This window comes from Psychrobacter immobilis (genome assembly GCF_904846185.1).
Taxonomy (GTDB): Bacteria; Pseudomonadota; Gammaproteobacteria; order Pseudomonadales; family Moraxellaceae; genus Psychrobacter; species Psychrobacter immobilis_B.
Genome location: NZ_CAJGZQ010000005.1, coordinates 57,672 through 173,014, shown reverse-complemented (window position 1 = coordinate 173,014; position 115,343 = coordinate 57,672). Strand labels below are relative to the sequence as shown.

The window sequence follows — 115,343 nt, the reverse complement described above, 5'->3', positions numbered from 1 at the left end:
GTGCAGGCCCTTGCTCATCAATAGAGGATTGCAAGCTAAACGTATTGCCCATTGAGCCTTGCAAAACATTCTGTGCACGGTTACGAGTATCTGTATCAGCGAAATGTAATACCACACTTCGATCTTCGGTCTTAATGCCTTTGATCGCAACTCGCTCAGCACGTAGCTCGCGACGCATGTCACGACTGGCACTGGTCAAACGCTGTTCAAGCGCCTTGTCCATATCGACTTCTAGTACAAAACGCACACCACCACGTAAATCAAGGCCAAGCTTCATCGGTTTTGCACCGATATCACGTAGCCACTGCGGCGTCGTTTGCGCCAAGTTAAGCGCGACGACATAGTCTTCGCCCAAGTTTTGACGCAGTACTTCCTGAGCTTTGAGCTGATCGACTGGATTGTCAAGACGTACCAGAGCACTGTTGCCCTCAAACGTTCCATCGTGGTTATTGATGCCAGCCTCTTCAAGCAAGCTTTGAGACTCAGTCAAGATACCTTCAGACAGCTGTGTACCTGCAGCGGCGCTTGTAATCTGCACGGCAGGTTCATCAGGATAGAGGTTAGGAGCAGCATATAGACCGGCAATGATTAGCACGACGGCAATAAGTAAGTATTTCCAAGCGGGATATTGCATAATCACTTCTTTAGGTTGATAAACGACTGGCGACGTAGGCCACAAGTTAGCAGATGGGAAGTTAGCGATAGCAATGGTTGAGTGCTGTATCTAGCAGTCGTCATCATGCACCATTGCGATCATCCGCGATGATAGTAAAACAGTAGAGCAAATAATACAGACGTATCTTTATATAGTCAGCAAAAATATATAGTCAGCAAAATATCACTGATAAAATCAATAAAGACAGCATGGTCAAAAGCATAAACATAAATTGTCTATACTCTATGAGACTGTTTTTACATCATTGCTCTATAGCGAAAAATGACCGTAAATAAGGTACGGTCATTCTTAGGCACTGTATTAATCACTATATTTATTAATGACAGATGAGGGCGTGTCCTCAATTAAATCGATTATCCTCTAAATGGGCTAAAAATGGCTAAATTTTGCCAAACATCGTCAAATAGCTTATTAATATCTCGATATTATTTACGCTACTTTCCTTGTTTAACAGCAATTTATTTCATTTTTACCACCATTTTTAAAATGAGGACATGCCCTAGTAATCATCAATAAAACGCGACTAATATTTCAATCAATCATTAAACGCTTTCGATTGTGCCAGCAGGTAACACTGAAATAACAGAAGCACGTTGTACTTTGACATCAGTATTATTGTTTAGGCTGACCACAGCATAGTCACCTTCAATGGCTTTGATGCGACCCATCAAACCACCAGCAAAAATGATTTCGCTACCGACAGTCAATGCATTGACCATGGCACGATGTTCTTTGGTGCGCTTAGACTGTGGACGAATCACTAAGAAGTAAAAAATCGCAAAAAAGGCAACAGGCAATAGTATTTGACTAAATAGTGACATCGCACCAGCAGCTTCTGGTGCAGCATGGGCAGCTTGAATAAATAACAACATAATTTCTCTCAGTAAGTCATAGATAATAATAAAATTAAACGCATAGTAACAAAAAATCCCAGACTTGGTAACTGTTAATCATAGGCTGAGTATTTTTTTCTTAAGGTAATGGCATGCTAGCGGTCATTACTTTTTGCGGCGATATTTTTGCCACCTCATATAAGTGACGCCAAAGCGCTGAGAGTATAACAAAATTCAAGCAGCGAATGGATGCTAGGTAGTAGTAGCGTAGCAAAAGGTATGGTCAAGGATACCAAAAAACAAAGACTTAACAATAGCGTCTTATTGTGAAATGGCATCATCAATGCTACTATCAAATGGCAATAATTCCCTGCATTTAGCACACGGTTTATTAGTATATAATAGATCCTATTATCTGCTGCTAAATCAGTTTTGAGCAGCGAGTTACCATCGTTTTAGCAGATAACTAATAGCTAATTAATCATGTTTGTCTTGTTGTTTGCCTTTAATAGCTTAGTATCGTTTACTCATTATATTATTATCCCTTTTACTTTTTTTCTGTTTAGGTTACCTAACTTGTTTACCACTTTTATGTTTGTACCTCGTTTATGTCGTCCGCGCGCTTGTAAAGAAGCGTCTGCTAAACCTCCTCCGACATCACGCTATTCAAAGCGTCTTCGTCGTACCAATTCAATTGCTGGGTTATCAGCGCTGACGGCGATGCTGCTATTGCCATATCCAGCTTTTGCTGCTGAAGCGTTAGCAGAGCCAACTGCGATCAGTGTGTTATTACTCATACTTTTTGTGGTTGTCGCCATCGGTATCTCGTTTGTCTGTTCATTGGCTGAGTCTGCATTACTGAGCATGACGCCGTCTTATATCGCTGATGTTCAAGAAAGCAATCCGAAAAAAGCAAATATGCTAAGACGCTTGAAGGTTGATAACATCGATCAGTCATTAGCAGCTATTTTGACTTTGAATACAGTGGCTCATACATTAGGTTCTATCGGTGCTGGTGCCCAAGCTACGATTGTGTTTGGTAGTGCTTGGTTTGGACTGTTTTCTGCCATTATGACCTTGGCGATTTTATTTTTATCTGAAATTATTCCAAAAACGTTGGGCACGGTATATTGGCGTCAGTTAAGTGGCATGGTCGCGTATTTTGTGCGGGGTATTATTTTACTACTATACCCATTAATCTGGATATCAGAAAAACTGACCAAATTATTGGTACGAGGCAAAGAGCCTGTAGCCTTTAGTCGCAGAGAGTTTGCGGCACTTGCCAGCATCGGTGAAGAGTCAGGACAGATCGACCCACTAGAGTCGCGTATCATTCGTAACTTATTGGCATTTGGTGCGATTAAAGTCGAAGATATCATGACCCCGCGTTCGGTGATGCTGGCGTTTGAAGAAAACAAAACAGTCGCTGAATTGTTGGTTGATCGCCCAAAATTGACGTTTTCACGACTGCCAATTTATGATGGTGACTTAGATAACATCACAGGTTTTGTATTAAAAACAGACATGCTATTAGCTAAAGTAAACCATGCGATGCACAAGCCATTGACTCAGTTCAAACGTGACATTACTTTTGTTTTTTCAAAAATGAAACTGTTTGATTTGTTAGAGCTGATGCTAAAAAACCGTATTCATATTGCGATTACAGTCGGTGAGTATGGTGAGGTCAAAGGTTTGGTTACTTTAGAAGATGTGTTTGAGACGCTATTGGGACTTGAGATTGTGGATGAAATAGACCGCGTCGAAGACATGCAAGCACTGGCTCGACAAATGATGGACAGACGAGTAGAGCGATTGGGCATGAAGCTTAGTGATGATGAACAACAATACGAAGATAATAGTACGGACGCTAAGTAAGCTTCCGTTTGGCTTATTAAATTGAGATTGGATTGACAGAAAGCGAATCAAAACTGGAGCAAAAACTGAGCTGTGTACTGCGTAAGCGGCTCAGTTAGTATATTTTGTATTTATGATAACGATGGGCAGTGACTCATATTTTTAGAAATAATTTTGCCATATGGTTGGTATTTTAGTATTCGCAATAATTACACAGGGTGTCACATAGCTGTGAGAATTGAATGATAGTCTCACTCTATGGTAAAAGTACGCTGTCATCATTAATAAGTAGATGATGATCAAACAGATATTTTTCACAAGTAAAATGAAGAGGCACACCTAGCTAGTGCTTGCTTCATTTATCATGATGTTAATGAGTAATAAACGACTACTATATTTAATCAATAAAAAACGTTAGTCATCAAAAGATGGCAACAACGATAACAGCATTGCTAAGGATTATGATGAAACGATTATGGGGAAAAGGGCTTTTGGCATTATTGCTAAAAAGTGCCAGCGTGGCGGCGGTAGTGACCGTTGTAAGTACTGTAAGTATCAGTGCACAAGCGGCAGCCATGACCGAAGCTTTGGTACAGAACTATATAGCAGCAATGAAGTCATCAGCGAATAGCCAAAATGTCAATCAGGTCGCGCGTCTTGTCTCTGACGATGCACTGATTTCATTATCTAGAAAAGGTAAGTCTACCAGTTTAGATAAAGATGCTTATTTGAAGTTGTTGCAAAATAGTTGGAATAATACCTCTAATTATCGTTATGATATTTCTGTGGATAACATTGTTATTACGGGCGATCAGGCCAAAGCCAATGTGACGACCAATGAGAGTTGGGTAAAAGATGGTAAAAATGTTTCATTTGTCACTACATCAAGAGTGACGCTGACGTTATCGACTGGTAATGCGGTGCTGCTACGTGCCGTATCACAAGTAACGATTAATTAATCGTTACTCGACTAACAACTCAGTACTGGCTAGTCAGCAATTAGGCATTATCAACAATTAGGTATTAATGGATAAGCATTGATTAAGAAACGTCTTGATCAGTGGATAATCAAAGAAAATAGTGCATTAATCAGGCTCTTCGAAAGCTAAGCATTCCATCATAAATAACCATACAGATTCACAATGTTGAATAATTAAATGATTGATTGCATTTCGTGAGAGGTCTGAAAATTGACCCAACTTATGATGATTATCTTTTTATATTAGACTGGTCTTTGCTTCACATTGCATACTATACTAGCAAGCAACTTTATCTTATCACTTTCTGTCGTTAGGAAACTTCCAATATCATGTCTACTGTGCTATCAAAATCTCGCTCATTTATTGCGTTGCCATTGACGCTTGCGGTATCAACTCTACTTATCAGTGCTTGTAGCAATACGTCAGCGGTAAAAAAGGGTGCGACCAATAGCTCATCTGTTATTACTAAACGCCCAGCTACTAAAGCGCCTGCAGCAAGTAGCAGTACGGACTATTCAACGGCATATTTAGATGCAGATAGTTTAGATGAGTTAGCCGATTTACTCGAAGCCACTGACATGACTATGGTGGAAGGCAACAAACTTGCTATTCAGCAATATGGTGATTTATGGAGTCGCTTACGTGCTGGCTATCGTATGAATGGCGGTCAGCCGACTTATAATCAGCGTATCGAAGGGCAAAAAAGCTGGTTTACCAGTCGACAAGACTATTTAAACCGTTTGACTGCACGTGCCAGTCGCTATATCTATCACACCGTACGAGAAGCTGAGCGTCGTAATATCCCGACAGAGCTGGCTTTGTTACCTGTCATTGAGAGCTCTTACGATCCAAGCGGTACCAGTAGTGCGGCAGCAGCAGGCTTATGGCAGTTCATTCCAAGTACGGGTCGTATTTATGGTTTGAATCAAAGCAGTACTTATGATGGTCGCCGTGATGTCATCGAATCAACTCGCGCCGCTTATGACTTCTTGACCGCACTACATAACCAGTTTGGCAGTTGGGAGTTAGCATTGGCCGCTTATAATGCCGGTCCTGGTCGCGTGCAAAAGGCCATTGATGCTAATAGAGCTCAGGGTTTACCGACAGATTATTGGTCTCTGAGATTGCCTACTGAAACGATGAACTACGTGCCTCGTTTCTTGGCGGTAGCGGAAATTGTTGCTAAGCCTGAGCAATATGGTGTCTACTTGCCTGCTATTGCCAACCGTCAGCATTTCCGTAGTGTGCCAGTGAACTATGGTGTTAGCTTGGCTGAAGTTGCGCAAATGACAGGCGTGAGCTACGACGAATTAGAAAGGTTAAATACGGCCTTAACGTCAGGACGTGTTGATTCTTCTGGTCCCCAGCGTATTATTATTCCTAATGATGTGAGTCTTAATACCGATGTTAAATTGAGCTCATTGAGAGGCAATGGTACGGGCAATATACTGGCATCGAGTAATACAAGCACACCAAGTAGCACGACCACGACGCCAAGCTATAATAACAAACCCTATACTGGCTCTTCATTACCATCGACAGGTAGCGCCTTGGCTGACTATGCTGCAAGCGCTAGTGTGCCGCAGCAAACGACCAGTTATATATCACCGTCAGCCATACCTACTAGCAGCTCTGTCTACAGTAATAATGCCTCGGTGCGTACTGAGCCACCATTGAGCACGGCAGAAACCAACAAGATCAATGCTGAGCTAAAAAGCAGCAATAGTCTGCCGACCACCTCTGCTCAGATTACACAGAATAATACGATTGTCCAAGAACCACCACTGAGCAAAGAAGAGCGTGATTTTATTGCCAATCAAATTCGTAGTAACACGCCTGAAACCAATGTGATCAATGCTGATGGTAATATTAATTTATCCGCCGTACAGACGCAGCAGTCTATTCTAGAAGCCAGTGGCGAAGAGAAAAAGCTTAGCTTTGCAAAAACATCAGTAAGCAAGCCAAAACCCCAAGGTGCACGTACCACTTATACCGTCAAGCGTGGTGATACCTTGTCTAATATTGCCAGCCGTGCGGGTGTCAGTTGGCGCGATATCGCTGAATGGAATCAAATAGATGCCAGCTCTAAGCTGCTATCAGGCAGTACCTTATACTTATATAATGCAAAAACCATCGAACCGTTGAGCACAGCTAACAATGCCGCGGCAAGCCAACCAGAGAGCTATGTAGTACAAAGCGGCGATACGCTGATTGGTACTGCTAACCGCTTTGGTCTATCGGTGACTCAGTTGGCAACCTACAATAATTTGAGTAGTAGAGCGGATTTACTACGCGGTCAAAAGCTATGGCTGATACCAGGTAAGGTGACTGCGCCAGTGACTACACCTGCCGCTCCCTCGACCAAGCCAAGTAAATCAAGCACCGCTACTAAGAACTATAAGGTAAAAGCGGGCGATGGCTTGATTGCTCTCGCACGTCAGTTCAATGTTTCAACTGATACACTTGCCAGCCTCAATAATATGAGCACTACAAGCTCACTATATGTTGGTCAAACGCTAAAAGTACCTGCAAGTGTTGATTTCGATGCAGCAAACACCTCAAGCTCTAGTAGCCGTAACAGTAGCTCAAGTTCGGTGGCAACCACCAATTACAAAGTAAAATCTGGCGATACTTTGATCGGCATTGCCAATAGCGTAGGTATCAGTCCAGCTGAGCTTGCGGCGGTGAATAGCAACTTTGATGCAAAAGCACGCTTACAACGTGGTCAAACCATCAAAGTACCCGTGTCTAAAGGATTAGTTGATCGTCAGCTAAATGATAAAACTGTCAGTTATAAAGTAAAATCAGGCGATACGTTAACAGGCGTGGCTCAACGTTATAATATCGGTCTTAGTGACTTGGCAACAGCGAACAACCTGAAAACCAACTCTAATTTGATACTCGGTCGTACGATTACGATTCCTGCCAGTGGCAGCGTTGTAGCGACCTCTAGTAGCAGTAATCAAAGCAGTAGTTCGGCTAGTAGCACTGCCGCGACTAGCACAGCGAGCAGTGGCAAAAAATTGGGCAACACCGAGAGCTATAAAGTTAAATCTGGTGATGGTTTGATTGCTTTGGCACGTCAATTTGGTGTTTCGATAGACGACTTGGCTGCGACCAACGATCTCGCGACCAATGCCCAATTACAGCGTGGGCAAACGCTTAAAGTACCAAAGCTCACAGTGAGCTACACCGTTGGGTCAGGAGACAGTTTGATTGGCTTAGCACGTAAATATGGCGTCTCTACGCAAGAGTTGGCTGAGATGAATAATATCGCGGCGGATACGATGCTACAGCGCGGTCAGCGCCTGACCGTACCTAATCGTTAAGAGTAAGTTGCTTAGTAGAATAATAGCTAAGTAAATACGATTAAGACAGATCATTCTGCATAAAAAAGCTGCTCTTTATAAGAGCAGCTTTTTTATCTATAAAATTCAATTCTCAAAATATTTATCAACTAGACAGTTTGAGTTTTGATAGTTTCAAGATAACTTCTAATATTGCTAACATAATGCATCGCTTGACCATAACGACTATTGGCAGCTTTATTGTCAGCTAAGTACGCATAAACGTTCGCCCAGCTTTTATCATCAATACCCTGATCTCGCAGTTTACGCTGAATACTCTTTACTGCATTTGGTCCCATGTTGTAGCCGGCCAGCGCAAACCAAATACGATCTGTCTTTGGCACATCAGCAAAGTCATCTTTCATTTGCTCTAAATAACGCGCGCCGCCGCCGATACTTTGGTAGGGATCGACGCGATCTGAGACCCCCATTGCTTTGGCTGTATTATTGGTCAACATCATAAGCCCACGCACGCCCGTTGGCGATACGGCATTGGCATCAAGGTGTGATTCTTGATAACCCATGGCCACCAATAATTCCCAATCATGATTATAATTGCGTGCTTGCTCTTCAAAAGACGATTGATAATCAGGCAGCTTTTCGGTCAACGTTTTTTGGAAATGATCTTGGCTATAGGCGTCTTTTAGCAAGTTTTGATTGTAAAAGGCAGCAAGTTTTTGTGTGTTTTTCAGCTTAATGCTGTCACACAAAAAGTAACTGGCTTTTTGTGATAATGGGTCATTGGATGAATTGAACGTCCAGCTGACTTTTGGATGTAAACCATTCTTTGTTAAGCTGGCGTCATAGCCGCAACTGATGTTGATAGACGATAAGTTAAACTTGCTCTTTAACTGCGTACTGGCCGTTGTTAATGCCATGTCTACCTCGCCCGATCTCAGCGCCTTTAGGGCAGTTTCTTCATTGGCATACGCTTTTAGTTCGATATCAACGCCAAGCTCGTCAGCATAAGTACGCACCAAATCAAAACCAAAGCCATGTTGAAAACCGTCAGTCGCAAAATAAGTGCTGTCACCGGGGACGGCAGCGATGGTTAACGTGCTTTCTAGCATGACGTTATCATAGGCTGGCACTGGCGCACGCATCGTCGTCAGACTCTCAGCAGGTAAAGAGAGAAGGGCAATACTAGAAACTTGCGCCAGCTTTTTGGTTCTAGAAAAACGACTCGATGTCGTCGGGGTAACGGATGAAACGATGTTACTTTTAGTGTTCGGTAGGCGTTTAGATGGACGCAGTAAATAAGAAATACGGCGTCTAGCCCCTTGCGCAGATACTTTCACACGATAAGTAATACGCTGCATGGATGTCTCCTGATTTTAGCCATCCTGCTTACCGTAAAACGCTTGTGAATGTATGCTTATAAAGTAGTCATACATCGATGTCGCATTTTAGACAACCATGCACTTCTCAATAGGATAAGTGCGTCGTCATCTTGTTTAATAATAGTGCCGCTAATGAATTTTTATCAGATGTAGCGGTGCAGTTTTTAATTAGCTGGTTATCTACTGGCGTATTCGGTGTATCACATAAGAGGGCTAAAAAATCTCTCAAAATATCAATATAAAACATCGATATAAAGTATCAATACAAAATAATGAACGCACAACACCGCGAAGGATATAAATCGGATGATTCCTTCATCGATGCATAGATGGGGCTAAGAATAAAACAACTATATATTAAACATAGGTAAGGTCATGAACTAAGCTATTGAGACAAAATATAAAATGAGCGTGGTGCTTATACACTCAGCTTTTCTATACTGATATTAATGACCATAGCCTCTTTAAATCATTTGTAATAGAGTCAACAGTGATTAATTTTTTGTCCAGCAATAAGGGTAAGCAAGTCGCTATTTTCATTACTAATAAAAAAATGATAGAAAATTTACTAAAATATTCTCTCAATCAGCGGTTGCTAACCCAGTATCGCGACACTTAAATCAAGATAGACCATGCTGCTGAAAATATATCACGCACAGTGTATCTATTAGTAAACCGTCCAAAACCTCGCTATCTATATGACCTCAATAGCTATACAACATAGTGAGATTTTAGGCGGTTATACTCATTTAAGTACCATAACCGGAAGCTGTAATAAATGGGAAGCCTCATGACAAGACATTCTTTCTTCGGATATTAATATGCGGATATTCCTTGGATTATTCAAGTGTGGTTAAGAAATTAGCGATAAAACTTAACAATTGGGCTATAGACGGTTAAAAATGCCCTTGTTATTGGTACACCATTGAAAATTGAAGCCGCAAAAATTATGCATATTGGGCAACCATACTGATTGTTATTAGCCTTGTTTTTCGAAAATTATTCTAAATTTAGATAGCTATTAGATAGCTATGAGTAGAGTTGAGGACACAGCTTAAGCAGGGTTATCAATATCTACAAAGGTCACGGGTATGCCAAATGCTTGAGAAACTATGTGACCGAGTGCTTGAATACCACCGCGTTCTGTCGCGTGATGTCCACAAGCGAAATAATCAATGCCCAGCTCACGGGCAATATGGGTGGTACGTTCTGATATTTCGCCAGAGATAAAGGCGTCACAGCCCATCAATGCAGCTTGTTCGATCATATCTTGTGCGCCGCCCGTACAAATGCCCACGTGTTCGATAATTCTGTTATTATCGATATGAGCGCTTGTACTATTCGGTGCGCTATAATTGGCAGAGATATGCAATGGCAATCGTCCTAGCGTCTGAGTAATGTGAGCAATGAGGCTTTGGGCATTCTGCGGGGTACAAGTGGCGATATTACCCACTGGATGCGACTCACTGGGGTATAAAGCGCCGATCACGGTCATGTTTAATGCGTCAGCCAGCTTGGCATTATTACCAATGACGGGATGGGCATCGAGCGGCAGATGATAACCAATCAAAGAGATACCATGCTGCATAAGTTTACGGATACGCTGACCTTTCATACCAGTGATGGGGGCAGGTTCGCCTTTCCAAAAATAACCATGATGCACCATAATGGCGTCTGCATTGTCAGCAATCGCCGCATCAATCAACGCCTCACAAGCCGTTACACCAGTGACGATGCGCTTGATAGGTCGACCCCCATCTACTTGTAAACCATTAGGGGCATAATCTTTAAAAGCATCTGCTGATAAATAGTCATCACAGAATGTGGTCAGTGCTTGAACGGTAATGGCGGTATTTGAGGGCTCGGTTGAGATATTGTGTGTGGTCATGGTATTCCCTTATAATTGATTCAGTGGGGCAAGCATTTATAGCTAAGATGTGGCTTTTGATAATGAGTATTTTAACATGTGGCTACAGTAGGATAGACAATCCTACTCACTGAAATGGTACACGATACGTTACAACTGGGTAGTATTGGCGGTTATAATTTATACATGTAAGCGTGCCGTATAGATAGTGCAAAAAACAACCATCTAATGGACTGTAAACGTTTGATAAATGCTGCTCAATGCGTCCTAATATACACCATGCTTCTCACCTTATTCATCTTCGTCTGTTTGTATCAAATTTATAGAGGTTTTATATGTCGTCATCTCGGAACACCAGCAGCAAGGCGTCTGTATTAAAATGGTTACCTTGGGTTTTATTGCTAGTCGTGATTGCCGCATTTATTTGGTTGTTTGCGAGTATGAAGACGGCATCAGAGCAGGCATGGGAGCCGCCCAGAACCACGCCTGCTGAGCAGCAAGCGTCAGCACCTGTTTCTGATACACCCGCAGCGATTTCTTCTTATCATAATGCGGTTGCTCGCGCCTCACGATCAGTCGTGAATATCTACACCACGCAGACTATGGCAGAGCATCCTTATATGAATGATCCTGTGTTGCGTCGCTTTTTTGAGTTCCATGGTGCACCGTCAGAAGAGCAGGGCAATACCAATTTAGGCTCTGGGGTGATTGTCTCAGAAGATGGCTATATCGTGACCAATGCCCATGTGATTGAAAAAGCCGATGAAATTACGGTCGCCTTTAATGATGGTCGTAAGAGCCGCGCTAGAATCGTTGGTACAGATCCAGACAGTGATTTGGCAGTGATTAAAGTAGATATGACCGGTTTGGCACCACTTGGTTTCCGTAAAGAACCTATCCGAGTTGGCGATGTCGCATTAGCGATTGGTAATCCGTTCGGTGTCGGTCAAACGGTAACGCAAGGGATTATCTCAGCGACAGGACGTACTGGGCTTGGGGTCAACAAGTTTGAAGACTTTATCCAGACCGATGCAGCTATCAATCCAGGTAATTCGGGCGGCGCACTCGTTGATGCTTTTGGTGAATTGATTGGTATTAATACGGCCATTTACTCACGCTCTGGCGGCTCTATGGGTATCGGTTTTGCTATTCCTACCGCCATCGTTGAGCAAGTGATGAATGCCATTATCAAAGATGGTAAGGTGAGCCGTGGTTGGTTGGGGATTGAGATACAGTCACAGTTACGTGACCCAACGCAGCTTGAAACCTCGACTGGGGTAGAAGTGCTTAATGTCGTTCCTAAGAGTCCTGCTGCTAAGAGTGGTCTGCGTATCGGCGATATTATTTTGACGATTGACGGCGTCGAGATGACGGATGCCAATACCTTGATTCAGTATGTCGCTCGTAAAGCACCGAATACCACGCTGAATGCGCAAATACTACGCCGTGGCAAAAATGCCCAAGTCAAAATACTGTTAGAAGAGCGTCCAGCACAAGAGCCGATGGAACGTCCGGTCGTGATTCTTGATGAAAATGTTGGTGGTATAGAAAATCCAAATCTACAAGGTGAGGGACAAGACGTGCCGATGATGTCAGAAGCCGAGCGTGACCGTATGCGTGAAGAGCTGTTGCAGTTATTTGAAAGAGATGGTGCGCCCTTATAATGCCATTTTTCATCACATAAAGCTTAAGAAAAATAAGCTTAATCAAAATGGCTTGGACGGTTTATAGACAGTAAAAAAGCGCGTTATCTTGAAGATAACGCGCTTTTTGTTTCGAATTTTTTAGAATTATCTTTGTTAATATTACTCTATAGTAGGCTCGTGATTGATATAAATCACACCCTGCACACGACAACAGCACGGCAGGATCTCGTCTTCATCAATCATAGCAAGGGGCGCAAACGGATAGTCAATGACGTGTGAGCTGGCGATACGCTTGATGCGGCAGCTGCCACAATAGCCTTCCTTACATTGATAATTGATATCATGTCCGGTGCGTAGTAATCCATCAAGCAAGCTTTCGTCATCATGCAAGTAAAATTGCTTTTTACTCGTCATTACCCAAGTCATAGTCTTATCCTGTTCGTTTCCCTATCATTCTGTATTTTCTAAACTACAGTCAATCCTATATAAATCAGATACGGTGTCAGGCTCGCTTAGTCTACTATTTGTAGTACTTTCGCTTGCCTTCCTTGTATCCAAATTATATTGAAACGACTATATAATCTTTCAAAAACTATTTTTTAAATGAACACATAAGCTCTAAAGTTCAAAATCATCAAAATCACTGTCTGATAAATCTGAATCAATTTGACCAACCAAGTATGAGCTGATTTCCGTCTCTTGCGGGGCAACTTGCACGTTGTCAGATGACAACCACGTATTAATCCACGGGATTGGGTTTGATTTAGAATTCGGGAATGCGACTGGCAAGCCAACCGCTTCCATACGTAAGTTGGTGATATATTCGATGTATTGGCAAAGAATGTCTTTATTGAGACCAATCATTGAGCCGTCTTTAAATAGATAACCTGCCCATTCTTTTTCTTGCTCAGCCGCTTTACGGAATATTTCGATGCTTTCTTCGTAGCATTCTTTGGCAATGTCGACCATCTCAGGATCATCACGACCGATGCGCATGAGGTTAAGAATATGCTGCGTGCCCGTTAAATGTAGCGCCTCATCACGAGCAATCAATTTAATAATCTTGGCATTACCTTCCATCAGCTTACGCTCAGCAAAGGCAAACGAGCAAGCGAATGACACATAAAAGCGAATGGCTTCTAAGACGTTGACTGCCATCAAGCATAAGTAAAGCTGCTTTTTCAGCGATTTCAAATCGACGGTAATTTGCTTGCCATTGATCGTGTGCGTGCCTGCACCGTATAGGTTGTATAGCGATGAGTTGTAATACAAGTCATCGTAGTACTTGGCGATGTCTGCGGCGCGCTCTAGAATATGATCGTTTTGCATGATGTCATCAAAGACGATAGCAGGATCATTGATAATATTACGAATGATATGGGTATAGCTGCGCGAGTGAATGGTCTCAGAAAACGTCCACGTCTCAATCCATGTCTCAAGTTCAGGAATCGAAACCAATGGCAGTAGCACGACGTTTGGGCTACGACCTTGGATAGAGTCGAGTAGCGTTTGATACTTTAGGTTACTGATAAAGATATGCTGTTCGTGTGAGGACAAATTGCCATAATCCATACGATCACGTGATACATCAACTTCTTCTGGACGCCAAAAGAAAGACAACTGCTTTTCAATCAATTGCTCAAAGATAGGGTGCTTTTGTTGGTCGTAACGCGCCACGTTGACCGGATTACCAAAAAACATCGGCTCTGTTAGCGCATTGTTTGGCGTTTGGGAAAAAATCGAATAAGTCATGAGACTGCCTTTATCATTGATATGGTTATTAAGTTATAGGGTTTTGACTAGATTTGGTTTGACTGAATTATATTACAAGTTCTCTAAAGATATCTGTTCTGGCGTCTGTCCATCATTCATATACGCTTTAAATATCTCACTTAGCTCACTATCGTCCAAACCTTCCAATTCATCGATCGCACTCTTACGCAGCGCACTCAAGCCATCATCATCTGATAGTTGCTGCATTTCTTTCTGTGCGTCTTTTTTAGTCGTTCTCTTTACTGGTTTTTTCAATACTTTTGTGGCGACTTTCTTTAATGATTCTGGTTTTGCTGCTGTACCTTCGTTTAATTGCTCACGGACGTCTGCGATGTCGACTTCCACTTGTACGATATGCGAGCCACCATCGTTTAGGTCTGAAAATACGTTTGGGATAAACAAACCACCGTCTTTGATGATTGCGGTATAGTGCACATGACCTCCATCATTTTAGTTCTGTCTAGGTTTTGATTATATCGGTAAAACCAAAGTGTTCTCATTATATAAATTTAAAAGATAGAGTTCATGAGAGGTACTCTAAAATTACTGTTCAATATGAAGAGCTTGATGAAACATTTTATGAACTTTTATCCATTTGGACTGACTACATTCAAAGTTGGATTTATGAGAAGAATGGCGAAAAGACCAATCAAAACTGTCAGGCAGATTATCTGAAATACCAATTATACCTGTTCGATAAAAACAACTTAAAACTTCAAATGTGACATCATCTTTGTGACATATATTTTCATCTATAAAGTTATAAATAATAGATGTTACCTCATCATTAATTTCATTCTTTTTGAATACTTGATAAAGATTTAGAATTACATCTTCTGATAAAGCTTGGTGTAAATCTTCTATAGATACTATTTCTTTAGTGCTTGATAATATATATGTCATATACTGTAATGATGGATAAATGTCATACCATTCCTCGTATAGTCCCTTCAATCTATCTTTAGAATACTCCTTCTCGGCTCGATAAATAGCACTCCATTCGACTAAGTTTTTTTCGACTGACTGGCTTAAACAGTAGTTCACGAAATGTAGTATATCTCTTGGTCGCCAAAAAGTCCTTTGAAGTAAATATTGCCACGCATCACCGTTTCTACTATTAGTAGAAGGGAATAAATCTTCAAAACTGATATTTACATTTGTATATTGATGCTTAAATAGAAAAGAAATTCGTTTATCAACTATTTCTTTTAGTAATTTATCTGTCCATTTTAAGTTATATATTATTGATAAAAGTTTATCTTCCTGAAAACCACTAGACCGAGTTTTTTTCCAATGTTAATTGATATAGGTCGACCCTAAGTGATACTAGTATTTTCACATTACTTATCTTTCTAAAATGCTTTATCTCTTCAATCAAGCCTTTGATTAAGCTATACTTTACTTCTATTGAAACCCAGTTTTCGTCAAGCTTATCTATTAACAAATAATATGGTTTTTTAGTGTCATTAAAAACATGTTTGTCCATTAGCTCAATAACTTTAGAGAGCTGAGATATTTGCAAGTTGTTGACTACTCTCTGAGCTCTATGTTTGACTTGAATTTTTTGCTCTTCGGATAAATTTTGAGCAGCGCCCAAAGATAACTTATTATCAAAAAATCCAGCTTCAAATTCTCCACTTATATCTTTAGAAAAACTTTTTACTATTTCTTCGATGTTTTCTACAGTCTCCACCCAGTATTTATCAGACCAAGTTTCTAGATAGTTCAAGGCAATTTTTTCTTCGGGTCGGCGTATTAAGTCTTTTAGATCATTTATAAATTGAAAGAATTTATTTTTATCTTCTAAATGTGGGTATTTTAGTTTCAGGAATTCAACAGTTAGAATGTGACGCCAAAGATACTTATAAAATAGGTCTAGGTTGACATCATTATCTGTCAAAAACTTTATGATGTTTGAGTTATCAATATATCTCAAAAATACATTTTCTAGATCCAATAGTTTCGAATACTCTTTGTCTATTGAGTTGTGTACGGTTATCAAGGATGCTGTTTTACCAGCTCCAGTTCTTCCTAAAATAATTGCCTCACTAGAATCAGTGTCGACTAAAATTTCAATAATACCGTTATCAACATAGCATTCTGCTAAGAATTTGATGTCACTTTCGGCATCTAACTGACCTACTTTCATATTAGGTCTTATTTTTATGTTTTCCATAACATTTATTTCCAATGATAGGTGACAGTGGCGTAAATGTCGCTATTGACATCCACGCCATTCACATATTGAAAGCAGATTAAATCTTACATGCACCGCCAGCACAATCATCTTCCATATCCGCTTGGGCATCGTTCGCACCATCACGGGTGTTGTGATAATATAACGTCTTCACGCCAAGCTTATACGCGTTTAGTAAATCCTTAAGCAATATCTTCATCGGTACACGACCACCTTCATAACGAACAGGATCGTAGTTGGTATTGGCAGAGATGCTTTGATCGACGAATTTCTGCATGACAGCGACCAGCCGTAGGTAACCGTCATTGTTTGGCATTTGCCATAGTAGCTCATACTGATTTTTTAGCTTATCAATCTCAGGCACGACTTGCTTTAAGATGCCATCTTTTGACGCTTTGATAGAGACCAGACCACGTGGTGGCTCGATACCGTTGGTCGCGTTGGCGATCTGACTAGAGGTCTCAGACGGCATCAAGGCAGTGAGGGTAGAGTTGCGCAGTCCGTGCTCGGTGATCTCGCCACGTAGCGTTTCCCAATCGAGATGTAGCGGCTCTTGGCAGATTTTATCCAAATCTTTCTTATAGGTATCAATCGGCAAGATACCTTGCGAGTACGTGGTCTCATTGAACGCAGGGCAAGCGCCTTGCTCTTTTGCCAACTTGTTTGACGCTTTCAAGAGATAGAATTGCAAGGCTTCAAACGTTTGATGCGTCAGACCTAATGCTGAGTCATCTGAATAGCGCACGCCATTTTTCGCAAGGTAATAAGCGTAGTTAATCACGCCCACACCGAGCGTACGGCGACGCATGCTGCCATTTTGAGCCGCTTTGACTGGATAGTCTTGATAGTCGAGCAGGGCATCAAGCGCACGGACGATGAGCTCGGCTGGCTCTTCGATATCGCTGACGTTGTCGACTTTACCCAAGTTGACCGCTGATAGCGTACAAAGGGCGATTTCGCCTTCTTCGTCATTGATGTTATCGAGTGGCTTGGTCGGTAGGGCGATTTCCATACATAGATTTGACTGACGAATCGGCGCAACGCTCGCGTCAAATGGGCTATGCGTGTTGCAATGATCGACGTTTTGGATATAGATACGACCCGTACTCGCACGCTCTTGCATCATCAAGCTGAACAAATCGGCTGCTGGGATTTGACGGCTACGAATGCTTGGGTCATTTTCGTACTTGGTGTATAGCTCTTCGAATTTGTCCTGATCTTCAAAGAACGCATCATACAAGCCAGGGGTGTCACCTGGTGAAAATAGCGAGATGTCTTGACCTTTGATCAGGCGAGTGTACATCGTTTTATTTAACTGTACGCCGTAGTCCATATGACGGACACGGTTGTCTTCCACGCCGCGGTTGTTTTTAAGTACCAATAATGACTCAACTTCTAAATGCCATAATGGGTAAAATAACGTCGCTGCACCGCCACGGACGCCGCCTTGCGAGCAGCATTTAACAGCTGTCTGAAACAATTTATAGAATGGGATACAACCAGTATGCTGTGCTTCACCGCCACGAATAGGGCTACCAAGAGCGCGGATGCGACCCGCGTTGATGCCGATACCAGCGCGTTGTGACACATAGCGTACAATGGCGCTGGTGGTCGCGTTGATCGAGTCTAGGCTATCACCGCATTCAATCAATACGCATGAGCTAAACTGACGTGATGGGGTACGCACGCCTGCCATGATAGGTGTTGGTAGTGAGATTTTGAATTGCGAGGTCGCATCGTAAAAACGCTTTACGTAGTCCAAACGATCTGACTTGTCATAACGACTAAACAAACACATACCAACCAGCATGTATAAGAACTGCGGGCTTTCAAAGACGGTCTTATTGACACGGTCTTGGACGAGGTATTTACCTGCCATTTGCTCAACAGCGGCATAAGCAAGGTTCATATCGCGCCAGTGATCAAGATATGCTTCTAATTCATCAAACTCGGCACGGCTGTAGTCAGCTAGGATATGCTGATCATATTTACCAGAATCGGTCAGTTTTTTGACATGATCATAAAGGTGCGGCGGGGTGAATTTATTGTAAGCAATTTTACGCAGATGGAAAATCGCCAAACGCGCAGCCAAATACTGATAATCAGGCGTATCTTCAGAGATAAGATCTGCTGCTGACTTGATGATGGTTTCATGAATATCGCGAGTCTTGATACCTTCATAAAACTGAATGTGCGACTTTAGCTCAACTTGCGACACAGACACATTATCCAAATTGTGCGCTGCCCACTCGATTACCTTATGAATTTTATCCAAATCAATAAGCTCTAATCGTCCGTCACGTTTGGTCACTTTGATTTTGTCGATGTGTGTCATGTTGCCCTCTTAAGTTGATAACTTGGTAATTATTTATAATGTTGCTTATAGTGATGCTGCACAGTCAGTAAACGGCAGGCATTCTTTATAATGCTACGATGCTTGCGCCGCGATAGGTGTTTTTTTAGGCAAAAATCTACCGCTACTCATAGTGACAATTAAATTCACTGAGTACTACATATAGCGTGTTTGTTAGTAGGTAGGCACAATATAGCGGGAAAATTTTGAAAATACTATATTGATTTTAGCATCAAACTATGTTGCTGTGAGGTTGTGCTGTGTCCGAATTTTAGCAAAGGACGATGGGGTAAGGGTTAGACGCGATTGACTCAAATAATAAGTTTTTTGTAAAAACGGGCTGACAGTTTGCTTTTTATTCGCGAGTAAATGACCCACCAATAAGGGGACATAGAACAATAATAATGAGGGCGCAGATTGTACAGCAAACCACAAAAAATCGCCACCCGTATGAGTGACGATTTCGACGGAAAAGCGGCTGGCTTTTTTTAAACGACAATTATCTGCTTATACGACCAAACGAACTGTTTTGGCAGCGTCGAGTGAGGCATACAGCACATTGACCTGATCGGCTGCTGTAAGATATAGATTAACCCGTGCTGAATGGAAGCGACCGGTTTTAGACGGCTTCACTTCTATTGAGGCCAAATCAAAATCAGGGAACTGACTGCCCAAGATAAGCTTCACTTCGTTGAGTAAGTTCTCACGCTCGCCTTCATGACCAATGATGCTAAGTGGATAGTTCATTGGAAAGTCCCAGAGCTCAGGATTTTGAATATCCGTCCTTTTGCCTGTGATCACACCTTGATTGGGCGTTAGGTTGGTCATTTTTACTGATTTTTCATTTGTTGGTGCTTGGTTGTTGTTTTGATTGGTGCTGTCTTTTGGATCGTCAGTCATGATGTGGGCCTCGCTTTATTAAATGTTAGCTATTAGCATAAGAGCTTTATTTACCATTTATAGTGTCACTAAACTTATAATTCAAGTGCTAAAATGGCAATGACAGTATGCTATGGATCACTGTGATCTGTCATAAATTTTGCTCAGTCATCCATGCTAATCACACGCAAATACACCTATCAGCTCATTTTTTATAAGCACAAACAGCGACGTAATCCCCACGGTCATAGCCTTCGATGACTTCTTGCACCTTGTCATTGGCATACATAGGATGGGTCAGTAAGGTTTGTGCATACTCAAAATCGACAAAACCATTGGCTTGCATCAGCGCGATTTTTTCATCAGAGGTGCGCCAATTGGCTGATTTAACCAGCTCAATAGGATAGGGATCAGCAGGAGAGATATGAGCAAGCAGCGGATGCTCCCAAGTATTTAATGAGCTAGCCAAATTATATAAGCTCGCAAAACCGCTTTCTTTTGGCACATCGATAACAATCAATTTGCCGCCCGTTTTTAAAGCATCAAATGCTTTTTTAATACAGATATCCAAATCGCTAATATAACTGACACTGCCGTTAAACATGATGATATCAAACTTATTTGGCTCAATATCGCAAGTCTCGGCAGGACTAATATCCACTTGTAAGCCGCGCTTTTTAGCGATTTCAGCCATGCCTTTAGAAGGCTCAATGCCGTGCCTGATATGGATATCATAATCCTGCGCCAATAGTGACTCAAACAGTCCACTACCGCAGCCGATAGACAATATCTCACTGTCCTTATCTAAAAAATGAGCGACCAGTTTTAGCTCACTGGTCAGTAAGTTTTGGTTGTCAAAAAACCAGCTGTCATACGCGCTTGCGTGTTCATCGAATGCTGCCATGATGTTTCTCCTTGAGTATTTTTTGTTGTATCGTTAATCCACTATAAAAGAGTGACAGCGTTAACCTCGCTTAAAGTATTACTCATACATCTGCACTTGGTTGCCTTGTCACTGTTTTAAATTGAATCAACTATATTGAATAGTACGTGACGTTAAATTTGCCATAAAGCTAGCACCTTGCATAGGGGCTAGGACAGATCAAGCGCTTGTTGCCAAAAATTCACTTCCATACGTGAAGCAGTATTAAATAACTGTTGGAACTTGTTTGCCTGAGCAGGATTAGCCTGTGCTAGTAGCGTATTAATCTGCGCTTCATTCTGTGCGGTAATCGCTTGAAATTCGTCACTGGCAAAGACATCAATCCATGGCTGGTACGGATTGTCCGCGACAAAACCTTGTTCTTTAATGCGTTTGCCAATTTCGCCATAACCCATCAAACAAGGAGCAATCGCCGCATAAAGCTCAGCCAATGAGCCTGACATTGCAGCGTCCAATAGGTAGCGGCTATAGGCGATAGTCACGGCAGATTCAGGGGCGCTTTCTACTTCTTTAAGTGGGATGTCCCACTCATGACATAAATCGAGATACATGCCAATTTCCATATCGAGCATGGCATTGATGCCTGCTTGACCGACACGCATTTGTGCCAGCGTATCACTCTTATACACGCTCAACGCCATCACACGGGTATAGTGAATAAGATATAAATAGTCTTGTACAAGGTAGTGACGAAAGCTGTCAGCGGCGAGCGTACCTGCCGTTAGCTGTTTGACAAAATCATGCTGAATATAGCCATCCCAAGTTGGGCAATTGTGGCGTAACGTTTGGTAGTTCATAGTGTTCACTTACTGTTATAAAATGCGAGTAAGCAAAGAGTAGGGGGTGAGCAGTGAGCAGGCACAAAAAAACCTTACCAGATTATGTGAATAAACTGGCAAGGCTTGCTTAGCAATAGATGCTTAAGAGGTGTGCTATAAAATGTCACGCTTGTTTCCTACGTCAGTGCTAACTGCATCAGGTTCGCGGGTAACTCTCAGCCATGATTTTGGATTGTAGTTAAAGCATCAAAGTCAAAGCACCCCGACAAGGTTTATTTTTCAGAAATAGATATAAAGTTTACATAAGTTTAAACTGCTCGTACTTAAGCAATCGGCTCTATGGTAGACGAATTCAGTTATCATTAGCAAGTGATGCGCAAAAAACCATGAATAAAGGTTGTCTTGCAAGCGTAAATAGGCAAGATTTTACTTTTTATTAAGCTGGTCAAGTAACACGAGAATGGCGAGAGAAATCACTATTTTCAAATGTATTTTTTATTTATAAAGGCTCTACTATTGCCTATAGTATTTAGCTGCTTGAAGTTAGGATATATAAAAAATATCTCATAAATTAAGGCAATACGTTTATGGGATATTATCTCATTTCGTATTGATTACTTTATACTTTATAGGCGTTCAGCTAAGAGGCTATGGTAAATAGCCATTGATAGGAGTGATGTCAGGCGGAATATCTGCCTCTTCTAGTGCTTCTCGCAGATTGATCTCGATAGTACGCGATAATGCAGTCAGGGGTAGTTTGTTGGCGGCTAAGCCGAAAGGCTCTTCTAGCTCTTCACTGAGGGCATCCAAACCAAAAAAGGTATAAGCGATCACGGCACAAATCAGCGGGGTCACCCAACCGAGCGAGGCCACCAAGCCAAAAGGCAACATGATGCAATACAGATAGGTCGTGCGATGGACCAGCAGCATATAAGCAAACGGCAGCGGTGTATTATGAATGCGCTCGCAGGCTGCCAATACAATGGTCATAGACGTCAGGCGCTCGTCCATGTTCTGTATGACTTGCTCTGATACCAGTCCTTGACGCCGAATGTCGCCGAGCTGCTTACCCATGAGGCGCATGATGTAATCAGGTAGATTGCGCGCTTGGCGCATACTATCATGGTGTTTTGATGCGACAAAAGGCTCGACATCATGCCAAGGTGACGATCCGCGCAGGCGATGGCGCACAGCATGCGCAAAAGCAATGGTCAGGTAAACCATCGTTCGCCCAGTCTCGCGCCCATTTTCGGTATCAGCATCTATAAAAGAAAGTACTTGACGGGTTAAGCTACGCGCATCATATACCAGCTGACCCCAAAGCCCTCGAGCTTCCCACCAGCGTTGATAACTGGCATTGTTGCGAAATCCAAGAAATAGCGACAACGCGATTCCTAGCAAGGTAAAAGGAGCCATACCATAATAAGGAAAAGAGTCAGGAAGCCAGTGCTGAATAATTGTTATAAGTGTGCTGAGAAGCGCGATCAGCAAAATTTGCGGATAAATTTTTGGAATGACAGAGCCGTGCAGGGTAAAAAGTATCTTGAGAGCGTTTGGGGTTTGCCGGACAATCATGTCAGTTTCCTATCGATGGCATATATAAAAAAGCGATGGCAGAGGTATCACTCAGCGTATACTCAAATCATCGCGACCTATGATATCAGTAGTTACCAATATGGCAATAATAAGATGACACTTAAATACTTAAATACTTGAATCACTCTTGTATTACGCAGCAGCAAGGGAAACTGTAAGCACGCTTTAAAGGGTTTCTTCTTCACGCAGCGTCAGCACTTCATAACCATCGGCAGTCACCGCGATGGTATGCTCCCATTGGGCAGAAAGCTTTTTGTCTGCAGTCACCACTGTCCAGCCGTCTTTTTTAATTTTTACTTTGGCTTTGCCTTGATTAATCATTGGCTCAATAGTAAAGGTCATGCCTTGTTCTAAGACCAAGCCTGCACCTGCGCGACCATAATGTAAAACTTCAGGCTGTTCGTGCATTTCGCGACCGATACCATGCCCGCAGTATTCTCTAACGACAGAGTAACCGTGCTGTTCAGCATGGCTTTGAATGGCATGCCCGACATCACCGAGCGTTGCGCCCGGTTTGACCACACGGATACCTGCCCACATGGCCTCATAAGTGTCATCGACGAGGCGTTTTGTTAAGGGCATCACATCGCCAATCATATACATTTTGCTAGAGTCGGCAATAAAGCCGCCTTTTTCTAAAGTAATGTCCACATTGATGATGTCGCCTGATTTTAGGTCTTGATTGCTTGAGGGTACACCATGACAAACCACTTGATTGACAGAAGTATTGAGAACGTATTGGTAGCCGTATTGACCTTTGCTGGCAGGTCGTGACTGCAAAACATCCACAATATAGCGCTCGACTAAATCATTGACAGTCATTGTGGAGATGCCAGCGACCATGTGCGTATCTAGGTAAGCAAAAACCGATGCCAATAAGCGTCCAGACTCACGCATGATTGCCAATTCTTCAGGTGTTTTTAGCGCGATTTTAGCCATCGATAAGATTTCCTATATTAACATCTGCTCGTTTTAACTGCTCGCTGATGATATTGGTATAAGATGCGTGAGGATTGGCCTCGGCCAACATACCTATCTTTATCCAATACTCTGCCTGCGCGTTAATCGAACGTACCATTACCGCACTGGCTTTACGAAGCTCTTCGTGTAGTGTGTCATCAATTTTAACAATACCCATTGTTTTACCTAGTATATGAAATATATACGAATCATATATATTGTATAGTGCCATTGCAAGCTCGTTCTTGTATTCCTTGATGAAAACATGTAGTTATAGCATTCGAGCCATCAAATCGATGACCCAAAAAAGCCGAGATAAACTCGGCTTTTTTATTGGTGCTTAGTTTGCTTTATTATTAATCATTCTCTAAGAACGAACGCAGATGCTCAGAGCGTGACGGATGACGCAATTTACGCAGTGCTTTTGCCTCAATCTGGCGAATACGTTCACGTGTTACGTCAAACTGCTTACCCACTTCTTCCAAGGTATGGTCGGTTGGCATGTCGATACCAAAGCGCATTTTTAGCACGCGTGCTTCACGCTCAGTCAGATTGCCCAATACATCACGAGTCGCTTCACGCAGACCAGCTGCGGTCGCATCATCAACAGGGCTTGAGATCGTACCATCTTCGATGAAATCACCTAGATGCGAGTCTTCGTCATCACCGATTGGTGTCTCCATAGAGATAGGCTCTTTGGCGATTTTCAGTACTTTACGGACTTTAACTTCGTCCATCTCTAAGCGTTCACCTAACTCCTCAGGTGTTGGCTCGCGTCCCATTTCTTGTAGCAACTGACGAGAAACACGGTTTATTTTGTTAATGGTCTCGATCATATGTACAGGAATACGAATGGTACGCGCTTGGTCAGCGATAGAGCGGGTAATCGCCTGACGAATCCACCATGTGGCATAGGTCGAGAACTTATAACCACGGCGGTATTCAAATTTATCGACGGCTTTCATCAGACCGATGTTACCTTCTTGGATTAGATCCAAGAACTGTAGACCACGGTTGGTATATTTCTTCGCGATAGAAATAACCAGACGCAGGTTAGCTTCGACCATTTCTTTTTTGGCGCGGCGAGCTTTTGCTTCACCGACTGCCATACGGCGCGCCACGTCTTTCATATCGTGAATTTTCATGTCGAGCTGTTGCTCGTAGTCACGAATGCGACGTTGCAATAAAATAACATCATCAGTGACTTTTTCTAGCGTACCAGCAAACGCAGGCTTACCTTTAATACGTTCAATCAACCAATCAACATTGGTCTCGTTGCTAGGGAAAGTCTTACGGAATTCTTCGCGCGGCATACGACCACGGCGAATGACCAAACGCATGATTTGACGTTCTTGCTTACGCACATCATCATAGACATCATGCATGATAGCCATGACTTGATCTGACAAGCGATTGTTCAACTTTAGCATCATAAAGCGTTCGGCAAGTAGGGCATAAGCAGTATCTGCTTCTGTGCTACCACGGCCATAATCTAGCAAGGCTTGCTTGGCTTTAATAAATAAGTGTTCGATTTCTTCTAGACGCAGACGTACTTCTTCAGGATCGATACCGCTGGTTTCTTCTTCAGCTTCCTCTTCAACGTCGTCTTCATCCTCGTCCTCATCATCAAGCGCTGCTGCTTTGGCTTTTGCTTTGATCACAGGTGGATTTTCTTTTTCTTCTTTTATGCGTTCACGTTCTTCTTTTGCTGCCTCTTTTGCTTCTTGGGCAGCGATTTTGTCTGCTTCGGTTTCAGGATCTAAAAAGCCAGTAATGACGTCAGAAAGCTTTTTTTCGCCATCTTGTACTTTTTGATACTCATCAAGGACGAACTGTACGGTGCCCGGCCAGTAAGACATCGCATGCTGTACGTCACGAATACCTTCTTCGATACGCTTGGCAATGGCGATCTCACCTTCACGGGTCAATAGATCAACCGTACCCATTTCACGCATATACATACGCACAGGGTCAGTGGTGCGACCCGGCTCAGTCTCAACAGAGGCCAATACCGCCGCTGCCTCATCCGCTGCCATGTCATCATCGCTTGAATCGTCGTTCATCAAGATGTCATCGGCATCAGGCGCAGATTCAAAGATTTTGATACCAACGTCGGTCAGCATTTGCACAATATCTTCGATCTGATCGCTTTCGGTAATAGAGTCGGGCAGTTGGTCATTCACCTCAGCATAGGTGAGATAGCCTTGCTCTTTACCCATTTGGATTAAGGTGGCCAGTTGAGATGTGGACTTAGAAACTGACTTATCGTTCATAAATACTCGCTTACTTGCATCGGACATTTTTATATTGTGACGCGCTATCGCTCGCTCAGTGCGTTGATATAATCAATCGATTCATCAAAATATGGCGTAGAGGTTGTCAATAATATCAAAAATGAGTTGATATGAATAAAGGCTCAAAATATTACAATTACAATGCTAAAAAACTGCTAGAAATTAGTAACGCTAAAAAGTCTTCAAGATAACATTATCTAAAAAATAATATATAAAAATAACGGTACCTAAAAATGGATACTTCAAAATAATATCTAAAATTTGTGCTTAATGAGGCGGATTTATCGCCATCTATTAAATCGGGCTATAAATAGTTAGCGACACAGTTTAACACACACCAGCGTAATCAAGCACGAGGTAGTGATATCTACCGACCGTTTTTTACTGATTATTTGCTATCAGTTGAATGATTAAATGGCAATACATGCTATTGGGCATAATCATTAGTAGTGGGGGCAGCCGCTATACTTTTAAAGGGTTGGAGATTTTTTAGCAAAAATAATGGCAAACGTTAAGATTTGACGGTAACCATCTGCGCTGACTGCTCAGCTTGCTGCGCGCGTAGCCAATCATTTAATAATTGCGACTGCTTACGGACAATCGCCAGCTTGATATGATCAGGATTTTTGATGAGCTCTTGCATCTTTTTTTGCAGATGTAACTTGAGCAACTGCATCACCAAGTTTTCGATCAACTCATCCAAGCTCAAAATATTTCTGCCAATTAATGTCTTATAAAATCCGCCCCAGCTACGGCTAAGTGTCTCTTGGGTGATTGGCTTGACATTAGACAATATAAAGTGTGCGGCGGCGTTGGCATCTTTGGGTAAATGATTCAGGCAGCGTTTGATGGTGCTAACGATATCCAGCAAGGCGATATCTTGCAAATCTTCCCAAGCCAGCGGACGCAAGATGTCAGGCGCGGCTTTTTGCTTGATGTGTGCTGGCAGCTGTAAATCATTAATACCTGCCTGCTGCCAAATGGCTTCGATAGGGTCTTCAATTAAGGCGCGTGGCTGAAACAAAAAACAAAGTTGCAATTGCTGACTGATGGTCATGTCACCATCAAAATCTAACAGCGCATCTTTGGCTTCGATATTTTGGCTACGTTTACCACCCAGCTTCTGATAGACGTCATTGTTCAGCAAATAGCGAAAGCTACTACCTTTAGGTAATGCAGTGGTCAAGGCACGTACTTGTGACATGAGCTTGGCTTTGCCTTCTGCCAAGGTTAAATCGTAACGCTCGCTTAAATAGGCAAAAATATACTGTGACAATGGCATGGCATTCGCGATTTGCTCACGCATGGCATCGCCGCCCTGACTCTTAATAAATGTATCAGGATCATGATTATTTGGTAGGGTTAAAAACCGCAACTCTTTGTCATCGGCCAGTACGGGTAGGGCAACTTCAAGGGTACGCCAAGCTGCTTTTTGTCCCGCGCTATCACCATCAAAGCTCAAGGTTAGGGTTGGGTTCAGCGTCAGTAATCGTGATATTTGACTCTCATTAATCGCCGTACCCATAGAAGCAATAGCGCCATAAATACCCGCTTGGTAAAGGGCGATCACATCCATATAGCCTTCGACCACCAGCCAGCTGTCGGCACGTTGTTGGCGTGATTCGTAATAGCCATACAGCACATGCTGTTTATGAAAAACGGGTGAGTCAGAGGAGTTGATATATTTAGGTTTTACTTCATCATCGAGCGCGCGACCACCAAAACCAATGGTGCGTCCTTGATTGTCTCGAATCGGGAAAATGACCCGATCACGGAGTAGATCATAATCGCGTCCTGACTCTGATTGGCGCACCAAGCCAAGCGCCTTCAGCCCTTCAATATCTTGTGGAAACTGATGCTCAAGATGCTGCCAACCAAAGGGCGCATAGCCTAAACCAAAGGTTTCAAAGATGTCTTCTGTGATACCACGCGATAAAAAGTAATGCTTGGCATGCGGATGAAGGGTGAGATTGTATTGATAAAACTGCTGGATTTGCTCTAACAGCTCATACAAGTTACCGTCTTTGTCGGAAACGCTATGATCATCGTACAATGCCGCAGCGTCAGTATCGCCACCTGTTAACCATGCTGGCGGATAGCTATTATCATCTTGGTAGTCTGTGCCATAAGAACCTTCTGGATAAGATGCTGAGTCGTAAGCATCTAGCGGTGGATACTCATCGTAGCCGTTGCTACTATCGTGATAAACGGGTTGATCGGTATCGCCGTACTGGTTTTGTTGCTGAATAGCCGAAGTAGCGTTAATAGAAGGTACATTAATTGCTTGAGCAGGACTTTTAGCGTCGATAGTCGGACTAGGTATTGACGGTGGTGCAATCGGTTTTGGTGCACGGCGCTGATAGCTGACGTTTTGTTGCTCTTCTTTTGGGACTTCGATACCCGTCTGTTTTGATAGCTCATTAACCGCTTCAATAAAAGTTAAGTTTTCATAATCGCGTAAAAAACTGATGGCATTACCGCCGACGCTACAGCCAAAGCAGTGATAGATGTTTTTTTGTGGATTGACATAAAAAGAGGGCGACTTTTCACCATGAAATGGACAGCAGCCTTTAAACTCACTACCAGCACGTTTAAGCGTCGTATGACGCCCAATGATACTGATTAAGTCAGCTTGGCTATTTAATTGGTCGAGAATGTGATTTGGAATACTCATGCAAAAAACAGTTTACCATAGGTGTATTATCTTAAGCATAGGCAATATCGGGCGCAAACAATATTGGGCATAGATATTGGGCATAGATAATGAAACAGAAACAGAAAAAATAAGGCCAACTCTGTCGTTGACCTTATTTTTTTCATGATGTGCGTTGATGTACTAAAAAGAAGAGACGTTCTCTTAATTAAAGAAGAGACGTTGCCTCAAATCTAGCGCATTTATTCATCATTCATATCGACATCTGCTGGCAGAATATCAATCCCTTGAACAGGCAATGTCGTACGGCGTACAGGATTGGTGTTTTGTGGATCGACATTGGCTTCTCTTGCCGTAGAGCCAGTGCTCGATTGGCTAGTAATACGCTCAGCGGATTCTTCAGGCAGACCCAAGCCGACATTGATGCCAGTATTGGCGCGCACAGGTGAAGTACCTTGCGCTGCACTGGCTGCTGCTGCATTATCGCTTGGCAGTCTCAATTGACTGGCGTTACGAATAACCTGAGTTTTGGTCGCGCCTTTATAGTCGCCTGTCGCAACTGATGAAGTATCTTTGTTAAAACGACTTAACTGTCCAAAAGTCAATTTGTTGATGAAAGAACGCTCACGTTTGGTGTCGAGTTTAACGCGTCCATCAGCACTTAACATGTTGGGATAATTAATCTGCAATAGAGTTTTGTATTCTGCTGCCAAATCAGACATACCCAATTTGTCATAGCTATAAGCTAAGACTGCGATTGCGTCTGGGATGGATTCACTAAGTGGATAGTATTGAAACACCCATTTGGCACGGTTAACAGCAGCGACATAAGCTTCGCGCTCGATATACCAGTTGGCTGCACTCATCTCACTTTCAGCAAACTGATTGTAAATGAAAGTCATGCGCTGAGCGGCATCTGGCGCGTAAGGGCTGTTAGGGTACTTATTAATAAGCTCTTGAAAGTTAGCGAAGGCAATACGTAAATAGGCGGTATCACGCTCAGCTTGATTGAGCTTAAACAGTTTTAGACCTTCTGATGAGCCTTGCATATTGGCCACGCCGCGCACATAGTAAGCGTAGCTGACTTGAGGATTAGAAGGATATAGGTTAATAAATTGCTCAGCGCTGGCGGCTGCCATTTCATACTTACCACTGGCATATTGTGCGTACATCATGTCGAGTAATGCTTGCTCAGCGTACTGTCCAGTAGGATAAAAAGTGCGCAGATTGGTCAAATCTTCGATGGCTTGTGTATAGCGGCCTTTATCAATCTGGGTAATGGCATCGTTATAATAGTTCTGCTCTGATTTTTCGGCAGTTTCTACTGCATCGACGTCTTTACCGCCAGTCAGGTTTTTGAAAGTCTGACAGCCCACTAAGTTTACGCTTAGCGCAAGTAGGGTTATTGAGGACAGTTTGATAAACGTATTGCCAACAGCTTGCATACTTCTTCTCCGACACAAGACGTATAATAGCAGCGACGCTATCATACTAGATATTAGGTTAATGATAAAAAACGATGCGTAGGCATCAATAGTGGTCTGTCATCTACTATGTCAATCATCGGACATACCAGTTATCGTTATTAAAAAACGCTTGATGGCATAGGGTTTATATCAAACCAAATGCTTTTAATAAAAAATTCGATAAGCATACAGTGGCATAGCATACAGCAAAATATGGCTATACTTTATAGAATAACGCTTGCTTCGTCTATTTTTTCGCCATCTATATTATACTTAATCCAATCGTGCTCATCGAATTTGAGTCAGTATCGTACAGTTATTAGTCTACTGCAACACAGGTGCGATATGCTGCTGCTCGCAATGAGCTGTACACCAGCGCATGTCAGTTTGGCATTTTAACATGAGCTGCTGTCACGAGCGATATCGAATGTCGCTGACACTGACAAATATACAGTAAATTACAGCAATGTCATATTTTAGAGAGTTAAGTACGACGATGAGGCTCGCTGCGGTATAATCAAAAAATGACAGATAACACACAGCTTCTATAGGGCTTAGGCGCTTGGCGTGATACACTAGCACGGTATTGCCTCCGCTTTTTTCGACGACGATCGCTTTTATGATAAGCGATTGATAGCGAATGGCCTTTTGTTTTTTATAGCGTTACGCTTAACACTTTATTAGAAATTTTCTCAAAAGCTACCTTTCAAAACTATGTCAGGCGCTTTGCCATATATAAATCTGCTATGAATAATAATGCTATGACTACCCATTTACCACCGAATCAATCACGACAGACTGATTCATCAGCACAAGAGTCACCGATGCCAAATGACGTTTTAAATAATAGTGAATTACCTGACGATAATCAGTCGATGCTTGATGAGCAAAGCCATGGCGATCATGTTTTAGAAGACGCTGTGTCAGAAGAAGCTATTTTAAAAGATAGTGATGTGCTTGACGACGATATGATAGATAGCAGCGATGAAGATGTTGACGACATTGATGATAGCGACGATGATGAAGCGTCAGCCGCCGGTCAAGTGGTGCCAGTAATTATTAATATGACGCATACGGTTATAGAAGACGAAGCTGGTTTACGTATTGATAAATTGGCTTCAAAAATATTTACCGATTTTTCACGTGTTCAATTACAAGGTTGGATCAGTGATGGCAGCCTGCTGTATAACGGTGGCGTGCAAAAACCGAAAATTCGTGTCAGAGCGGGTGATGTGCTGCAGTTAACCACCACATTAGAGCAGCATAGTGAAGATCAACCAGAAAATATAGACATCGATGTGGTCTATGAAGATGATGACGTATTGGTCATCAATAAACCTGTTGGCATGGTAGTGCATCCTGGCGCAGGCAATCAAACCGGCACCTTGGTCAATGCACTGCTGTATCATTATCCGCAGCAGCACCATCTGCCGCGTGCAGGTCTGGTGCACCGTATCGATAAAGATACCTCAGGGCTATTGTTGATTGGTAAAACCAAGCCAGCACAGCTTGCGCTGATGGAGCAATTAAAGGACAAGTCGGTCTATCGTCACTATCAATGTGTGGTAGCAGGGGATGCAGCGAGTTTATCGCGCCATCGCCGTATTGACGCGCCAATCGGTCGTCACCGCAACCAGCGTACTAAAATGACGGTAATGACGGCAGGACGCGAAGCTGTGACTCATTTACTGAATGTGACCGCGCTTAATGGCAATTATTGCCTGTTGGATGTAGGTCTTGAAACGGGACGCACTCACCAAATTCGTGTGCATTTAAGTCATGTGACTTATCCGATAGTGGGTGATCGTGTCTATGGTGGTCGTCGTCAACTGCGGGCAGGACTGACAGAAGCCCAGCGTCAAGCGATTAATAATTTTCCACGTCAAGCCTTGCATGCTTATACACTGGGTTTCGTACATCCAACGACAGGTGAAGATATTGAAGTCACCACACCACTGCCTGAAGATATGCAGCAGTTAATGGCTGTGCTAAGTGATGGCTATGATGACGAGTAGACCGCTCCTTGTAGGCGAGAGCGTAAAGTCGCTTGTAAAAAACAGAGCCTAGTAGTAAATAGCGATCCGTGACATAAAAATGACTCATTAAGACGGTAAATCAGCCATGACTCATCAGTTTCCTATGACATTGCTTGCACAGATTGATGATGTGGCTGTTTTTCAAACGGCTGCCTTTTCAAGCGATGATGTTGACTCACAAGACCAGCCCATAGAACAGCTAGTACGACAGCAACGTCAAGCGAATTACGGTGAGCTAAATTTAGGTTTGCATGTCAATGACGATGCTGCAAAAGTACTGAGCAATCGCATGCGTTTATTATCTGCCATCAATGAGCAGCTTGCACCCTTATCGTCGACAGCCTGCCAACAGGTACCCATCAAACGCTTACACTGGGTTAACCAAGTTCACGGTAAGCAAATTCATGATATTGATGGCACAGCGCTAAGTATGGCGCCAATGTCTGCTGACGCGATGGTCAGTCGGCAACAAGGGCTTGGGCTTGCGATAATGACGGCTGACTGCGTGCCGATAGTTTTATATCAGCCAGCTAGTGGTCAAATAGCAGCGATTCACGCGGGTTGGCAAGGTCTGGCTTGCGGGGTTATTCAAGCGACTGTGCAATGCTTTACGCAATCGGGACAAATCAAAGCTTGGATTGGTGTTTGTATCAGCCAAGACAGTTATGAAGTTGGCGCTCAAGTTCGCAATCAATTATTGAAAGGTTGCACAGAAAATAAGTTATTGAACACAGCCAGTATTGAGCATTTTGATTCGTTATATGTCATAGATTCTGTGGCTACTATTAAAGGCGATAGCAATACTCAACATGTACAGGATACGGTTGATAAGCTGTCAAGCTGTCAAGCTGTGACACAGTTGACGCGAGAAAAATCAGGCTAAACTTACCAAAGTTGGCAGCGGATCAGCTTAGTGCGGCGGGCGTTATAGTAGATGACACCTTATCTAGCAGCTGTAGTTATACTGATGACCACTATTATTCTTATCGGCGTCAAACGCATTTGCAGCAGCCTGCTACAGGTCGAATGGCGCTGGTCATTGTACGTGGCGCTGCGTAGGATTACGCTATTTGCTGTTGCGCGCAATTAACTGTTGAACTTATATTGTTTTTATTTAACCATTTATAGCCATTATTAGAGTTTGTATGAATACACCTGCCAAATCGTCCACTACTGATAACATACCGACTGTATCTATTGCTGTTATTTATCATAGCAACTACGGTCATACCAAGCGCGTCGCTGAAGCGATCGTTAAAGGGGCGCATCAGCAATTGCCAGCAGCACAGGCCAAAGCCGTTGATGTCCACAAGGTTGACTGGGATTATTTGGATCAGGCGGATTTGCTGGTTTTCGGTAGTGCCGTATATATGGGTAGTGTCACTGCTGAATTTAAGACTTTTATGGATGAAACCTCAAAGCGCTGGTATCATCGTAAATGGGAAGGCAAGTGGGCAGCCGCTTTTGCCAACTCTGGTGGGCTGAGCGGTGATAAGCTGGCGGTATTGCAGCAGATTTCTTTGTATGCGATGCAGCATGGCATGAACTGGATTGGATTACCGCTGATGCCGACAGGTCATGAGGCTCATGATTTAAACCGTTTATCTAGCTTTTTGGGCTTGATGACCCAGTCGCTTGATGGTCCCCCTGAGGAAACGCCAGGACGGGGAGATATTGATACGGCTATTTGGTTTGGCGATCATTTGGCTAAGACAATTATCAAGCATCAGCCAGCGGAACGCCCTTGAAATGAATGGCTATTGAGTCATTCAAGGTAATTTATTAAACATTAAAGGCAGATATCAAACCGATATCTGCCTTTTTTTTGCTTGTTTTATGAGTGTGATGGCACTAATTTTGATTTTTTGTACTGGTATTATTTTGAATCTGCACGGTGGTGGCAGGCGTATTTTTGACCAAGATGCTATTGATAGGGGTGGTATTCACAGGGATGGGGCTGTCGACAAATTGAAATGATTGGCAGCCTGTCAGTAGCAGGGCTGATGTAAGTATATAAGCAAGAATCGGTAACTTCATAGTGGTGTCTCAGGCGGCGATCGGCAACGTGGAAATAGCGCCTATCATAAACAAAATATGGTGCGGTGCAATAGCTTGTTTCGTAGCATTATAAAAATATGACTGGTAAAAAAAGCGAGTGCTAACTTAAGTCTATGTATCTATTATGTACAACTAAAATCGATGATGACAAAAAATGAAGTAAATTTGTGACAATTATCTACAATGATAGGTTTTTCATAGAAGATATGCACCCAAAAAATAGGGCTTTAGTTGCTGATTTTAATGATATTATTCAAATATCTTATTATTATAATATAAAAAAATATATTACTTTATCAAAAACTGATAATGATAACGCGGTTCTTTACGTTTTGTAAAAATTTGAGACCAATACGTTACTCACTAAGTAATAGTAGCGAAATAGTCTTACATTAGTAGAGCGAGTAGACATCATTTAGTAACCATGCTTAGTAACTACGCTTATGAAATTAACTTTTGTCACGCTATTTTACTCAGCATTTACTGGATGATTTGCTACCTCACTTAATGGACTATCAATTGAGTATAACAAGTCGTCACTCATTAAGGCTTGCTCAATGTTAAATGTTTCATCTCAATCATTCATCCTAATAATAATTACAACACCCTAGGTGCCAGCTATATGAGGATATTATGAAGCCACTTTCTGTGATGTTATCGATGCTCGTCATCGGTATGACCTCTAGCGCTGCGATGGCTGAAGGCGCAAGCGTCGTCAATACCAGCCTAGCCAATGCTAGCTTGCCTAATGCCAGTTTACCTAATATTAGTCCAGCCAATAGCGAGCTTGTCAATCGCGGTGCTTACATTGCCCGTGCGGCCGATTGCATGGCATGTCATGGTGAAGATTATACTGGCGGTACAGCGATCGAAACGCCGATGGGAGATATCTACTCAACCAATATTACCCCGTCTAAACGTTATGGTATCGGCGATTATACCGAAGCGGATTTAAAGACTGCGTTGCAAAAAGGTCGTACGCCAAGCCATATGCTTTACCCTGCCATGCCATATCCTTCTTATAGTGGCATGAAAGAAGAAGATATCAGTGCGTTGTTTGCTTATCTGCAAACCGTACCTGCTATCGATGAAGCACCAAAATATAAAACTGACCTGCCGTTTCCCTTTAACATTCGCAGCTTAATGATTGGCTGGAATTTTCTTAATGTCCCGTCTACTGAAAACCGTGATGGTCTCACTGAGACGCAGCAACGTGGTGAATATATTGTCAATAACTTAGAGCACTGCGGTACTTGCCATACCCCGCGTAATAGCACTATGGGTTTCGATAAAAAAATGTATCTATCAGGTGCTCAGCTTGGTCATTGGCATGCACCAAATATCACGCCTGACGAGTCGAGCGGTATCGGTAGTTGGAGTGAACAAGATATTGTCACTTATCTGCGTACTGGTGAGCTTGACCAGCGTGCCTATGCGGGTGGTCCTATGGGCGAGGCAGTTGCACATAGTACGCGCTACTTAAAAAATGAAGATTTGAATGCCATTGCTTCTTATCTAAAAGTGGTGCCTGCTATCCAAACAGATGATAAGGTCGCAGCCGTTGATGTCTCGCGTTTGCCAACACCCATTAGCGAATCTATCACTCATGATTTACTGGCGCAAAAAGATTATTTAGCCCAAGCCAAAGTACAGGTGAGTAATGGCAGCAATTCACCAGAATCGCTATATTTGGCAGCCTGTGGTAGCTGTCACGGCGTTGACGGTTATGGTCAGCCTGATGCGCGTTACGCTCCTATCGTTGGACTCAGCAGTATTCGCCGTGAGAAACCTGATGCGCTGGTCAATATGATCCTTCATGGGGTAGAAGGCGCGACTAACACGTCACCTATCATGCCAGGGTTCTCAGATGAGCTAAATAGCGAGCAAATCGCTGGTATTACCAATTATGTGCGTGTGAATTTTGGTGGTCTCAACAGTAGTGAGGTGAGTGCTAGTGATGTTGACCGTATCGCAACGACAGGTACTGACAAGCCCTTCTTAATCAAATATGCGGGCTTACTGGCAGTAATCGGCATCATCGTGGCTATTATTATCATTGTGTTTATTATACGAGCCATCTTGCGGTCTAGGCGCCGTCGTTAATTCATTGATTCTATAAAGACGATTTACATATTTATTATAGGATAAGACCTACAGGCAATATGGTAAGGCACAACAGCTCGAAAAACAGACGTAGAACTAAGTCGAGCTGATTAATAATATATATGCCTACCGTCTTGCAGGAACGTCTACTTTAAGGACATTATTATGAAAGACATGCTTCAATCGCCAACGCGGCGCCAACTGCTCTCGATGATTGGTAAAACAGCGGGCGCGACTGCGATGTATCAGGCGATGACGACATTAGGATTTGCGTCAGAGTCGAGTTTTAAAGAGACCATGGATCTTAAAGGTGCACCTCCGGGCGCTAGTATCGTCATTCTTGGTGCCGGTCTTGGCGGCCTGACCGCGGCTTACGAGTTACGTAAAGCAGGCTATGATGTCAAGGTGCTCGAGTTCCAAAACCGTGGTGGCGGTCGTAGTTGGACGCTCAATAGCGGTGATAAATATACTGAGCTTGGCGGCGAAGAAGTCACCTGCGATTTTGAAGAAGGTAACTATTTTAATGGTGGTCCATGGCGTCTGCCAAGCCATCATTATGCTGTTTTCCATTATTGCAAACAGTTCGGCGTTGAGATGCAGCCCTTTATTCAAACCAATGATCGTGCTTATTTGCATCGCAGTACTCATTTCGACGGCGTGCCGCAGCGTTTGGGTGATGTGAAAAACGATATCCAAGGTCATGTTGCGGAGCTGCTATCGAAATCAGTTAACGTCGGTGGTCTTGATCGCTCGGTCAATACTGAGGACAAAGAAAAGCTATTAGAAGGTTTAAAAGGCTGGGGGGTGCTAGATAAAGATTATCGTTACCGCGCCAGTAATGAGACCAGTAAACATCGTGGCTTTAGTGTGTTTCCGGGTGGTGGCTTGATGCCTGATGCGACGCCATCAAAACCTTTGCCGATTAGTGAGATACTAGATTCAGGTATGTGGGCAGATATTTATGGCAACCATATGACTTATGGTCATCAACCAACGATGTTTCAGCCAGTGGGTGGTATGGGGAAAATTGGTGATGCGTTCACCCGTGAATGCCGCGATATGATTGAGTTTAATGCAAAGGTCACTAAAATTCATCAAGATGACAGTGGCGTAACGGTCGATTATGTAGACAGCAACAGCCCAGATGGTGCCACCAAGACCATTCGTGCAGACTGGTGCGTGTGCAATATTCCATTAACTGTATTAACGCAGATGGATATCAATGTCTCAAAGCCAATGAAGCAGGCGATGGCCGCCGTGCCTTATGAAACCTCTTATAAAGTTGGTCTAGAGTTCAACCGCCGCTTTTGGGAAGAAGATGAATGGATATTTGGTGGTCTGACTTATACCGACATGCCCATTGCTCAGATTGCCTACCCGTCACAAAATATGTTTAAAGATGGTACGGGCGTGCTACTCGGTGCATATGGTTATGGTCCGACGTCTTATAAGTTTAATACCTTAACGCCGCAAGAACGTATTAATGTTGCGCTTGCTTATGGTAAATACATCCATCCTCAGTATCCAAAAGAATTCCGCGCAGGGACATCAGTTGTCTGGCACCGCATCCCATGGACGCTCGGCTGTTACGGTATTTGGAATGAGTCGACTCGTCGTCAGCATTACGATACCTTGTGCAGTATTGATAATCGTATTGTGCTGGCGGGCGAGCATTGTTCACATATTCCAGCATGGCAAGAAGGCGCTATTTTATCTGGTATGGATGCCGCAAAGCGCCTACATAAAAAAGCAAAAATGCTGGTTTAATAACGCTTGGGTTATATAAATAACTATAAGATTCAGAGGCTATCATGGACAATGCAATCATGAAGAAGGCAATCGTGAAGAAAAGAGTCATGAAAAACATGACACTCAAACTGCTGACGGTGATGCTGCTGAGTGGGATCAGCAGTGCAGCACTGTTGGGCTGTAGTCAACGGTCAGATGATGAAGTGACGGTTTCCAGTGTACAAGATCAGGATTCCTTAACAACCAATGACTATCAAGCAAGCCGAAATACGGGTGCGTGGGGCGGCGTTTATATGAGCCGTGAGGAGCTTACTGCACCTGCTATCAATATTGTCGACGACAGCTCATTGCCCAATATGGAAGACGACCCAAGTATTACTGAATGGGACGCAAAGTTTGAAGGCACAAATGGCTTTGTAACGACAGATGGCAAAAAGCTGTATCACGACTCTTGTGCGGCTTGTCACATGCACAAAGGCGAGGGTGCTTACGGTGCAGGCTATTATCCGCCACTGGCGAATAACAGTAAGATGCAATCAAAGTATTACATCATCGATATCTTGATTAATGGCTTTCGTGGCATGCCCTCATTCCATGGAATGATGAACGATGCGCAGATGGCGGCGGTTACTCAATATGTGGTCAGTGACCTAAATGGTTTTACCGATACCGTGACTGCTGACGATGTGGCAAAACTGCGGCATCCCAATCCATCAGCGGGTGATCCGAGTGATGATTAATCGTGTTTACTACTTTAGTCAATAATTGTCCAATACATGCTAGTGGCAAAATGATTTAACCGTGCTTCGCAATATAAAAAAGCGCCTAATTATTTATTAGGCGCTTTTTTATGAGCAAGACTTTATGAATTAAGAAAGATAATGATAAATATGGTTTATTTAGGGCTAGATGACCAAATTGGTGAGCGAGCAATGCCTTGTACAGGTATGTCAAACGATTGACCACTACTCAAAGATTTAATTGTTAATTTACCTTTGCCGCCTTGTTTTGAAGCATAAATTACATTTCTGCCACTGGGTGAAAAGCTTGGTGCTTCATCGATACCGGTATTGCCCAAGTTAGTAGTAACAGCGCCGCCGCTATTCATGATCGCCGCTGAGCGACCACTTAAAACGATGCGCAGATGGCGGCGGTTACTCAATATGTGGTCAGTGACCTAAATGGTTTTACCGATACCGTGACTGCTGACGATGTGGCAAAACTGCGGCATCCCAATCCATCAGCGGGTGATCCGAGTGATGATTAATCGTGTTTACTACTTTAGTCAATAATTGTCCAATACATGCTAGTGGCAAAATGATTTAACCGTGCTTCGCAATATAAAAAAGCGCCTAATTATTTATTAGGCGCTTTTTTATGAGCAAGACTTTATGAATTAAGAAAGATAATGATAAATATGGTTTATTTAGGGCTAGATGACCAAATTGGTGAGCGAGCAATGCCTTGTACAGGTATGTCAAACGATTGACCACTACTCAAAGATTTAATTGTTAATTTACCTTTGCCGCCTTGTTTTGAAGCATAAATTACATTTCTGCCACTGGGTGAAAAGCTTGGTGCTTCATCGATACCGGTATTGCCCAAGTTAGTAGTAACAGCGCCGCCGCTATTCATGATCGCCGCTGAGCGACCACTTAAAAAGGCAATTTGTGAGCCATCGTTACTAAATTGCGGGCTAGTGGCATAACCGCTACTTGATACCTTAGTCGTACGTCCTGAACCAAACTCATAACGATAAATCTGTGGTTTGTTAAATCCAGTTTTGTCTGATACAAAAACAAGGGATTTGCCATCAGGCGCATAACTTGGTTGCACTTCGCTGCTTGGCCAATTGATAAGCCTTCTAGGTTGACCACCACTGGCACTCATCTCATAAATATCTGCGCTACCTTCAAAGCTGCTAGAAAATAATATCTTACTGCCATCAGGAGAGAATGATGGACTGAGATTGCTGCCAGGGAAGGGCGTTAACGGGGTTGCACCGCCACCGCTCACACTTTGTACATAAATAACGGGATAAGATTTATCGCGTTGTACAGAATAAGCAATGCGATTGCCATCTGGCGACCATGTTGGTGAAAAGATAGAACCGGTTACTTCAGTAATGGTTTTGGCATTTTCGCCATCGGCATCCATCACTTTTAAACGTGAGACTTTTTCTTTACCAGCACCAGTCTCTTCAATATAAGCAATACGTCCTGAAAAGTCACCTGGCGTACCAGTAATCAATGCGTAGATTTTATTGGCAATGACGTGTCCAGCACGACGCATACTGTCAGGATCTTTATTTGTTGTCGAGGTTTGCTTACCCTCAAGAATTCGCCCCGATTTGACATCAATCACTTCATAATCTGTGATAATTTTACCTCGGTTGGTACGCGTGCTACCGATTACTAAGTACGGAATACCTAAATTTTGCCATACTGGCAAAGTACCCGCCAGCTCGCTACTACTGCGTGGCTGCTGCGGTAGGTTTTGGCTAGTAATTTTTAGACCTTCTTTGCTTAAGTCGTTGACGATAATCGGCGATAATACAGAATCACCAGCAAATGGCACAAAGGCGACTTGGTTTTGTTGAACGGGAATTTCGAAACTATCCTGTAGTACGACTATTTCTTTGGCAGACAAACTAGTAGAAGCAAGTAAACATGATGCGCTAATACACAGAGTTGTCAGCTTTTTTTTGTAAATATACTTGTACAATTTATTCTCCTAAAATCAATAAAGAATCTTGATACTTTTAAAATTTAAGAAATGAGATTTTTATATACTGAGTTTTATTTAGTTGTTCCAATATATTCTATGCTAAAAGTAGGGTATTTAGGATCGTCAGGACCAATGGGTAATTTTCTGGTAACCCTAGCTGCATCTTCTAGTGCTTTGTTATATTTTGGGTTACTTCCTGATGCATTGTAACCAGTTATAATACCACTGCTATCAACAGTAATAGTCAGAGTTGCTAGGACAGTTTGCCCCTTAGCTCCTTCTGGTGATATAAGATTCTTTTTGATTAGTGCTTTTATATCACTATCGCTAGCACCAGTAGAACGAGAGGTACTGCCACTACCACCATTAGATGTTGTTGAGTTGCCGTCTGCTTCTAGATCATATCTCTGACCTGCGCTACCAGAATCACCTGTATTAATCTTTAAATTTTTATCAGTCGCAGTCGGGCGTGGAATATGAGGCGGATTATTTTGTTTATTACGGAAATCGCCCAGCTGTTTTTGTTCTTCTATTAGCTGTTCTTTTTTGTTTTGCTCTACCTGACCATGCTCTTCTGTCACCGACTCATCTAATTGTGCTGCCCACTCTGCCATTCGACGTTCGTAGTCTTGGTTTTGCTCAAGTAAGCGTTGATGCTGCTCTTCACTCATCAGCATTGGTTGACTGGCAGAATCGTTAGAGCGCGTAAAGACAGGTACACGCTGCGAGTTTGGCTGACTGGCGCTATCGCTAAAACTTTCTGATGATGAGGTGCTCGATGCACTACTTGCATTAGTTTCAGCTTGCATCGCCCTAGCTGCCGTTGCACGATTGGCAAGGATTTGACCTTGCATCTCAGCCAATTGCTCGGGGGAGACCATTACCGTCTCAATACTTTCCACAGTGTCGGTTTTAGTATGTTGATAAGTATAAACGAGTATCCCAATCACGAGACCATGTGCCAGTACGCTAAGTAGCGTAGGCAACGTTAGCCCATTGCCTTCAGGTTGGGTCGGTACATAAACGACAGGAGCATTATGCATGGTAAAGATACTCAAGGACGAGGTTCATCAAATTATCTACTTTATTATAGCAAGCTGAGCGAGGAATAGGATTTATTACAATGATGGTGTGGGCAAGGGTGCGCCTGTTAATAATCCCACCTTTTGAATGCCTGCTTGTTGTAAGGTGGCCATGAGTGTCATGATAGCGCCATATTGATTGTTTTGATCGGCATTAATCATGACTTGTAAAGGCTGTGCCCCAGCATCGCTACTTTGATTTTGTAAGTTAGATAGAGTATCAATCAGCTCTGGTTCACTAATCGGCAGGTCGACATTGTCTTCATAACTGATAAAAATATCGCCACTATCGGTCAAGGATACAATGACGGGTAATTGGCTTTGGCTCATGGTATTGGTTTGCTCTTTTGGCAAGTCAACATCGACGCCCGTAATCAGCATGGGCGCTGTGACCATAAATATGACGAGCAGCACCAACATCACATCGATATAAGGAACGACATTCATCTCCGCATTTAGCGCTTTTTTTTCACGGCGATAGGGACTCTGTTTCATGATTTCATAGTCCTTGTGCTTGATTGGCAGTAGATTGCGTTTCTCTCGTAGCAATACTGTCTCTACCAACAGTGCTTTCTGCACTGGTCTCGCGCTGGAGCATGCCTGTCATTTCATCACAAAATAGAGCACGTGAGTCATAAAGGCGGCTTGATTTGGCGGTAAAGTGGTTATACGCCAGTACGGCAGGAATCGCTGCAAACAAGCCCATAGCGGTTGCGATTAGTGCTTCGGCAATACCAGGTGCGACAGAAGCTAGGGTCGCTTGTTCCGTTTGTGATAACCCTAAAAAGGCGTTCATGATGCCCCAAACCGTACCGAACAATCCAACATAAGGCGCGACTGAGCCAATGCTCGCTAGCGTGGTTAGTCCTGATTCTAATAGTTGCTGCTGACGTCCTAAACCGACTCGTAGCTTGCGCTCAACACCATCGATGATGTCATCTTTGGGTTGGCGCTTTTTATGCATTCTTAAGTATTCAGAGAATCCCACATAAAATATTTGCTCAAGTCCTTGGCGTTCAGGCGAGCCTTGTACGCCTTGATAAAGCTTGGCTAAGTCTTCACCTGACCAAAACCAAGTTTCAAACTGTTGATCGAAATTTTTGGCCGTACCAAGCCGCGCGCTCATACGAAAGATAATTACCCAACTGAGTAAAGACGCCAATAACAATAATGCCATCACAATCTGCACCAAGAGACTGGCTTGGGTAATAAGGTCGATAATATTTAATGATTCAGGCATGTATGGGACTCATGGGTAATTAATAATAGCTGGCATGGCGCGACACGCAGACCAGATAGGATCTTTAATAACGAAAATATAATATGACAGTCATGATGCATATTGCTATCAGCCGCCTAGTGTACTGCTAAATGTCGAAAAGGTCATTTGTTAAAGTGTTAAATACCAAATAATTAACAGCTGTTTGTACAATTCATAGTATAAGGTTAATTTATATGTGGATGTCTGAAATATTATCTGGCTGTTATGTCTTAATTGACTGAAAAGGTGGGTTTGTACCCATAAGGCACTGGTAATGATTGAATTTGTACCGCAACTTCTCTAAAATGTTGCACCTTGTTACCGCTGTCTTTTGATAATGACGTCGCCATCCATTGGCTGACGTCATATTTATTTTAGGCATCAATAAATTTGTTCTTTCACTAGCAAGCTGGGCGCGACACTTATGAATGCAATTGAACGCTATTTTGGGATTAATGGTGAAAACACCACAGTCAAAACGGAAATCCTTGCCGGTATAACCACCTTTTTGACCATGGCTTATATCATCTTTGTCAACCCCAACGTATTGGCGGAAGCTGGTATGGATAAAGGGGCGGTATTTGTTGCTACCTGTTTAGCAGCGGCAATAGGCTGCTTTATTATGGGTATCTATGCCAGACTGCCGGTGGCACTCGCACCAGGTATGGGTTTGAACGCCTTTTTTACTTACGGCGTTGTATTGGGCATGGGCTACGCTTGGCAAACTGCGCTAGGTGCTGTTTTCTTATCGGGTTGCTTGTTTATCATTTTGAGTTTGTTTAAGATTCGCGAATGGGTTATCAATGCCATTCCAAACAGCCTTAAGCAAGGTATTGTGGCAGGTATCGGTGCTTTCTTAGCATTTATTGCGCTACAGAGCTCAGGTATCATTGTCGGTCGTGATGCGACATTGGTGATGCTGGGTGACATGACCTCATTTGCGCCTATGATGGCTGCTTTGGGTTTCTTTATTATTATTGGTTTGGTCTATAAAAAAGTCCCAGGTGCCGTGACGATTGGTATCTTGGTTATCACCGTGATTAGCTTGTTGACAGGCCATACACAGTTTGCTGGCATCATGTCTGCGCCGCCATCTATCACACCAACATTGATGGAGCTTGATATTGCGGGTGCGTTTGACGTTGGTATGATCAGCGTTATTTTTGCCTTCTTATTCGTCGATTTATTTGATACAACAGGTAGTTTGGTTGGTATTGCCAATAAAGCGGGTTTGATTGATAAAGACGGCAATATTCCTAATATGGACAAAGCGCTACTGGCGGATTCTACTGCTACGGTCGCTGGTGCAATGTTGGGTACGTCATCGACCACCAGTTATATTGAGAGTGCTTCTGGAGTGGCATCAGGTGGTCGTACAGGTCTGATGGCAGTGACGGTTGGCGTATTGTTTGTACTGAGTATTTTCTTTGCACCATTGGCTGGTATGATTCCTGCTTACGCCACAGCTGGCGCGATTTTCTATGTGTCGGTACTGATGTTATTTACCCTAAAAGAAATCAACTGGGAAGATTTGACAGAAGCGGCTCCTGTAGCGGTTGTTCTGTTATTGACCCCGCTGACGTACTCTATCGCTGATGGTATTGCGCTTGGTTTTATCACCTTTACCGCGGTAAAACTGATGACCGGTAAATTCTCTGAAATCACGATCCCAGTTTGGGTATTGACCGTTATTTTGCTGACCAAATTGGTGGTTTTATAAGTTTTACTAGGGCGTGTCCTCATTTCAAAAATGTTGATAAAAATGAGATAAATTGCAGTCAAACGAGGAAAATAGCGCAGATAATATCGGGATATTAATCAGCTATTTAACGATGTTTGGCAAAATTTAGCCATTTTTAGCCCGTTTAGATATGATCAATTGAATTGAGGACACGCCCTAGGATGCGGTAAGCGTTCGATACTACTTTACTGCTTTTGAGTTTTGTTACGTTAAATTCCTCTTTATTCGGAAACGATAAAGGGGTTTTTTTTGGTTTAAAATGGCTCAAATTCCCCTAAATTTATTCAAGTGTTTGATTTAATAAAACAATTAATAGTAAATAGTAAATAGTAAATAGAAAAGTATAACCAGTGCGTCATAAGGGATAAAGTGCTGGTAACTGATTGTTTTTTAGAAATATATTAATTTGTGAAAATAAGCAATATCGTTAGTTTGAAAATTTTTTTCATGATATTATAGCCGAGTTAAGCGCATCACCTCAATCAACGCCGTAGAGGTTTTTCTTACAGTGAATTAGCAGCACCCAAGATGGCAGATTTTTTTGCTAAAGCGACTTTTTCGTTTTAATGTAGCGATATCTGATCATCACACTCCTTTCACTACAAACAAGAAGAAGGCACTAATGCCGCTTAGCTGTTCGTTGTTGCCTTTGTATTGTTAACGTAGCCCGTTTAACAGTCGAACGACCTACTTAACCGCTTCCAGCCTACGCTGGATTTTCTCGTTTTGTGATGGCGCCGTTTGGACTTTTGATTATTGTTATAAGTATCTATCGATAGCCATCATCTAAATGAATGATGGTGATGGCTAGTTATACCAGACGATCAGACTTCCTAAAGCACTATTTATGATGGTTTTTAAACGATAGTTATGGAGTTGTTATGAACCCAGTAGACCAGTTTACCCCGCAAGAGCCGATTTTGTTTAATCCTGTCGATTTGCTATCGCCAGATTATATTGCCCAGTCGGCAGAAACTCTGCACGCCCGTATTTTGCCGTTGTATAGCGTTGATGAAGAGCGCTGGTTGTCCAAATTATTGCCACTTGCTAAACCCAGCACAGAAGAACGTGACGCCGCTGCTGAGCAAACGCGCCAGCTGGTTGAACATGTACGTAATGATGGCAAAGCGGTCAAGATGGTCGACTCGTTACTGCTTGAGTATAGTCTTGATACCCAAGAAGGTATCTTGCTGATGAGCTTGGCAGAAGCCTTGATTCGAGTGCCAGACAATTATACTGCTGATGCGTTGATTCATGACAAAATGAGTGTGGCTGATTGGAAAAAGCACATCAAAAATGACAACGGTTTTATGGTCAATGCCTCGACATGGGGCATGATGATGACAGGTCGTGTCGTCAGTATTGATAGTAGCACCACAGCCTCAGGCTTTTTGGATCGCATGACTAAAAAGATGGGCGAGCCTGTTATTCGTAGTGCCATGCAAAAAGCCATGCGCATCATGGGTCATCAGTTTGTATTGGGCGAGACCATCGAAGACGCCAATAAAAACAGCCAGCCTTATCGTAATAAAGGCTATACCTATTCGTTTGATATGCTTGGTGAAGCGGCTATTGCGCATAAAGACGCTGAAAAATACTTCAATGACTACCTGCATGCGATCAGAGCCACTGCCAGTATCAAAGTCAAAGAAGGCATGCCTAAGCCATCAGTATCTATCAAGCTGTCAGCATTGCACCCTCGCTATGAAGCCACGCAAGAAGCCCAAGTCATGGGTTTATTACGTCAACGCTGCTTGCTGCTCATCGAAGCGGCACGTGAAGTCAATGTGGATCTTAGTATCGATGCCGAAGAAGCCGACCGCCTTGAAATTTCTTTAAAACTGTTTGAGTCTTTGTACCGTGACAATTTGACGGCTGACTGGGATGGTCTTGGCTTGGTCGTGCAAGGTTACTCTAAGCGTGCCATCGCTATTTTGGTGTGGTTGGCACGGCTATCGACTGAGGTGGGAGATCGTATTCCAGTACGTCTGGTAAAGGGCGCCTATTGGGATACTGAGATCAAGCTTGCCCAGCAAAAAGGTCTGTCAGGCTATCCTGTCTGGACACGCAAAGAAGGCACGGATACTGCTTACCTTGCCTGTGCGCGTTTCTTGTTATCAGATCATCTGCGCGGCTTGATTTGGCCACAGTTTGCGACACACAATGCGCACACCCTAGCGTCAATTATGACCATGAGTAAGCATAGAGAGTTTGAGTTTCAGCGTCTACATGGTATGGGCGATGCGCTTTATGATCATATCTTACAAGCGTATAAAATTCCGGTACGTATCTATGCCCCAGTTGGCGCGCATAAAGATTTGCTGCCGTACTTGGTACGTCGCTTGCTCGAAAACGGTGCCAATAGCTCGTTTGTCCATCAGCTACTAGACAAGTCTTATCCGATTGAGAAGCTGACAGTACATCCTTATGACAAGCTACTGACCAATGCGACGTTACACAATCCAGAGATTCCGTTGCCGTTAGAGATTTATGGTGCGCGCCGTGCCAGTTTTGGCCCTAATATATTCGTAGAGTCACAATGGTTGCCCTTTAAATCTGCTATCGATAGCCATTTGCATAAAACTTGGTCAGCGACGTCCATCGTCAATGGCAAAGCAGTTGATGAATATGAAGTAGAGGGCGTAACGCATAAGCTTGAGACTCAAACCGTACGTGCACCTTGGAACCACGAAGTAAGTGCTGGTGAAGTCACTTATGCCAATGCTCAAATAGCTGGTCAAGCAATCGATGCGGCAGTGGCAGGGCAAAGTGTCTGGCAAGCAGTATCAGCTGCTAAGCGTGCTGAAATATTGCGTAAAATAGCTGATCTCTATGAAGAAAACTATGCTGAGCTAATGGCGCTATGCCAAATCGAAGCGGGCAAAACCCTTCAAGACGGTATTGATGAAATCAAAGAAGCGGTTGATTTCTGCCGTTTTTATGCTGATGAAGCAGAGCGTTTAGACGATGTCGTGCATGAATTTACCGATTTGGCTGGTAAGCAATCTCGTCAAGTTTATAAAGCACGTGGTACCTTTGTCTGTATTAGCCCATGGAACTTCCCATTGGCTATCTATACCGGTCAAATCGTAGCGGCGCTAGCAGCAGGTAATACGGTGGTGGCGAAACCTGCCGAACAAACCAGCTTGATTGCCCATTTTGGTGCTCAGCTAATGTACCAAGCAGGCGTACCAACACAAGCCTTACAGTTAGTGATCGGTGCTGGCGATGTTGGTGGTGCATTGACAGCGGCTGACAATATAGCAGGTGTGATATTTACGGGTTCAACCCAAACGGCTCAACGTATTAACCAAAGCCTAAATGATCATGCCCAAGCCAGTGGTGAGCTACCTGTTTTTATCGCCGAAACTGGTGGTCAGAATGCTATGATAGTTGATTCAACGGCATTGCCAGAACAAGTGGTTAGAGACGCTGTCTTATCTGCATTTGGTTCAGCAGGTCAGCGTTGCTCAGCTTGTCGTATATTGTGCGTGCAAGAAGAAATGGCTGATAATTTAATTGAGCTATTACAAGGTAATATGGCTGAGCTATCGGTCGGCAATCCTTTATATGCTGCTACAGATGTGGGTCCAGTGATTGATGCGGATGCCAAACGTAGTCTTGAAGCGCATATCGAGCGTATGGACGCTGAGCCAACGGCGACTATCTTGGCACAGACGCCAATGAGCTCAAGCTCAGTTGTTAGTCAAGAACAGTCTACCTTTGTATTGCCAACAGCGATCGAAGTGAAAAGTATCGACGTGATCGGTGGCGAGCATTTTGGCCCAATTTTGCACGTACTGCGCTATCAAGCACGTGATCTGAATAAGTTGATTGATGCCATCAACGCGACAGGCTTTGGCTTGACCTTGGGTATTCATAGCCGTATCGAAAATACCGTTGAGCATATCGAGCGCCGTGCGTTTGTAGGTAATACTTACATCAACCGCAACCAAATCGGTGCCGTCGTAAACGTACAACCATTCGGTGGTTGTGGTCTGTCTGGCACGGGTCCTAAAGCTGGTGGCCCGCATTATGTCGCACGTTTGATGCAGCTTAGCTCAGAGTCAAATAGCAACAACCGGACGACTGCTAATAATACTACCCAAACCACCACTCAAACAGAACTCGCATAAGGAGTAGCAACATGGCGACTGAATTCAAAAAAAATCATGCCCAGGTTTGTGAATCTTGGCGATTACTTGGCGCAGTGAATCGCGCAACATATCTGCAAGCGGCTATTCCAAAGTTGGCGCTGCTGACTGGTGATGCCAATAAAGCAAAGCGTTTGTTCAATCATCTATTGAGCGCCGCGCCTAGCTTGGATGAGGTGCATCGTATGACTGGTGCAACTGGTGAGTCCAACGATCTATATGTCACTGGTCGTGGTAAGACGATGGTTGTTGGTGGTGAATCTGCTAGAGCCATGGCAGTATTAGGACAGCTGGTAGCCGCACTATTGACAGGTAATGAAGTCATCCTGCATTGCCCAAGCCAAGATGAGATGTGCAATGAAGCTGCCAAGATACTATATGATACAGGTATCAGCGAAGATGTATTGAGTGTGGCGAATGACTCGCAAACCGTCACGCTTTTATATATCGATCGTCTGGCACAGGTTGCAGTCTCTGGCAATCGAAGCGAAGTACAGACTATCAGTCAAGAGCTTGCCAATACAGACGGTATCTTAACGCAAGTCATCAGCGTCACTGATATGGAAGGCTTGTCAGAGATGCTAACGCCTGATTATTTGCATCGTTTTGTCACTGAGCGCGTCAAAACAATCAATACCACAGCGATCGGTGGTAATGCTAGCTTGCTTGAACTTGGTACAGAATAACCGTATTAATTACAAACCCGCTTCGCTCTTATATCCGTTTTGATAAGTGCGAAGCAGTGTTTGGTATAGCTATAAATACCGAATACGATTTATAAGAAAAAACCGCTATCTGAGTAATTGTCGGATAGCGGTTTTTTTTATTTACGTTATTTGATTAATGTCTGATTAATAGATATTATTCAGCAATATCAATCCACACCCAGCCGTTCTCTAGCCATTCGCTCAAATCGTCTGAGTCAACATCGGCGACATCTTGACTATTTAGGTGTTCGCCATTAGCCAAACGCACCAATACCGCTACTGCGGTCTCGTCAAGCCCGTCAATGCGTTGCCCATTGGCATATAAAACGATGTCATTATCCGCCTGGGTGTATAACAAACGATTGCTATAATCCGCTTGCAAGGTAGCACCTTCTGCTAGAGCTTGCATGAGCTCATCTGTATCTAATGTATCCTCTGGCATCAGCGCATCATACTGGCGTTTGCTGACGACTTCAGAAACTGCTTGACGAATGATATCACTACCACGCTCAGACTGTAGCATTTGTAATAGCTGATCTTTGATCGCATTGATGCTGCTCGCTTGCAATTCACCTGACGCTTGCAGCGCTTGTGGCAGCAGCATTGGGATAAATAAATCGCTATCGTTGGTGGCGATATCAGCCAAGCTGTCGATGATTTGCATCAAGTTAGGACGACGGCAGCCAAATGAAAAGGTTAAGCAATCGTCTTGTGCCACACCAAAATGTGACAGCTTCGGCGGTACGTAAAGCACGTCACCCGCTTCTAATATCTCATCAAAAATAATCTCACCCATATCATCAAAGAGGCGAATCGGCTCATCAGCGACAAACTCGGTATTTTTATCACAGAATTTGCCCAGTTGCCAACGTCTAGACCCAAACCCTTGCGCTAAAAACACATCATAATCGTCATAGTGTTTGCCGACTGAGCCACCTTTTGGCGCATAAGAAACCATGATGTCATCACGTTGCCATTGTGGAATAAAGCCAAAGGCTTGCCACAATTGACCAAGCTCAGGTGACCACTGTTCCATATTCTGTACCAATACCGTCCATTGCTCAGGTAAGTTATCGAAATCAGTTTCAGTCAATGGGCTTTTTTTGAGTTGCCACTGCGCCTGACCTTCTTTTTTACTTGCTGCTTGAGTTAGTAAACGCGCCGCAGCATCTTCTTCTAGGGCTAGACCAAGCATGTCGTCAGGTTCAAACATGCCAATTAGCTGTGGTAAGCCTTGTTTAATTAAGAGTGGCTTTTTTTGCCAGTATTCGCTTAAAAATTGCTCAGGCGTGATAGAGTCGGGTAAACAAAGCGGTATAGAAGTCATGGGTAGATCCGTGTGTTTAAGTAGAAAGGATATTAAGGTCAACAGAATATAAAACTAGAACAGTGCTTTATAGCTGATGTGTATTGGTTTATGATTAGCGTCTAGCTGATGGTCAAAATATAGCCATCAGTGCCTCTCATTATCCGTAGGAAATTTATGAAAAAATTACAATTTATCGTCATCATCGCCAGTATGTTTATGCTGCAAGCTTGTGTGCATAAAATCGTTACCGTACCTGTAAAAGTCGCCTACAAAACTACTAAAGGCGTCGTCAAAGGTACTGTTGCTGTTACCAAAGCCATCATACCGGGTGATAGCAGTGATAAAAAAGATGAAGACGATAAAGAATAAAACCTCACCCATTAACTATGTGTTTTCAAAAAATCATAGTGTTTAGAGTAAGGTTTTTTTAAAAAGATATAAATGAATGCTCGTTTATATCTTTTTTGCATTTTATAAAGATAAGATTGTTACCAGTTAAATCTTAGCAATCCACTCTTTAATCGTGCGTGCTTGCTCCGCCGCATTACCGATATAAGTGGCTGGCGTCATCTCACGTAGGCGCGCTTTATCCGCATCACTAACGGCAGATAGCTCATCGCTTTCAACGAATGTCAGCATGGCTTCGCGAGTCATGGCATTGCCACGAGTCAGAGCTTTAAGCTTCTCGTATGGGTTCTCAACACGGTAGCGGCGCATGACGGTTTGAATCGGCTCTGCCAATACTTCTTGTGCATTATCCAAATCGTCGTTTAAGCGCTGGGCATTCAATTCAAGTTTGCTCACGCCTTTTAAACAAGCATCATAAGCAATCATACTTTGCGCCAGACCAACACCGATATTACGAAGTACGGTAGAGTCTGATAAATCACGCTGCATACGCGAAATTGGTAGCTTTTCACCCAAATGCGCCAGCATGGCATTAGCAACGCCCAAGTTACCTTCAGAGTTTTCAAAATCAATCGGGTTCACTTTATGCGGCATGGTAGAAGAACCAACTTCGCCATCTTTTAGGCGCTGTTTAAAATAGCCTAAGCTAATATATTGCCAAATATCACGGTTAAAATCGATTAGGATGGTATTAAAACGTTTGACGGCATCAAATAGCTCAGCGATATAATCATGTGGCTCAATTTGCGTGGTATAAGGGTTAAAAGTCAGCTCAAGGCTTTCATCAATGAAGCGTTCTGCATGAGTCTGCCAATCAACGTCAGGGTATGAGGCGTAATGAGCGTTATAGTTACCAACCGCGCCATTGATTTTACCTAATAGCTCTACTTGACCGACTTGCTTGATTTGACGGGCTAAGCGATAAGCGACGTTTGCCATTTCTTTACCAAGAGTCGTTGGGCTAGCGGTTTGGCCATGGGTACGTGACAACATCGGCTGGTCAGCATGAGCAATCGCTAAACCAACGATGCTATCAGTCAATTGCTGCATTTTCGCAACCACAATCTCGCGGCTGTCTTTTAGCATTAACGCATAAGACAAGTTGTTGATATCTTCACTGGTACACGCAAAATGAATAAATTCTAATGAATCTTCAAGTGATGCCTGACCACGGAACTTGTCTTTGATAAAGTACTCAACGGCTTTTACATCATGATTGGTCGTCGCTTCGATGTCTTTGATAGCTTGGGCATCTGCTTCACTAAAGTCATCAACGATACTGTTTAAAAAGGCATTGGTATCGGTATCAAATGCTGCCAATTCACCAATAGCGCTGTTATCAGCCAATGACTGTAACCAGCGAATCTCGACAGTGACGCGGGCTTTAATGAGACCAAATTCAGATAAATAAGGACGCAAGCTGTCAGCTTTGGAGGCGTAACGACCATCGATTGGGGAGAGTGCGGTAAGTAAGTTCATAATGATGCCTTTAAATTAAAAAAGTAAAAGTGATGAAAACTGTGAAATCACACAAATGAACACATCATATAAGACTGTGGTCAAAAAAATACGGGTAGTGTAGCAAATGTAGCCGTTGATAGAATCAAAATATGCATATAACGCTATTATTAAGGGATATCGGGTGTATTAGAATGTGTGGTGCCATACTTAGTATTAAAGTAAAAACTACGTTTTGTCCTTGGATCTAAAATTGAGGTTACCGTTTTAACAGTACCGTTATTGCCGATAGCGACGCTGTCTGCGGCATATTCGCTTGCTTGATGGACTGGATTCGCAAGTTTTGACGTCACTATTGCGCCATTCACATTTTTTTCTTGCAAGACATCTTGTAGAACAAAGTGATTGATACTAAGGTTGGCTCGATTGGTCGCAGTAATTTTGTAGGCAATACATTGTCCTGGAGTTACTTCAGATAGGGCGGCTTTACTATAGGCAAGCTTGTTTTCTAGATTTGGTAACAATGAGGCGATTTTGCAATCGTTAAGTGCTTGTTCTTTTTCAAGGACTAAAGCTGCGTTTTTATCAATCACTCTGCCAAAGTTATTATTTTCATAGTTATACTGGTTAGTAGTCAAGGAAATAACAGTTTTTTCATTAGTAGTACGAATGGGATAAGTGCTACCACTATTTTCTTCAATCAGGCAGACAGTACTTTTGCCAGTTAGAGAAGCGATAGGTATTTTAATCTCATATTTACCGACAATATTAGTAGGGATATTGATAGTTTCAAGAGGAGCATTGGTTGTACAGTCAACCAGCTTGACTGTGCTACCTGAAATACCACTTTCAGCAGAGTCAAAAGTACCATTAAAGAAGTTGGTATTGTTATATATACCGCTGTCTATCGTAGTGTTATCTTTTTTGACATTGATGTCGCTATCGTTTATACCGCCATTATCATTGAATACAGTGCCTGAAAAGACGTAATTGAACGGTTCACTTTCTACCCCAAAGCTGATCCATTCATTAAAAGTTTCACCGACTACGTTACGCGCAATGCCGATATTACCATTCATAATCCCTTCATAAGTCAAAGTCACGGCGTTCGCGTTTCTTACCGCGACAACATAATTGCTTTGACTGTTTTCAATGCCATAACTGACATAAGTACCGCCATTAGAAATAGCGGTATTAGGTGATAGTGCAGAATACGTGCTGCCATTATTGATACTTTTAATAATATTTTCAAAAGTTGGCGTCGGTGGTAAAACCCCGTTATTTGAGCTAAGGGCGACTCGATTGTTAGTTAAAGTAGGGCTATATGGATCTTGGCTACCAGTAGCACCCGCTAGATTAGTAATATTATAATAATATAAACCACTACCATTCATATTTGAGCTATCGGTACGCAGCTGCGGGTTGAACACAGCATTTTGTGAATTCAGCTGGGTACTATTGACTTTGCTGCCCATAAAGTAGTCGCCCATTGCATTATAGTAATAGGGGACATCTGGGTTGTTTTTGATAGTGGCTTGCGCAGGTAGACTAATTTGACTATTTTGGGTAAAACTTAACGTTTGACGTGCAATTTCTGAGTTACCACCCATTGAATAGCTGGCTTGACCAATCTTTATGGTATGTATAGAGGCGTTATCATTAGGCGTAATAGTAAAAGTGTACTTGAACTTATCTCTATCAATACTAGTATTAGAATCATTCCTGATCTCAATACCGTTGGTACGCGTACCACTAGATGGTGTTATCTCAGCATTACTGTTATAACCAATATTTTCATTGCGCACCAAAGTAAAACGACCTGTAGCACCAGAACCTGCTGCGATATAGGTGCCAGAAGCACTACCAGTCGAAGCATTAGAGCTGGTCACCGTAATACTACCCATCTCTGCTGGTGCTGACTGTGCACTAAATGACGCAGCAATGAAAGTAAGCGTAAGACCTCGCTTTACCCATATCGAACAAGAAAATGAGATATTCAGCAGGGCGAAAAGGCAAGCAGTCATTCAGTATCCTAAAAAAAGACAAATCATTGTATTAATTAATGTTAACTGAGATGTCAAATCCCGCAAGGCGCATCAATGGAGGCAATGACACCGCCGCCCAAACATACTTCATCGATATAAAACACCGCTGACTGACCTGGCGTCACTGCACGTTGCGGCGTATCAAATATCACTCGTACTTCTAAACCTTTATCATCAACAGCAAACACTCGGCACGCTTGGTCTGGCTGACGGTAGCGCGATTTTGCCATACAACGTAAGCCGTCTTCGCTAAATATATCTGCAGGCGGTAAACCATCGACCCAATCGAGCTTATAAGCTTGCAGCTCATTACTCAGCATCATGGGGTGCTCATGACCTTGTCCAACGATCAAACGGTTGTTGTCCAAGTCTTTTGCCAATACAAACCAAGGCTCTTCAGGACGGTCTTTGACACCGCCGATACCGATACCGCCACGCTGTCCTAAGGTGTAGTACATCAGGCCGTCATGTTGGCCGATCACGTGACCATCGTCAGTGACGATATCGCCTTTTTGAGCGGGCAAGTACTGTTGTAAAAAGTCTTTAAAGCGGCGTTCACCAATAAAGCAAATACCCGTTGAATCCTTTTTATTGGCAGTAATAAGATCATGTTCTTCAGCGATTTGACGAACCACTGGCTTTTCAAGCTCACCGATTGGGAATAGTGTCTTAGCGATTTTATCGCCGCCAACCGCATGTAAAAAGTAACTTTGGTCTTTATTGTTATCAAGCCCGCGTAATAGCTGCGCAACCTCAGTGCCATTAGCATTCGTATAGTTCATACTACGGCGCGTGTAGTGACCGGTGGCGATATAATCTGCGCCCAACGTCAAAGCATAGTCTAAAAATGCTTTGAACTTGATTTCTTTGTTGCACAAAATATCTGGGTTGGGCGTACGACCTGCTTTGTATTCGGCCAAAAAATGCTCAAAAACCCGATCCCAATATTCCATGGCAAAATTGGCCGTATGTAGCTTCATACCGATTTTGTCACATACCGCTTGTGCGTCCGCTAAATCATCCATTGCCGTACAGTATTCGGTGCCGTCATCTTCTTCCCAGTTTTTCATAAACAGACCTTCGACTTTAAAGCCTGCTTGTTGAAGTAAAACGGCTGATACAGAAGAATCAACGCCACCTGACATACCGACAATCACGTGCTTGGCGCTAGGATTTTCGATATCGGCAAGTGTTAATGGACGATGAGGCGTAAAAGACTCAGAAACGGCTATGCTTGAGGTATCTTGTATGGCTGACATAAAGCGGCTCAACTATTTGTACGTTCTCCAAAATAGATATTGACGCCAAAAATTATGCCATTGCTACAATAGGTAGTCTTAGCAGAACGACGTCAGCTTATCTTTTGGATCTGGTATTATGATAAAATAAACGTCATATTATACCAGTTAATTGAAACTGGTGGCGACCGATGGTGTCTAGGCATTGGTAAAATCGCTTTAGAAATTTAGATAGTGGTTTTGAATTATTTTAATCACGTTTCACTCATCTTGGAATAATAATGATAAAAATTGGTCAAGGTATCGACGTTCATGCTTTTCACAATAATGGTCAGCAGCAGCAATATGTGGTGCTAGCAGGTGTGCCTATTGAACACACGCACAGCTTGCTTGCACACTCTGATGGAGATGTGGTGCTGCATGCGCTTGCTGATGCACTGCTCGGCGCATTGGCGCTTGGCGATATTGGTCAGCATTTTCCTGATACAGATGCTGCCCATGCAGGGTTGGACTCGCGGGTGCTGCTACGTTATGTCTACAGTAAAGTGCAAGAGGCTGGTTATAGTCTAGGCAACGCTGATATCACTGTGATGTGTGAGCGTCCAAAGCTGGCACCGCACAGTCAAGCCATGCGTGATAATATTGCCAGTGATTTGCAGACGGCGGTCAATAATATCAGCGTTAAAGCCACTACCACTGAAAAGTTAGGCTTTACCGGTCGGCAAGAGGGCATTATGGCCAATGCCGTGGTATTATTAGTCCCTAATGTTGTCGAATCTAGATAGCTTGGATCGGGTGTCATCGCTGCTTGAGCACTCCGAGTCATATTGACTTGGTGAGTTGAGCGTAGATTTTATATATGCAGATTTTATATATAGTCTATAGAGTTGTACTTGTAATACCGTGGCGCTTGCCCCATGTATCAGCCATCTCTTTTCTCAATCATTTTGTAATATCAATCACTGTTTTCAATGAACCGCTTTATCAATAGGAGCTTTTATGAGTGAGCAAACCCCAAATACTGCTGCAAACGACGTTGAACAATTGATCCGTGATCAAATCCGTGACAATAAAGTTATTATTTATATGAAAGGAACGCCGCAATTTCCGCAGTGTGGCTTTTCTGCTAAATCGATTGAAGTGCTTACTCAAATCGGTCGTCCATTTGCGTTTGTAAATATTTTAGAAAACCCAGAAATCCGTGCGACGTTACCTAAAGTGGCTAATTGGCCGACTTTTCCACAGTTGTGGATTGACGGCGAATTGATGGGCGGATCAGACATTATTTTGCAAATGTATCAATCAGGCGAGCTTAAGCCATTGGTTGAAGCAAACAGCCCTGCTGCTTAATACTTGATAGTATGCTTTGGATGTCTTTGATATTCAAATAAACTTGATAAGATAAAGCACAGTAAACCCAAATGGTCAGTTAATGGCTATTTGGGTTTTTTAGTGTCTTTACGCTTTAGTGTTTTTAGGCTTCGTTGTTTTTATCGAATTTACCCCCATATAGTGTGCAAGATATCAGCGATATAAATAATAATTATCATACGAGTGAGAGAGCTTTATGAATAGTCAAGCAACGGAACAGCCGGACGTGCAAAAAGAAGCTGCTGAGCAAGCGGCAATCGAAAAACGCCGTGAGCATTTAAAAAATGAATCCACGCGCATCATTGAAATTGCTGGCAATGAGCCACATTCAGCGCTGAAATGTATTCATCAGCTTAGCGTGGCAGGCGGCGCAACAGAAGCCACTTATATTGCGATTGAGCAGCGTATCGTTGCGGATCAAGATTCTGCGGGCGCTTATCATTTGGCATTATTGGCACAGAATACGCCAGATTTACCCATCGATGCGCGTCAACTTATCGAGATGGTCGTTAATAAAGGTGATAACCACCAGCGTTTGGCATTGCTAAAAAACTTGCTGCTACCGCCAGTGGACATGATTAAAGAGCAAGTTCTGGCCAGTAATGATGGCGATGCCATTGGCTTGATGAATGCTTATTTGCAGATCAATCCAGAAGGTTATGGCAGTCAGCATATGCTGAGCAGTGGTCAATCAGATCAAATCGTACCGCTGAGCCCTGGTAACTAGGCGCTAGTTATTAAGTTACTAGTTATTAAGTTTAACAATGATGCTTAACACTTAATGTAAATAGTTTCTACTGCGGCGTTTTTTAAGCATCAAAAAATTGTTATAATGATGGGTTAACAATCCAATATCTAGCGGCTTTTCCAAGTCGTTAACTTTTTAAATCCGACAGACGTTTATTTGCTGATGACCATGCTATTTAGCCATAAAATTCTGGTAATAATAGTTTTTGGCTAAAAGCGGCGTTATGAGTCAAGTGAGGCGTATATGCAATACCCAAAAAATTACGACGTGGTAGTGATCGGTGGCGGTCATGCTGGCACAGAAGCTGCTTTGGCAGCCGCACGTATGGGCGCGCAGACCTTGCTGTTGACACATAATATTGAGACGCTTGGGCAAATGAGCTGTAATCCAGCAATTGGTGGTATCGGTAAATCACATCTGGTGCGTGAGATTGATGCGCTTGGCGGTGCAATGGCATTGGCAACGGATAAGTCAGGCATTCAGTTTCGTGTGCTTAACAGTCGTAAAGGTGCTGCCGTTCGAGCTACGCGTGCGCAAGCGGATCGCATTTTATATAAAGCCGCCATTCGCCATACGCTTGAGAATCAGCCAAATCTTGATATATTCCAACAAGCAGCTGATGATATCTTAGTCGAAAATGGTCGTGCGACGGCAGTGGTTACTGCAACGGGTATTATCTTTAATACGCAAACGGTGGTACTGACTTCAGGTACGTTTTTAGGCGGAGTTATTCATATTGGTCTCGAGAGCTCAAAAGGTGGTCGCGCAGGCGATCAACCTTCTATCAAGTTGGCAGATCGTTTGCGTGAGCTTAAGCTGCCAGTCGGGCGTTTGAAAACAGGCACGCCAGCGCGTATCGATGCGCGTAGCGTTGATTTTAGTGTGATGACCGTACAGCCGGGCGACACGCCGCTACCAGTGATGAGTTATATGGGTGATGTGTCTATGCATCCAGAGCAGGTCAATTGCTACATCACGCATACTAATGCGCGCACGCATGACATCATCCGTGAAAACTTAGACCGTTCTCCAATGTTCTCAGGCAAAATCGAAGGTGTGGGTCCACGTTATTGTCCGTCAATTGAAGACAAGATTCATCGTTTTGCGGATAAAGACAGCCATCAGATATTTATCGAGCCTGAAGGTCTGACGACACATGAGCTATATCCAAATGGTATCTCAACGAGTTTGCCGTTTGATGTGCAGTTAGAGTTTATTCATAGTATGAAAGGCTTAGAAAACGCGCACATTACTCGTCCCGGTTATGCGATTGAGTATGATTATTTCGATCCGCAAAACCTAAAGCCAACGCTTGAGACCAAATCTATCGATCGTCTTTACTTCGCTGGACAAATCAATGGTACAACTGGCTACGAAGAGGCTGGCGTACAGGGTTTGCTAGCAGGTACTAATGCGGCATTGGTCACGACTAATAATAGTGAGTTTGAAACGTGGACACCGCGCCGCGATGAAGCTTATCTTGGCGTGCTCGTTGACGATTTGATTACCCATGGTACGACTGAGCCATATCGTATGTTTACGAGCCGCGCAGAATATCGCTTGCTGTTACGTGAAGACAATGCCGATCAACGTCTAACTGAAACAGGTCGCAAGCTTGGTCTAGTAGATGATGTGCGCTGGCAAGCGTATCAAGAAAAAATGGAAGCGATTACGACAGAGACTTCACGCCTAAAAGATATGTGGGCAACCCCTGCTAACGCGCTAGGCAAAAAAGTCACAGAGCAAACGGGCGAGGTGCTGTCAAAAGAATCGACTGCTTTTGATTTGCTCAAGCGTCCGCAGATTCATTTTGCTGATATCGCTGCCATCACTGATTCGCAAGTCGATGCGCAAGTGGGTGAGCAGATAGAAATCTCTGTGAAGTACGCAGGCTATATTGACCGTCAGCAAGAAGACATTGATCAGATGAAGCGCCTAGAAAATACAGCGCTGCCACTGGACTTTGATTATAGCGTAGTATCAGGCTTATCAAATGAGATTGTACAGAAATTGACGCAAATACGTCCTGCGACGCTCGCCCAAGCGGGACGCGTGAGCGGTGTGACGCCTGCTGCCATTCAATTATTAGCTATGACGGTGAAAAAACAGAAAAAAGCAAAAGCCGCGTTAGATTCATAATAGTAGTATAAGTACTATAACAAAAGCCCATAACGGTATATCGTTATGGGCTTTTGTTTATTAAAAATACAGCCGCTGTTAAAAGAAAATAGAGCAGGCGCTTGTTTTACTTGCTATTTTGTCTCTATACTAGGCTAGAAAACTTAATGATTACTTGTTAATTTATCTCGCTGATGTCCATATCATGATGGGCTTGTCAACGAACTGAGCCTATTTATGATTGATGCTATTGTCTTTGCTATTACCATTGTCTTGCCCAACCTTGCCTTAATGTGGTTGGGTTTTTTTATGCAGAGACGCGGTGAGGCGAGCCAGACTTTTATTGATCAAGCATCGAGCTTTGTCTTTAATTACTGTTTACCCTGTTTGCTTTTTTTTAGCGTCGTTGATAGTGATGTCGATTACAGCAAACAAATCACGCTGATAGTGGCTGGTATTCTGGTGACATTCATCTTGTTTATAGGTGCAGAGATTTACGCCAAATATTTTGTGAGCAAACCGGCTGATCAAGGGGTGTTTGTACAAGGGATATTTCGGAGTAATATGGCTATTATTGGACTGGCAACGGTTGCTAATGCCTACGGAGAACGTGGCTTAAGCATCGGCGCTGTCTATATGGGTGTGGTGACAATACTGTTTAATATCTTAGCGGTTATCACTCTCAGCCGTGTGTCCAAAAGTGTGGATGATACTTGGCTCAGTCGCAGTACCATGATTATCAAAAAACTATTTACCAACCCACTGATTATCGCATTGGTAGCAGCATTTGCTTATAAGGCGTCACCGCTGCCGCCTATTACAGGTGTGATTCATACGACTGGCGATTTACTGGCCGCAGTGGCATTGCCCTTAGCATTGATTTGCGCCGGTGCCAGTATTGATTTGAAGTCGATGTTGCACCCTTCAGGGCTGTCCATGCAGGCGAGTATCGGACGTATTATTGTTGCTCCATTGATTGCCATCGCTATTGGATTGGGATTTGGTCTATCAGGTGTGCATATGGGTGTGTTGTTTTTGATGGTAGCCTCGCCAACAGCCGCCGCCAGCTATGTAATGGCAAAAGCCATGGGTGGCAATGATGTGTTAGCTGCTAATATTTTGGCTTTTACCACCGTGGTAGGTATGTTTGGAATGGCGATTGGTGCGGCAATATTACGCGGGTTAGGATTAATGTAGTAGCCGTTTGGCGTGATAAAACATGTTCTCATAATAAATCTATAAATAGGAGTACTCAAATTGCAATTACTAAACCAAGCAATCGTGACCGAACATCTCAATATGCAATCTGCCATTGGGGCGATAGAAGCATTGTTACATCAACAGGCAGCGCACCCCAATTGGATCAAAGCGCCTGAACGTTTGGTCATTGAAACTTTTAGTGAAGATGACACTCATCGCTCAGGTTCGCATTTATCAATGCCTGCGACGATTTATGATGGTAAAAACGAGTATACAGCCGTAAAATTGGTCACCATTTGTCCTGATAATCCGAGCCGAAATTTACCAACCACAACGGCGATTATTACCGTGTCAAACAATGATACTGGTGAGATATTGGCAATTATGGATGGGGTTTATATTACCCAATTGCGTACGGCGGCATTGTCAGGCATTGCGACCAAATATATGGCAAGCGCTGACTGTCAAAGTGTGGCGGTGGTCGGTTGTGGTGGCATGGCTTATGAGCAATTACATGCGGTAATGACAGTACGTCCTGAGATTAAAACAGTATATTTATGGAATAGAAGCAGGGAAGGCGCTGAGATTTTCAAAGTGAAATTTACTCGTGATTATCCGCAATGGGACGTTACTATAACGGTTTGCGAAAATATCAATGATGCTATCCGTGATGCAGATGTTATCAATGTCGCAACCCGCGCAACAGAAGGTTTGTTTGATCTCAACCATATTAAATCTGATGCACACATCAACGCAGTCGGCGCCTATCAGCCTTCAATGAAAGAGATAAGCAATGATGTCATTGCAAACAGTCGCATGGTCGTTGTCGATGATTTGGTTGGCAGTCGTCATGAAGCGGGCGATTTAATCCAAGCTCACGATAGTGTCGATTGTGCATGGACATGGGACGACCTCAGTGGTGACTTACAAGCGCTAGTAACAGGGGCGCTACAAGAAAAAACCGCTAAGTCTAGTCATGGTGTTACGTTATTTAAATCGGTTGGTGCAGCCAGTTTTGATGCAGCAGTCGCTCTATATGTCGCACAACAAGCCGCACAAAAAAATCTTGGCTCGTCAGTTGAATGGTAAGGCCATCTAAGTGACAGTACGTAAAGATTGCTGTGTTTTTCTTATGTAGTAAGCCAAAAAAAGCCCTCTTTCTAAATAAGAAAAGAGGGCTTTTTACATTGCTTTAAACGTTAAATTAATACGCCCCAGCATATTTCGAGAGCGGTTATTAATTTGGATTGTCTTTATTACGTTTGTCTTCGCGCCGCTGCTTACGTTTTGGACTGGTGCGATAGGTCAAATAACCACCGACAGCCATCACCGTCAGAAAGGCAACAATGTACATAAATATTGATGAGCCGATAAGCAGTGAGGCACCGATAATAGGAGTTGCATCCATGTCAAACATCCAGCTAAGGTTTATCAATAATTATGCAAGTGTCTGATTTCATTGTAAAGTAAATAAATTTAACTCAGGTGTAAGTTCCAGTGAACGCATGCGCGCTGCCTGATCGTAAACGTTAGCTGTCACAATCAGCTCGTCTGGCTCATACTGAGCAAGGAATGCCGCCAGTCTCGGTTTGACAGTTTCTACAGAGCCGATGAATGACACTGACAATGCGCTATCTACCATCATTTTTTCAGCAGGGCTCCAGATACTGTCCATATCGTGAGTAGGTTTCGGCATTTGACCTGTCTCACCACGGCGCAAGCGTACGAAGCTTTGCTGCGCAGAGGTAAAATGATACTGTGCAGTAGCATCGTCATCGGCGAGTAATAAATTGGCGGCCAGCATGACATAAGGCTTGTCCAAATAGGCTGATGGTCTGAACTGTTCTCGATAAGCTGTAATCGCTTGCCCAAGCATTTGCGGTGCAAAGTGTGAGGCAAACACATAAGGAAGTCCCAAATGCGCCGCTAACGTAGCCCCAAAAAGAGAAGAGCCTAATATCCAGATAGGAACGTTTGACTTTGCCCCAGGAAATGCCTGTACTGGGCTATTATCTGTACCGTTCCCTAAAAAGTACATCAATTCTTGGACGTCTTGCGGAAAGCGATCAGCATCTTGCATCTGACGGCGTAGTGCCTGAAAGGTTGCGCCATCAGTACCTGGCGCACGACCCAGCCCTAAATCTACGCGATCACCATATAATGCCTGCAAAGTGCCGAATTGCTCAGCGATGACGAGCGGTGCATGGTTCGGAAGCATCACACCACCAGCACCAATACGTATATGCTTGGTTTGGCTGCCGATATGCGCTAGTAGTACTGACGTCGCTGCACTGGCGATGCCCGGCATATTGTGATGCTCTGCCATCCAATAACGGTTTAAGCCAACTTTTTCTGCTTGCTGTGCTGTTTCAACCGTTTGGGCAATGCCCTCAGCGATGGTTTTACCTTCAGGCACGGGTGCTAGGTCTAAAAAGGATAAGGGAATAGCGTTACTCATAAATCACCTGTTTTTATGATGCCGCCTTTCAGCGACATGGTTATATGGTTATATTGGTATTTGATTCTAGTTATGAAAGAGACTAGCGACAGCAATGATAAACCAGCACCTCAAGAATTTAGTGCTAATTTAATATTGTTGTAACTATTCGCTCAATAGTTCATATAATGGGGCGGTTCTATTGAATATAAAGGTCAGAAATTAAGACGATAACAAATCTTAATAATGGGGTAGAGTTATAAGAATCACATGCGCGGCAGTCGATTTTGAGTAGAAATGAGAATAGAAAATGGCATCATTATCTGTTGATAACGATGCCATTGACGTTTAGTAAAAATATGAATGAATGGTTCTTTACTGGCTAAATTGTTTTTGACACAGTTCCATAAATGCTCGACCATACTGACGAATTTCTGCATCATCACGTACCGCCATCCAACTGGTAAAGCGCCCAAAGTGATCCACTGGTATCGCAGTTAAATTTTGATAGTGACTCGGTTCAAACGCCATCTCCGCGATAATGCCGATACCCAAGCCCAGACCTACGTAAGTACTGATTACATCAGCATCGAGTGCTGCTAGCACGATATCTGGTTCCAATCCTGCTTCTTCAAAAGTTTTGTCAATCGCACCGCGCCCCGTAAAGCCACCGTGATAGGTCACAATCGGATAGCTGGCGAGGGTCGGCAAATCCACAGACTCGTGATTGGCCAGTTCGTGATCGCTTGGCACAATGACGCGATGCGTCCAGTCATAATAGCGATAGCAGCGTAAATAATTGTTATGAAGTAAAGACTCGGTTGCAATGCCAATATCTGCCTGCCCGCGAATGACCATCTGCGCGATGGTCTCTGGATCTGCTTGTTGTAGTATTAGGTTGACTTTGGGGAAACGCTCTTTAAACTCTTTGACGACTTGCGGCAATACATATCGCGCTTGCGTGTGAGTGGTGGCAATCGTCAGCGTGCCAATATTCGGATTATTAAAATCGAGACTTAGGTTTTCAATCGTACGGATCTCGGCGAAGATAGATTCGATATGCGGCATTAGTGCTGTGCCCATGGTCGTAAGACCCGTTAGGCGTTTGCCTTGACGGACGAATACTTCCGTTTTGAGCTGATTTTCAAGTGCCGCAATATGTTTTGACAGACTTGATTGGCTAGTGTGCAGTACGGTTGCTGCCTGACTTAAGTTATAGCCATTAATCACCGTATGCCATACTGTCTCCAACTGCTTGAGCTGAATCTGTAAATGCCGCTGATTGACCACTACGTCGATTGCCATAACTAAATCCTATTGTATAAATATACAAACCCTGTCTGTATACAAAAGTGAAAATGTACAAATATGCAGTAAGCAGGTAGTGTAAAACAAAGCGTTTATTCTTGTATATACTTAATAGTTATCTATTTATGTTTATTTGGAATATAGGATAAGTCGTTTGTCCGTTGCTAGAAGTAAACCATTACAATAAAAAAGCCCTCGATTAAAGAGGGCTTTTTTAAGATAAAGGCGTATCTATTTCAGTGGGTTTTAGCGAAAACGATCCGCATTCATCACTTTATTCCAAGCCTTTACAAAGTCATGAACGAATTTTTCTAGGTTATCGTCCTGTGCGTAGAGCTCAGCGTAAGCGCGTAGTATGGAGTTTGAGCCAAACACTAGGTCTACGCGGCTGGCTTGCCATTTTACATTGCCAGTAGTACGCTCACGCACTTCATAGAGGGCAGGGGCGTCATTATTGTCTGTCTTAACGGGATGCCAAGAATATCTCATGTCTGTCAAGTTCACAAAGAAGTCATTGCTAAGTGTCCCAGCACGCTCAGTAAAGACGCCTTGTTGGCTCTGAGCGTAGTTGGTATCCAAGACACGCATACCACCGATTAAAACGACCATTTCGGGTGCAGTCAAGCCCATCAGCTGAGTACGATCTAATAGCATCTCCTCAGGTGATATGGCATAGCTGCCTTTGATCCAATTACGGTAGCCATCATGTCGTGGCTCTAAATCAGAGAAGCTCTCTGTTTCAGTCATCTCATCGCTCGCATCGCCACGACCCGCATCGAATGGCACTTCAATTTGAACACCTGCATTAGCTGCTGCTTTTTCAATGGCGGTGTTACCAGCGAGTACCACTAAATCTGCGATGCTGACGTCTTTATCAAAGTTCGTTTGGATGGCAGTGAGCGCCTCAAGTACGCGAGCCAATTGCTCAGGCTCATTACCTAGCCAGTCTTTTTGCGGGGCTAAACGAATGCGTGCACCATTGGCACCGCCGCGATAGTCTGAGGCGCGGAATGTACGAGCGCTATCCCAAGCGGTAATAATAAATTCGCGATGGTCGATACCACTGCCTAGTATCTGTGCTTTTAAGATTGCAATATCATCAGCGCTCAGATCAACATTGCCTTGTGGAATTGGATCCTGCCAAGTGAAGTCCTCGCTTGGCACATCCGCCCCTAAATAGCGAGATTTTGGCCCCAAATCACGATGGGTAAGCTTAAACCAAGCTTTTGCAAATACTTCATCGAAATATTCTGGATTTTGATGAAAGTTCTCTGAAATTTTACGATAAGCAGGGTCTTTAATCATTGCCATATCAGCATCGGTCATGATTGGGTTGCGGCGTACACTTGGATCATGTGCATCTAAAGGACGATCCTCTTCCTTGATATCGATAAGTTCCCACTGCCAAGCACCAGCAGGACTCTTAGTCAGTGCCCACTCATGATTTAGCAATAACTCGAAATATTCATAATCCCATTGGGTTGGATGCGTGGTCCATGCACCTTCGATACCACTTGAGATGGTGTCGCCAGCATTACCTGTACCTTTAGGGTTGCGCCAACCTAGACCTTGCTCTTTGATATCAGCAGCTTCTGGCTCATCTTCTAATAAGGTAGCGTCACCATTACCATGACATTTACCAACCGTGTGACCACCAGCAGTCAAGGCGACCGTTTCTTCATCATTCATTGACATACGCGCAAAAGTAGTACGAATATCTTGTGCTGTTTTGATTGGATCAGGGTTGCCATCGACACCTTCAGGGTTGACATAAATCAAGCCCATTTGTACCGCTGCTAAAGGGTTCTCTAGTGATTCACGCTGATTATTATCTTCATAACGATTTTTGGTAGCAGCAAGCCATTCACGTTCGGAACCCCAATAGATATCCTTTTCTGGATGCCAAATATCGGTACGTCCACCAGCGAAACCTAACGTCTTAAAGCCCATAGATTCATAGGCCATATTACCCGCTAGTATCATCAAATCTGCCCAAGAAAGTTTGTTACCATATTTTTTCTTGATTGGCCATAATAGACGACGTGCTTTGTCCAAATTGACATTGTCCGGCCAACTGTTTAATGGCGCAAAGCGTTGATTACCAGTGTTAGAACCACCGCGGCCGTCGGAGCGTCGATAAGTACCGGCAGAATGCCAAGCCATACGAATCATCAACCCACCATAATGACCCCAATCTGCTGGCCACCATGCTTGTGACTCAGTCATTAGATTTTTTAAATCTTGCTTGACGGCTTCTAAATCTAATTGCTTAAAGGCTTCTGCGTAATCAAAGTCAGGAGCCATTGGATTGGTTTTGTGATCCTGCTGATGCAAGATATCTAAATTTAAGCTATTCGGCCACCAATCGGTTGCTGCCGAGGCGTTCGTAGTATGTGCTTGGTGCATGACAGGACAGCCACCCATGCTTGGACGTTGTGGCTCGTGCGAAGTATCTACATTTTCACTATGAATGGTTGGTCCATGACCATCTCCTTTATCATAAGTGGTGTTACTTGCAGCATCTGATGTTGAGTTTGAGTTAGTCATCATGTGGCTCCTAGGCAGTAATCAGATAAATGGCAATCGAGGGTGTTATTTACTATTGTTTGCAAAAATTATTTGTCATCTCTAGCATATAGAATAATGATTGATTTAGGGAGGCGATTTATATAAACGCATTGTTTTGTAAAATAAATGATATATCTAATAAAATAATATTTTTTAAATATATAAAAGTAAGAATGTAGCAAGAAGTTTTGGTTATTAAAGCATTAATTATTAATGACTTATCAGGATAATGATTGGCTAATCACAAGAGAAAGGGGTTTGTATAAAATGGTTATGATGCAAAATGCGAGATTTTCCTTATTTTTATACCCATTCTTAATATGAAAGTAAACCCTAGTCTATAAGTTAGGTTTTATTCACCAGTAGAAAGAAAGGTTAATGCAAAAATATCGTTAGAATGTCTAGTCAAGGTCAGCGTTCTCAAGTACCATAATTCAATTTTGTTGTAATGGCTGTATTTGTGCAACGTTAAGCAATTTTTATCGATCCCGTTTATCAGTGCTATTTATCAGTGTCAGTTACCGATAGATGATACTAATGATTGATAAAAATTGTGCGCGGTTGTGTTCTTTTTCTTAAGTGCTAGTGAGCGATTATGTCTGCTGTCAAATCTGTGCCACCCAATCAATCAGCTGTCAAAAAATCATGGGGAGAGGCTGCAAAGGCTTATTTAGACCCTCGTGTCATTATCATGTTGTTTTTGGGCTTTTCAGCGGGTATTCCTATACTGCTTATTTTTTCAAGTTTATCACTTTGGCTTAGAGAGGCAGGCATTGATCGTAGTGTTGTGACCATGTTTAGTTGGGCGGCACTGGGTTATTCGTTTAAATTTATTTGGGCGCCATTAATAGATGCGCTTCCTGTGCCATTTTTGACCAAATGGTTGGGTCGTCGTCGCAGTTGGATGGTGGTATCACAGCTGCTTATCATATTGGCTATCTTTTTGATGGCAAATGTTAATCCAGTTAGTGAAGACGTTTTAGTCTACATGGCAGGCGCTGCGGTTTTGCTTGGCTTTTCTTCTGCCACCCAAGATATCGTGATTGATGCTTACCGCATCGAGCTTGCGCCGCCATCGATGCAGTCCATTCTATCCTCTATTTATGTGTCGGGTTATCGTATCGGCATGATCGTTGCGGGGGCAGGCGCGTTATATTTGGCAGATTTTTTTGGCTCGAATGAGACTTTTTATAGTTATGAGGCATGGCGAAATACTTACTACATTATGGCAGGTGTCATGACATTAGGGGTATTAACCACGTTTGCCAGCTATGAGCCAACGGCTGAAACGTTGCAAAGTAAAAAGCAAAAGGGCAATTTGAAAGTATTTCTTATTTATTCTGCTTTATTACTTATCCCAGGTCTGATTTTTGGCGTTATCTATCTGATCAATATTTTGATTAATACAGTATTTGATAGCACATTGGCAATGGTACCGTTAATGGTCATGCCAGCGATTAAGTTTTACTTTTTGGCACTGGTCGCTTGTGCTCCTTTACTGCTGTTGTACTTCATTATCAATCAACCAAAAATTATCAATAAAGCGCCATTGGTTGCCGAAACTCGCGAAGACTACGTGAGATTGGTGGCGCTATTTGTATTTTCTGTGGTCGCTTTTATCGCCGCTTATATATTGATGGGACCAGTACTGCCAGAGTTTGAAGGAGCATTCTCCAGCTTCTTTGTTGAAACATTGCATCTGCTGATAAGCTTGAGTGTAGCGATAGTAGCAGGTTATGCATTGGTACAAGTGGGGTTGGTGAAAAAAGAAGTAGCCATGGCCACTTGGGTCGAGCCGATCTTAGACTTTTTTAGACGCTATGGCAAAAAGGCATTTTTATTATTGGCACTAATTGGTCTATATCGAATTTCAGACATTGTGGCAGGCGTGATTTCCAACGTTTTTTATCAAGACATGGGCTTTAGTAAAACAGATATTGCCAATGCAGTGAAACTCGTCGGCGTGATTATGGCGATTGCAGGTGGGTTCTTAGGTGGGCTATTGGCACAGCGTTTCCGTATGATGCATGCCATGATGATTGGGGCAATTCTTGCGTGTGCGACCAATTTGTTATTTGTGCTACTAACTTATAACCCAGGCAGTTTGCCGTTTATGTATGTTGCGGTCATATTTGATAACTTAGCAGCAGGGCTTGCTAGTGCAGTGTTTATTGCTTTTTTATCAGCGTTGACCTCCATTCGTTTTACAGCAGTTCAGTACGCTATTTTCTCATCACTTATGACGTTGATTCCTAAAGTCATGGGCGGATATTCCGGTGCTATCGTTGATAATATGGGCTATCCATTCTTCTTTATCTTTACCTTTGCGATAGGTATTCCGATTCTGGCGTTGATTTACTTTGTCGATAAGCATATCGTCATTGGTGATAACGATGATATTTATGGCGATGACAATAATGATGGAAGCAGTGATAAGTTGGCCAAGGCGAATCCAAACCTGACCGACACCAAAGAGCCACCACGCGCGTCAGAGTAGGCTAAGCAGTATTTTATTCTCATTGATTCATCATATTTTTAAGAGTTACTTATGACAGCATCGACTATTCGTCAAATAAAGCAGCACATTCAGCAATTGACGAATGAGACTGCAAATAGCAAGCTACCGTCATTTTGGCTAACAGATTGGCTGTTGTATGTCGTTGATAAGCCTGCGATAGCGCTAATCACAGATGAAGGTTACCAGCTAACAGACATTGAATTTGAGCAATTCAATGCAGGTGTAACAAGGATGCAGCAAGGAATGCCACTTGCGTATTTGACGGGTCAGCAAGAATTTTGGTCGTTAAAATTTAGGGTCAATGAGTACACTTTAATTCCGCGACCTGATACTGAGATACTGATTGAGCAAGTATTAACTTGGATAAAATCTCAGCCAAACAGTGTCAGCAGCCCAAAACGGTTATTGGATTTAGGGACGGGTTCAGGTTGTATTGCGATTAGTCTTGCACATGAGTTAAATACGCAGCGTTCAGACAGTAAGGTCGAAAGCTGGCAAGTCGTTGCGGTGGATATGTCGCCAGAAGCGCTCAAGGTTGCTCAGCACAATGCAGCTATCAATGATGTTGCTGATATTGAGTTTATACAAGGCAGTTGGTATGACGAGCTGCCCAGTCATGGCGAGCTATTATTTGATGTGATTGTGTCTAACCCTCCTTATATCGATGAGGAAGATGAGCATTTGGCACGCCTTGTAGCCGAACCTATTAGTGCCTTAAGTGCCCGCAATCATGGGCTTGCTGATATAGAGCATATCGTAGGACAGTCACCGAAATACTTGCGTGTCGGTGGGCTACTCGCTATCGAACATGGTTTTGACCAAGGTGATGCCGTTCGCAAGTTGTTTGTAGACAGTGACTTTGAATCTGTGCGTACAGTACAAGATTATGGTGGTAATGATCGTGTTACGCTTGGTCAAATTAAGTCATCAGATTTTTGTTAGTAGACTTCTTTAATAATAGGTTATTGGTAATAAATATGGCGCACACATCAGATGAAGGGCGGTTGTTGGATGAAGAGCTGCTGCGTTATGCAAGGCAGATATTATTAGACGGTTGGGATATTGACGCTCAATTACGCTTAAAGTCAGCTCGTGTGGTCATGATAGGGGCAGGCGGGCTTGGTTGTCCTGCTTCTGAGACGCTGGTGCGTGCAGGACTTGGGCACATTCATCTGATAGATGATGACATCATTGAAGCCAGTAACTTGCAGCGCCAAACGCTGTTTTTACCTGAGGATATCGGTAAACCTAAGGCGCTAACAGCGGCGCACATGTTAGAGCGTATTAATCCTTTAATTACCGCGAGCGGTACAGTTGCAAGATTAAGCGAAGACAATGCTTATGAATTGCTCGATATGGCGACAGGCAAGCCTGACTTGCTTTTAGATTGCACCGACAATTTTGCTACGCGTGATGTCATCAATCGTATTAGCGTGCGCTATAAAATCCCGCTATTATCTGCCTCAGCGATTGCGATGCAAGGTCAGTTGGCGCTATTTGAGCCGCAACTAAACACTGGTTGTTATCACTGCGTGTTTGGTTCGGTAGTACTTGATGCGGCGGCTGATGAGCGTACGTGTGCCAACTCAGGTGTGCTAGCGAGTACCACTGCTATCATGGGTAATTTGCAAGCGAATGCTGCCCTGCAGTATTTGGGATTAACCAAAAATCCACTGACAAATAAGCTATTAATATGGGATGGTAGCCAGATGCAACAACGGCTGATGGGCTATCGCCAAGATGCTGCGTGTCCTGTCTGTAGTAGTCACTAGTTATTGTTTATTAGTGGCTGTGTAACTTGTCATTACTTGTAATCACCTATTCTCAAAACCCTTTCTTATGACCATAGTTGTTTTTTATGAAAATTCATCGTCCGCATTTATTAAAGCATACCTTCAATGTCATGAACCGTGTTCGCCAAACAGCCAGCGTGGCAGGTTTATCTGCGCTGAGAGTGGCAAAAGGTGAAAAGCCTGATGCCACATTATTAAAAGAAACGTTTGAGCAGTTGGGCACGACTTATATCAAGATTGGTCAGTTTATCGCCAGTACGCCGTCACTGTTTCCACGCGAATATGTAAAAGCTTTTCAGAGCTGTTTGGATCAGACCACACCACTGTCTTATGCCTATATCGAGCAGGTATTGAAAGAAGAGTTGGCGGTTGATGGCATGACGCTCGCTGATAAGTTCGCCCATATCGACTCAAAGCCACTAGCATCAGCTTCTATTGCGCAAGTTCATGCGGCACGGTTGCATAATGGCGATGAAGTCGTATTAAAAGTACAAAAGCCTGACGTCGAGACTATTATGCAAACGGATTTGGGCGTATTGCATGGGGTGACTAAGTTACTTGAGATTCTGATGCCGTCGATGAAGTTTGCCAGTATTGCGCCGATTATCGATGAGATTCGCCTGCGTATGCTTGCCGAGACTGACTTTATCGCTGAGGCACAAAACATCCGCGATTTTCAGCAGTTCTTAGCCGTATCAGGCAATACACGCGTGGTAGCACCCAAAGTATATGAAGAGCTGACGACCAAGCGTGTACTAACCATGAGCCGCTTGTACGGCGTATCTATGGTCGATGAGTCGCTCATGCGTCAGTATTGTGCTGATCCTGCGCAAGTCATGGCGGATACCTTGAATACGTGGTTTGCCAGTCTCATGCTGTGCAACAGTTTTCATGCTGACCTGCATGCGGGCAATTTGATGCTATTAACCGATGGTCGTATTGGCTTTTTGGATTTTGGTATTGTCGGTAAGCTAAAAGCTGAGAGTTGGCGTGCGTGCATGGGTATGATGCAAGCCATGCAGGACAGTGACTATCAAGCGATGGCGCGCCATATGATTGATATGGAAATGACCCATGGTGGCAATAAAGTCGATGTAGTGGCATTGGGTAATGATTTGCAGCGTATGATGAAGACTATTATGGCGGAGGACAAATCCTTTACCAGTGGTGTGCCTTTTAATAGTAAAGAACAAGCCGATGAGCTAAATAAAATGATGCTTGAGATTGTAGAAGTCGGTAAGCGCCATGGTATTCATTTCCCACGTGACTTTGCTTTATTGACCAAACAGATGCTCTATTTTGACCGTTTTATGCGTACGCTGGCACCTGATATGGATATGTTTAGTGATCAACGCGTACAAATGCTAGGACACACAGAAACAGATGTGACCATGTCACCAACAGTAAACGTATCGTAGTTTTCGCTTGTATGTTTGATTATTAATCTGCCGCTGCTCTTGAATGCTCTAACACAAAGGATTGTGTGCTAATTGCCGCAAAAATGGCTCTGTCATGATGACTGCTCTCAAAAGCCGTGCTTTTCCTCATATTACCAATGAAGCTGCCATTGCCTGTATCGGTATGTACTGCATGGCAGTCGTCATGGGCTATGGGCGTTTTTTGTTTACTGCTACCTTGCCCGATATTATGGTGCAACTTTCGATTTCAACGACGATTGCAGGCTGGCTTGCCTCTATCAATTACATCGGTTATTTTATCGGTGCCCTCATCGCCATGTTTGTGCCTCAGCGCTCGACGTGGCAAGCGCTGACACTGTGGGCAATTATAAGTGTCGTCACAACGATGCTACTTGTCGTACCCGATATGTCATTAACTCTATGGTATCTCATTCGTCTAATCGCAGGTATTGCAAGCGGGGTAGCGATGATTTTAAGCTCATCGTTTGTTATTCAAAGCTTAAGTCCTGAACGCCGCTCTGTACTGTCGGCAGTACACTACGCAGGTATTGGTGTGGGCATCAGTGCCTCTGCCATACTGACGTGGTGGTTGTTAATATTGGGCTATCATTTTGATGTCATTTGGTTGGTAGCAGGCTTTACAAGCTTACCTCTGTTATGGCTACTCTATGCGGTAAAACCAAGACAAACAAATGGTTCCGACTTGCTGCGGACTGATCCTAAACAGCACGTGTCAGTGCATCAAACCTATTTGAGCTTTAAGCGCGCTTTGTATGAGGCCATTGCTGGTCATCGTAAGGCTATTGCTTTGCTGTCAGCGAGCTATGTACTGGCAGGATTCGGTTATATTACCTCTGCGACCTTTTTGCCAGTCATGGCAGCACAGCGGCTCACGACGCAGACGTATGCTGGATTGCTCATTTGGCTAGTCGTTGGTGTGTTTGCGATGTTATCAAATCCACTGTGGGGCGCACTTGCCAAACGAATTGGTGAAATAAAAACATTAATAGGTTTAACAATATTACAAGCATTTGGCATGTGCTTGCCCATATGGTTCGACGGCGCTATTGGGTTGTATGGTAATGCTGCTATTTTAGGGCTGACATTCGTAGGTATGGTGTCGATGACGCTCACTTTGATTAAAAACATCAATCCTGCTTACTCAAATTTGCTGATAGGATTGGCAACTTTGGCTTATGCATTGGGTCAGTTCTTGGGACCATTGGTGACGGTAGCATTGGCAGGGCAGGACGACAATTTCAATGCAGGGCTACTCGTTGCCGCCGCTGGATTGATGGTTGGATTGGTGCTGTTACTATTACTATTGTTTCGTCGACAGCCACCGACTACCATTTAAACGACACTACTAAACCACACTACGATTAAATATTTCTCGCAACTCAAAACTGGTATGCACTTGAGCAACACCTTCGATACGATTGAGCCTATGTAATAAAAACTCCTCATAATGTGCCATATCGCGTACCCTTACCTTGATAAGGTAGTCTTCCGTACGACCCGTGACAATGCTACAGCTAATGACTTCATCAAAGCTCTGAATCTTGCGCTCAAATTGCTCAAAGCGCTCAGCCGTATGGCGGTCCATACTAATCGCGATAAAGACGGCGAGCGGGTAGCCAAGTTTTTGCGCATCTGTTTTGGTGTGATAACCTGTGATAATACCAGCATCTTCTAAGCGTTTAATACGGCGTGCACAAGGCGTGGCTGACAGGTTGACGCGTTCGGCAAGCTCGGTGATACTCATACGTGCCTGAGTTTGCAATACGCGCAAGAGCTGTCGATCGATCTCATCAATATCGGCTAAATATGGACTATCCAGATGACTGTTTGGCATGATCTGTTGCTTTATTAGTGAATTCAGCTAATTATACTGATTAAATTGTATTTTTTCACTAAAATAGCGCCATATATTATCAAAGAAAGCTGATTTCTATTGCATAAACTCTGATATTATTATGGTATAAACATTGGTTATCTCGTATGATAAACATTGATCTAATCACCAGCCGTCCAGCTAAAAACATAAATTCCCATATCATCTAAGGATTGATTATGTCTGACCAAGCCAAACGCACTGTAGCTTCAACGACTGCAAAGATTACACCCAAAAATGCCGCTTTTGATTATAAAAAGTATCGTCCATTTGCTTTTGCGCCATCGCTGTCAGATCGTACTTGGCCGAGCAAAACGATTGAAAAGTCACCAATTTGGGCAAGTGTGGATCTGCGTGATGGCAATCAAGCACTGATTGACCCGATGACGATCGAACAAAAAATGCGTTTTTTTAAAACGTTGGTTGAGGTTGGTTTTAAAGAAATTGAAATTGGCTTTCCATCAGCGGCGCAGGTTGAGTTTGATTTTGCTCGTAAACTTATCGAAGAAAATCACGTCCCAGACGATGTGACTTTGCAGGTATTGGTACAGGCTCGTGAGCATTTGATCGCCCGTACGTTTGAGTCATTGAAAGGCGCGAAGCGTGCGATTGTCCATGTTTATAATTCAACGTGCCGTGTACAACGTGAAAAGGTCTACGGTAAAGATAAAGCTGAAATCAAAGAAATTGCTGTTACTGGTGCTAAATTATTGGTTGAATATGCGGCTAAATACCCAGAAACAGAGTGGGTATTCCAGTATTCACCAGAGAGCTTTAGTCAAACGGAAACTGAATATGCTGTAGAAGTCTGTGATGCGGTCTGTGATGTGTGGCAACCACAACAAGGGCAGGAAGTAATTTTAAACTTGCCAGCGACGGTTGAAGCGTCTATGCCCAATGTTTTTGCCGACCAAGTCGAATATTTCTGCCGTCATCTTGCCCAGCGTGAGCATGTCATTATCAGCTTGCATACGCATAATGACCGTGGCTGTGCGGTTGCAGCAGCAGAGCTTGGGGTATTAGCGGGCGCCGATCGTATCGAAGGTACGCTATTGGGTAACGGTGAGCGTACGGGTAATATGGATATCATGGTCATGGCGATGAACTTGTTTAGTCAAGGTATCGATCCAGAGCTTGATTTTAGTAACATGAGCGAAATTGTACAAGTGGTCAGCGAATGTAACAATTTGCCCTTACATCCGCGTCATCCATACGTCGGCGAATTGGTCTTTACGGCCTTTAGTGGCTCGCATCAAGATGCCATCAAAAAATCTCTCGATTATAACGAAAAGCATCAAAACGAGACGGATAACGTTTGGGATGTGGCTTACTTGCCAATTGATCCGGCGCATATCGGTCGTAGTTATCAGGATGTGGTACGTATCAATAGCCAGTCTGGTAAAGGCGGTGTGGCTTATATCTTGCAGCGCAACTATGGCTTTAATTTGCCGCGCTGGATGCAAATTGACTTCAGCGGCGTGGTACAGAAGCAAGCTGAATCAGCTGCTCGCGAATTGCAGAATGATGAAATCTTACAAACCTTTGAAGACACGTATCTACAGCAAGGCAGTTTTGAGCTATTAGATTATACGGTCAATAATAAAGGCGGTGAAGTCTACTTTACTGGTCAAGTACAAATGAATGGGGACATCATTAATATTGATGGCACTGGTAATGGTCCATTATCATCGTTTATAGACGGACTTGCCCAGCACACTGGTAAATCTATCCATGTTATTAATTACGCTGAGCATGCCATCAATCCACAGCACAATAGCGGTGATGGCATCGATGATGATACCAATAATGACAACAAAACCAATGCCAATGCCGCTGCTTACATTCAGTTGAATGTTGATGGGGAGGTTTATTCTGGTATTGGCACTTGCAGCAGTACTGTATCAGCGATGCTTAAAGGCGCCTTATCAGCGTTTGCTCAAGCAGTTAGTACTATCACTGCTTAATGTCTTTATGATCGTTTTGATAACTTGTCGCTATAACGCTGTCGCTTCTTGTCTTTAGCAAGTAAAGCGATGGCGTTATTTTTTGCATGAAAAAAGACAGTCTATATGTAGAAAGTAGACATTTATGATTATCGCCTATCTTGCAGTTGGCTAAAGCATCGCGACTAATAGCATAATGTTACTTGTGTTTTTGATGTCTAAGACTTACGCTAATGTACATAACTCATATTATTATATTATTATATTATTATAAACAAAAGGTTAATTATGGAACCTATCTCACTTGCTTCATTTTCATTGGCTGCTATTTTGGCGTCATTGCCAGTAAATGGCGAAGTGGTCACTAAACCGACTATTACCACTCATATCAGCCCAGCTATCGCAGGACAATGGGAAATCGACTTAGACAGTAGTATCACGATGACCAAAGAAGCCAAAGCCAGACAAGCTGTAGCAAAAGAGCTGAAACAGACAAAAAGTGATGAGCCAGAAGTAACTGCTGGTACAGAAGGCGGTGTCCTTGTGCAAAGTGAAAAGCGCGTCCTTAATATTAAGCCAAATACCAACAACCAGTTAAAGGTCTCTGCCAAAAAAGCAAGCCAGTGCCGCGAGCTATACAATTTTGCGGCCGATAATGAGATGTGGGCAGTGAGTGGCAAAGAGTGGACATATGGTCGTTACCTAATCACGCACCGCGAAGAAGGGCTGCCCATTATTGCGCTAAAAACAGTCTATGACAACAATGAAGTAGATTGTTCAGGTAACCAAATCGACCAAACTGACGAAGCGTTGATTGCGTTTTTAAACCACGACGGCAACCAAATGCAGTGGTGTGCGGATCCTGATGGTAATGAATGCTTTATGAATTTTAATAGAGTGTTGCCATAGCACTTTATCGTTAATCATAAGACTTAAGACCATTTTTTTCTACAATAGAAACATAAAAAAACCGCTATCTAAATAGGTAGCGGTTTTTTTATGTTTAACAATGAATCAAAGCAGGTTATACATCCGCCTTCTTTTTATTGCCAGTTAGAAGCTCTCTTTCAAGGTAATGAATATTTTGTGCTTCGTGAATAAAATTGTCATCTGCCAAAATGACATCGCGATGCAGCGGGATATTGGTTTTAATACCCTCAATCACCAATTCATCGAGTGCATGCAGCGTCTTAGAGACGGCTTGCTGGCGCGTTTGACCATGGCAGATAAGCTTGCCAATCAATGAGTCATAATAGCTTGGAATCTCGTAGCCCGGGTAGAGGTGCGAGTCAAAGCGTACACCAGCACCACTGGGGGCAAATAACTGAGTGACTGTACCAGGACAAGGCATAAAGGTGGCTGGATCTTCAGCATTGATGCGACATTCAATGGCATGGCCTTGAATTTCAATCTCGCTTTGACGATAAGACAAACCGTAGCCGGCTGCGATTTTTAACTGCTCGACAACCACGTCGATGCCAGTAATCATCTCAGTTACCGGATGCTCAACTTGCACACGAGTATTCATCTCAATAAAAAAGTATTCATTATTTTCAAATAAAAACTCAAAAGTACCGGCACCGCGATATTTCACCAACTCACATGCTTTAACGCAAGCATCTAAGATAGGCTGACGTACATCATCAGGGATATCAGGCGCAGGGGCTTCTTCTAATACCTTTTGGTGACGACGTTGCAATGAACAATCTCGATCGTATAAGTGAATGGCATTACCGTTACCATCGCCAAGCACTTGTATCTCTACGTGGCGCGGATTTTGTAGGTAGCGTTCCATATACACGGTATCATCACCAAACCACAGCTCAGCTTCTTGCTTAGCAGCCTGTACTTGCCCAATGACTTCTTCGAAGCGCTCAACCACACGCATACCGCGACCGCCGCCGCCAGAAGCGGCTTTAATCAATAACGGAAAGCCGATATGGCGTGCTTGCTCTTCAGCATTATGCAACGTTACCGCGCCCACTGAACCAGGGACGGTCGGTACGCCAGCTTTTTTCATCGCATTAATGGCAGAGACTTTATTGCCCATTAATCGAATATGATCAGCATTAGGACCAACGAAAGTGAGACCTGCTTCTTCGACGCGTTCAGCGAATTCAGCATTTTCAGCCAAAAAACCATAACCCGGATGGATAGCGTCGGCACCAGTGATTTCAGCTGCGGTTAAAATAGTATTGATATCAAGATAGCTTTGATTGGCATTGGGTTTGCCAATACAGATTGCCTCATCAACAAAGCGCAGGTGCATCAAGTTTGCATCAGCTGTGGAGTAGATACCGACGGTCTCTATGCCAAGGGCTTTGCAGGCTCGAACGATACGTAGGGCAATCTCACCTCTATTGGCGATGAGCAGTTTTTTTATCATGGGGTCATCCTTGTCGAAGCGGCGGTCATTGATAGAGTCGTTATTTTAGGCACCATTAAATCGAGCTACGATAAAGATAAAATAACTCAAGCTAAAATGCCAAATGATAACGAAATCTCTATCATAATGAGGTAAAGGTTGGTAAATAGTGTCGTTAAGCTCTATAGCGTATGACGGGTTGACCAAACTGTACCACTTCGGAGTTATCGACTAAGATTTCGTCAACGACACCACTTTGCGTTGCCTCAAGAGGATTCATAATTTTCATGGCTTCGATGATGCCCAATGTGTCACCAGCTTGCACCTTTTGTCCGACCTTTACGAATGGCGGATCATTAGGGCTAGGGGCTGAGTAATAAACACCAACCATCGGCGATGTCTCAACGCTACCCGCTTTTACCGCTGGCTTTGCTTCAGCAGTGACAGGGGCAATGCCAGCAGTAGGTGCGGCCATCATGGTCGGTGCAGGCGCATCATAGTGACGAGTTAAGCTGATATGTTCATCATCTGAGCTGATTTCTAAATTAACCAGTTCACTTTCTTCCATGAGGGCGATTAGGGTGCGTATTTTTTCAATATCCATAGTTTTAATTTTGCCTTCTACTAATTTCAAGAAATAGTGTAACTAAATATTGTGTAGGTAATTGCTAATGATACCTATATTCATGGCAATGAGCAATCGATGTACAGTTGTTAACTGAGTTTTTTTACATATTATGACGTAAGCATTTCTTACGAGTAAGAAATGCTTAATGATTTATCATAGTCTATGTGACCATGTAGCGCCAGTCATGGTTAGTAGATACTGCATTTACATCAGTATAGCTGATGCATTAACCCCACATCGTCGTCAGACGCTTTTGTTGATAGCGCAGGCGTAGGGTGAGTAGAATAGACGATAAGAATAAACCCGTGATTAATGCCATCCAAAACCCTTGTGCGCCTATATCGGTGAAGCGCACCAAATAAACACCGAGTGGCAATGCCACCAGCCAGTAACAGAACAACGTGACCCACATTGGTATCGTGGTGTCTTGCATGCCGCGCAATATACCAGCGACGTTGACTTGCCAGCCATCGAACAGCTGATAACCAAGGGCAAAAATAAGTAAATGCATAGATTGCGTGATAACGGCTGGGTTATCAGAGAATGCGGCTGCCAATTGCGGCCTAAATAGCCAAATACCAATCATACAAGTGAGCGCAATCAATACTGTCCAGATAAGACCAGTGGCTTGCACTTGACGTAACGCCATGAGGTTTTTTTCGCCAAAACGATTGGATACCATGATTGTCAGTGCCATAGCGACCGATATCGGAATCATAAACAGCTGGGAAGTCACCGCTAATGCCACCTGATGCGATGCGGTTGCTAGCTCACCTAATGGACTGATAACAAGAGCGCCCAAGCTGAACAAACTGGCTTCAAAAAAGATAGAGATACCAATCGGAATACCAAGTTTGAGGAGCTTTTTAATCTGTGCACGATTAGGACTGGCAAAGGCATAAAAGAAGCGCGTGCTGGCAAACTGCTGTCGCTTAGTAAAGCTGGTATAAGCCGCCAGTAATAAAACGTTTATCCATAACACTATTGCCGTTGCGACCCCGCAGCCTGCGCCGCCCATTTCGGGCATGCCAAACAGACCGTGGATAAAAATATAGTTAAGGGGAATATCGGCAAGTAGCCCGATAATACTAATCACTGTCACCGGCTCAGGTCGCCCAAGTGCTTCGCAATAACTGCGCAGTACCGCATAGACAGCCAGTGCGGGAAAACCAAACGACACGCCATGCAAATACTGCGTTGCGATCGGTTGGATGTTTTCAGGCACACCCATGACCCCAAGTACATTGGGTGCTAAATTAACGATGATAAAGCCCATAATACCAATGACACTAGCGGTCCATAAAGACTGCTGCGTGATATGCGGCACTTGATGGTGCTTATTTTGACCAATCGCCTCACCAATAAGAGGGGTGGTGGCGATTAAAATACCAGTGGCTAATAAAAACAGCGGCAGCCAAATACCAGAGCCAACGGCGACGGCCGCCAAATCAAGCGCGGAGACTTGACCTGCCATGATAGCATCGACCACACCAAGTGCTGCTTGGCAAAACTGAGTAATTAAAATAGGAAGCGCGAGCACGCCTAAGCGTAAGCTGTAGCTTTTAAAATCTCTAAAAGATAATGGGAAAACCATAGTGAGCAACTTTTTATTCTTTGCGGTAATTATGATAGATGAGCAAATATTGCCATCAATAAAACAATAGCGAGACGGTCATACCATGACCAAAAATTTGAGCAGAAAAGCAAATGAGAATGAGGACACGCCCTAAGCAAGTTTAACCAAGCCAATCCAGTTTTTTGGATGGATGTAAAAGGGGGAGTCGTGCCGACGATAATACTCCGATAAATAATATGAGCAAGCCTATATAGACAGAGTATGCAAAAAAAGTCAGGCACAAAAATAAAAATAACCTGTCAATCCAAGCAGTGGATTGACAGGTCATAAATAAATAGAATGGTAAAGAAGCCACGCTATGATGTCAACGCTTTAAAAGCGTTGTATTGATCTTAAAAACTGACTGTGAAAGGTAATCGATTCAATAGAGTGTGCACTGGACGATAACCATTCTAACTTATAGGCACATCAGCAGGCATTTATAGCGACTCAGGCAAATCTTGCACCACTGCTTGATAGCCAATCAAGGTATTATTGGCATCAAATGCTTGCACGACAATCACGTAATTGGTGAACATGGCTGGAATGACAGGGGCAAACTGCGTTTCAAGATTACTTAATATCACGTTCTGCACATAGCCGTTGGCACCAGACTCGGCCTTGTTGACATCAATTTGGCTGACCAGTAAATGCTTGGTATTGGCAGGATTTTGCCAACTGACGGTCTTTTGACTGCCATTACCGATGACATCAAGAGTCATTTTGCCCAGACTATAATCAAGTGGGTACGTCTTAAAATTAGAGCGATCGCTGATGGTGTAGGTGACGTTGCAATTTTTTTCGCTACTGGTTAGTTTTTTACCGCCAAGGCCATCCTGATACTCAAAGCTACCTCTCCAAGGTGATCCTGCTTCTTTTTCCTCAAAGCTCCCCGCAAAGGTGGTTAATAAGTTCGGTGTTTCTACGCCCAAATCATTGATATACTTAATGTCTAAAAACGCTAACGTATCGAGACTGCCTGTTATTTTACCCGCGATATAGTTGTCAACCTTAATGGCTGAGTTGATGCCCAGAGTGTTATTTTCTTGGCAGGCTTGCTGCTGATAACTAACGCTACCATCTACGCTGCCAGCGCCATCTTTGCTGATGTCAAAGTAAACGGCACCGATATCGATATCGTCGCTGTCACCATCGTCAATCTCAATAAAGTGTCCGACATATAAACCGCCGCGACCGCCTTCTGGGGTTATTTTATCCAAGAAATTATCGAGCGATTCTTCTGGTAAAAATACCGACTCCAGAATCTCGGCCATGGATTTTTCATCATCGCTCAGCTTATCTTCGACTTCTTTATACTTCTCTTTGACCTTGTCTTCCACACGATCATATTCATCTTTCACCTGATCTTCTATTCGGTCATATTCGTCTTTGACCTTGTCCCCGTCACTGCCACAAGCGCTAAGGGTCAGACTGAATATACTGACGGTTAATACAGATAATAGTAGTTTGGGTGCGCTCATAAGCGGGTCCTGATAATGGGGATAAAGGTGTGATAAAGAAAATCGAGAAATGAATTGTTGAGCATAAATCGCAAATATAGCAAATTTTTTGCAGGCAGCGCATCAATAAGTGTTCGTTTATAACACTAAAAACCTTACTCAATCGTTACTATCTAACCACTGGTTGCTCAGATAGTAGATTAAGCGTTTCTGCCATATCCATAATGGCGTACCAGTGTTTGGCGTCTAGTGGAATCACGGTAAGTTGCTCACAGCCTTTTCTCATTAATAGTGAACCCTCAAGTGCGGGTAAAAATTTAAGGGCTGATAGTGGTAGAATATCAATAAATGCTTGCTCAAAAGTGACGTCTACCATATACCATCGTGGCTCATCTTCGGTGGCAATAGGATCGTAATGACGGTGCTCAGGATGGAACTGGCAAGGGTCAGGGTAGCCTGCTTTGCTTACCGTCATGATGCCAGCGACGCCAGACGGCTTAGCGCTAGAGTGATAAAAGAACACCTTGTCGCCGACCTGCATCTCGTCACGCATGAAGTTACGAGCGCGGTAATTGCGCACACCATCCCAACTGTCGGTCTCTAGGCGTTGCAAATCATCAATACCAAAAAACTTGGGGTTGGATTTCATCAACCAATAAGCCATATCTTTATCCTATTTATCATTATCAGCCATTCATTATTTGCAATGTCACTGTATGCAATGTCATTTTATGCCATCATTCTTCACTATTTTGCCTATAAAAGTACAGGGTTAACATGCATGTTTGTGACTGATTTTGTTATTGATCGGCTTTTCTTTAAGATAGCCTTTTTTTTAATCACATTAGCCGTTATCCTAGCGCTACTTTCTGCTAGTGACAGCAGTCATCCATTTATGTAACCTTTTTTATAGATACCTTCGTTTATGTCAAATATTACACCTGCTCATTTTTCTGATAATCTCAGCGCTTTTAATAATACTGCGAGTGGGATACAGGTAAGCGCCATTCCACTGGCGCTTTATATTCATATCCCGTGGTGTGTCAAAAAATGCCCTTATTGTGATTTTAATTCGCATGAGTTGCCGATGGATATGCAACTATCTATGTATGACGAATATGTGGATGCGCTGCTGTCAGATGCCGCCATGCAGCAGTCGTTAACCCAAGCGCGTGAAATCAGTTCGATTTTTATCGGTGGTGGTACGCCTTCACTGCTACCCATTGTGCAATACCAGCGATTGTTTACTGGCCTACGCAACATCTTTAAGTTTGCTGACGGCATTGAAGTGACGATGGAAGCCAATCCAGGCACGCTTGAGCATGCGCCTTTTGCCCAATATTTAGAGGTGGGTATCAATCGTTTGTCGATAGGTGTACAAAGTTTTGCGGCTGATAAGCTCAAAACCCTTGGTCGCATACATGACCCTGCACAAGCATTGTCAGCGATTCGTGCGGCGCGCGAGGCTGGGTTTGAGCGAGTCAATGTCGATTTGATGCATGGGCTACCGCAGCAAACGATGAATGAGGCGCTGAACGATATCCAGATGGCGCATGATGCTGGGGCGACGCATATCTCTTGGTATCAATTAACGATTGAGCCCAATACCGTATTTTACCGTAGCCAGCCGATTTTGCCAGATGAGGATAACTTGGCAGATATTGAGCAGGCAGGTCAAGCGTTGTTGCAGCAGTTGGGCTACCGCAATTACGAAGTATCCGCGTGGGCAGGCGCGTCAGATGAGGCATGCTGTCACAATGTTAATTACTGGCAATTTGGTGACTACCTAGCGATTGGTGCGGGCGCGCATGGTAAAGTAACTATTGCTCATGAAGCATCAGCATTAACAGAGAATCGCTTAAAGAATGACTTGCTAGCAGATTCTGGTATTTATCGTTTTAGTAAGTCACGATTGCCTAAAGATTATGTGGATTATCAAGATAACACTGATTCTTCTGTTAAACAAAACGCACCAAAAATGGTGGGTTGGCAGGAAATTGATAGTGAGGAGTTGGTGAGTGAGTTTATGCTGAATGCGCTACGTCTACATGATGGCGTCGCTTGGTCGATGTTTACCGCAAGGACAGGGCTGAGTTACGATGATATTGCTGTACAAGTGGCGCAATTGATTACTCAGGGATTGCTAGTAGACAATACTGAACGACTACAGCCAACGCTATTGGGTCAACGTTATCTCAATCAGATATTGCGAGCTTTCTTATAATTGGAGATATTCACGGCGTCTTTGATGTCAGTCTTCACGATCGAAAAATAAAGTCATAAAAAAAGGCTTATCACGTAAATGATAAGCCTTTCAAATACTCAAAAAAATCAATACTTAGATTTTATTTTGTACGTCTTGTGCGCCGCCAGTAACAGCTTCGCCAGCGCTTGATACGTCTTGGCCCAAACCTTTAAAAGTGTTGCAACCAGTTAGAACAAACATAGCAGTTAAAGATGCGATGATTAATTTTTTCATAATAGAATCCTCAAAAATGGGTCGTTATAAATAATAACAGTGATGCTAAGCATTAGGCTTGAGCCTCACTGAGGGGTTATTGGATAAGATAATAATTGATAAATACTATCTCGATATCCGTTAGAGACATCATAGTGAAAGTTAAAAACTGTGCAAAGTATCAAAATGTAATTATTGGCAGTAAACTGTAACTTTTAATTACCTTTTGCTCAGAAATTCAAATAACCATCATTTTAGTAGAGTCTGTCCACGTTATCTTGGATCGACGATAATACGCAGATTTGACGACTTAAGGAGTCGATATGACCACCCATATTGTGTTGGTAGCGCCAAAAATGCCTAGTAACACGGGCAATATTATCCGCTTATGTGCCAACACGGGCGCGCAGCTACATTTGGTCAGGCCATTAGGGTTTGAGCTTGATGATAAAAAGCTGCGGCGTGCAGGTTTGGATTATCATGAATACGCGCACCTACAAGTACATGATGATTGGGCAGCAGCAAAACGGGCGCTACAGGCAGCGGATTGTCATATTGTCACAGCATTGACCACCAAACTGAGCAAGCCTTTCTATGACTATGACTTTGGTGGACAGCCGATGACTGACCAGATGCCTAATGTTGCCTTAGTATTTGGCTCTGAAACGGCAGGTTTGGCAGATGATATTCGTGAAGATATAGGTGCTGATAATTGGCTGAGGCTACCAATGCTGGCTGATTCACGCAGTCTGAACTTATCGAATAGTGTGGCGATATGTTTGTATGAGGTATGGCGTCAGCAAGATTTTACTGGCGATGAAGGTCGTAGTATCGGTTATGAAACCTTAACGGTATATGATCCAAAATAGCCATGCATTTTTTACTGATTGCAGGCGATGATCCAACATTCAGGTATTCATCGCCATTCATATATCTTATAAGCCATATATCTTACAAACAGTTGGGTGGTTTGGGCAGACCGGCAAGGCGATTGACATGGCGGGCAACCAAGCCAGTGTTGAATAACTGCTGTAGTTTCTGATTGCTGATATCATGCTCTGGCAAGGTTTTCTGTAACCATTTAATCAGTGGGCGCGTGGCTGGTGCGTGATTAAACTGAGTAAAAAATGCCCGTACCTGTTGTAAAATTTGTAAATGCTCAGTTTCTAGATGCACCTCTAGAGTGTTGGCCAATTGCTGAGCGATATCAGGGGTCCAGATGTTATGGTCACATAAATGACCGTCTTGATCTAATTCAACGTTGATTGCCGCTGTTATATCATGATTGGTTATATCGTAATTGATCGAATTATCGTTATTCATAGGGCAATGGTCACTACTTTATCAAACCCCGCATTATTAGCATCGGTATTACTAAAATTGGTACTCTGAGTTAGATTGACCCATTCTTCATCGGTTAACAGCCCACTCAACTTGGTCTCTAAATTGAGCTTCGCGCTGGTATTGGTACTTAGCTGCGCCACATCATCGGCTAAGGCATAAATATTTGCGATGCCTTGTATTTCACTGTCACTCAAATAGGCATCAAGCCAACTGATAAAAGCCACGGTGCTACCAAGCAAGAGAATACTGTCACCGGTGCGCCATGTCCGTGACATCTCATCGACACTGCGCCTGAGCATATCCATTGTGCTGTGTATTTGATATAAAGTTGCCATAACAGTGTCCGATTCGTTGCTAGATTTAGGATAAGGCGTGTCCTCATTTTCATCTCTATTTTTAAAATGAGGACACGTCCTAGTATTTAAAGTATTACAAATAAAATGGCGAGGCTAAAAGCGTAGTATTTGCTCAAAATCTGAAGCGTTCACCACTTCAGGTATCAATGTCAATTGTGAAGCCAAATCAATAGGCAGCATACCCGTGACCCACCCGCTAAAGACATCGTCAGGTAGCCAAGCGGCTGGCATGTCATATAGCTCAAGCGACTGAATCATGCCGTGCAAACGCGACGCAGGCTGCATCAACAAGCCAAAAACAGGCGCATCCAAATACAGCTGTACTTCATGACCAAAGGTGGCTAGCGTTAATGCAAGCGCACAGCCTTCATAACTCGCCATTTCAGTCGGCGTGAGCAGCTGAATTAATAATTTCATGGTTAATTCCTAATCTAATTGGTCGCTGACAGTTATTATCATAAGATGTAATCTGTCTGCACGGCAAGTCATCAAAATTGCATCAAACGACAGTCGCCTTGCATCATCATCGCAAGCTCACTCAGTCCGACCAGTGAAAAGCCGGTGGCAAGGTTGTCACCATTAAGTTGATGGCGTTTGCTGTTATCCGTGTCGCTAATGCCGCGACTGAGAGCAGTACTGACACAGACAGGCAGCGCTAACTGGAACTGCTCAGCGAGCGTTTGCCATTCTTTGGTCAAATTAATTTGATCCGCCGACTGCCAGCGTAAACCATTGGCCGTATGCGCCGCATCGCCATAAAAAAACACGTTTAAGGTGACATTATCTAAGGTGACACTATCATTGATATCTTTATTATTGGCAGCATTTTTCAGATAAGCGCGTGCATAACGTAGCGCTAAATGGGCAAGTGGGTGGCTAGGATCAGCAGTAATCAGAAGCAATGGGGTCATGGTGGTCATAAGAGCTCTTTTCAATCATCTGCGCTAAAGTTGTTTATGCTACCATAAAGTGCTCAAAAGCAAATAGGGTCACTGTCATTAAACGTAGTTTTATATTAAATACCGACATATTGCGTATCGTTAGTTGATGTTGTGACTACTTCGTAAGAAAAAACGATAAACTTATGCGCTAAGTTCACGTAGTCTTATCACTCTATGCAAGGAGTTATGTTCCCTATGTCATCCGCTATGCCTTCACGTGCAACCCATGGTACAGATTGTCAGTATACAACCGAACAGCTGCAAATATTGCAGACGGCAAGCGAGTTCGCTTATCAAATTTGGGAGAGTCGAACGGTTTCATGCCAAACGTTTTTACGTAGCTACCCGTTAGATCGAACCTTAACTCGGCAGCAAATCGATGATTTGATTCAAGATTATACGTTAGATGATAATTACCAACTTGCTGATGAAGTGAAGGTGATGAGTGGCCTGCGTCATCTACGTACACTGCTGATGATGCGCTGGATTTGGCAAGATGCCTTACAACTGATAGCACTTGAGCAATTGACCGACGAGCTGTCTGAGTTTGCAGACGGCTGTATCTCATTTGCCAAAGATTATACCTACCAGCATTTGATTAAACAGTACGGCGAACCAACGTTTATCAATGCTAAAGGTAACGTGCAAATTGATGACATGGCGATTATGGCGATGGGTAAGCTTGGCGCTCATGAGCTGAACCTATCGAGTGATATCGATCTTATCTTTGTTCATCAGGCTCGCGGTGTAACCAGCGGTGATAAATCAAAAGGCACGCGCAGCATAGATAATAAGCGGTTTATGACAAGGCTTGGTCAAGGTATTATTAAATTACTGGATCAAAAGACGGCTGATGGCTTTGTCTTTCGGGTCGATATGCGTTTGCGCCCTTGGGGTGACGGTAGTGATTTGGCCATTCATCTATCCGCATTACAGAAGTACTTCTCTCAACATGGACGTGCATGGGAGCGTTTTGCATGGCTAAAAGCGCGAGTAGTCGGGCAGCTAGAACAGCCGTTTTATGATGAGATACAAGCGCTCATCAAGCCCTTTGTTTTCCGTTATTACGTGGATTATAGTGCTTTTTCAGCGCTCAGGGAGATGAAATCCCTTATCCAAAACCAAGTCGCTCAGCGGGAGGATTTGGATAACATCAAGCTGGGTGCTGGTGGTATCAGAGACATTGAATTTATTGTGCAGGCCTTTCAGTTAATTTATGGTGGCAGGCATCCTCAATTACAGGTGAAATCTTGTTTACAAGCGATGCAGGTATTACATAAGCTTGAGTATCTAGAGAGGACTACTTATCAAGAGCTCCAAGCCGCGTATCGTTTTTTACGTCGCCTTGAACACGCCATTCAAGCGATTAATGATCAACAGACTCAGCGCCTGCCACATGATCCGCAGTGGCAGCATAACTTGGCAGTTACCCTTGGGTTTGACGATTGGAACGCACTGTTAGATACCCTTAACCACCACCGAGACAATGTCAATGTTCCCTTTGAGCGTATGGTGACCGAACGTCAGGTACCGGATCATGAAGACACAGATCTTGAGCCCGAACATCTTGATGAACAGATTGCACGATTGAATGATGTGCTCACGGCAGAAAATCGAGTGCTATTACAAGATTTTTGGCAGTCAAAGATGGTCGCTAACTTAAGCGATGAGGCTCGCGAGCGGTTGGATGACGCTTATCCTGTGATTATCCATGCGTTACTCGCTCATCAAGAGCAGCAGCAATTGGCCAATACCGCTTTGCCGCGTCTCATTACATTGCTCGAAGCGATTTGTCGTCGTTCTATCTATTTGGTGATGATTGCAGAAAATCCCAATGCGACAATTGAGCTGATACCCATGCTATCGGCCAGTCCTTGGATTGCCAAAGAGTTGGCACATTATCCTGTGCTTTTAGATACTTTTTTACAGCAGCGCTATCGCCACTTGCCGGACAAGCCAGAGTTGCGTGATATTTTGCGTCAACAGCTATTGCGCGTAGAGCCTAATGACGAAGAAGAGCTGCTCAGCGTATTAAGACTATTTAAGAAGAACCAAGTGTTGGCGGTCGCCGCCAGTGATGTATTGGCTGAGCGTCCGATTATGAAGGTGTCGGATTCTCTTACGTATATCGCAGCGGTGGTACTAGAAGCCGCATTAGAACGGGCCTTTGCAGAAATTGTCAAACGCTACGGCTATCCTATTGGTCAAGATGGCGACCCAGTGACCGAGGCAGACTGCGGTTTTGCCATCATTGGTTATGGCAAGCTTGGCGGGCTAGAGCTGTCTTATTCTTCAGATTTAGATCTGGTGTTTTTGCATAAAATAAAAGAGCAGGGCATGACTACGGGTGAAAAATCAGTCAGCGGTATGAAGTTTGCTGCCCGTTTGGTACAAAAGCTGATGAACTATCTCAATACCCAAACTCGAGATGGCCGCGCTTATGAGATTGATATGCGTCTGCGTCCTTCAGGTAATGCTGGCATGATGGTGGTGTCTTGTCATGCTTTTGAAACCTATCAGCTAGAAAAGGCATGGTCGTGGGAGCATCAAGCCTTGGTACGGGCGCGAGCGATTTGCGGTGACAAGCGAGTGACGGCACGCTTTTGTGATATTCGCCGAGACGTATTGTCATTACCGCGCACGATAGAGCAGGTGCGTACAGAAGTCACCAGTATGCGTATTAAGATGCAAAAACATCTGGGCACCAGTCAATGGCAACAACAAGCAGGTAAGTTTCATCTTAAACAAGATGCAGGCGGGATCATCGACATTGAGTTCTTAGCGCAATTTGCAGTATTGGCTTATTCGCATGAGCATCCAAGCCTGACCAAATGGAGCGACAACGTTCGTATTTTCGAAGAAGTGGCATCACTGGGTATTTGGGAGGAGCAAGTCTGCCAAGATTTAACGGATGCCTACCTCAGAATTCGTGCTGCTACTCATCAATTGGCACTATCAGAGCAATCGCTATTGGTGGATGAGTCACTGTGGAAAGAAACACGAGCATTAGTACAAGCGCAATGGCAACATTTGATGGGTGTTAATTTGTCCGATGGCGATTCGCCTAATTCTTAAGAAGGTTTTTGCTTATAAATAATAGCCTGTGATACTCAAACTAAAAGATTTCATTTGCTAGTACCGCCAGTGATATAATCGGCGACACATTACGATAAAGCTGTCAGTTGTTGGTTGTTTCTTAGTAAGGATAACACTATATTTTAGCAATAAAATTTGACGCTGCGGTGTTATCATATGATGTTGATAAATACGATTAAACAAAACCTATAGTCGAAGCATTTATACGTGCGTCGACTATACCTAAAAAAATAGCCGTTAGTGCTAACATAAGGATTATAAAATGAATATGGCAACACAAGATGGTAAGCTTTGGATGAATGGCACAATGATTGAGCAGCCAGATGCCAAAGTCCATGTGCTGACGCATAGCTTGCATTATGGCATGGCTGTGTTTGAAGGTGTGCGTGCTTACCAAACTGCTGATAATCGTACGGCAATTTTTCGCCTAAAAGAGCACACCGAGCGCCTGTTAGGCTCTGCAAAAATCTTTCAAATGAATGTACCGTTTGATGCAGCGACTCTGGAGCAGGCGCACAAAGAGGTGGTCAAGCAAAACAACTTGGCAGAAGCCTATATCCGCCCACTAATTTGGGTCGGTGCAGAAAAGCTTGGTTTATCGTCACGTGATAACAGTATCAATGCAATGGTTGCTGCTTGGCATTGGGGCGCTTATCTGGGTGAAGAGGGTATCAAAAATGGTATCCGTGTAAAAACCTCGTCATTTACTCATCATATGACCAATGTGACCATGTGTAAGGCAAAAGCCTCGAGCAACTATCCAGTTTCTATCATGGCAAACCAAGAAGTCACTCGTAATGGCTATGACGAAGCAATTTTGATGGATCCGCAAGGTTATGTCTGCCAAGGTGCTGGCGAGAACTTGTTCTTAGTAAAGGATGGTGTATTGCACACGCCAGATTTAGCGGGCGGTGCACTTGACGGCATCACGCGTCGTACTATCATTCAATTTGCCGATGATCTAGGCATCAAGGTCGTTGAACGTCGCATCACTCGTGATGAGTTTTATTTGGCGGATGAAATATTCATGACGGGTACGGCGGCTGAAGTGACGCCTATCCGTGAATATGATGATCGTACTATCGGCAATGGTGGCCGAGGACCTTTGACTGAAAAGCTACAAACCTTGTACTTTGATGTGGTGCATGGTCGCAATGAGCAGTATATGGATTGGTTAAGTTTTATTGATTAAGACTAGTTCATGAGGTAGTAGAATTTAATAAGAGACCCAAGACAACTTAGTTGTCTTGGGTCTTTTGCTGTATTTATAAATTGGTTGCGAATAAATAAAGGTCACATTGATAACTATCATGGTTATAATTCTAATGCTTAGTAGAATAATAGCTAATTTTGGATTTTATTTTTTGTTCAATCTTTCGAACATTATGGCTATTAATCGTTTTGCTCATTGCCCTAAAAGGAATGAATAATTTTTCACCAATGCCATCAACCAATACAAACTCAGGAATACCTTGTCTGTGCTCGGTATACATGATGCCAGCAATATTAACTTCACCCAATACCACATGCAATTCACAACACTCATCAAAAAACTTATCTAACGCCTTTGCATGTGTGTCATTAAACATATTGGTATTAGAAAGCTCATAAAGTGTCATGGTTGAGCCGCTAGGGTCTATGACCTTTTCCGTCACTAGGCCCAACCCTTTATCCGTTGCGATAAAGCCATATACGGTTTCCACTGGAAACGTAAATCGTTGCTGACCATAGTTATTCTTACAAAGCTGTAGATATTGCAATATCTCTCTGCGAAACTGTTTGTATATGCCCTGAGAATGATGACCGCGCAAGTAATGCTGCCCCTTTCTACCACCATTATATGTCGCATGCTCAGGCTTCATTATTTTGATAATTTTATCAGTATCAGATGGGTGCTCATATATATATACTTCTGAGTGCCTGCATCTATTCTTTTTAGATTTTGAATTAAAATCATAATAAATCTCAGTTAGTCATATAAAAAATTCAATGAATAGTCTAAGCAAAAGAAAAAGGTGATTTATGTTATAGGGACAGTCCGCATTAGTAATAAAGCTGTATTTAAGTGTTTTTTAATAAGTATTCATAGTACGAATCAGGTCTGACTTGTTTAACATAAGACATTTTATGGATGCCAGCTTGTGAGACTATGTTTTGATAATCGGCTTCAGCATAAAGGTTATGCAAAGTAGCAACTAGTAAATGAGGTTTAGTATCATCGATGATAGGGCATTGATACTGTGCAAGTTTGCCCTTAATTAGCGTGTCAAATAAGATTTGGAAGAAAAAATAATGAGGAATATATTCTTGCGTTTTCCAAAAGTTTAACATTAAATCCAAACACGTATGAATGACCGGATTTTTTTTGTGAGCAAAGATAACGCTGTTCAGCAAGTTTACCTTGTGCTTACTATCCCAGTTAAAATAGTAGCTATTAAATTTATACCATTGTTGTTTATTATGTGCGTCTGTGGCGCGCTGGTACATAAAAAAACCATTATCCTTTAACATATTAGGCAAAGGTTCGGTGAGATAGATAGTTGCATCTAACCAAACGCCGCCATAAACATCAAGTAATGCTAGGCGTAATAAATCTGCAAAAAATGCCGGTTTAAATCCTGAGAGTGTTTTTTTATCCCAAACAAATTTAGGTAGATCTAGATATTCATGAATATTACTGTCATCTAGCCGGATTATTTTATAGTCTGGACAGTGTTTGTCTATCGATTTGAAATATAATTTAACTGCTTCAGGCAACTGATTTTCATTAATACCTTGACCCCAATACTGCCAAATTATTTTTTCATCATAAAATTCTCTTTTTGGCTGTAATGAAAAAAATTCTAGCTTGTCACTGTAATATAGCTCAATAAAAGATGCCCAACACGTGGCTACTTGGTTTTGTTGCTCAAGATTGGCCTCTTTTTCAAACGCTTTGCGTTTGCTGTGTGGGGTGATTAAGTTATATAGATAACGATAAGGCTTTTTCTTTTTCTTTTTAAGCTGTTTATGGCTCTCACTATCAGAAAAAAAGTGAGGCGATATATTGCTTGAATCGAGTGTTGAGCTTTCTTCGACGTTTGCCATTCTTTTGTTCCCAGTCAGATTTTGTGATTTTGTCATTTGTTTCGGCTCTTAGATAAGCATGTCCGCCAAATCGATAATGTGTTTTATCCGAAAACATTATTTTTGAGCTTTTTTTCCAGTATTCGTGTTCTCCACGTGTGAAATAGGGTGGTAGAACCTTGATATCTGTGCGGTCTAATGCAAATTTGTTCAATTGACTTTCATCATGCCATAGTGCAATAACGTTATTTTTTAAATCTAATTCTGTGTTTTGGTTGAGATTTTCGCACATCTGTAAATATGCATGAGATTTCCCACCATTCAACGCACCTGTGAAATAATATTTTCCTTTATGATAGGGAATATATGCTTGTGATTGAGGGTTACGATCATAAGTGTAGGCACGTTTATTGAGATGAAACATATGAGGCTGGACGCCGAGACTCAGATCCTCATGCTGATCGAGAGGTAACAACTCATCTTCAGTGATGTCAGAAAGAAACTCTGTATTGGCATTAAAGTAGAATATGAAGTCATATTTTTCAATAATAGACTTTACCCCTAAAAAGAATTTAAAGCGCATCAATGTGCTATAAGGCCATCCTAAAGCCTCCTGTTTTATCATTGTGACATTCGGATAGTCAGTCTGCTTGCTGATTAATGCTGGGTTATCAGTAAATAAAACATAGTGTTTGTTACTATTGGGAAGTAAGTGTTTTTCAGCAGAGCAATAGAAGTACTCCCAAAAAACGGTATATCGACCAGTGGCAATATATAATATGGCTACAGATGGTTTGTTATCTTCCGTCATTACTTTCCCATTCCAAAATTATTATCATAATAAAATATTTAACGATAAAAAATACTATTTAAAAACTACTTCTGTCGCAAATATGGATTTCTTAAGTTTCATCGCAACCCTGTTAATTTCGCGCTTCGCTTTAAACATAGCAGGTTTTTTCTCTGACTTCATACGACCTTGACGATCTGTAATTAGGGCGCTTGGAAGCGAGGGATTGCCTTTATTTAACAGCATTTCTTGAATGCATAGAGCAGGGGTCATTTGATAGACGGGTTCAGCGTCATGTTTGATAAAATCGTCAAACATTAACTCATCAAGCGGTCGCAGTTTGTTTTTTGAGATATAGTCCAAATATACTTGCGCACCGCGCAACGACAAAATATAACCGGCGGTACCTAAATTTTTCCCTTTTAATTGGGCAATGCGCCGCCTATTTGAGACAATCTCAGAGGAGTTGGAGGACAAGAAGACTTTTTCAGAAAAGGCTTCTGTTTTAATAATATGCCAGTCAGGTTTTATCCAACTCGTGGTGGTTAATAGCGCTTCTGCATCTTCACCTAAATATATATCGTCTTCAAAAATGGCTAAATACGGTATATTTTGATCAATCATTTGTTGCCAAACGGAAGCATGGCTCATAAAACATGCCAATTCGCCACCAGTCAAAGCGATGTTTTCTAAATTAATGGGCAAATTTTGAGCATAAGTATGAGCCAAATCTGGAGTTAACGCATCAAAGAACTCAAAATCTACTTTATGTTTGCCAAACTCTTCGTTTATATGCTTTCTGCGCTCTACCGCAGATTCTAAACTTATTACGATATTTTTCATAAAATATAAACTACTTGTTTAGGTATAAGTTGGCAACAGCTGTGGTTTTATTTTGCCACATTCTTTTCTGTTTTTTTATATTATAGGACAAGTCTCTATTTTCTTTGTCTTTGCGTTTTATGTTTTGCGAAGCCTCAGTTCCTAAGATATCGCTGTCAAGTCCCAAGGGCTGTACCAATGCAGGCCAAACCCCCAAGCCTTTCCCATTGTCACTCAGCCATTGTTGGAAAAATATATCAACGGGCATAGAGATGGGTTTGGCGGCTGCTATAAATGCTTCAGCACCCTTACGTGACCAAATGAGGCCAAGACCACGAATAGGGAAATAATAGGCGTGCCATAATGTATGTTTATCAAAGCTCACGATATCCCGAGCAAGCTTTTTCTTTTTTGCTGCAAGATTTATCAAGTACCAGTCCAACGTTGGATGAGCATATAAAAACGCTAGGGTTTCATTGACGATTGTCTTGAAGCTGGTAGACAAGGTCATATCATCTTCTAGTACCACCAAAAAATCAGCATCCGTCTGCAAAAATTGTTCAGCGCAGTTGTAATGACTTAGATAACAGCCGATTTCGGAGCTTAATAAACCACGTCCTAGATTTTTTCTGGCTTGAAAGTCATCATAATCTGCAAAATCAGATAAATTTTTACCACGACCATCAAAGGCAGGTATCCTCTCAAACGGCCAGTCTATCTGCTCTAACTGCTGAGTTGCGCTCTCTAGACGTGTATCGCTTCCATCTAAATTGATCAAATATGTCAATGTTTTCATAGGTTGACCCTTCCTTGCTATATCTATTCTATGACTTATCGAGTTTTATGCTTGCTGTGATTCTCTTGTTTCTTCTAGATAATAGGCTCTGTACCAATCGACAAATTTTAAGATGCCATCTTCGATGCTGGTTTCGGGTCTAAAGCCAATGTCGGCTGTTAGCTCGTCTATGTCGGCATAAGTCGCTGGGACGTCACCTGGCTGCATGGGTAACAAGTTTTCTTTTGCTTTTTTACCGCATGCACTTTCAATCGCGGTAATAAAGCGGCGCAGCGTTACGGGTTGGTTATTACCGATATTGTAGATTTGGTAAGGTGCGATTGCTGTGGTCGCAAAAGATTGTTGTGGTTCTGGGATTTTATCGATAATACGAGTGATGCCTTCGACAATATCATCAATGTAGGTAAAATCACGTTGCATCTCACCATTGTTATAGACATCTATCTGCTCGCCTGCTAATATTTTTTTGGTGAATGAAAAGTAGGCCATATCAGGGCGACCATAAGGGCCATAGACCGTAAAAAAGCGTAACCCTGTCGTGGGGATATTGTATAAATGACTATAAGTATGTGCCATTAATTCGTTAGATTTTTTGGTCGCAGCATACAAGCTAATAGGATAATCTACACGATCTCCAGTGCTAAAAGGCTGCTTGATATTCATACCGTATACAGAGCTAGAGCTGGCGTATACCAAATGTTTTACCTGAGTCTGTCGACAGCCTTCAAGCACGTTCAGAAATCCTACTACATTGGAATCAATGTATTCATGTGGCTTTTCGATAGAATAGCGCACGCCCGCTTGTGCGCCGAGATTAATCACGATATCAAAGCCATGTTCAGCGAATAAACTGGCCATTGCTTCTCGGTCAGCCAGATCTAAGGTGATAAAACTAAAAGTATCTTCGTTTGATTGTTCGTTTAGGATTTTGAGACGGTCTTTTTTTAACGTAACCTCATAATACGAGTTTAGGTTGTCAATACCGACAATAAAGCAATCTTTGCCCAGCAATGCTTTAATTAAATGAAAGCCAATAAAACCTGCGGCACCAGTCACTAAAATCTTCATTAATCGCTCCCAAATAAATCTCTAGTAAACACTTTATGCGACACATCTTGGATGTCTGCAGATAAGCGGTTCGCCACGATAATATCGCTCATGGCTTTGAATGCGTCCAAATCCTTAATGACTTTTGAGTTAAAAAACTCTTCTTCTTTTAACACGGGTTCATAGACAACCACTTCGATACCTTTTGCTTTGATACGCTTCATAATGCCTTGAATAGCAGACGCTCTGAAATTGTCCGAGCCACTTTTCATCACTAGTCGATGGATACCAACAATTTTTGGTTGCTTTTCAATAATTTTATCAGCAATAAAATCTTTACGAGTGCTATTAGAATCAACGATGGCTCTAATAAGGTTGCTCGGGACGTCATCATAATTTGCCAATAGCTGTTTGGTGTCTTTAGGCAAGCAATAGCCACCATAGCCAAACGACGGATTGTTGTAATGATTGCCGATACGCGGGTCTAATCCTACGCCTTCAATAATTTGTTTGGTATCTAACCCAAAAGTCTGGGCATACGTATCTAGCTCATTAAAATAAGCAACACGCATCGCCAAATAAGTATTGGAAAATAATTTAATGGCCTCAGCTTCAGTAGATTCAGTAAATAGCTGAGGAACGTCTTTCTTTATCGCACCTTCCAAGAGCAAATCTGCAAATTGTCTCGCACGTTCCGACTGCTCACCGACGATAATTCTCGAAGGGTAAAGATTGTCATATAGCGCTTTACCTTCGCGTAAAAATTCAGGCGAAAAAATGATGTTATCTGTCAAAAATCGTTTTCTAATATCATTGGTATAGCCGACGGGCACTGTTGATTTTATAACGATTAGCGCATTTTTATTAACACTCAGCACCTCTTCAACGACGCTTTCAACACTTTTGGTATTAAAATAGTTGGTCTTTGAGTCGTAATCCGTAGGGGTAGCAACAATAATAAAATCTGCGTCTTTGTAAGCGGCTTTGGCATCTAAAGTGGCTGTGAAATCGATGGGTTTGTTGAGTAAAAAATCTTCAATATCTGGATCTTCAATAGGAGATTGCTTGGCATTCAACATCTCGACTCTTTCTGCTATGACATCGACAGCGATTACTTTATTGTGCTGGGCAAGTAACATAGCATTGGATAAGCCGACATAGCCTGTACCTACTACTGTTATTTTCATAAAAATTCCAAGGTTATATTTTTATTATTATAAGATTAGTGTTATTTAGTGAGATTTAGCAATAACGATGATGGCAGATGCTGGGAAAACTTCTGAATCATCGCCTCGGTAATATTGCTACGGGAGTTAGAGTCCAGCAAGTCTAAGCTTTGTATACAGCCATATTTGACAGATTTTTTTTGCAAACCTGCTAAAAAATCCTCAACACCATTTTCATTTTTTAGATAGTTGATTGCTACGGGCGGCTTGAGACAAGCTTTTCCTTGTTGAATCTTTAGGTGATTCATTAAGGTAATGGGATTTACCTGAGCCACATCTCTAAACTTATATTGAATTTGCTCAATCAATAGCTGAGGGTTATGCAAAAGATAGTTTTTTAAAATATTCTTATCGACAATATGGGGGTAGTGATGCACTTCAAAAAACTGATTCATCCCCAAGATTTTAGCGCTGAGCATTTGGGCAATTGTATGTTTGGGTTGAACTTTTTTGCCTGATAATTTTTGTAGAGATTTTCGATATTGAAGTTTGGCTTGTAGAAGGGTGTTTTTTCGCCAATGACCATGAATGATAATAGTGTCGTCATCTAAAAAATCTGTGATAACAGCAGGTTGGTTGAAGAAAAAATCATCATTCATGTATATGAAATAATCAGACAGACCTGGGATATTCCATAGCATGCTCTCAATAGACCGCGTGTTAAAAGTAGGCAAAAACTGCTCATAGCCCGCAAAGAGGTCTTTATGATCGATGATACGTATCTTGTCTTTTGCACAAATATCTTGTTCAGTAAATGCTTCAATCAGTGCCGGTTGCTGTTGGTCGGTGACGATATAGATATGTCGACAGAAAGGTACGTATTTTATGATGGAGGCAATATTGTAATATATTTCATCGTTACTGGCGAAACGTGTTGAGCTGATAGCATCAGATGCCGCGCTGGTTGTTTTCTGATAACGCGCTCTTTTTTGTTTGAGCAGTGGCTCATCACCATCTACCCAAGCAATCACAATATCTATTTGCTTTTCATCATCTGCTTTCATGGTATTTCCTATGGGTTTATCGCCAATAATCTTTTAGCCAAGGGCTTGGCTTAACATGACGATACCACTTGCCGCCGCTACCATTGATGGCATCTGGCGGATTAATCTCACCATGAAAGATGACAATCTTTGCGCCATCTGGCAGAGTAGGTGCACGCACAAAGTTAAAGGGAATAGGGGCGATGCATTGGTACTTGAAGCTGACACACCACGTTTTATCCCAATACTCTAAATGATGATGCTCACGTAAATAGTTAGACAGATAAGCCTGCTCATGGCGCACTTGGGTACGAATGGTGGCAAAGTTACGCTCAAAGTTTGCGAGCAAATCAGGATAGGTGTTCATGCCAATATTGAAACGATAAACAGAGCTATTACCAATCATTCGCCACGGTTTTTTCCAATCACGGATAATCACCACGCTGTCTTTATGCTGAGCTTGATAGGTAAAAAAGGCATCTATGTTGTCAACAATAACAATATCGATATCTAAAAATAAAGCCACACCTTTAAGGTCATATAGTTCAGGTTTGAAAGTCGTGAGTTTTTTCCAACCACGCTCAGGCCCAGCAGGCAAATCCATCTCTGGAATAGGATGGCAAGTCACAGCAGGGTCGATACCGCTACTATCATCAGTGAGGCAGATCATTTGAAAGTCTAAGGTCAAATGGCGACTGACCATATTATAAAGACGGTTGACGTACTCAGCGCCGTATTTGTCACCCCATTTCATACAGATAACATAACGCTGCTCAGCAGTGCTGCTGCGTGCGTGCGTGTGGTCTGTCGATGAGGTATTGGTTACGTCAGTTGCCATAATGCACTCATATTAATATAAATAAAAAATATTTAGGGCGTGTTCTCATTTTTAACATGGTGATAAAAATGAGATAAATTGCCGTCAAATGAAAAAATAGCGCAGACAATATTGAGCTATTGACTGACTATTTGACGCTATTTGGCAAAATTTAGCCATCTTTAATCCATTTATAGGATGATCGATTAAACTGAGGACACGCCTTAGTAACGTTCAAAGGTACAAAAGTCAGCCAATACTATCACAGCTAGGATTCACGATATCTCTAAACGTTTGGCTAATTGTAAGGTCATTGTTCATTGTTCATTGTTCATTGCCGGCGCGTGTGGTTGTATCATGAACGTTGTGATCGTTAGCCAGTTTGTTGTCACGAATGAATTTGGCTAAAGTTTCTTCATCAACGTTGTAAGGATTCCCTAATGTGGGAATGTGTTTGAAACGTCGATAGCCCCACATATAGTGACTGCATTTTTCTTCAATCATCTGTTGCATGGCTTGGTTAAGTGCATAAGCGGCGGTCTCGGCATGACGATCATAAAGTGCTGGATCATCGAGCTTATAACAATAGATGTCAAATCCACGACCATCCTCACGGCGAATACAAGATAAGCCGACCAACGCACATCTGGTTTTACTAGCAAGTTTAGAAGCAAGCGTACTGGTTAGCGTTTTAATACCAAAAAAGGGCACAACCACGCCGCCCGAAGGATCAGGAACATGATCGGGTAAGACGATACTAAAGCCACCTTGTTTGAGGGTTTTGAATATGGCTTTGACACCGCTACCATCGGTTGGTACTAAAGTCGCATTAAGCCTTGAACGCCCTTGCAGCACAAAGTTGTTGGTAATGTCGCCTTTGACAGGTTTGTACATAATGGTTGGGGAACCAAATTGATTGAGCCAAGCGTTCATCATCTCCCACGTACCGAGATGCGGCACGATAGCGAGCATGCCGTTGGAACTAGCAAGTCCTTCTAATAAAATGTCTTTATTATGAACGTCGCGAATCTGAGCGATACTCCACTCAGGTGACATGGCCCAGCTTTTGATCGATTCAATACTGGTCAAACACTGGTGATAAATAATCTCTTTGGTTAATACTTGTTTTTGCACATCAGTCAGCTTAGGCGCAATTAACGCCATATTGATACTGACTGTACGCATGATACTCAAATTTGGTATCTTAATAATCACCCACGCAACAAAACGTGCCAGTATCTGCAAGACAGACAATGGCACGATTTTAAAAATATGATACGGATTCATAACCATTCACACGGTGATGAATCACGTAATAAGTACTGAGAAAAATATCCGGACATCGTTAGACCATTTATTGCGCAGGTTTGTTGGTGTCAGCCTGTGCTTTTTCGCGCACACGGATACCAAGATCACGTAGCTGCTTGCTATCGACTTCAGCAGGTGCTTGAGTTAGTGGGCACTCAGCAGTTTTGGTTTTTGGGAAAGCGATAACATCACGGATAGAGTCAGCGCCTACCATAAGCATAATCAGACGATCCAAACCAAAGGCCAAGCCACCATGCGGCGGCGCACCGAATCTTAATGCATCAAGCAAGAAACCAAACTTGTCTTCAGCTTCTTGCTCGCCGATACCTAACGCTTCAAGTACCGCTTGCTGCATATCAAAGGTATTGATACGTAAGCTACCACCGCCAACTTCTGTACCGTTCAATACCATATCATAAGCGATAGAGAGGGCAGATTCTGGGTTGTTTTTCAATTCATCAACAGAACCTTTAGGCTTAGTAAACGGGTGATGCATTGACGTCCAACGACCATCGTCCGTTTGCTCAAACATTGGGAAATCAGTGACCCAAAGTGGCGCCCACTGACAAGTAGTCATCTCAAGGTCTAGACCAATTTTTTGACGTAATGCGCCGATTGCGTCATTGACGACACTGGCTTTATCCGCACCAAAGAAAATAATATCGTTGCTTTCTGCACCAGTACGCTCAATCAAGCTTACCAATACGTCATCGGTCATATTTTTGATGATAGGAGACTGAAGACCAGATTCTTGGTCAACGCCGTTGTTTATGTTGCTCGCATCGTTGACTTTGATATACGCCAAACCACGTGCACCATAAATGCTAACGAATTTGGTATAAGCATCTATTTGCTTACGGCTTAATGACGCGCCACCAGGAATTCGTAGGGCAGCAACACGACCTTTAGGATCGTTAGCAGGACCGGCAAATACTTTAAAATCAACGTCTTTCATTAAATCAGCAACGTCGATGAGTTTTAATGGAATACGTAAGTCAGGCTTGTCTGAGGCATAGTCACGCATAGCTTCTGCGTAAGTCATGCGTGGAAATTGCTCAAACTCAACATCCATCATGGTTTTGAATAAATGCTTAATCAAACCTTCGTTGATGTTCATGATTTCTTCTTCATTTAAGAAAGAAGTCTCAATATCCACTTGGGTAAACTCAGGCTGACGGTCAGCACGTAAGTCTTCATCACGGAAACACTTAGCGATTTGATAATAACGATCAAATCCTGACACCATTAATAACTGTTTAAACAGCTGTGGTGATTGTGGCAAGGCGAAAAAGTTACCAGGGCGTGTGCGTGATGGCACAAGATAATCGCGCGCACCTTCTGGCGTTGCACGAGTCAAGATAGGGGTCTCAACGTCTAAGAAACCATGGTCATCTAAGTAACGACGAATGGCTGACGTGGCTTTAGCACGGAAAACCATACGCTCTTGCATTTGCGGACGACGCATATCAAGATAGCGGTATTTTAAACGCAAGTCTTCTGATACTGTGGTTTTCTCATCATTTAATGGGAAAGGCGGTGTTTCAGATTTCGCCAATACTTCAATTTCTTTGCCCAACAGCTCAATCTGACCACTGGTCATATTATTGTTTTCAGTACCCGCGTAGCGTTGACGTACGCGACCAGTGATTTTTAGCACATATTCAGGACGTACCGCATCAGCCATTGCAAAGGCTTCTGGTGTATCAGGGTCAACGACGACCTGCAAGATACCAGCGCGGTCACGCATGTCTAAAAAAATCACCCCACCGTGATCGCGACGACGATGCACCCAGCCTACGATACTGATGGTTTGATCGATGAAGCTTTCGGTTACGGCTCCGCAATATTCGTCTCGATATTCGCTATGCGTCATAGTGCTTTGCGTCATAATATAATTATCCAGTTATCAGCCCAATTCGAAATACAATAATGCAGCCATTGCTGTACGATTCAAGCTATCCGCTAAAAACGCACAAATAACGCGATTAAGACAAATGGTCATCACGTTGGCTACAGAAAATTTGGTGTAAACGCATATTATGCCTAATCTGCCCTTGTTATACAACCAGTGGCGTCCAATCAAAGCGTAGGAAAGTATCAGTAATGGGCGTATTTATTCAGTAACATTTGCATTGGGTTAAATATTGTCATTTTGCTTGAAAATATCAGCCACTGTGCACATATCAGGCTCACTTATAAAATCTTATTAAAATTATTCTAATCATGTAAGGAATGCTACTCATGCTTTTTCACCCTGCTAAGAACCCTGTTGAGCTACAAGTTGTTCATCTAAATAAAAGCCAAGAACAACGCCGTGAAGACTTAATGGAGGCAACTCAAGGTAAAGCCGCGCTTAAGCAATTCAAAAAAGTAATGGCTAAAAAAGCCAAGCAAGCATTGAAAGCAAAAAGCAAAAATAAGAAAAAAAACAGTGATAATAAATCACAAGTTTTCGTTCTCGACTTTGACGGTGATATCAAAGCCACGGCAGTTAAACATTTACGCGAAGAAATCAGCACATTAATCAGCAGCGCAAATAAAGGTGATGAAGTCGTGGTACGTCTTGAATCAGGTGGCGGCTTGGTTCATGGTTATGGTTTGGCAGCAGCGCAATTGGCACGTCTAAAAGAGGCTGGTTTAAAACTAACAGTTTGTGTTGACAAAGTCGCGGCCAGTGGTGGTTATATGATGGCTTGTGTGGCGGATAATGTAGTGGCTGCGCCATTTGCTATTATTGGCTCAATCGGTGTGGTATCACAGTTGCCAAACTTTCATAAATGGCTAAAAAATCATGACGTCGATTATGAGATGTTCACCGCTGGTGACTATAAACGTACCGTTACTATGTTTGGTGAAAATGACGCTGACGACCGTGCTAAATACCAAGAAGAGCTTGAGCAAACGCACGAATTGTTCAAACATTTCGTGAACACCTATCGTCCAGCATTGGATGTCACGAAAGTCGCAACAGGTGAGCATTGGTATGGCGAAGATGCGCTAAAATTGAATTTAATTGACAGTCTGCAAACCTCAGACAGCTATATTTTAGAGCGTATGGAAGACAATGAAGTCTATGCGCTGCATTCACGTCAAAAACCAACGCTGGCAGAGAAGTTAGGATTGTCACAAGCAGCGGAAGCAACACTCAGCATAGCTATTGATAAGCTGCCAGATGCGCTAGCACGTTTTGATTTTAATAGTCGGTTAAATATCCTAAAGTAGTTTTTAATTTTCCACTCTAAATGGATGCATTGTTTGTATTTTGTAAAAGGCGTGTCCTAGCGGGTCGCGCCTTTTTACTGTTTATTCATAAATGCTGTGTTATAAATGTGGCATACAGAACAGAGTATACGCACGTACACTATAAAGTTAGCATTGAGCTTTTTATAAAAGTCTTATGTAAACGTGATGAAAATCATTAACCATCAGCAAGGAAAAGGATGCCAGCTATGTCTGAAAATACATTGATGTTTACCGCCACCGAACATGGTCAAACCATGCACGCCAAAGTCAAAGCATTTATCGAAACCTATATTGAGCCAATAGAAGCACAGTTTTGGGCGGATTGTCATGCGCAAAACCCAGACGGCAATTGGAAAAATTGGCAGTGGCCAGAGAAGTATGAGAGTTTGCGTAAACAAGCACGCGAAGCCGGTCTATGGAATTTATTTTTGCCAGATGACACGCTAGGGGCAGGGTTGTCGGTGACCGATTATGCACCGATTGCCGAGCTCACTGGTCGCAGTTTATTAGCGCCTTATGTGTTTAACTGTAATGCCCCTGATAGCGGCAATATGGAGCTTTTATGGCGCTATGGTTCTGAAGAGCAGCAAGACAAATGGCTAACGCCAATCTTAGAAGGTAGAACGCGTTCGGTATTTTGTATGACTGAGCCTGATGTCGCCTCCAGTGATGCGACCAATATGCAAGCGACAGCTGTGGTTGATGGCGATGAGATTATTATCAATGGCAGTAAATGGTGGTCATCAGGTCTGGGTGACCCTGCGGTCGATATTTTGATTGTGATGGCGTATACGCCTGATGAGAATAAAGACCGTCATCACCAGCATTCGATGGTATTGGTCCCAGCAAAGACAGCGGGTGTCAACATCGAGCGTATGCTAAAAGTCTTTGGCGATTATGATGCGCCGCATGGCCATGGTGAAGTCAGCTTTGATAATGTACGTGTGCCCGTCAGTCACTTTATCGGTGGACCCGGCATGGGCTTTGAGATTGCGCAAGGTCGCCTAGGACCAGGTCGTATTCACCATTGCATGCGCTGTATTGGCGCTGCCGAAAAGTCGCTAGAGCTGGCTGTTAAGCGCGGTATGGAACGTACCGCTTTTGGTAAGCCATTATTACAACTGGGTGGTAACTTTGAGCGACTCGCTGAGGCGCGTATTAAGATTGACCAAGCGCGTTTATTGACACTATATGCAGCGCAAAAAATGGACGCGCAAGGCACAAAGGCAGCATTGACTGAAATCTCTGCTATTAAAGTGGTTGCGCCAACTGTGCTACAAGAAGTGGTCGATATGGCGATTCAGATTCATGGTGGCATGGGCGTTTGCCAAGATACCATGCTACCTGCATTCTTTGCCCAAGCTCGAGCGCTACGCTTAGCCGATGGTCCTGATGAAGTGCATAAAACCATGATTGCCAAGTTAGAATTAAAGCGTCAGGGTTTTATTCATCCTTCTAAATCTGGTAAATCCTAAATTTAGTTATTCATAAACTTATAGAAATTGATTTAAATGAGCATTTGCTTGAATTAATTTCTCATTGAAATTCACTATTACACCGTTAATAGTGAATTTTCAGCCCTATATTCATTGATAAACATAATTGAGCACACGATAAGGAATGTCATATGGCAACTGCTAATCAAAGCAACACTACCGTCAAAGAAGTAGCTAATAAAGTCTTAGATAAAGGCGGCGAGGTTCGTGAGGGCGAAGAGCTTGATGCCAAAGCGGTCAGCTCATGGCTACGTGCTCAAAGCGTCGATATAGAAGGCGAGCCTACCGTTACTCAATTTTCAGGTGGCGCATCAAACTGGACCTATCGTTTGCAATATGAAGGCGAAGGTAAAAGCCAAGATTTAATTTTACGCCGTCCACCAAAAGGCACCAAAGCAAAATCAGCACACGACATGGTGCGCGAATATACGGTTCAAAAATCCTTAAAAGATGCTTATCCTTATGTCCCTAAAATGGTCGCGCTATGTACGGATGAGTCCGTCATCGGTGCCGACTTTTATGTTATGGAGCGTATGGAAGGTATCATTCCTCGTGCCCATTTGCCAAAAGGTATCGATTTAAATGAAGAGCAAACGCGTGCATTATGTACCAATGTCATCGATGCTTTGATTGAATTGCATCAAGTCGATTATAAAGCGCATCCTGATTTGGTCAATCTTGGACGCGGTGAAGGCTATTGCGAGCGCCAAGTGGCAGGTTGGGACAAGCGTTATGTCAAAGCCAAAACGCCTAACGTCCCAAGTTTTGCCTTAGTACGTCAATGGCTCGGTAAGCATACGCCTGCTGATAGTAAGACTTGTCTCATTCATAACGATTGGCGCTTTGATAATGTGATTTTGGATGCAGCAGATCCGACCAAGGTGATCGGCGTACTCGACTGGGAAATGGCGACCTTGGGCGATCCTTTGATGGATTTGGGCAGCGCATTGGCGTATTGGATTGAAGAAGATGACAACATCATTATGCAGCAGTCACGCCGTCAGCCCACCCATTTAAAAGGCATGATGACTCGCGATGAGGTGGTTGCTTATTATCTTGAGCAGACAGGTCTAGAGATAGACAACTGGACGTTTTATGAAGTGTTTGGTCTGTTCCGTCTAGCGGGTATCGTTCAGCAAATTTATTATCGCTACTATCATAAACAAACGACCAATCCAGCCTTTAAAAATTTTTGGATTATTGTGCACGTATTACATGCCAAATGTCTTAAACTGATTGCTCAATATGAAGGTGAGGCACTATTTACTAACCGAGTACAGCCGCATTTGCAAGATATAGGTATTGATGCTGCGATGATTGAGCAGTTGCCAAGTCCTATACAGGCTGTGATTAAAGGTATTTTGCCAAAGAGCTATTTTGGACAAAGCGCACCTAAAGCTGAAGAGTAAGCAAATTAAAAATTGAAAATCTAGAGCTTTTAAAAATTATAAGAGTGCGATTAATAAGGCAATATTTTATGACAACCATACTTTTGGCCCGTCATGGTCAAGCGTCATTTGGACAAGAGAATTACGATCAACTCTCAGAGCTGGGTGGCAAGCAAGCGCAGATGCTAGGTCAGCATTACGCGACGACTCAGCGTCGAATCGATGCGATTTTTACTGGTAGTTTGGTTAGACAGCAAGACTCTGCACATCATTTTTGGCAGCGTTATCAGTCATTTGTTAATACCGATAGCAATATCTCTAGTAAGCCTGCGATCGATATAAGTGCGCCGGATAGCTATGTACTGCCACAATTTGATGAATTTAATCATAAAGACGTGTTTATAAAGTCTAATCCTGCTTTTATGAGTAAAGGTGCTATTGCGGCTGAGATTGCGCAAGCAGAAGTGCCGTCTATGCGTTTAGCGGAGCTGTTTGATGCCGCAATGCAGCGCTGGCATGCAGGTGACAATGACAGTGATTATATTGAGAGCTGGTCACAATTTAATGAGCGGGCAAAACAAGCGCTTGAGCAAGTGCGTTTGCAAGTAGCCAATCTGAATTTAGAGCGTGATAGTACGGTGCTGGTGTTTACTTCGGGCGGCATTATTTCGGCTATTACCGCGCAGTTATTGCAGCAGGGCAGCTCAACAGCCTATCAAATTAATAAAAGCTTGGTTAATACGGGCGTGACGTCTATTACTTTAAAAGCGCAGAGTACACGGCTATTGTCTTTTAATGAGTACAGTCACTTATTTGCTGATGGCAAACGCTTCGTGACGTGGCGATAACATAGCATGTGATGGCCGGTGAGACATCAAGGTCATAATTAAGCCGTGATTAACATCAGGATAAAATGGCTACTCTAAATACGTAGCCGATTTTTATGTTATTAAAATCGGCTATGATAATTGTTGAGTATTTTTTGTGTATTTTTATGACAGACAAGCCGCACTTATCAATTTGCGATATTATAGACTGTCAACTTCATATAATATGGATGTAAACAGGACGTTCTATGCAAAATAAAGTGATCAATTTAGTCACCAAAAGTGCTAAACAAAGTAAAAATCAGCTATTTAGCGCAATTCAGCCCGCACGATACCTAAAAGGTTTAAATAAGCAGCAGATTGGTCGTGGTAAAACAGTATTAATCACGGGTGCCAGCTCAGGATTGGGCGAAGGCATGGCAAGATTGTTTGCCAAGCTTGGCTATAATTTGGCGATTTGCGCGCGTCGTACCGATCGTCTAGAAAGTCTACAATCAGAGTTAATGGCAGCGTATCCTGATATTCGTGTTGAATATCGAGCATTAGATGTCAGCGACTATGATGCCATATTCGAGGTGTTTGATGGGTTCGCAGCGGATTTTGGTCATATTGATCGCGTGGTGGTCAATGCCGGCGTCGGTGATAGCCGCCGGATTGGCAAAGGACGCTTTGATACCAATCGCAAAACCGTCGAGATTAACTTCATCTCAGCGCTTGCCCAATGTGAAGCGGCGATGAATATTTTCCGAGCCCAAAATAGCGGTCATCTGGTGGTGATATCTAGTATGTCAGCGATGCGCGGCTTGCCTAAACATTTGACCGCTTATGGCGCAAGTAAAGCAGGGTTGGCGCATCTAGCGGAAGGTATCCGTGCGGATATGTTATTGACCAAATTGCCGATTAAGGTATCGACTATTTATCCAGGTTATGTGCGTACCGAAATCAATGAAAATGCCAAACCTTTACCGTTTGAAGTAGATGCAGAAACAGGCACCAAAGCGATCGTTGCTGCGATTGAGGCAGAAGTAGACGAAGCTTGCGTGCCAAGTCTGCCATGGTCGATTGTCGGTCAAGCGATGAAGCATTTGCCATTACAAGTGGTCAATAGAGTCAGCTGATAGCGGTTGTGTTGTTATTAATGTCAAAATTAGTCAAGAAAAATTAACGCAACAAAAAGCCCGCTACATTGTATATAGTGGGCTTTTATTTTTTGAAACTTATAAGTCTTAACTACTGAGAGTCTTAACGACTACAAGGTTTGCGGATTATCTGACATATGTTTTTCACGCAATTTTTGACGTAGTATCTTGCCGACATTACTCTTAGGTAGCTCGGTGACAAACTCGATATGACGCGGGCATTTATAGCCGGTCAAGTTATCGATAGCGAACTCTTTAATATCACTTTTAGTGACGTTATTATCGGCCGGGACGATATATATTTTTACCGTCTCACCTTGATGTTCATCAGGAATACCGATGACTGCACACTCAATAATGCCTTTACAATCAAGCATAACCGACTCGATTTCATTTGGGAAGACGTTAAAGCCTGAGACCAAAATCATATCTTTTTTGCGATCTAATAATCTAAAGTAACCTTTTTCATCCATACTGACGATATCACCCGTACGGAAATAACCCTCTTTAGTAAAGTCGCTACTACTGTCTTTATTAAAGTAGCCCGACATGACATTTGGACCTTTGATGCACAGCTCGCCTGCCTGATTAACGCCTACTTCTTTGCCATCTTCATCGATAATAATAATATCAACGCTTGGACCAGGCGTGCCAATCGTACTATTAAATTTACGATCAATGACGATATTGTTGGTGCCGACTGCTACACATTCAGTCATACCCCAACCTTCAACCATCGGACAGCCTGTCACTTCTAACCAACGCGCCGCTGTTTGTTCGGTTGCTGCCATACCACCTGCCTGCGAGAGACGAAGTGAGCTGAAATCTAGGTCTTTAAAGTTTGGCTGATCAAGCAAGCCTTTAAACAAAGTATTAACCGCTGGGAAAATATGGAACGGCTGTTTGGATAAAGTTTTGATAAATCCAGGCATATCACGCGGATTTGGTACCAAAATAAAAGTGTAACCTGAGCGCATGCCAAGCAGGCTAAGCATGTAAGCAAAAATATGATACAGCGGCAGTGCCATGACCATATTGATATAAACCTCATTAATTTCTGAGGTAACAGGGCGAAACCATGCTTCTGACTGCATGGCCGCAGCAACGACATTACGCTGAGTTAATACCGCGCCTTTAGACAATCCTGTGGTACCACCGGTATACTGCAAAATCGCTTTATGTTGCAAAGCCGTTTTTGGTGCTTGAAACGGTAGGTTTTTACCTTTTTTCAGCACATCTGGAAACTTGGTAACGTTGTATTTAGGATCGTCAAGATTATATTTCGGCACTAAGCGTTTGACCTGACGGATTACCGTATTGACCAAAATACCTTTTAATCCCATCATATCGCCCATTTTCGATAGGACAATACGTTTGATATCCGTCTCTTCGATTACCTGCTCGAGTGCTTGAGCAAAGTTATCAACCACAAAAATAACTTGAGCACCCGAGTCGTTCAACTGATGGCGCAGCTCACGACCGGTATACAGTGGGTTAACTGGGGTACACACATAACCTGCCCGCAAAATACCAATCATCGTTGGCAGATATTGCGGCACGTTTGGCATCATGAGTGCGACCACACTGCCTTTAGGAATGCCTTGCGCTTGTAACCATGCGGCAACGGCCAGTGAGGCTTTATCCACATCACCATAAGTATGAGTGACACCCATACAAATAGTCATAGGATGCATACGAAAACGATTGAAACATTCCTCATACAGCTCTATGAGGCTCTCATATTGATCAGGATTAATGGTCTTGGGTACGTTTTCTGGATATTGCGCCAGCCAAGGCTTATCTACTGTCATACTTAGCGTCCTTAAATGTTGTGATACGTTAAGGTTCTATAAAAGAGTAGTCACATCCTTGTCAACAATATAAATCATCGCCTTAAGAGCAATGGATTGTCGCGTGCTATCCTATCGATTCACAGACTGCTAAAATACGGTGACCTCTATATAAATTATTTAACTACAAGCTCATTTCACTATAAAAAGCAGTGGTCTAAATACAGTAAACAGCTGGTTACTATTATCCTTACTAAGAAAAGCACCACTTGCTCATAAACTGATCTGAATTGAACGACTATCGACTCACACTAATAAAAAATAGCGTGACTTATTTTGGCAACACATTAACATAACTACAATTGATATTGTTATTTTTATACAAGAACTTGATAGTTTATAATTAAGTTTGATAAAGCAAAAAATATATGTTGTAACCATATAGAGGATAAGCGGTTAGCAACAAGGTGCGAACGGCATTTTACTTGGAAATTTATGAATCATGATAAGAATCATCTAGTTTGTAGAAAAAGTTGTTATGTAAAAGCATTAACATTATAGTTACAAAGTAATGATTTTCTGTATAAGAGTGATAGATTCACATAAAAAAAGCGCTCTACATATGATGTAAAACGCTTTTGATAATGATTTTTTTATTTACAATTGTGGGTTGTCCGACATATGCTTTTCACGCAGTTTTTGACGTAGTACTTTACCCACATTACTCTTTGGCAACTCACTGACAAATTCGATATGACGCGGGCATTTATAGCCAGTCATATTGTCCAATGCAAATTCTTTAATGACTTCCTTGGTGACATTGTTATCGGCAGGGACGATATAAATTTTGACTGCTTCACCTTGATGCTCATCGGGAATACCGATCACCGCACAATCAATAATACCATCACAATCTAGCATCACTGATTCAACCTCATTTGGGAAGACATTGAAGCCTGAAACCAAAATCATGTCTTTTTTACGGTCTAATAATCTAAAGTATCCTTTTTCATCCATGCTGACGATATCGCCAGTGCGAAAGTAGCCATCTGCCGTAAAGTCATCACTACTGTCTCTGTTAAGATAACCTGAGGTTACGTTAGGACCTTTTACACACATCTCACCAGCTTCGTTGACACCAACGCGATTGCCTTCATCATCGATGACAATGACATCGACACTAGGAACAGGGACGCCAATCGTACCGTTAAACTTGCGATCAGTGATGACGTTAGCGGTACCTACAGCGACACCTTCTGTCATACCCCAACCTTCAATCATGGCGCAACCAGTGACTTCCAACCAGCGAGCAGCTGTCTGCTCAGTTGCTGCCATACCACCTGCTTGTGAGATGCGTAATGAGCTAAAGTCTAACTCTTTAAAGTTGGGATGATCAAGTAAGCCTTTAAATAAGGTATTAACCGCTGGCAATATATGGAACGGCTGTTTTGACAGCGTTTTAATAAATCCTGGTATATCACGTGGATTAGGTATCAAGATAAAGGTGTAGCCTGAGCGCATGCCGAGTAGACTGAGCATAAAGGCAAAAATATGATAGAGCGGTAACGCCATGACCATATTGATATAGACCTCATTAATCTCTGACGTAATCGGTTTGGTCCATGCTTCTGATTGCATCGCCGCGGCGACGATATTACGCTGCGTTAAGATAGCCCCTTTAGATAGTCCTGTTGTGCCACCTGTATACTGTAAAAATGCTTTTTGATCTAACTGCATTTTTGGTTTGTGGAACGGCAGGCTTTTGCCTTTCTTCAGCACATCAGGAAACTTGGTCACTTCGTGTTTAGGGTCATTTAACTTGTACTTAGGCACTAAGCGTTTGACCTGACGAATGATAGTATTCACCAAGATACCTTTTAAGCCCATCATGTCGCCCATTTTCGAGAGGACAATACGCTTAATATTGGTCTCATCAATGACTTGTTCGAGCGCTTGAGCAAAGTTATCAACCACAAAAATAACCTGAGCGCCAGAATCATTTAATTGATGGCGTAATTCACGACCAGTATACAGTGGGTTAACTGGGGTACACACATAACCCGCCCGCAAAATACCAATCATCGTTGGCAGATATTGCGGCACGTTTGGCATCATAAGTGCGACTACACTGCCTTGAGGCAACCCCTGTGCCTGCAACCATGCAGCAACGGCAAGTGAAGCTTTATCAACATCATCGTAGGTATGGGTCACGCCCATACAGATACTCATAGGGTGCAGACGAAAGCGCTCAAAGCATTCTTCGTACAGCTCCATGATGCTGCTATATCTATCGGGGTTGATAGTTTTTGGTACACCATTAGGATAATGGGCAAGCCAAGGTTTATTCGGCGTCATAGTCAGCGTCCTTGAAGTTTAAAATAGGGTGAATTCTGTCGTAAAGCAGTCATATCCGTGTCAATAAAACACATCAGCGCTGACGTAAACCGTTTGCCGCTGAGCGTGATAATATCCTTATCTATTGACTGGCTGCTAGGTTTTATTGCTATCGTACAA

The 115,343-nt window shown here is 42.8% G+C and carries 94 protein-coding genes, 1 pseudogene and 1 riboswitch (1 of these 96 only partly in view); of the genes and pseudogenes, 38 read left to right on the top strand and 57 right to left on the bottom strand.

Annotated elements, in window-relative coordinates:
- A protein-coding gene (gene secD, locus JMW94_RS04310; protein ID WP_201601711.1) for a protein translocase subunit SecD crosses the window boundary here: on the bottom strand, positions 1-634 show its start. Its footprint begins 1,244 nt before the window's first position; 634 of the gene's 1,878 nt are visible here — the first part of the coding sequence; the start codon lies at positions 632-634; its stop codon lies off the left edge, out of view.
- A gap of 584 nt (positions 635-1,218) precedes the next feature.
- The gene (gene yajC, locus JMW94_RS04305) at positions 1,219-1,548 is read right to left on the bottom strand and encodes a preprotein translocase subunit YajC (protein WP_045446152.1); all 330 of its coding nucleotides are present in this window, start codon (positions 1,546-1,548) and stop codon (positions 1,219-1,221) included.
- Between the two features lie 552 nt (positions 1,549-2,100).
- On the opposite strand from yajC, the gene JMW94_RS04300 reads away from it, so the two are divergent.
- The 3 genes from JMW94_RS04300 to JMW94_RS04290 all read left to right on the top strand — a co-directional run bounded on the left by JMW94_RS04300 (position 2,101) and on the right by JMW94_RS04290 (position 7,672).
- Positions 2,101-3,384 (top strand): CNNM domain-containing protein, encoded by a 1,284-nt coding sequence (locus JMW94_RS04300; RefSeq protein ID WP_201601795.1) that lies wholly within the window; start codon positions 2,101-2,103, stop codon positions 3,382-3,384.
- 440 nt (positions 3,385-3,824) lie between these two features.
- Positions 3,825-4,322 carry a nuclear transport factor 2 family protein gene (locus tag JMW94_RS04295; RefSeq protein ID WP_227678933.1) on the top strand — a complete coding sequence of 166 codons (498 nt, stop codon included), beginning with the start codon at positions 3,825-3,827 and terminating at the stop codon, positions 4,320-4,322.
- 350 nt (positions 4,323-4,672) lie between these two features.
- Positions 4,673-7,672, top strand: a complete 3,000-nt coding sequence (locus JMW94_RS04290; protein WP_201601708.1) for a LysM peptidoglycan-binding domain-containing protein — start codon at positions 4,673-4,675, stop codon at positions 7,670-7,672.
- A 128-nt stretch (positions 7,673-7,800) separates the two neighbouring features.
- On the opposite strand, the gene JMW94_RS04285 is transcribed toward JMW94_RS04290, so the two are convergent.
- The gene (locus JMW94_RS04285; RefSeq protein ID WP_201601705.1) at positions 7,801-9,009 is read right to left on the bottom strand and encodes a transglycosylase SLT domain-containing protein; all 1,209 of its coding nucleotides are present in this window, start codon (positions 9,007-9,009) and stop codon (positions 7,801-7,803) included.
- 1,075 nt (positions 9,010-10,084) lie between these two features.
- A complete protein-coding gene (locus tag JMW94_RS04280) occupies positions 10,085-10,918 on the bottom strand; it encodes a Nif3-like dinuclear metal center hexameric protein (protein ID WP_201601688.1) in 834 nt (277 codons plus the stop codon).
- A gap of 314 nt (positions 10,919-11,232) precedes the next feature.
- Between JMW94_RS04280 and JMW94_RS04275 the strand changes: the two genes are divergently transcribed.
- Positions 11,233-12,561, top strand: a complete 1,329-nt coding sequence (locus tag JMW94_RS04275) for a S1C family serine protease (protein ID WP_201601672.1) — start codon at positions 11,233-11,235, stop codon at positions 12,559-12,561.
- Positions 12,562-12,702: 141 nt separating this feature from the next.
- Here JMW94_RS04275 and yfaE read toward each other — a convergent pair whose 3' ends face one another.
- From yfaE to JMW94_RS04200, 15 genes and pseudogenes are all read right to left on the bottom strand, one after another.
- Positions 12,703-12,969, bottom strand: coding sequence for a class I ribonucleotide reductase maintenance protein YfaE (yfaE, locus tag JMW94_RS04270; protein ID WP_045446158.1), 267 nt, complete (start codon positions 12,967-12,969; stop codon positions 12,703-12,705).
- 192 nt (positions 12,970-13,161) lie between these two features.
- Positions 13,162-14,295 carry a class Ia ribonucleoside-diphosphate reductase subunit beta gene (gene nrdB, locus JMW94_RS04265; RefSeq protein ID WP_045446160.1) on the bottom strand — a complete coding sequence of 378 codons (1,134 nt, stop codon included), beginning with the start codon at positions 14,293-14,295 and terminating at the stop codon, positions 13,162-13,164.
- A 72-nt stretch (positions 14,296-14,367) separates the two neighbouring features.
- Entirely contained in the window at positions 14,368-14,751 is a 384-nt protein-coding gene (locus tag JMW94_RS04260; protein ID WP_201601669.1) for a hypothetical protein, read from the bottom strand.
- Between the two features lie 108 nt (positions 14,752-14,859).
- Positions 14,860-15,564, bottom strand: a pseudogene (locus JMW94_RS04255) (P-loop ATPase, Sll1717 family); the annotation flags it as partial.
- Between the two features lie 25 nt (positions 15,565-15,589).
- Positions 15,590-16,492 (bottom strand): P-loop ATPase, Sll1717 family, encoded by a 903-nt coding sequence (locus JMW94_RS04250; protein ID WP_201601663.1) that lies wholly within the window; start codon positions 16,490-16,492, stop codon positions 15,590-15,592.
- 79 nt (positions 16,493-16,571) lie between these two features.
- A complete protein-coding gene (nrdA, locus tag JMW94_RS04245) occupies positions 16,572-18,848 on the bottom strand; it encodes a class 1a ribonucleoside-diphosphate reductase subunit alpha (protein ID WP_201601659.1) in 2,277 nt (758 codons plus the stop codon).
- Positions 18,849-19,373: 525 nt separating this feature from the next.
- Positions 19,374-19,694, bottom strand: a complete 321-nt coding sequence (locus JMW94_RS04240) for a YbeD family protein (protein ID WP_045446256.1) — start codon at positions 19,692-19,694, stop codon at positions 19,374-19,376.
- 256 nt (positions 19,695-19,950) lie between these two features.
- Positions 19,951-20,649, bottom strand: coding sequence for a class I SAM-dependent DNA methyltransferase (locus tag JMW94_RS04235; RefSeq protein ID WP_201601656.1), 699 nt, complete (start codon positions 20,647-20,649; stop codon positions 19,951-19,953).
- Positions 20,650-20,837: 188 nt separating this feature from the next.
- Entirely contained in the window at positions 20,838-21,485 is a 648-nt protein-coding gene (gene tenA, locus JMW94_RS04230) for a thiaminase II (RefSeq protein ID WP_201601653.1), read from the bottom strand.
- 138 nt (positions 21,486-21,623) lie between these two features.
- Positions 21,624-21,742, bottom strand: a riboswitch (TPP riboswitch).
- Positions 21,743-22,115: 373 nt separating this feature from the next.
- The gene (locus JMW94_RS04225) at positions 22,116-23,042 is read right to left on the bottom strand and encodes a bestrophin family protein (RefSeq protein WP_201601638.1); all 927 of its coding nucleotides are present in this window, start codon (positions 23,040-23,042) and stop codon (positions 22,116-22,118) included.
- Positions 23,043-23,228: 186 nt separating this feature from the next.
- A complete protein-coding gene (gene map / locus JMW94_RS04220) occupies positions 23,229-24,002 on the bottom strand; it encodes a type I methionyl aminopeptidase (protein WP_201601635.1) in 774 nt (257 codons plus the stop codon).
- Positions 23,995-24,201: a ParD-like family protein gene (locus JMW94_RS04215; RefSeq protein WP_201601607.1), complete on the bottom strand. Its 207-nt coding sequence runs from the start codon at positions 24,199-24,201 to the stop codon at positions 23,995-23,997. The genes map and JMW94_RS04215 overlap by 8 nt, the downstream gene beginning before the upstream one ends.
- Before the next feature lie 178 nt (positions 24,202-24,379).
- Positions 24,380-26,296 carry an RNA polymerase sigma factor RpoD gene (gene rpoD, locus JMW94_RS04210; RefSeq protein ID WP_045452235.1) on the bottom strand — a complete coding sequence of 639 codons (1,917 nt, stop codon included), beginning with the start codon at positions 26,294-26,296 and terminating at the stop codon, positions 24,380-24,382.
- Between the two features lie 532 nt (positions 26,297-26,828).
- On the bottom strand, positions 26,829-28,991 hold the full coding sequence (locus JMW94_RS04205; RefSeq protein ID WP_201601604.1) for a DNA primase: 2,163 nt from the start codon (positions 28,989-28,991) through the stop codon (positions 26,829-26,831).
- A 221-nt stretch (positions 28,992-29,212) separates the two neighbouring features.
- Complete coding sequence (locus tag JMW94_RS04200) at positions 29,213-30,415, bottom strand: outer membrane protein assembly factor BamD (RefSeq protein ID WP_201601601.1); 1,203 nt, start codon at positions 30,413-30,415, stop codon at positions 29,213-29,215.
- A gap of 782 nt (positions 30,416-31,197) precedes the next feature.
- On the opposite strand from JMW94_RS04200, the gene JMW94_RS04195 reads away from it, so the two are divergent.
- The 4 genes from JMW94_RS04195 (at position 31,198) to JMW94_RS04185 (ending at position 34,220) form a co-directional block, all read left to right on the top strand.
- Positions 31,198-32,451 (top strand): RluA family pseudouridine synthase, encoded by a 1,254-nt coding sequence (locus JMW94_RS04195; protein WP_227685410.1) that lies wholly within the window; start codon positions 31,198-31,200, stop codon positions 32,449-32,451.
- Between the two features lie 106 nt (positions 32,452-32,557).
- Positions 32,558-33,355 (top strand): polyphenol oxidase family protein, encoded by a 798-nt coding sequence (locus tag JMW94_RS04190; RefSeq protein ID WP_227685409.1) that lies wholly within the window; start codon positions 32,558-32,560, stop codon positions 33,353-33,355.
- Positions 33,356-33,366: 11 nt separating this feature from the next.
- Complete coding sequence (locus JMW94_RS14840) at positions 33,367-33,531, top strand: laccase domain-containing protein (protein WP_227685408.1); 165 nt, start codon at positions 33,367-33,369, stop codon at positions 33,529-33,531.
- 86 nt (positions 33,532-33,617) lie between these two features.
- A complete protein-coding gene (locus JMW94_RS04185; RefSeq protein WP_201601598.1) occupies positions 33,618-34,220 on the top strand; it encodes a flavodoxin family protein in 603 nt (200 codons plus the stop codon).
- Positions 34,221-34,323: 103 nt separating this feature from the next.
- Here JMW94_RS04185 and JMW94_RS04180 read toward each other — a convergent pair whose 3' ends face one another.
- Positions 34,324-34,509: a hypothetical protein gene (locus JMW94_RS04180; RefSeq protein WP_201601595.1), complete on the bottom strand. Its 186-nt coding sequence runs from the start codon at positions 34,507-34,509 to the stop codon at positions 34,324-34,326.
- Positions 34,510-35,163: 654 nt separating this feature from the next.
- Between JMW94_RS04180 and JMW94_RS04175 the strand changes: the two genes are divergently transcribed.
- From JMW94_RS04175 to JMW94_RS04165, 3 genes are all read left to right on the top strand, one after another.
- Positions 35,164-36,633 (top strand): cytochrome c, encoded by a 1,470-nt coding sequence (locus JMW94_RS04175; protein ID WP_201601592.1) that lies wholly within the window; start codon positions 35,164-35,166, stop codon positions 36,631-36,633.
- A 165-nt stretch (positions 36,634-36,798) separates the two neighbouring features.
- On the top strand, positions 36,799-38,400 hold the full coding sequence (locus tag JMW94_RS04170) for a flavin monoamine oxidase family protein (RefSeq protein ID WP_201601589.1): 1,602 nt from the start codon (positions 36,799-36,801) through the stop codon (positions 38,398-38,400).
- A 59-nt stretch (positions 38,401-38,459) separates the two neighbouring features.
- Positions 38,460-39,122, top strand: coding sequence for a c-type cytochrome (locus tag JMW94_RS04165; protein ID WP_045452303.1), 663 nt, complete (start codon positions 38,460-38,462; stop codon positions 39,120-39,122).
- A 155-nt stretch (positions 39,123-39,277) separates the two neighbouring features.
- Here the strand turns inward: JMW94_RS04165 and JMW94_RS04160 are convergent, their stop codons facing one another.
- Entirely contained in the window at positions 39,278-39,544 is a 267-nt protein-coding gene (locus JMW94_RS04160) for a hypothetical protein (protein WP_227685407.1), read from the bottom strand.
- Between JMW94_RS04160 and JMW94_RS14835 the strand changes: the two genes are divergently transcribed.
- Positions 39,527-39,649 (top strand): hypothetical protein, encoded by a 123-nt coding sequence (locus tag JMW94_RS14835; RefSeq protein WP_413786181.1) that lies wholly within the window; start codon positions 39,527-39,529, stop codon positions 39,647-39,649. The two genes, JMW94_RS04160 and JMW94_RS14835, sit on opposite strands and share 18 nt — an antisense overlap.
- Before the next feature lie 155 nt (positions 39,650-39,804).
- On the opposite strand, the gene JMW94_RS04155 is transcribed toward JMW94_RS14835, so the two are convergent.
- The 4 genes from JMW94_RS04155 to tolQ form a co-directional block, all read right to left on the bottom strand.
- Positions 39,805-41,106, bottom strand: a complete 1,302-nt coding sequence (locus tag JMW94_RS04155; RefSeq protein ID WP_227678931.1) for a translocation protein TolB — start codon at positions 41,104-41,106, stop codon at positions 39,805-39,807.
- Between the two features lie 74 nt (positions 41,107-41,180).
- Positions 41,181-42,152 carry a cell envelope integrity protein TolA gene (locus JMW94_RS04150; protein WP_045452309.1) on the bottom strand — a complete coding sequence of 324 codons (972 nt, stop codon included), beginning with the start codon at positions 42,150-42,152 and terminating at the stop codon, positions 41,181-41,183.
- Positions 42,153-42,227: 75 nt separating this feature from the next.
- The gene (gene tolR / locus JMW94_RS04145) at positions 42,228-42,686 is read right to left on the bottom strand and encodes a protein TolR (RefSeq protein ID WP_045452251.1); all 459 of its coding nucleotides are present in this window, start codon (positions 42,684-42,686) and stop codon (positions 42,228-42,230) included.
- 4 nt (positions 42,687-42,690) lie between these two features.
- Complete coding sequence (gene tolQ / locus JMW94_RS04140; RefSeq protein ID WP_201601586.1) at positions 42,691-43,431, bottom strand: protein TolQ; 741 nt, start codon at positions 43,429-43,431, stop codon at positions 42,691-42,693.
- 445 nt (positions 43,432-43,876) lie between these two features.
- Here tolQ and JMW94_RS04135 point away from each other — a divergent pair, with 445 nt between their 5' ends.
- The 3 genes from JMW94_RS04135 (at position 43,877) to JMW94_RS04125 (ending at position 50,033) form a co-directional block, all read left to right on the top strand.
- Positions 43,877-45,172: an NCS2 family permease gene (locus JMW94_RS04135; RefSeq protein WP_055124161.1), complete on the top strand. Its 1,296-nt coding sequence runs from the start codon at positions 43,877-43,879 to the stop codon at positions 45,170-45,172.
- 902 nt (positions 45,173-46,074) lie between these two features.
- Complete coding sequence (gene putA, locus JMW94_RS04130; protein ID WP_201601583.1) at positions 46,075-49,329, top strand: bifunctional proline dehydrogenase/L-glutamate gamma-semialdehyde dehydrogenase PutA; 3,255 nt, start codon at positions 46,075-46,077, stop codon at positions 49,327-49,329.
- 11 nt (positions 49,330-49,340) lie between these two features.
- Positions 49,341-50,033, top strand: a complete 693-nt coding sequence (locus JMW94_RS04125; protein WP_201601569.1) for a 1-pyrroline-5-carboxylate dehydrogenase — start codon at positions 49,341-49,343, stop codon at positions 50,031-50,033.
- A 175-nt stretch (positions 50,034-50,208) separates the two neighbouring features.
- Here the strand turns inward: JMW94_RS04125 and JMW94_RS04120 are convergent, their stop codons facing one another.
- The gene (locus tag JMW94_RS04120) at positions 50,209-51,381 is read right to left on the bottom strand and encodes a cupin domain-containing protein (RefSeq protein ID WP_201601565.1); all 1,173 of its coding nucleotides are present in this window, start codon (positions 51,379-51,381) and stop codon (positions 50,209-50,211) included.
- 156 nt (positions 51,382-51,537) lie between these two features.
- Here JMW94_RS04120 and JMW94_RS04115 point away from each other — a divergent pair, with 156 nt between their 5' ends.
- Positions 51,538-51,732: an NF038104 family lipoprotein gene (locus JMW94_RS04115; RefSeq protein ID WP_109591335.1), complete on the top strand. Its 195-nt coding sequence runs from the start codon at positions 51,538-51,540 to the stop codon at positions 51,730-51,732.
- A 126-nt stretch (positions 51,733-51,858) separates the two neighbouring features.
- Here JMW94_RS04115 and purB read toward each other — a convergent pair whose 3' ends face one another.
- The 3 genes from purB to mnmA form a co-directional block, all read right to left on the bottom strand.
- Positions 51,859-53,250 (bottom strand): adenylosuccinate lyase, encoded by a 1,392-nt coding sequence (purB, locus tag JMW94_RS04110; protein ID WP_201601562.1) that lies wholly within the window; start codon positions 53,248-53,250, stop codon positions 51,859-51,861.
- 149 nt (positions 53,251-53,399) lie between these two features.
- The gene (locus tag JMW94_RS04105) at positions 53,400-55,253 is read right to left on the bottom strand and encodes a hypothetical protein (protein ID WP_201601559.1); all 1,854 of its coding nucleotides are present in this window, start codon (positions 55,251-55,253) and stop codon (positions 53,400-53,402) included.
- A gap of 53 nt (positions 55,254-55,306) precedes the next feature.
- A complete protein-coding gene (mnmA, locus tag JMW94_RS04100; protein ID WP_201601556.1) occupies positions 55,307-56,533 on the bottom strand; it encodes a tRNA 2-thiouridine(34) synthase MnmA in 1,227 nt (408 codons plus the stop codon).
- 260 nt (positions 56,534-56,793) lie between these two features.
- Here mnmA and ispF point away from each other — a divergent pair, with 260 nt between their 5' ends.
- From ispF to JMW94_RS04070, 6 genes are all read left to right on the top strand, one after another.
- Positions 56,794-57,297 carry a 2-C-methyl-D-erythritol 2,4-cyclodiphosphate synthase gene (ispF, locus tag JMW94_RS04095; protein WP_045446213.1) on the top strand — a complete coding sequence of 168 codons (504 nt, stop codon included), beginning with the start codon at positions 56,794-56,796 and terminating at the stop codon, positions 57,295-57,297.
- 214 nt (positions 57,298-57,511) lie between these two features.
- The gene (gene grxD / locus JMW94_RS04090; protein WP_045446215.1) at positions 57,512-57,862 is read left to right on the top strand and encodes a Grx4 family monothiol glutaredoxin; all 351 of its coding nucleotides are present in this window, start codon (positions 57,512-57,514) and stop codon (positions 57,860-57,862) included.
- A 217-nt stretch (positions 57,863-58,079) separates the two neighbouring features.
- Positions 58,080-58,610: a hypothetical protein gene (locus JMW94_RS04085; protein WP_201601553.1), complete on the top strand. Its 531-nt coding sequence runs from the start codon at positions 58,080-58,082 to the stop codon at positions 58,608-58,610.
- Positions 58,611-58,874: 264 nt separating this feature from the next.
- The gene (gene mnmG, locus JMW94_RS04080; RefSeq protein WP_201601549.1) at positions 58,875-60,770 is read left to right on the top strand and encodes a tRNA uridine-5-carboxymethylaminomethyl(34) synthesis enzyme MnmG; all 1,896 of its coding nucleotides are present in this window, start codon (positions 58,875-58,877) and stop codon (positions 60,768-60,770) included.
- A 216-nt stretch (positions 60,771-60,986) separates the two neighbouring features.
- A complete protein-coding gene (locus JMW94_RS04075; protein ID WP_060490935.1) occupies positions 60,987-61,946 on the top strand; it encodes an AEC family transporter in 960 nt (319 codons plus the stop codon).
- A 60-nt stretch (positions 61,947-62,006) separates the two neighbouring features.
- The gene (locus tag JMW94_RS04070; RefSeq protein ID WP_201601546.1) at positions 62,007-63,038 is read left to right on the top strand and encodes an ornithine cyclodeaminase family protein; all 1,032 of its coding nucleotides are present in this window, start codon (positions 62,007-62,009) and stop codon (positions 63,036-63,038) included.
- A gap of 148 nt (positions 63,039-63,186) precedes the next feature.
- Here JMW94_RS04070 and JMW94_RS04065 read toward each other — a convergent pair whose 3' ends face one another.
- The 4 genes from JMW94_RS04065 to katG all read right to left on the bottom strand — a co-directional run bounded on the left by JMW94_RS04065 (position 63,187) and on the right by katG (position 68,118).
- A complete protein-coding gene (locus tag JMW94_RS04065) occupies positions 63,187-63,357 on the bottom strand; it encodes a hypothetical protein (RefSeq protein ID WP_201601544.1) in 171 nt (56 codons plus the stop codon).
- Between the two features lie 48 nt (positions 63,358-63,405).
- Positions 63,406-64,407, bottom strand: a complete 1,002-nt coding sequence (locus JMW94_RS04060) for an LLM class flavin-dependent oxidoreductase (RefSeq protein ID WP_193009175.1) — start codon at positions 64,405-64,407, stop codon at positions 63,406-63,408.
- A 354-nt stretch (positions 64,408-64,761) separates the two neighbouring features.
- Positions 64,762-65,691 (bottom strand): LysR substrate-binding domain-containing protein, encoded by a 930-nt coding sequence (locus JMW94_RS04055; RefSeq protein WP_045446223.1) that lies wholly within the window; start codon positions 65,689-65,691, stop codon positions 64,762-64,764.
- A 249-nt stretch (positions 65,692-65,940) separates the two neighbouring features.
- Positions 65,941-68,118: a catalase/peroxidase HPI gene (gene katG, locus JMW94_RS04050; RefSeq protein ID WP_201601759.1), complete on the bottom strand. Its 2,178-nt coding sequence runs from the start codon at positions 68,116-68,118 to the stop codon at positions 65,941-65,943.
- 739 nt (positions 68,119-68,857) lie between these two features.
- On the opposite strand from katG, the gene JMW94_RS04045 reads away from it, so the two are divergent.
- The 5 genes from JMW94_RS04045 to JMW94_RS04025 all read left to right on the top strand — a co-directional run bounded on the left by JMW94_RS04045 (position 68,858) and on the right by JMW94_RS04025 (position 75,348).
- Entirely contained in the window at positions 68,858-70,759 is a 1,902-nt protein-coding gene (locus JMW94_RS04045) for an AmpG family muropeptide MFS transporter (protein ID WP_201601541.1), read from the top strand.
- A gap of 51 nt (positions 70,760-70,810) precedes the next feature.
- Positions 70,811-71,722, top strand: a complete 912-nt coding sequence (gene prmC, locus JMW94_RS04040) for a peptide chain release factor N(5)-glutamine methyltransferase (RefSeq protein ID WP_201601538.1) — start codon at positions 70,811-70,813, stop codon at positions 71,720-71,722.
- A gap of 35 nt (positions 71,723-71,757) precedes the next feature.
- Entirely contained in the window at positions 71,758-72,552 is a 795-nt protein-coding gene (locus JMW94_RS04035) for a HesA/MoeB/ThiF family protein (protein ID WP_201601535.1), read from the top strand.
- A gap of 86 nt (positions 72,553-72,638) precedes the next feature.
- Positions 72,639-73,991: an ABC1 kinase family protein gene (locus JMW94_RS04030; protein WP_201601532.1), complete on the top strand. Its 1,353-nt coding sequence runs from the start codon at positions 72,639-72,641 to the stop codon at positions 73,989-73,991.
- A 94-nt stretch (positions 73,992-74,085) separates the two neighbouring features.
- Positions 74,086-75,348, top strand: a complete 1,263-nt coding sequence (locus tag JMW94_RS04025) for a YbfB/YjiJ family MFS transporter (protein ID WP_201601529.1) — start codon at positions 74,086-74,088, stop codon at positions 75,346-75,348.
- Between the two features lie 9 nt (positions 75,349-75,357).
- Here the strand turns inward: JMW94_RS04025 and JMW94_RS04020 are convergent, their stop codons facing one another.
- Positions 75,358-75,846 (bottom strand): Lrp/AsnC family transcriptional regulator, encoded by a 489-nt coding sequence (locus tag JMW94_RS04020; protein WP_201559817.1) that lies wholly within the window; start codon positions 75,844-75,846, stop codon positions 75,358-75,360.
- 218 nt (positions 75,847-76,064) lie between these two features.
- On the opposite strand from JMW94_RS04020, the gene leuA reads away from it, so the two are divergent.
- Positions 76,065-77,849, top strand: coding sequence for a 2-isopropylmalate synthase (gene leuA, locus JMW94_RS04015; protein WP_201559818.1), 1,785 nt, complete (start codon positions 76,065-76,067; stop codon positions 77,847-77,849).
- Positions 77,850-78,116: 267 nt separating this feature from the next.
- A complete protein-coding gene (locus JMW94_RS04010) occupies positions 78,117-78,737 on the top strand; it encodes a hypothetical protein (protein ID WP_201559819.1) in 621 nt (206 codons plus the stop codon).
- A gap of 115 nt (positions 78,738-78,852) precedes the next feature.
- Here the strand turns inward: JMW94_RS04010 and accC are convergent, their stop codons facing one another.
- The 5 genes from accC to JMW94_RS03985 form a co-directional block, all read right to left on the bottom strand.
- Positions 78,853-80,214 (bottom strand): acetyl-CoA carboxylase biotin carboxylase subunit, encoded by a 1,362-nt coding sequence (gene accC / locus JMW94_RS04005; RefSeq protein WP_045454980.1) that lies wholly within the window; start codon positions 80,212-80,214, stop codon positions 78,853-78,855.
- Between the two features lie 154 nt (positions 80,215-80,368).
- Positions 80,369-80,797 (bottom strand): acetyl-CoA carboxylase biotin carboxyl carrier protein, encoded by a 429-nt coding sequence (gene accB / locus JMW94_RS04000; protein WP_201601526.1) that lies wholly within the window; start codon positions 80,795-80,797, stop codon positions 80,369-80,371.
- A 250-nt stretch (positions 80,798-81,047) separates the two neighbouring features.
- Positions 81,048-82,415: an MATE family efflux transporter gene (locus JMW94_RS03995; protein WP_201601756.1), complete on the bottom strand. Its 1,368-nt coding sequence runs from the start codon at positions 82,413-82,415 to the stop codon at positions 81,048-81,050.
- Between the two features lie 461 nt (positions 82,416-82,876).
- A complete protein-coding gene (locus JMW94_RS03990) occupies positions 82,877-83,917 on the bottom strand; it encodes a hypothetical protein (protein ID WP_201601509.1) in 1,041 nt (346 codons plus the stop codon).
- 148 nt (positions 83,918-84,065) lie between these two features.
- Positions 84,066-84,560, bottom strand: a complete 495-nt coding sequence (locus tag JMW94_RS03985; RefSeq protein ID WP_201601506.1) for an EVE domain-containing protein — start codon at positions 84,558-84,560, stop codon at positions 84,066-84,068.
- A gap of 261 nt (positions 84,561-84,821) precedes the next feature.
- On the opposite strand from JMW94_RS03985, the gene hemW reads away from it, so the two are divergent.
- Positions 84,822-86,120: a radical SAM family heme chaperone HemW gene (hemW, locus tag JMW94_RS03980; protein WP_201601503.1), complete on the top strand. Its 1,299-nt coding sequence runs from the start codon at positions 84,822-84,824 to the stop codon at positions 86,118-86,120.
- A 114-nt stretch (positions 86,121-86,234) separates the two neighbouring features.
- Here the strand turns inward: hemW and JMW94_RS03975 are convergent, their stop codons facing one another.
- Entirely contained in the window at positions 86,235-86,375 is a 141-nt protein-coding gene (locus tag JMW94_RS03975) for an entericidin A/B family lipoprotein (protein WP_045447789.1), read from the bottom strand.
- Between the two features lie 302 nt (positions 86,376-86,677).
- Here JMW94_RS03975 and JMW94_RS03970 point away from each other — a divergent pair, with 302 nt between their 5' ends.
- On the top strand, positions 86,678-87,223 hold the full coding sequence (locus JMW94_RS03970; RefSeq protein WP_087815244.1) for a tRNA (cytidine(34)-2'-O)-methyltransferase: 546 nt from the start codon (positions 86,678-86,680) through the stop codon (positions 87,221-87,223).
- Positions 87,224-87,305: 82 nt separating this feature from the next.
- On the opposite strand, the gene JMW94_RS03965 is transcribed toward JMW94_RS03970, so the two are convergent.
- The 4 genes from JMW94_RS03965 to tusD form a co-directional block, all read right to left on the bottom strand.
- Positions 87,306-87,677 carry a TusE/DsrC/DsvC family sulfur relay protein gene (locus JMW94_RS03965; protein ID WP_087815245.1) on the bottom strand — a complete coding sequence of 124 codons (372 nt, stop codon included), beginning with the start codon at positions 87,675-87,677 and terminating at the stop codon, positions 87,306-87,308.
- On the bottom strand, positions 87,674-88,033 hold the full coding sequence (locus JMW94_RS03960; protein ID WP_227685406.1) for a hypothetical protein: 360 nt from the start codon (positions 88,031-88,033) through the stop codon (positions 87,674-87,676). Before JMW94_RS03960 ends, JMW94_RS03965 begins: the two co-directional genes overlap by 4 nt.
- Positions 88,034-88,147: 114 nt before the next feature.
- A complete protein-coding gene (locus JMW94_RS03955; protein WP_045454966.1) occupies positions 88,148-88,471 on the bottom strand; it encodes a hypothetical protein in 324 nt (107 codons plus the stop codon).
- Between the two features lie 71 nt (positions 88,472-88,542).
- The gene (tusD, locus tag JMW94_RS03950) at positions 88,543-88,974 is read right to left on the bottom strand and encodes a sulfurtransferase complex subunit TusD (protein WP_087815247.1); all 432 of its coding nucleotides are present in this window, start codon (positions 88,972-88,974) and stop codon (positions 88,543-88,545) included.
- A 216-nt stretch (positions 88,975-89,190) separates the two neighbouring features.
- On the opposite strand from tusD, the gene glnE reads away from it, so the two are divergent.
- Entirely contained in the window at positions 89,191-92,070 is a 2,880-nt protein-coding gene (gene glnE / locus JMW94_RS03945) for a bifunctional [glutamate--ammonia ligase]-adenylyl-L-tyrosine phosphorylase/[glutamate--ammonia-ligase] adenylyltransferase (RefSeq protein WP_201601489.1), read from the top strand.
- Positions 92,071-92,353: 283 nt separating this feature from the next.
- Complete coding sequence (locus JMW94_RS03940; protein ID WP_201601486.1) at positions 92,354-93,283, top strand: branched-chain amino acid transaminase; 930 nt, start codon at positions 92,354-92,356, stop codon at positions 93,281-93,283.
- A 130-nt stretch (positions 93,284-93,413) separates the two neighbouring features.
- Here JMW94_RS03940 and JMW94_RS03935 read toward each other — a convergent pair whose 3' ends face one another.
- The 11 genes from JMW94_RS03935 to aspS form a co-directional block, all read right to left on the bottom strand.
- Complete coding sequence (locus JMW94_RS03935) at positions 93,414-93,953, bottom strand: YrbL family protein (RefSeq protein WP_201601483.1); 540 nt, start codon at positions 93,951-93,953, stop codon at positions 93,414-93,416.
- Between the two features lie 199 nt (positions 93,954-94,152).
- On the bottom strand, positions 94,153-95,178 hold the full coding sequence (locus tag JMW94_RS03930; RefSeq protein WP_201601480.1) for a capsular polysaccharide synthesis protein: 1,026 nt from the start codon (positions 95,176-95,178) through the stop codon (positions 94,153-94,155).
- Positions 95,114-95,968: a glycosyltransferase gene (locus JMW94_RS03925; protein WP_201601477.1), complete on the bottom strand. Its 855-nt coding sequence runs from the start codon at positions 95,966-95,968 to the stop codon at positions 95,114-95,116. Before JMW94_RS03925 ends, JMW94_RS03930 begins: the two co-directional genes overlap by 65 nt.
- A 54-nt stretch (positions 95,969-96,022) precedes the next feature.
- Positions 96,023-96,790: a glycosyltransferase family 25 protein gene (locus JMW94_RS03920; protein ID WP_201601474.1), complete on the bottom strand. Its 768-nt coding sequence runs from the start codon at positions 96,788-96,790 to the stop codon at positions 96,023-96,025.
- A gap of 10 nt (positions 96,791-96,800) precedes the next feature.
- Entirely contained in the window at positions 96,801-97,565 is a 765-nt protein-coding gene (locus tag JMW94_RS03915) for a glycosyltransferase family 25 protein (protein WP_201601470.1), read from the bottom strand.
- 45 nt (positions 97,566-97,610) lie between these two features.
- Positions 97,611-98,633, bottom strand: coding sequence for an NAD-dependent epimerase (locus JMW94_RS03910; protein ID WP_109591271.1), 1,023 nt, complete (start codon positions 98,631-98,633; stop codon positions 97,611-97,613).
- Complete coding sequence (locus JMW94_RS03905) at positions 98,633-99,799, bottom strand: nucleotide sugar dehydrogenase (protein ID WP_055124128.1); 1,167 nt, start codon at positions 99,797-99,799, stop codon at positions 98,633-98,635. Before JMW94_RS03905 ends, JMW94_RS03910 begins: the two co-directional genes overlap by 1 nt.
- A 41-nt stretch (positions 99,800-99,840) precedes the next feature.
- The gene (locus JMW94_RS03900) at positions 99,841-100,842 is read right to left on the bottom strand and encodes a Stealth CR1 domain-containing protein (RefSeq protein ID WP_201601467.1); all 1,002 of its coding nucleotides are present in this window, start codon (positions 100,840-100,842) and stop codon (positions 99,841-99,843) included.
- A 16-nt stretch (positions 100,843-100,858) separates the two neighbouring features.
- Positions 100,859-101,575, bottom strand: a complete 717-nt coding sequence (locus JMW94_RS03895) for a glycosyltransferase (RefSeq protein ID WP_372815322.1) — start codon at positions 101,573-101,575, stop codon at positions 100,859-100,861.
- Positions 101,576-101,962: 387 nt separating this feature from the next.
- Positions 101,963-102,925 (bottom strand): lysophospholipid acyltransferase family protein, encoded by a 963-nt coding sequence (locus JMW94_RS03890; protein WP_201601449.1) that lies wholly within the window; start codon positions 102,923-102,925, stop codon positions 101,963-101,965.
- A 67-nt stretch (positions 102,926-102,992) separates the two neighbouring features.
- Positions 102,993-104,819 (bottom strand): aspartate--tRNA ligase, encoded by a 1,827-nt coding sequence (aspS, locus tag JMW94_RS03885; RefSeq protein ID WP_201601753.1) that lies wholly within the window; start codon positions 104,817-104,819, stop codon positions 102,993-102,995.
- A gap of 368 nt (positions 104,820-105,187) precedes the next feature.
- On the opposite strand from aspS, the gene sohB reads away from it, so the two are divergent.
- From sohB to JMW94_RS03860, 5 genes are all read left to right on the top strand, one after another.
- On the top strand, positions 105,188-106,168 hold the full coding sequence (gene sohB, locus JMW94_RS03880; RefSeq protein WP_201601446.1) for a protease SohB: 981 nt from the start codon (positions 105,188-105,190) through the stop codon (positions 106,166-106,168).
- 245 nt (positions 106,169-106,413) lie between these two features.
- Positions 106,414-107,664 (top strand): acyl-CoA dehydrogenase family protein, encoded by a 1,251-nt coding sequence (locus JMW94_RS03875; protein WP_201601750.1) that lies wholly within the window; start codon positions 106,414-106,416, stop codon positions 107,662-107,664.
- Positions 107,665-107,816: 152 nt separating this feature from the next.
- Positions 107,817-109,094: a phosphotransferase family protein gene (locus tag JMW94_RS03870; RefSeq protein ID WP_201601443.1), complete on the top strand. Its 1,278-nt coding sequence runs from the start codon at positions 107,817-107,819 to the stop codon at positions 109,092-109,094.
- Positions 109,095-109,162: 68 nt separating this feature from the next.
- Positions 109,163-109,921, top strand: a complete 759-nt coding sequence (locus tag JMW94_RS03865) for a histidine phosphatase family protein (RefSeq protein WP_201601440.1) — start codon at positions 109,163-109,165, stop codon at positions 109,919-109,921.
- Positions 109,922-110,148: 227 nt separating this feature from the next.
- Positions 110,149-111,018, top strand: a complete 870-nt coding sequence (locus JMW94_RS03860) for an SDR family oxidoreductase (RefSeq protein WP_227685405.1) — start codon at positions 110,149-110,151, stop codon at positions 111,016-111,018.
- A gap of 131 nt (positions 111,019-111,149) precedes the next feature.
- On the opposite strand, the gene JMW94_RS03855 is transcribed toward JMW94_RS03860, so the two are convergent.
- Together JMW94_RS03855 and JMW94_RS03850 are read right to left on the bottom strand one after the other, a co-directional pair.
- A complete protein-coding gene (locus JMW94_RS03855) occupies positions 111,150-112,850 on the bottom strand; it encodes an AMP-binding protein (RefSeq protein ID WP_201601437.1) in 1,701 nt (566 codons plus the stop codon).
- A 636-nt stretch (positions 112,851-113,486) separates the two neighbouring features.
- Positions 113,487-115,184 carry an AMP-binding protein gene (locus JMW94_RS03850; RefSeq protein ID WP_201601420.1) on the bottom strand — a complete coding sequence of 566 codons (1,698 nt, stop codon included), beginning with the start codon at positions 115,182-115,184 and terminating at the stop codon, positions 113,487-113,489.
- Positions 115,185-115,343 lie beyond the last annotated feature (159 nt).

Coding starts and splice junctions, on each gene's coding strand:
- JMW94_RS04290 (WP_201601708.1), top strand. CDS start 4,673: ATGTCTACTGTGCTATCAAAATCTCGCTCATTTATTGCGTTGCCATTG.
- aspS (WP_201601753.1), bottom strand. CDS start 104,819: ATGACGCATAGCGAATATCGAGACGAATATTGCGGAGCCGTAACCGAA.
- accC (WP_045454980.1), bottom strand. CDS start 80,214: ATGATAAAAAAACTGCTCATCGCCAATAGAGGTGAGATTGCCCTACGT.
- JMW94_RS04075 (WP_060490935.1), top strand. CDS start 60,987: ATGATTGATGCTATTGTCTTTGCTATTACCATTGTCTTGCCCAACCTT.
- tolQ (WP_201601586.1), bottom strand. CDS start 43,431: ATGCCTGAATCATTAAATATTATCGACCTTATTACCCAAGCCAGTCTC.
- JMW94_RS04020 (WP_201559817.1), bottom strand. CDS start 75,846: ATGCCAAACAGTCATCTGGATAGTCCATATTTAGCCGATATTGATGAG.
- JMW94_RS04125 (WP_201601569.1), top strand. CDS start 49,341: ATGGCGACTGAATTCAAAAAAAATCATGCCCAGGTTTGTGAATCTTGG.
- nrdB (WP_045446160.1), bottom strand. CDS start 14,295: ATGACTTATTCGATTTTTTCCCAAACGCCAAACAATGCGCTAACAGAG.
- JMW94_RS04250 (WP_201601663.1), bottom strand. CDS start 16,492: ATGGAAAACATAAAAATAAGACCTAATATGAAAGTAGGTCAGTTAGAT.
- map (WP_201601635.1), bottom strand. CDS start 24,002: ATGGCTAAAATCGCGCTAAAAACACCTGAAGAATTGGCAATCATGCGT.
- katG (WP_201601759.1), bottom strand. CDS start 68,118: ATGGGTGGCTGTCCTGTCATGCACCAAGCACATACTACGAACGCCTCG.
- JMW94_RS03870 (WP_201601443.1), top strand. CDS start 107,817: ATGGCAACTGCTAATCAAAGCAACACTACCGTCAAAGAAGTAGCTAAT.
- nrdA (WP_201601659.1), bottom strand. CDS start 18,848: ATGACACACATCGACAAAATCAAAGTGACCAAACGTGACGGACGATTA.
- tolR (WP_045452251.1), bottom strand. CDS start 42,686: ATGAAACAGAGTCCCTATCGCCGTGAAAAAAAAGCGCTAAATGCGGAG.
- JMW94_RS04045 (WP_201601541.1), top strand. CDS start 68,858: ATGTCTGCTGTCAAATCTGTGCCACCCAATCAATCAGCTGTCAAAAAA.
- JMW94_RS04240 (WP_045446256.1), bottom strand. CDS start 19,694: ATGACCAACCTAACGCCCAATCAAGGTGTGATCACAGGCAAAAGGACG.
- JMW94_RS04215 (WP_201601607.1), bottom strand. CDS start 24,201: ATGGGTATTGTTAAAATTGATGACACACTACACGAAGAGCTTCGTAAA.
- grxD (WP_045446215.1), top strand. CDS start 57,512: ATGAGTGAGCAAACCCCAAATACTGCTGCAAACGACGTTGAACAATTG.
- JMW94_RS04285 (WP_201601705.1), bottom strand. CDS start 9,009: ATGCAGCGTATTACTTATCGTGTGAAAGTATCTGCGCAAGGGGCTAGA.
- JMW94_RS03965 (WP_087815245.1), bottom strand. CDS start 87,677: ATGAATAACGATAATTCGATCAATTACGATATAACCAATCATGATATA.
- JMW94_RS04120 (WP_201601565.1), bottom strand. CDS start 51,381: ATGACTTCTATACCGCTTTGTTTACCCGACTCTATCACGCCTGAGCAA.
- mnmA (WP_201601556.1), bottom strand. CDS start 56,533: ATGTCAGCCATACAAGATACCTCAAGCATAGCCGTTTCTGAGTCTTTT.
- JMW94_RS04280 (WP_201601688.1), bottom strand. CDS start 10,918: ATGACCACACACAATATCTCAACCGAGCCCTCAAATACCGCCATTACC.
- purB (WP_201601562.1), bottom strand. CDS start 53,250: ATGAACTTACTTACCGCACTCTCCCCAATCGATGGTCGTTACGCCTCC.
- mnmG (WP_201601549.1), top strand. CDS start 58,875: ATGCAATACCCAAAAAATTACGACGTGGTAGTGATCGGTGGCGGTCAT.
- sohB (WP_201601446.1), top strand. CDS start 105,188: ATGCTTTTTCACCCTGCTAAGAACCCTGTTGAGCTACAAGTTGTTCAT.
- JMW94_RS04105 (WP_201601559.1), bottom strand. CDS start 55,253: ATGACTGCTTGCCTTTTCGCCCTGCTGAATATCTCATTTTCTTGTTCG.
- glnE (WP_201601489.1), top strand. CDS start 89,191: ATGTCATCCGCTATGCCTTCACGTGCAACCCATGGTACAGATTGTCAG.
- JMW94_RS03915 (WP_201601470.1), bottom strand. CDS start 97,565: ATGAAAACATTGACATATTTGATCAATTTAGATGGAAGCGATACACGT.
- rpoD (WP_045452235.1), bottom strand. CDS start 26,296: ATGAACGATAAGTCAGTTTCTAAGTCCACATCTCAACTGGCCACCTTA.
- JMW94_RS04170 (WP_201601589.1), top strand. CDS start 36,799: ATGAAAGACATGCTTCAATCGCCAACGCGGCGCCAACTGCTCTCGATG.
- JMW94_RS04295 (WP_227678933.1), top strand. CDS start 3,825: ATGATGAAACGATTATGGGGAAAAGGGCTTTTGGCATTATTGCTAAAA.
- JMW94_RS03850 (WP_201601420.1), bottom strand. CDS start 115,184: ATGACGCCGAATAAACCTTGGCTTGCCCATTATCCTAATGGTGTACCA.
- JMW94_RS03865 (WP_201601440.1), top strand. CDS start 109,163: ATGACAACCATACTTTTGGCCCGTCATGGTCAAGCGTCATTTGGACAA.
- JMW94_RS03975 (WP_045447789.1), bottom strand. CDS start 86,375: ATGAAAAAATTAATCATCGCATCTTTAACTGCTATGTTTGTTCTAACT.
- leuA (WP_201559818.1), top strand. CDS start 76,065: ATGTCTGACCAAGCCAAACGCACTGTAGCTTCAACGACTGCAAAGATT.
- JMW94_RS04165 (WP_045452303.1), top strand. CDS start 38,460: ATGAAGAAGGCAATCGTGAAGAAAAGAGTCATGAAAAACATGACACTC.
- putA (WP_201601583.1), top strand. CDS start 46,075: ATGAACCCAGTAGACCAGTTTACCCCGCAAGAGCCGATTTTGTTTAAT.
- JMW94_RS04060 (WP_193009175.1), bottom strand. CDS start 64,407: ATGAGTAACGCTATTCCCTTATCCTTTTTAGACCTAGCACCCGTGCCT.
- JMW94_RS04190 (WP_227685409.1), top strand. CDS start 32,558: ATGACTCATCAGTTTCCTATGACATTGCTTGCACAGATTGATGATGTG.
- JMW94_RS04200 (WP_201601601.1), bottom strand. CDS start 30,415: ATGCAAGCTGTTGGCAATACGTTTATCAAACTGTCCTCAATAACCCTA.
- JMW94_RS03955 (WP_045454966.1), bottom strand. CDS start 88,471: ATGAAATTATTAATTCAGCTGCTCACGCCGACTGAAATGGCGAGTTAT.
- JMW94_RS04035 (WP_201601535.1), top strand. CDS start 71,758: ATGGCGCACACATCAGATGAAGGGCGGTTGTTGGATGAAGAGCTGCTG.
- JMW94_RS04030 (WP_201601532.1), top strand. CDS start 72,639: ATGAAAATTCATCGTCCGCATTTATTAAAGCATACCTTCAATGTCATG.
- JMW94_RS04025 (WP_201601529.1), top strand. CDS start 74,086: ATGATGACTGCTCTCAAAAGCCGTGCTTTTCCTCATATTACCAATGAA.
- JMW94_RS03890 (WP_201601449.1), bottom strand. CDS start 102,925: ATGAATCCGTATCATATTTTTAAAATCGTGCCATTGTCTGTCTTGCAG.
- JMW94_RS03860 (WP_227685405.1), top strand. CDS start 110,149: ATGCAAAATAAAGTGATCAATTTAGTCACCAAAAGTGCTAAACAAAGT.
- prmC (WP_201601538.1), top strand. CDS start 70,811: ATGACAGCATCGACTATTCGTCAAATAAAGCAGCACATTCAGCAATTG.
- JMW94_RS04065 (WP_201601544.1), bottom strand. CDS start 63,357: ATGGATGCAACTCCTATTATCGGTGCCTCACTGCTTATCGGCTCATCA.
- JMW94_RS04185 (WP_201601598.1), top strand. CDS start 33,618: ATGAATACACCTGCCAAATCGTCCACTACTGATAACATACCGACTGTA.
- JMW94_RS03970 (WP_087815244.1), top strand. CDS start 86,678: ATGACCACCCATATTGTGTTGGTAGCGCCAAAAATGCCTAGTAACACG.
- JMW94_RS03995 (WP_201601756.1), bottom strand. CDS start 82,415: ATGGTTTTCCCATTATCTTTTAGAGATTTTAAAAGCTACAGCTTACGC.
- JMW94_RS04010 (WP_201559819.1), top strand. CDS start 78,117: ATGGAACCTATCTCACTTGCTTCATTTTCATTGGCTGCTATTTTGGCG.
- JMW94_RS04175 (WP_201601592.1), top strand. CDS start 35,164: ATGAAGCCACTTTCTGTGATGTTATCGATGCTCGTCATCGGTATGACC.
- yajC (WP_045446152.1), bottom strand. CDS start 1,548: ATGTTGTTATTTATTCAAGCTGCCCATGCTGCACCAGAAGCTGCTGGT.
- JMW94_RS03900 (WP_201601467.1), bottom strand. CDS start 100,842: ATGAAAGCAGATGATGAAAAGCAAATAGATATTGTGATTGCTTGGGTA.
- yfaE (WP_045446158.1), bottom strand. CDS start 12,969: ATGACTTGGGTAATGACGAGTAAAAAGCAATTTTACTTGCATGATGAC.
- JMW94_RS03905 (WP_055124128.1), bottom strand. CDS start 99,799: ATGAAAATAACAGTAGTAGGTACAGGCTATGTCGGCTTATCCAATGCT.
- JMW94_RS03875 (WP_201601750.1), top strand. CDS start 106,414: ATGTTTACCGCCACCGAACATGGTCAAACCATGCACGCCAAAGTCAAA.
- JMW94_RS03985 (WP_201601506.1), bottom strand. CDS start 84,560: ATGGCTTATTGGTTGATGAAATCCAACCCCAAGTTTTTTGGTATTGAT.
- JMW94_RS04195 (WP_227685410.1), top strand. CDS start 31,198: ATGACTACCCATTTACCACCGAATCAATCACGACAGACTGATTCATCA.
- JMW94_RS04115 (WP_109591335.1), top strand. CDS start 51,538: ATGAAAAAATTACAATTTATCGTCATCATCGCCAGTATGTTTATGCTG.
- JMW94_RS04235 (WP_201601656.1), bottom strand. CDS start 20,649: ATGGCAGCATTCGATGAACACGCAAGCGCGTATGACAGCTGGTTTTTT.
- JMW94_RS03990 (WP_201601509.1), bottom strand. CDS start 83,917: ATGAGCGCACCCAAACTACTATTATCTGTATTAACCGTCAGTATATTC.
- tusD (WP_087815247.1), bottom strand. CDS start 88,974: ATGACCACCATGACCCCATTGCTTCTGATTACTGCTGATCCTAGCCAC.
- JMW94_RS04225 (WP_201601638.1), bottom strand. CDS start 23,042: ATGATTGTCCGGCAAACCCCAAACGCTCTCAAGATACTTTTTACCCTG.
- JMW94_RS04055 (WP_045446223.1), bottom strand. CDS start 65,691: ATGGCAATCGACGTAGTGGTCAATCAGCGGCATTTACAGATTCAGCTC.
- JMW94_RS04180 (WP_201601595.1), bottom strand. CDS start 34,509: ATGAAGTTACCGATTCTTGCTTATATACTTACATCAGCCCTGCTACTG.
- JMW94_RS04135 (WP_055124161.1), top strand. CDS start 43,877: ATGAATGCAATTGAACGCTATTTTGGGATTAATGGTGAAAACACCACA.
- JMW94_RS14835 (WP_413786181.1), top strand. CDS start 39,527: ATGGCGGCGGTTACTCAATATGTGGTCAGTGACCTAAATGGTTTTACC.
- ispF (WP_045446213.1), top strand. CDS start 56,794: ATGATAAAAATTGGTCAAGGTATCGACGTTCATGCTTTTCACAATAAT.
- JMW94_RS03895 (WP_372815322.1), bottom strand. CDS start 101,575: ATGAAATGGGGTGACAAATACGGCGCTGAGTACGTCAACCGTCTTTAT.
- JMW94_RS03910 (WP_109591271.1), bottom strand. CDS start 98,633: ATGAAGATTTTAGTGACTGGTGCCGCAGGTTTTATTGGCTTTCATTTA.
- hemW (WP_201601503.1), top strand. CDS start 84,822: ATGTCAAATATTACACCTGCTCATTTTTCTGATAATCTCAGCGCTTTT.
- JMW94_RS03855 (WP_201601437.1), bottom strand. CDS start 112,850: ATGACAGTAGATAAGCCTTGGCTGGCGCAATATCCAGAAAACGTACCC.
- JMW94_RS04205 (WP_201601604.1), bottom strand. CDS start 28,991: ATGAGTATTCCAAATCACATTCTCGACCAATTAAATAGCCAAGCTGAC.
- JMW94_RS03940 (WP_201601486.1), top strand. CDS start 92,354: ATGAATATGGCAACACAAGATGGTAAGCTTTGGATGAATGGCACAATG.
- JMW94_RS03920 (WP_201601474.1), bottom strand. CDS start 96,790: ATGAAAAATATCGTAATAAGTTTAGAATCTGCGGTAGAGCGCAGAAAG.
- tenA (WP_201601653.1), bottom strand. CDS start 21,485: ATGAACTACCAAACGTTACGCCACAATTGCCCAACTTGGGATGGCTAT.
- JMW94_RS03960 (WP_227685406.1), bottom strand. CDS start 88,033: ATGGCAACTTTATATCAAATACACAGCACAATGGATATGCTCAGGCGC.
- JMW94_RS03935 (WP_201601483.1), bottom strand. CDS start 93,953: ATGAAGCCTGAGCATGCGACATATAATGGTGGTAGAAAGGGGCAGCAT.
- JMW94_RS03930 (WP_201601480.1), bottom strand. CDS start 95,178: ATGGCAAACGTCGAAGAAAGCTCAACACTCGATTCAAGCAATATATCG.
- JMW94_RS04300 (WP_201601795.1), top strand. CDS start 2,101: ATGTTTGTACCTCGTTTATGTCGTCCGCGCGCTTGTAAAGAAGCGTCT.
- JMW94_RS04150 (WP_045452309.1), bottom strand. CDS start 42,152: ATGCATAATGCTCCTGTCGTTTATGTACCGACCCAACCTGAAGGCAAT.
- JMW94_RS04085 (WP_201601553.1), top strand. CDS start 58,080: ATGAATAGTCAAGCAACGGAACAGCCGGACGTGCAAAAAGAAGCTGCT.
- JMW94_RS03925 (WP_201601477.1), bottom strand. CDS start 95,968: ATGACGGAAGATAACAAACCATCTGTAGCCATATTATATATTGCCACT.
- JMW94_RS04275 (WP_201601672.1), top strand. CDS start 11,233: ATGTCGTCATCTCGGAACACCAGCAGCAAGGCGTCTGTATTAAAATGG.
- accB (WP_201601526.1), bottom strand. CDS start 80,797: ATGGATATTGAAAAAATACGCACCCTAATCGCCCTCATGGAAGAAAGT.